Source organism: Ruegeria sp. BF12, from assembly GCF_056538705.1.
Genome location: NZ_JBQFTP010000010.1, coordinates 55519 through 166242 on the forward strand (window position 1 = coordinate 55519; position 110724 = coordinate 166242).

At 58.6% G+C, this 110724-nt stretch carries 114 protein-coding genes, 1 other RNA gene and 1 riboswitch (2 of these 116 cut by a window edge); of the genes, 62 read left to right on the forward strand and 53 right to left on the reverse strand.

The genetic code is table 11. From position 1 onward, the window contains the following. On the reverse strand, positions 1–469 hold the 5' portion of the coding sequence (locus ACR0J0_RS15835) for a flagellar hook capping FlgD N-terminal domain-containing protein (protein ID WP_480665115.1). It extends 197 nt beyond the left edge of the window; 469 of the gene's 666 nt are visible here — the first part of the coding sequence; the start codon lies at positions 467–469; its stop codon lies off the left edge, out of view. 2 nt (positions 470–471) lie between these two features. Further along, complete coding sequence (locus ACR0J0_RS15840) at positions 472–1677, reverse strand: flagellar hook-length control protein FliK (protein ID WP_480665116.1); 1206 nt, start codon at positions 1675–1677, stop codon at positions 472–474. A 111-nt stretch (positions 1678–1788) separates the two neighbouring features. Between ACR0J0_RS15840 and ACR0J0_RS15845 the strand changes: the two genes are divergently transcribed. The 6 genes from ACR0J0_RS15845 (at position 1789) to ACR0J0_RS15870 (ending at position 5477) form a co-directional block, all read left to right on the forward strand. Beyond that, the gene (locus tag ACR0J0_RS15845; protein ID WP_480665117.1) at positions 1789–2070 is read left to right on the forward strand and encodes a rod-binding protein; all 282 of its coding nucleotides are present in this window, start codon (positions 1789–1791) and stop codon (positions 2068–2070) included. Continuing rightward, positions 2054–2413, forward strand: coding sequence for a flagellar biosynthesis protein FlgN (locus ACR0J0_RS15850; protein WP_480665118.1), 360 nt, complete (start codon positions 2054–2056; stop codon positions 2411–2413). The genes ACR0J0_RS15845 and ACR0J0_RS15850 overlap by 17 nt, the downstream gene beginning before the upstream one ends. 211 nt (positions 2414–2624) lie before the next feature. Then, positions 2625–3836: a flagellin N-terminal helical domain-containing protein gene (locus ACR0J0_RS15855; RefSeq protein WP_480665119.1), complete on the forward strand. Its 1212-nt coding sequence runs from the start codon at positions 2625–2627 to the stop codon at positions 3834–3836. 77 nt (positions 3837–3913) lie between these two features. Continuing rightward, on the forward strand, positions 3914–4288 hold the full coding sequence (gene flaF, locus ACR0J0_RS15860; protein WP_480665120.1) for a flagellar biosynthesis regulator FlaF: 375 nt from the start codon (positions 3914–3916) through the stop codon (positions 4286–4288). Then, the gene (gene flbT, locus ACR0J0_RS15865; protein WP_480665121.1) at positions 4288–4689 is read left to right on the forward strand and encodes a flagellar biosynthesis repressor FlbT; all 402 of its coding nucleotides are present in this window, start codon (positions 4288–4290) and stop codon (positions 4687–4689) included. Before flaF ends, flbT begins: the two co-directional genes overlap by 1 nt. Next, entirely contained in the window at positions 4686–5477 is a 792-nt protein-coding gene (locus tag ACR0J0_RS15870) for a DUF1217 domain-containing protein (protein ID WP_480665122.1), read from the forward strand. Before flbT ends, ACR0J0_RS15870 begins: the two co-directional genes overlap by 4 nt. Positions 5478–5575: 98 nt before the next feature. Here ACR0J0_RS15870 and ACR0J0_RS15875 read toward each other — a convergent pair whose 3' ends face one another. The 3 genes from ACR0J0_RS15875 to ACR0J0_RS15885 all read right to left on the reverse strand — a co-directional run bounded on the left by ACR0J0_RS15875 (position 5576) and on the right by ACR0J0_RS15885 (position 8212). Beyond that, positions 5576–7147, reverse strand: a complete 1572-nt coding sequence (locus tag ACR0J0_RS15875; RefSeq protein ID WP_480665123.1) for a DUF427 domain-containing protein — start codon at positions 7145–7147, stop codon at positions 5576–5578. Positions 7148–7254: 107 nt separating this feature from the next. Then, on the reverse strand, positions 7255–7956 hold the full coding sequence (locus ACR0J0_RS15880) for a winged helix-turn-helix domain-containing protein (protein ID WP_480665124.1): 702 nt from the start codon (positions 7954–7956) through the stop codon (positions 7255–7257). Then, positions 7928–8212: a hypothetical protein gene (locus tag ACR0J0_RS15885; protein WP_480665125.1), complete on the reverse strand. Its 285-nt coding sequence runs from the start codon at positions 8210–8212 to the stop codon at positions 7928–7930. The genes ACR0J0_RS15880 and ACR0J0_RS15885 overlap by 29 nt, the downstream gene beginning before the upstream one ends. Positions 8213–8389: 177 nt before the next feature. Here ACR0J0_RS15885 and ACR0J0_RS15890 point away from each other — a divergent pair, with 177 nt between their 5' ends. The 4 genes from ACR0J0_RS15890 (at position 8390) to ACR0J0_RS15905 (ending at position 12321) form a co-directional block, all read left to right on the forward strand. Continuing rightward, positions 8390–8857, forward strand: a complete 468-nt coding sequence (locus ACR0J0_RS15890; protein WP_480665126.1) for a hypothetical protein — start codon at positions 8390–8392, stop codon at positions 8855–8857. Positions 8858–8967: 110 nt separating this feature from the next. Further along, positions 8968–9585, forward strand: a complete 618-nt coding sequence (locus ACR0J0_RS15895; RefSeq protein ID WP_480665127.1) for a ribonuclease HII — start codon at positions 8968–8970, stop codon at positions 9583–9585. A 106-nt stretch (positions 9586–9691) separates the two neighbouring features. Beyond that, the gene (locus tag ACR0J0_RS15900; protein ID WP_480665128.1) at positions 9692–10795 is read left to right on the forward strand and encodes a DNA methyltransferase; all 1104 of its coding nucleotides are present in this window, start codon (positions 9692–9694) and stop codon (positions 10793–10795) included. A gap of 143 nt (positions 10796–10938) precedes the next feature. Further along, the gene (locus ACR0J0_RS15905; RefSeq protein WP_480665129.1) at positions 10939–12321 is read left to right on the forward strand and encodes an adenylate/guanylate cyclase domain-containing protein; all 1383 of its coding nucleotides are present in this window, start codon (positions 10939–10941) and stop codon (positions 12319–12321) included. A gap of 84 nt (positions 12322–12405) precedes the next feature. On the opposite strand, the gene ACR0J0_RS15910 is transcribed toward ACR0J0_RS15905, so the two are convergent. Then, positions 12406–13542, reverse strand: a complete 1137-nt coding sequence (locus tag ACR0J0_RS15910) for an alkane 1-monooxygenase (RefSeq protein ID WP_480665250.1) — start codon at positions 13540–13542, stop codon at positions 12406–12408. A gap of 59 nt (positions 13543–13601) precedes the next feature. Beyond that, positions 13602–14657, reverse strand: a complete 1056-nt coding sequence (gene mutY / locus ACR0J0_RS15915; RefSeq protein WP_480665130.1) for an A/G-specific adenine glycosylase — start codon at positions 14655–14657, stop codon at positions 13602–13604. Between the two features lie 81 nt (positions 14658–14738). Between mutY and ACR0J0_RS15920 the strand changes: the two genes are divergently transcribed. After that, positions 14739–15245 (forward strand): DUF721 domain-containing protein, encoded by a 507-nt coding sequence (locus ACR0J0_RS15920; RefSeq protein ID WP_480665131.1) that lies wholly within the window; start codon positions 14739–14741, stop codon positions 15243–15245. Positions 15246–15259: 14 nt separating this feature from the next. Then, positions 15260–15922: a DsbA family protein gene (locus ACR0J0_RS15925; protein ID WP_480665132.1), complete on the forward strand. Its 663-nt coding sequence runs from the start codon at positions 15260–15262 to the stop codon at positions 15920–15922. A gap of 38 nt (positions 15923–15960) precedes the next feature. Here the strand turns inward: ACR0J0_RS15925 and lpxK are convergent, their stop codons facing one another. The 5 genes from lpxK to ACR0J0_RS15950 form a co-directional block, all read right to left on the reverse strand. Continuing rightward, positions 15961–16959 (reverse strand): tetraacyldisaccharide 4'-kinase, encoded by a 999-nt coding sequence (gene lpxK, locus ACR0J0_RS15930; protein WP_480665133.1) that lies wholly within the window; start codon positions 16957–16959, stop codon positions 15961–15963. Beyond that, positions 16946–18181 (reverse strand): 3-deoxy-D-manno-octulosonic acid transferase, encoded by a 1236-nt coding sequence (locus ACR0J0_RS15935; protein WP_480665134.1) that lies wholly within the window; start codon positions 18179–18181, stop codon positions 16946–16948. Before ACR0J0_RS15935 ends, lpxK begins: the two co-directional genes overlap by 14 nt. Continuing rightward, a complete protein-coding gene (locus tag ACR0J0_RS15940; protein WP_480665135.1) occupies positions 18178–18978 on the reverse strand; it encodes an inositol monophosphatase family protein in 801 nt (266 codons plus the stop codon). The genes ACR0J0_RS15935 and ACR0J0_RS15940 overlap by 4 nt, the downstream gene beginning before the upstream one ends. After that, complete coding sequence (locus ACR0J0_RS15945) at positions 18965–20311, reverse strand: TldD/PmbA family protein (RefSeq protein ID WP_480665136.1); 1347 nt, start codon at positions 20309–20311, stop codon at positions 18965–18967. Before ACR0J0_RS15945 ends, ACR0J0_RS15940 begins: the two co-directional genes overlap by 14 nt. A 178-nt stretch (positions 20312–20489) precedes the next feature. Then, positions 20490–22013 (reverse strand): DUF2125 domain-containing protein, encoded by a 1524-nt coding sequence (locus ACR0J0_RS15950; protein ID WP_480665137.1) that lies wholly within the window; start codon positions 22011–22013, stop codon positions 20490–20492. 138 nt (positions 22014–22151) lie between these two features. Between ACR0J0_RS15950 and ACR0J0_RS15955 the strand changes: the two genes are divergently transcribed. The 3 genes from ACR0J0_RS15955 to ACR0J0_RS15965 are packed head-to-tail and all read left to right on the forward strand — an operon-like array spanning position 22152 to position 24234. Then, positions 22152–22895 carry an SDR family oxidoreductase gene (locus ACR0J0_RS15955; RefSeq protein ID WP_480665138.1) on the forward strand — a complete coding sequence of 248 codons (744 nt, stop codon included), beginning with the start codon at positions 22152–22154 and terminating at the stop codon, positions 22893–22895. Beyond that, positions 22892–23500 (forward strand): enoyl-CoA hydratase/isomerase family protein, encoded by a 609-nt coding sequence (locus ACR0J0_RS15960; RefSeq protein WP_480665140.1) that lies wholly within the window; start codon positions 22892–22894, stop codon positions 23498–23500. The genes ACR0J0_RS15955 and ACR0J0_RS15960 overlap by 4 nt, the downstream gene beginning before the upstream one ends. Then, positions 23497–24234, forward strand: coding sequence for a VOC family protein (locus ACR0J0_RS15965; RefSeq protein ID WP_480665141.1), 738 nt, complete (start codon positions 23497–23499; stop codon positions 24232–24234). Before ACR0J0_RS15960 ends, ACR0J0_RS15965 begins: the two co-directional genes overlap by 4 nt. Here ACR0J0_RS15965 and ACR0J0_RS15970 read toward each other — a convergent pair whose 3' ends face one another. Beyond that, positions 24235–24531: an HNH endonuclease gene (locus tag ACR0J0_RS15970; RefSeq protein WP_480665142.1), complete on the reverse strand. Its 297-nt coding sequence runs from the start codon at positions 24529–24531 to the stop codon at positions 24235–24237. It lies immediately after the preceding gene. A gap of 48 nt (positions 24532–24579) precedes the next feature. On the opposite strand from ACR0J0_RS15970, the gene ACR0J0_RS15975 reads away from it, so the two are divergent. Beyond that, on the forward strand, positions 24580–25764 hold the full coding sequence (locus tag ACR0J0_RS15975; protein ID WP_480665143.1) for a TIGR03862 family flavoprotein: 1185 nt from the start codon (positions 24580–24582) through the stop codon (positions 25762–25764). Here the strand turns inward: ACR0J0_RS15975 and holA are convergent. From holA to ACR0J0_RS15995, 4 genes are all read right to left on the reverse strand, one after another. Next, on the reverse strand, positions 25761–26789 hold the full coding sequence (gene holA, locus ACR0J0_RS15980) for a DNA polymerase III subunit delta (protein WP_480665144.1): 1029 nt from the start codon (positions 26787–26789) through the stop codon (positions 25761–25763). The genes ACR0J0_RS15975 and holA overlap by 4 nt on opposite strands. Continuing rightward, on the reverse strand, positions 26786–27277 hold the full coding sequence (gene lptE / locus ACR0J0_RS15985) for an LPS assembly lipoprotein LptE (RefSeq protein ID WP_480665145.1): 492 nt from the start codon (positions 27275–27277) through the stop codon (positions 26786–26788). Before lptE ends, holA begins: the two co-directional genes overlap by 4 nt. Then, a complete protein-coding gene (gene leuS / locus ACR0J0_RS15990) occupies positions 27264–29798 on the reverse strand; it encodes a leucine--tRNA ligase (RefSeq protein WP_480665147.1) in 2535 nt (844 codons plus the stop codon). Before leuS ends, lptE begins: the two co-directional genes overlap by 14 nt. A gap of 72 nt (positions 29799–29870) precedes the next feature. Continuing rightward, positions 29871–30359, reverse strand: coding sequence for a DUF3576 domain-containing protein (locus tag ACR0J0_RS15995; RefSeq protein WP_480665148.1), 489 nt, complete (start codon positions 30357–30359; stop codon positions 29871–29873). A 282-nt stretch (positions 30360–30641) separates the two neighbouring features. On the opposite strand from ACR0J0_RS15995, the gene ACR0J0_RS16000 reads away from it, so the two are divergent. Beyond that, positions 30642–31661, forward strand: a complete 1020-nt coding sequence (locus ACR0J0_RS16000; protein ID WP_480665149.1) for a porin — start codon at positions 30642–30644, stop codon at positions 31659–31661. A gap of 102 nt (positions 31662–31763) precedes the next feature. Then, positions 31764–32423 carry a YggS family pyridoxal phosphate-dependent enzyme gene (locus ACR0J0_RS16005; protein WP_480665150.1) on the forward strand — a complete coding sequence of 220 codons (660 nt, stop codon included), beginning with the start codon at positions 31764–31766 and terminating at the stop codon, positions 32421–32423. On the opposite strand, the gene ACR0J0_RS16010 is transcribed toward ACR0J0_RS16005, so the two are convergent. Together ACR0J0_RS16010 and ribA are read right to left on the reverse strand one after the other, a co-directional pair. After that, positions 32407–32907 (reverse strand): L,D-transpeptidase family protein, encoded by a 501-nt coding sequence (locus ACR0J0_RS16010; protein WP_480665151.1) that lies wholly within the window; start codon positions 32905–32907, stop codon positions 32407–32409. The genes ACR0J0_RS16005 and ACR0J0_RS16010 overlap by 17 nt on opposite strands. Then, positions 32904–33998 carry a GTP cyclohydrolase II gene (ribA, locus tag ACR0J0_RS16015; protein WP_480665152.1) on the reverse strand — a complete coding sequence of 365 codons (1095 nt, stop codon included), beginning with the start codon at positions 33996–33998 and terminating at the stop codon, positions 32904–32906. The genes ACR0J0_RS16010 and ribA overlap by 4 nt, the downstream gene beginning before the upstream one ends. Positions 33999–34158: 160 nt before the next feature. Between ribA and ACR0J0_RS16020 the strand changes: the two genes are divergently transcribed. Then, on the forward strand, positions 34159–34845 hold the full coding sequence (locus ACR0J0_RS16020) for a response regulator transcription factor (protein WP_058272567.1): 687 nt from the start codon (positions 34159–34161) through the stop codon (positions 34843–34845). 195 nt (positions 34846–35040) lie between these two features. Here the strand turns inward: ACR0J0_RS16020 and ACR0J0_RS16025 are convergent, their stop codons facing one another. After that, positions 35041–35583, reverse strand: a complete 543-nt coding sequence (locus tag ACR0J0_RS16025) for a DUF3299 domain-containing protein (protein WP_480665153.1) — start codon at positions 35581–35583, stop codon at positions 35041–35043. Beyond that, complete coding sequence (locus ACR0J0_RS16030; protein WP_480665154.1) at positions 35564–36829, reverse strand: agmatinase family protein; 1266 nt, start codon at positions 36827–36829, stop codon at positions 35564–35566. Before ACR0J0_RS16030 ends, ACR0J0_RS16025 begins: the two co-directional genes overlap by 20 nt. 193 nt (positions 36830–37022) lie before the next feature. On the opposite strand from ACR0J0_RS16030, the gene ACR0J0_RS16035 reads away from it, so the two are divergent. From ACR0J0_RS16035 to ACR0J0_RS16050, 4 genes are all read left to right on the forward strand, one after another. After that, positions 37023–37811: an exodeoxyribonuclease III gene (locus ACR0J0_RS16035; protein WP_480665155.1), complete on the forward strand. Its 789-nt coding sequence runs from the start codon at positions 37023–37025 to the stop codon at positions 37809–37811. Positions 37812–37887: 76 nt separating this feature from the next. Continuing rightward, a complete protein-coding gene (gene trxA / locus ACR0J0_RS16040) occupies positions 37888–38805 on the forward strand; it encodes a thioredoxin (RefSeq protein ID WP_480665156.1) in 918 nt (305 codons plus the stop codon). 27 nt (positions 38806–38832) lie between these two features. Further along, positions 38833–39474: an LON peptidase substrate-binding domain-containing protein gene (locus tag ACR0J0_RS16045; protein ID WP_480665157.1), complete on the forward strand. Its 642-nt coding sequence runs from the start codon at positions 38833–38835 to the stop codon at positions 39472–39474. After that, on the forward strand, positions 39471–39656 hold the full coding sequence (locus tag ACR0J0_RS16050; protein WP_480665158.1) for a Trm112 family protein: 186 nt from the start codon (positions 39471–39473) through the stop codon (positions 39654–39656). Before ACR0J0_RS16045 ends, ACR0J0_RS16050 begins: the two co-directional genes overlap by 4 nt. Here ACR0J0_RS16050 and ACR0J0_RS16055 read toward each other — a convergent pair. Continuing rightward, on the reverse strand, positions 39653–40915 hold the full coding sequence (locus ACR0J0_RS16055; protein ID WP_480665159.1) for an FAD-dependent monooxygenase: 1263 nt from the start codon (positions 40913–40915) through the stop codon (positions 39653–39655). The genes ACR0J0_RS16050 and ACR0J0_RS16055 overlap by 4 nt on opposite strands. A gap of 53 nt (positions 40916–40968) precedes the next feature. On the opposite strand from ACR0J0_RS16055, the gene ACR0J0_RS16060 reads away from it, so the two are divergent. The 4 genes from ACR0J0_RS16060 (at position 40969) to ACR0J0_RS16075 (ending at position 47137) form a co-directional block, all read left to right on the forward strand. Continuing rightward, entirely contained in the window at positions 40969–42297 is a 1329-nt protein-coding gene (locus ACR0J0_RS16060; protein ID WP_480665160.1) for an amidase, read from the forward strand. Between the two features lie 109 nt (positions 42298–42406). Further along, complete coding sequence (locus ACR0J0_RS16065) at positions 42407–43588, forward strand: aminotransferase class I/II-fold pyridoxal phosphate-dependent enzyme (RefSeq protein ID WP_480665161.1); 1182 nt, start codon at positions 42407–42409, stop codon at positions 43586–43588. A gap of 14 nt (positions 43589–43602) precedes the next feature. After that, entirely contained in the window at positions 43603–46500 is a 2898-nt protein-coding gene (locus ACR0J0_RS16070) for a DNA translocase FtsK (RefSeq protein WP_480665162.1), read from the forward strand. A 40-nt stretch (positions 46501–46540) separates the two neighbouring features. Further along, the gene (locus ACR0J0_RS16075; RefSeq protein ID WP_480665163.1) at positions 46541–47137 is read left to right on the forward strand and encodes a LolA family protein; all 597 of its coding nucleotides are present in this window, start codon (positions 46541–46543) and stop codon (positions 47135–47137) included. 12 nt (positions 47138–47149) lie between these two features. Here the strand turns inward: ACR0J0_RS16075 and ACR0J0_RS16080 are convergent, their stop codons facing one another. Together ACR0J0_RS16080 and ACR0J0_RS16085 are read right to left on the reverse strand one after the other, a co-directional pair. After that, on the reverse strand, positions 47150–47731 hold the full coding sequence (locus ACR0J0_RS16080) for a transglycosylase SLT domain-containing protein (protein WP_480665164.1): 582 nt from the start codon (positions 47729–47731) through the stop codon (positions 47150–47152). A 60-nt stretch (positions 47732–47791) separates the two neighbouring features. Beyond that, on the reverse strand, positions 47792–48673 hold the full coding sequence (locus tag ACR0J0_RS16085) for an AEC family transporter (protein WP_480665165.1): 882 nt from the start codon (positions 48671–48673) through the stop codon (positions 47792–47794). A 79-nt stretch (positions 48674–48752) separates the two neighbouring features. Between ACR0J0_RS16085 and hspQ the strand changes: the two genes are divergently transcribed. After that, complete coding sequence (hspQ, locus tag ACR0J0_RS16090) at positions 48753–49079, forward strand: heat shock protein HspQ (protein WP_239340877.1); 327 nt, start codon at positions 48753–48755, stop codon at positions 49077–49079. Between the two features lie 25 nt (positions 49080–49104). Here hspQ and ACR0J0_RS16095 read toward each other — a convergent pair whose 3' ends face one another. The 3 genes from ACR0J0_RS16095 to ACR0J0_RS16105 all read right to left on the reverse strand — a co-directional run bounded on the left by ACR0J0_RS16095 (position 49105) and on the right by ACR0J0_RS16105 (position 51703). Continuing rightward, a complete protein-coding gene (locus ACR0J0_RS16095) occupies positions 49105–50682 on the reverse strand; it encodes a gamma-glutamyltransferase family protein (protein ID WP_480665166.1) in 1578 nt (525 codons plus the stop codon). Between the two features lie 210 nt (positions 50683–50892). Then, positions 50893–51336 carry an ATP-binding protein gene (locus ACR0J0_RS16100; protein WP_480665167.1) on the reverse strand — a complete coding sequence of 148 codons (444 nt, stop codon included), beginning with the start codon at positions 51334–51336 and terminating at the stop codon, positions 50893–50895. 28 nt (positions 51337–51364) lie between these two features. After that, positions 51365–51703 carry an STAS domain-containing protein gene (locus ACR0J0_RS16105; RefSeq protein WP_480665168.1) on the reverse strand — a complete coding sequence of 113 codons (339 nt, stop codon included), beginning with the start codon at positions 51701–51703 and terminating at the stop codon, positions 51365–51367. Positions 51704–51805: 102 nt separating this feature from the next. On the opposite strand from ACR0J0_RS16105, the gene ACR0J0_RS16110 reads away from it, so the two are divergent. Beyond that, positions 51806–52978, forward strand: coding sequence for a thiolase family protein (locus tag ACR0J0_RS16110; RefSeq protein ID WP_480665169.1), 1173 nt, complete (start codon positions 51806–51808; stop codon positions 52976–52978). A gap of 53 nt (positions 52979–53031) precedes the next feature. Continuing rightward, positions 53032–53484 (forward strand): GAF domain-containing protein, encoded by a 453-nt coding sequence (locus ACR0J0_RS16115; RefSeq protein WP_480665170.1) that lies wholly within the window; start codon positions 53032–53034, stop codon positions 53482–53484. 51 nt (positions 53485–53535) lie between these two features. Here the strand turns inward: ACR0J0_RS16115 and ACR0J0_RS16120 are convergent, their stop codons facing one another. Together ACR0J0_RS16120 and ACR0J0_RS16125 are read right to left on the reverse strand one after the other, a co-directional pair. Beyond that, positions 53536–53925: an SHOCT domain-containing protein gene (locus tag ACR0J0_RS16120; protein WP_480665171.1), complete on the reverse strand. Its 390-nt coding sequence runs from the start codon at positions 53923–53925 to the stop codon at positions 53536–53538. Positions 53926–54038: 113 nt separating this feature from the next. Next, the gene (locus ACR0J0_RS16125) at positions 54039–54320 is read right to left on the reverse strand and encodes a DUF1294 domain-containing protein (RefSeq protein WP_480665251.1); all 282 of its coding nucleotides are present in this window, start codon (positions 54318–54320) and stop codon (positions 54039–54041) included. A gap of 118 nt (positions 54321–54438) precedes the next feature. Here ACR0J0_RS16125 and ACR0J0_RS16130 point away from each other — a divergent pair, with 118 nt between their 5' ends. From ACR0J0_RS16130 to rarD, 10 genes are all read left to right on the forward strand, one after another. Next, positions 54439–55008, forward strand: coding sequence for a helix-turn-helix domain-containing protein (locus ACR0J0_RS16130; RefSeq protein ID WP_480665172.1), 570 nt, complete (start codon positions 54439–54441; stop codon positions 55006–55008). After that, a complete protein-coding gene (locus ACR0J0_RS16135; protein WP_480665173.1) occupies positions 55008–55631 on the forward strand; it encodes a LysE family translocator in 624 nt (207 codons plus the stop codon). The genes ACR0J0_RS16130 and ACR0J0_RS16135 overlap by 1 nt, the downstream gene beginning before the upstream one ends. A gap of 4 nt (positions 55632–55635) precedes the next feature. Then, the gene (locus tag ACR0J0_RS16140) at positions 55636–56016 is read left to right on the forward strand and encodes a GFA family protein (protein WP_480665174.1); all 381 of its coding nucleotides are present in this window, start codon (positions 55636–55638) and stop codon (positions 56014–56016) included. 15 nt (positions 56017–56031) lie between these two features. Beyond that, a complete protein-coding gene (locus tag ACR0J0_RS16145) occupies positions 56032–58482 on the forward strand; it encodes a GcvT family protein (RefSeq protein ID WP_480665175.1) in 2451 nt (816 codons plus the stop codon). Positions 58483–58500: 18 nt separating this feature from the next. After that, entirely contained in the window at positions 58501–58977 is a 477-nt protein-coding gene (locus tag ACR0J0_RS16150; protein WP_480665176.1) for a cupin domain-containing protein, read from the forward strand. 10 nt (positions 58978–58987) lie between these two features. Then, on the forward strand, positions 58988–60040 hold the full coding sequence (locus ACR0J0_RS16155) for an alcohol dehydrogenase family protein (RefSeq protein ID WP_480665177.1): 1053 nt from the start codon (positions 58988–58990) through the stop codon (positions 60038–60040). 12 nt (positions 60041–60052) lie between these two features. Continuing rightward, entirely contained in the window at positions 60053–60946 is an 894-nt protein-coding gene (locus ACR0J0_RS16160; RefSeq protein ID WP_480665178.1) for a homocysteine S-methyltransferase family protein, read from the forward strand. 10 nt (positions 60947–60956) lie between these two features. After that, positions 60957–61931: a GlxA family transcriptional regulator gene (locus ACR0J0_RS16165; RefSeq protein WP_480665179.1), complete on the forward strand. Its 975-nt coding sequence runs from the start codon at positions 60957–60959 to the stop codon at positions 61929–61931. Positions 61932–62020: 89 nt separating this feature from the next. Continuing rightward, complete coding sequence (locus tag ACR0J0_RS16170) at positions 62021–64474, forward strand: GcvT family protein (protein ID WP_480665180.1); 2454 nt, start codon at positions 62021–62023, stop codon at positions 64472–64474. A gap of 144 nt (positions 64475–64618) precedes the next feature. After that, complete coding sequence (gene rarD / locus ACR0J0_RS16175; RefSeq protein WP_480665181.1) at positions 64619–65524, forward strand: EamA family transporter RarD; 906 nt, start codon at positions 64619–64621, stop codon at positions 65522–65524. Here the strand turns inward: rarD and ACR0J0_RS16180 are convergent. Together ACR0J0_RS16180 and ACR0J0_RS16185 are read right to left on the reverse strand one after the other, a co-directional pair. Then, entirely contained in the window at positions 65515–66225 is a 711-nt protein-coding gene (locus ACR0J0_RS16180) for an SGNH/GDSL hydrolase family protein (protein ID WP_480665182.1), read from the reverse strand. The genes rarD and ACR0J0_RS16180 overlap by 10 nt on opposite strands. Before the next feature lie 2 nt (positions 66226–66227). Further along, positions 66228–66638, reverse strand: a complete 411-nt coding sequence (locus tag ACR0J0_RS16185; RefSeq protein WP_480665183.1) for a nuclear transport factor 2 family protein — start codon at positions 66636–66638, stop codon at positions 66228–66230. 96 nt (positions 66639–66734) lie between these two features. Here ACR0J0_RS16185 and ACR0J0_RS16190 point away from each other — a divergent pair, with 96 nt between their 5' ends. Beyond that, complete coding sequence (locus ACR0J0_RS16190) at positions 66735–67382, forward strand: RluA family pseudouridine synthase (RefSeq protein WP_480665184.1); 648 nt, start codon at positions 66735–66737, stop codon at positions 67380–67382. Between the two features lie 2 nt (positions 67383–67384). Here ACR0J0_RS16190 and ACR0J0_RS16195 read toward each other — a convergent pair whose 3' ends face one another. Then, on the reverse strand, positions 67385–67573 hold the full coding sequence (locus tag ACR0J0_RS16195) for a hypothetical protein (RefSeq protein ID WP_480665185.1): 189 nt from the start codon (positions 67571–67573) through the stop codon (positions 67385–67387). A 104-nt stretch (positions 67574–67677) separates the two neighbouring features. Between ACR0J0_RS16195 and ACR0J0_RS16200 the strand changes: the two genes are divergently transcribed. The 4 genes from ACR0J0_RS16200 to ACR0J0_RS16215 all read left to right on the forward strand — a co-directional run bounded on the left by ACR0J0_RS16200 (position 67678) and on the right by ACR0J0_RS16215 (position 70667). After that, complete coding sequence (locus ACR0J0_RS16200) at positions 67678–68370, forward strand: helix-turn-helix transcriptional regulator (protein ID WP_480665186.1); 693 nt, start codon at positions 67678–67680, stop codon at positions 68368–68370. Between the two features lie 117 nt (positions 68371–68487). Further along, a complete protein-coding gene (locus ACR0J0_RS16205) occupies positions 68488–69159 on the forward strand; it encodes a YiaD family glycine zipper/OmpA-like lipoprotein (protein ID WP_480665187.1) in 672 nt (223 codons plus the stop codon). Between the two features lie 115 nt (positions 69160–69274). After that, positions 69275–69817 carry an NADPH-dependent FMN reductase gene (locus ACR0J0_RS16210; protein ID WP_480665188.1) on the forward strand — a complete coding sequence of 181 codons (543 nt, stop codon included), beginning with the start codon at positions 69275–69277 and terminating at the stop codon, positions 69815–69817. A 49-nt stretch (positions 69818–69866) separates the two neighbouring features. After that, entirely contained in the window at positions 69867–70667 is an 801-nt protein-coding gene (locus ACR0J0_RS16215; protein ID WP_480665189.1) for an HTD2 family dehydratase, read from the forward strand. Here ACR0J0_RS16215 and ACR0J0_RS16220 read toward each other — a convergent pair. Continuing rightward, complete coding sequence (locus tag ACR0J0_RS16220; protein ID WP_480665190.1) at positions 70659–71699, reverse strand: NAD(P)/FAD-dependent oxidoreductase; 1041 nt, start codon at positions 71697–71699, stop codon at positions 70659–70661. The two genes, ACR0J0_RS16215 and ACR0J0_RS16220, sit on opposite strands and share 9 nt — an antisense overlap. A gap of 49 nt (positions 71700–71748) precedes the next feature. Between ACR0J0_RS16220 and mnmC2 the strand changes: the two genes are divergently transcribed. After that, positions 71749–72414, forward strand: coding sequence for a tRNA (5-methylaminomethyl-2-thiouridine)(34)-methyltransferase MnmC2 (gene mnmC2 / locus ACR0J0_RS16225; RefSeq protein ID WP_480665191.1), 666 nt, complete (start codon positions 71749–71751; stop codon positions 72412–72414). Continuing rightward, on the forward strand, positions 72411–73280 hold the full coding sequence (locus ACR0J0_RS16230; protein ID WP_480665192.1) for a DMT family transporter: 870 nt from the start codon (positions 72411–72413) through the stop codon (positions 73278–73280). The genes mnmC2 and ACR0J0_RS16230 overlap by 4 nt, the downstream gene beginning before the upstream one ends. Here ACR0J0_RS16230 and ACR0J0_RS16235 read toward each other — a convergent pair. Then, positions 73254–75218: a lytic transglycosylase domain-containing protein gene (locus tag ACR0J0_RS16235; RefSeq protein WP_480665193.1), complete on the reverse strand. Its 1965-nt coding sequence runs from the start codon at positions 75216–75218 to the stop codon at positions 73254–73256. The two genes, ACR0J0_RS16230 and ACR0J0_RS16235, sit on opposite strands and share 27 nt — an antisense overlap. A 133-nt stretch (positions 75219–75351) precedes the next feature. Between ACR0J0_RS16235 and dapA the strand changes: the two genes are divergently transcribed. After that, positions 75352–76224, forward strand: a complete 873-nt coding sequence (dapA, locus tag ACR0J0_RS16240) for a 4-hydroxy-tetrahydrodipicolinate synthase (RefSeq protein ID WP_480665194.1) — start codon at positions 75352–75354, stop codon at positions 76222–76224. A 130-nt stretch (positions 76225–76354) separates the two neighbouring features. Here dapA and ACR0J0_RS16245 read toward each other — a convergent pair whose 3' ends face one another. From ACR0J0_RS16245 to pdxR, 7 genes are all read right to left on the reverse strand, one after another. Continuing rightward, positions 76355–77227 (reverse strand): dimethyl sulfoxide reductase anchor subunit family protein, encoded by an 873-nt coding sequence (locus tag ACR0J0_RS16245; protein ID WP_480665195.1) that lies wholly within the window; start codon positions 77225–77227, stop codon positions 76355–76357. Next, on the reverse strand, positions 77227–77976 hold the full coding sequence (locus tag ACR0J0_RS16250) for a 4Fe-4S dicluster domain-containing protein (RefSeq protein ID WP_480665196.1): 750 nt from the start codon (positions 77974–77976) through the stop codon (positions 77227–77229). Before ACR0J0_RS16250 ends, ACR0J0_RS16245 begins: the two co-directional genes overlap by 1 nt. 91 nt (positions 77977–78067) lie before the next feature. Next, the gene (locus ACR0J0_RS16255) at positions 78068–80887 is read right to left on the reverse strand and encodes a molybdopterin oxidoreductase family protein (protein WP_480665197.1); all 2820 of its coding nucleotides are present in this window, start codon (positions 80885–80887) and stop codon (positions 78068–78070) included. Between the two features lie 24 nt (positions 80888–80911). Then, the gene (locus ACR0J0_RS16260; protein WP_480665198.1) at positions 80912–81943 is read right to left on the reverse strand and encodes a YeiH family protein; all 1032 of its coding nucleotides are present in this window, start codon (positions 81941–81943) and stop codon (positions 80912–80914) included. A gap of 96 nt (positions 81944–82039) precedes the next feature. Further along, positions 82040–83059, reverse strand: a complete 1020-nt coding sequence (gene pta / locus ACR0J0_RS16265; protein ID WP_480665199.1) for a phosphate acetyltransferase — start codon at positions 83057–83059, stop codon at positions 82040–82042. A gap of 4 nt (positions 83060–83063) precedes the next feature. Next, positions 83064–84842 (reverse strand): sulfoacetaldehyde acetyltransferase, encoded by a 1779-nt coding sequence (xsc, locus tag ACR0J0_RS16270; RefSeq protein ID WP_480665200.1) that lies wholly within the window; start codon positions 84840–84842, stop codon positions 83064–83066. A gap of 125 nt (positions 84843–84967) precedes the next feature. Continuing rightward, positions 84968–86428, reverse strand: coding sequence for a MocR-like pyridoxine biosynthesis transcription factor PdxR (gene pdxR, locus ACR0J0_RS16275; RefSeq protein WP_480665201.1), 1461 nt, complete (start codon positions 86426–86428; stop codon positions 84968–84970). Between the two features lie 134 nt (positions 86429–86562). Here pdxR and ACR0J0_RS16280 point away from each other — a divergent pair, with 134 nt between their 5' ends. After that, positions 86563–86871, forward strand: a complete 309-nt coding sequence (locus ACR0J0_RS16280; RefSeq protein ID WP_480665202.1) for an ArsR/SmtB family transcription factor — start codon at positions 86563–86565, stop codon at positions 86869–86871. After that, entirely contained in the window at positions 86864–87892 is a 1029-nt protein-coding gene (locus ACR0J0_RS16285; RefSeq protein WP_480665203.1) for a permease, read from the forward strand. The genes ACR0J0_RS16280 and ACR0J0_RS16285 overlap by 8 nt, the downstream gene beginning before the upstream one ends. Before the next feature lie 38 nt (positions 87893–87930). On the opposite strand, the gene ACR0J0_RS16290 is transcribed toward ACR0J0_RS16285, so the two are convergent. Both ACR0J0_RS16290 and ACR0J0_RS16295 read right to left on the reverse strand, forming a co-directional pair. Next, positions 87931–88320: a hypothetical protein gene (locus ACR0J0_RS16290; protein ID WP_480665204.1), complete on the reverse strand. Its 390-nt coding sequence runs from the start codon at positions 88318–88320 to the stop codon at positions 87931–87933. Positions 88321–88371: 51 nt separating this feature from the next. Beyond that, positions 88372–89133: a DUF1013 domain-containing protein gene (locus ACR0J0_RS16295; RefSeq protein WP_480665205.1), complete on the reverse strand. Its 762-nt coding sequence runs from the start codon at positions 89131–89133 to the stop codon at positions 88372–88374. 130 nt (positions 89134–89263) lie between these two features. On the opposite strand from ACR0J0_RS16295, the gene ACR0J0_RS16300 reads away from it, so the two are divergent. Then, the gene (locus ACR0J0_RS16300) at positions 89264–89893 is read left to right on the forward strand and encodes a ribonuclease T2 family protein (RefSeq protein WP_480665206.1); all 630 of its coding nucleotides are present in this window, start codon (positions 89264–89266) and stop codon (positions 89891–89893) included. Here ACR0J0_RS16300 and ACR0J0_RS16305 read toward each other — a convergent pair. After that, the gene (locus ACR0J0_RS16305; RefSeq protein ID WP_480665207.1) at positions 89890–90378 is read right to left on the reverse strand and encodes a hypothetical protein; all 489 of its coding nucleotides are present in this window, start codon (positions 90376–90378) and stop codon (positions 89890–89892) included. The genes ACR0J0_RS16300 and ACR0J0_RS16305 overlap by 4 nt on opposite strands. 197 nt (positions 90379–90575) lie before the next feature. On the opposite strand from ACR0J0_RS16305, the gene ACR0J0_RS16310 reads away from it, so the two are divergent. After that, the gene (locus ACR0J0_RS16310) at positions 90576–91073 is read left to right on the forward strand and encodes a lactoylglutathione lyase family protein (protein ID WP_480665208.1); all 498 of its coding nucleotides are present in this window, start codon (positions 90576–90578) and stop codon (positions 91071–91073) included. Positions 91074–91143: 70 nt separating this feature from the next. Here the strand turns inward: ACR0J0_RS16310 and recR are convergent, their stop codons facing one another. The 3 genes from recR to ACR0J0_RS16325 form a co-directional block, all read right to left on the reverse strand. Next, positions 91144–91737, reverse strand: a complete 594-nt coding sequence (gene recR / locus ACR0J0_RS16315) for a recombination mediator RecR (protein WP_480595491.1) — start codon at positions 91735–91737, stop codon at positions 91144–91146. Positions 91738–91801: 64 nt separating this feature from the next. Beyond that, entirely contained in the window at positions 91802–92146 is a 345-nt protein-coding gene (locus ACR0J0_RS16320; RefSeq protein WP_480665209.1) for a YbaB/EbfC family nucleoid-associated protein, read from the reverse strand. A gap of 234 nt (positions 92147–92380) precedes the next feature. Further along, on the reverse strand, positions 92381–94132 hold the full coding sequence (locus tag ACR0J0_RS16325; protein ID WP_480665210.1) for a DNA polymerase III subunit gamma/tau: 1752 nt from the start codon (positions 94130–94132) through the stop codon (positions 92381–92383). 154 nt (positions 94133–94286) lie between these two features. Between ACR0J0_RS16325 and ACR0J0_RS16330 the strand changes: the two genes are divergently transcribed. Next, on the forward strand, positions 94287–94775 hold the full coding sequence (locus ACR0J0_RS16330; protein WP_480665211.1) for a protein-tyrosine phosphatase family protein: 489 nt from the start codon (positions 94287–94289) through the stop codon (positions 94773–94775). Positions 94776–94791: 16 nt separating this feature from the next. Here the strand turns inward: ACR0J0_RS16330 and ACR0J0_RS16335 are convergent, their stop codons facing one another. Continuing rightward, positions 94792–95199 carry a hypothetical protein gene (locus ACR0J0_RS16335; RefSeq protein WP_480665212.1) on the reverse strand — a complete coding sequence of 136 codons (408 nt, stop codon included), beginning with the start codon at positions 95197–95199 and terminating at the stop codon, positions 94792–94794. Between the two features lie 84 nt (positions 95200–95283). Further along, a riboswitch (cobalamin riboswitch) is annotated at positions 95284–95503 on the reverse strand. A 143-nt stretch (positions 95504–95646) separates the two neighbouring features. On the opposite strand from ACR0J0_RS16335, the gene ACR0J0_RS16340 reads away from it, so the two are divergent. Beyond that, positions 95647–96504: an alpha/beta hydrolase family protein gene (locus ACR0J0_RS16340; RefSeq protein WP_480665213.1), complete on the forward strand. Its 858-nt coding sequence runs from the start codon at positions 95647–95649 to the stop codon at positions 96502–96504. An 11-nt stretch (positions 96505–96515) separates the two neighbouring features. On the opposite strand, the gene rsgA is transcribed toward ACR0J0_RS16340, so the two are convergent. From rsgA to ACR0J0_RS16355, 3 genes are all read right to left on the reverse strand, one after another. After that, positions 96516–97544, reverse strand: coding sequence for a ribosome small subunit-dependent GTPase A (gene rsgA, locus ACR0J0_RS16345; RefSeq protein WP_480665214.1), 1029 nt, complete (start codon positions 97542–97544; stop codon positions 96516–96518). A gap of 158 nt (positions 97545–97702) precedes the next feature. Beyond that, an RNA gene (gene ffs, locus ACR0J0_RS16350) (signal recognition particle sRNA small type) lies at positions 97703–97801 on the reverse strand. Between the two features lie 39 nt (positions 97802–97840). Next, complete coding sequence (locus ACR0J0_RS16355; protein ID WP_480665252.1) at positions 97841–99664, reverse strand: bifunctional 2',3'-cyclic-nucleotide 2'-phosphodiesterase/3'-nucleotidase; 1824 nt, start codon at positions 99662–99664, stop codon at positions 97841–97843. 207 nt (positions 99665–99871) lie between these two features. On the opposite strand from ACR0J0_RS16355, the gene nudC reads away from it, so the two are divergent. The 3 genes from nudC to ACR0J0_RS16370 are packed head-to-tail and all read left to right on the forward strand — an operon-like array spanning position 99872 to position 101860. Next, positions 99872–100852: an NAD(+) diphosphatase gene (gene nudC, locus ACR0J0_RS16360; RefSeq protein WP_480665215.1), complete on the forward strand. Its 981-nt coding sequence runs from the start codon at positions 99872–99874 to the stop codon at positions 100850–100852. Positions 100853–100892: 40 nt separating this feature from the next. Further along, positions 100893–101360: an SRPBCC family protein gene (locus ACR0J0_RS16365; RefSeq protein ID WP_480665216.1), complete on the forward strand. Its 468-nt coding sequence runs from the start codon at positions 100893–100895 to the stop codon at positions 101358–101360. Between the two features lie 32 nt (positions 101361–101392). Then, positions 101393–101860, forward strand: a complete 468-nt coding sequence (locus tag ACR0J0_RS16370; protein ID WP_480665217.1) for an N-acetyltransferase family protein — start codon at positions 101393–101395, stop codon at positions 101858–101860. Positions 101861–101872: 12 nt separating this feature from the next. Here ACR0J0_RS16370 and ACR0J0_RS16375 read toward each other — a convergent pair whose 3' ends face one another. Further along, entirely contained in the window at positions 101873–102706 is an 834-nt protein-coding gene (locus ACR0J0_RS16375; RefSeq protein ID WP_480665218.1) for a prephenate dehydratase, read from the reverse strand. Positions 102707–102825: 119 nt separating this feature from the next. On the opposite strand from ACR0J0_RS16375, the gene ACR0J0_RS16380 reads away from it, so the two are divergent. The 5 genes from ACR0J0_RS16380 to ACR0J0_RS16400 all read left to right on the forward strand — a co-directional run bounded on the left by ACR0J0_RS16380 (position 102826) and on the right by ACR0J0_RS16400 (position 109219). Next, positions 102826–103332, forward strand: a complete 507-nt coding sequence (locus ACR0J0_RS16380) for a c-type cytochrome (protein WP_480665253.1) — start codon at positions 102826–102828, stop codon at positions 103330–103332. Positions 103333–103503: 171 nt separating this feature from the next. Continuing rightward, the gene (locus tag ACR0J0_RS16385) at positions 103504–105447 is read left to right on the forward strand and encodes an extracellular solute-binding protein (protein ID WP_480665219.1); all 1944 of its coding nucleotides are present in this window, start codon (positions 103504–103506) and stop codon (positions 105445–105447) included. Positions 105448–105452: 5 nt separating this feature from the next. Next, positions 105453–106538, forward strand: coding sequence for a microcin C ABC transporter permease YejB (locus tag ACR0J0_RS16390; RefSeq protein ID WP_480665220.1), 1086 nt, complete (start codon positions 105453–105455; stop codon positions 106536–106538). Then, entirely contained in the window at positions 106539–107645 is a 1107-nt protein-coding gene (locus ACR0J0_RS16395) for an ABC transporter permease (protein WP_480665221.1), read from the forward strand. It abuts the gene before it with no gap. Then, positions 107642–109219 carry an ABC transporter ATP-binding protein gene (locus tag ACR0J0_RS16400; RefSeq protein WP_480665222.1) on the forward strand — a complete coding sequence of 526 codons (1578 nt, stop codon included), beginning with the start codon at positions 107642–107644 and terminating at the stop codon, positions 109217–109219. The genes ACR0J0_RS16395 and ACR0J0_RS16400 overlap by 4 nt, the downstream gene beginning before the upstream one ends. A gap of 251 nt (positions 109220–109470) precedes the next feature. Here ACR0J0_RS16400 and ACR0J0_RS16405 read toward each other — a convergent pair whose 3' ends face one another. Beyond that, positions 109471–110724, reverse strand: partial view of an elongation factor G gene (locus ACR0J0_RS16405; RefSeq protein WP_480665223.1) — the 3' portion only. It continues 675 nt past the right edge of the window; only the last 1254 of its 1929 coding nucleotides appear in the window; the start codon falls outside the window, past its right edge — the gene reads right to left on this strand; the stop codon is at positions 109471–109473.

The following is a 110724-nucleotide window of genomic DNA, read 5'->3' on the forward strand; positions in this document are numbered from 1 at the left end:
CGTCGCTACCCTTACCTGCCCAGACTGTTCTCGTGTCGGTCGTTGAAACGGTAAGGCGGTCGACGACAGTGCCGTCGCTGTCGCGGATGACCATGACTGCTTTGTTCGCCGTGGGCTCGGCCTTGGCAAACAGGTCCACAGGTTCGCCTTCAAAGTTGAAAGCCGATGGCGCACGCACGTTCATGCCGACCCATTTGCCGAGTTTATCAAGATTGGAGCCACCAAGAGTTTGGCTGAGCGCCGACAACATATCATTGGTTTGAACTTGTTGCTCGACCATCGAAAATTGCGCCAGTTGCGAGGCATATTCCGACGCATCCAAAGGCTTTAGCGGGTCCTGATTCTGGGCCTGCACGGTCAGCATTTTCAGAAATGTTTCGAAATCCGACGCCAGCCCCGTGCTTTTTTGCGTTTTCGCGTTTTGCGATTGCACAGGGGTTTGGGTGTTCTGTTGGGTGGGCGTAATCATGATCACAACCTCATGTCGATACGGCCGACGAGGCCGGTTCTTGAAAGGGGTGGGGCCTTGGTTTGTGGGTCCAGGGCCTGAGCTGTTTCTGCAGACAATTCTGCCTCGGAGTTGGGGCGATCCTGTCTGGCGTCCGAGTGCGTCCCGAGGTCAAACGACAGATCGCCGAGGCCGAGATTTCTGAACTCCTCTTCCAAAACCGAAAGGTGCCGGCGCATCATGTCCAAGGTTTCGGGGCGTTCCGCGGCAATTGTCATGTGCAGGCCATCGTCTCGGCCATTCAATACGATGGAAACGCGACCCAGTTCTTCAGGGTTTAGCGCAATCTCGACGACTCCGGATTGCGGTTGCGCATTAATGACGGCCGCCATTTGCCCCGCAATCGCCCGAGCCGTTTCCAAGCGGGCCGTCGTTGTCAAAGAATGAGTCGTCTGCGCGCCGTCCCTGCTGGTCGAAACGGGCAGAGAATCTCTGAGCGGTTGGGTTTCTTCCACGTCCAGCGCTATTTGTGCGTCGTTCTGCGTGCGGGACTTTTCGAGGGCGAATAATTGCATCTGAGCGATGCTCAGCGCTCGGTCCGGCGTGAGTTTCGGCTGGTGCGTAGAAATGGGTGCAGGCGAATGCTGCGCTTCCTGCCGGTCCATCGCAGGTTTCACGGTCGGGCCGACCACCTCCCTTGCGGGTGTTTCAGGGGTTTGCAACTTTGATTTGACTGGTTCCGGTCTTGGTTGCCCTTCTGAAGATTGGATAGGTGTAAAATGTTCAACCGTGTCTTTCCGAGAGTTCTGAGTGACCTTTCGCGCGTTTTGGTTTTCCGAGTCCGGCTTAACGAAACTTACTTGTGTGTCGGGGCGTCCGTCTGCTTCCGAAATCTGTTCGTTCAGGTCAGGCGAAGTTGCCTGTACGGCATGGCCGACAGGTTCGGCCAAGGTTGGCTTTGCATTCTGTGCCACCTGCAAATCAGCCTGCGGGGGATCGACAAGGACTTCTGCCTCCCCCTTTGGGTCGATGTCTTCAGCCTCTGTATCATCGTCTGTTTCTTTAATCTTGGGATCCGGGGCCGCGATCTCATCGCTAGGCGCATCGCCGTGTTGCTTCAACACGGTGGCAAAATCTGCGCCGGCGTCTTCGCCCGGTTCATTAACGGTCGCTTGGGTTTTTGTGGCTGCGGTCGGCGAGGCTGTCACCACAGAAATGAGATTGGGCATTTTGCTCCGGCTCCGGTTGTGTGACCTGAAACTTGCCCGCAGGAAGTTACGTTTATTTTAACCGCTTTCGCCTTTGATCAAGAAAGTTCGATGCAAATTTCGGAGAAAGCAATGAAGGTTTCTGCGACCCTTCCACTGGCTCAAGCGCCCTCACAATCTGAGAAACTTCGTGCTGCGGCTGTCGAGCTGGAGGCAGCGTTTCTTGGTGAAATGTTGAAGTCAGCGGGGCTGGGCAAAGCACGGCAGACCTTTGGTGGCGGTGCGGGCGAGGATCAGTTCGCCTCGTTTCTCGTTCAGCACCAGGCCCGAGAGCTGGCCAAAACCGGCGGCGTCGGTCTGTCCGAAATTCTGTTCCAGTCCATGATGGAGAAAACCCTTGCCGACGAAGCCTGAGATAAATCTGATTAAGTCCCTTGAAGAGGTTCTGGAACTAGAGAGAACCGCACTTGTTCAGGGAGATCTGGACCGGTTGCACCACACGGCGCCGGAAAAGGAAAAGCTGATTGGCGCGATCAACGATCTCGAAGTCTTGGACAGTGATGAGTTAATTCGCCTGCGGAAAAAGGTCGAGCGGAACCAGGCGTTGCTGAACAGCGCCGCTGACGGGATTCGCGCCGTGGCCAATCGCATGGCCGAATTGCGACGCGTGCGACAGGAATTCAGCACCTATGGGGCGGACGGGCAGCGCAACGGATTCGCCGTACGACAACACGTGAAGTTGGAAAAACGGGCATAGTTATAGGTTTGATTCAAATGCGAAATTTCTGACCTTCCCGCTTTAGCACTCCGTTAGGGGATCGGCGTCAAAGGTGTTCGGGCACCTGGAAACAGCAGGTGGCGCGAACAGCCCGACGGCGGATCGCACCGATCAGAAAGACGTCAAAGCCCGCACGAGTGGCGGGGTGAGCATGGGCGCAAAGGGCCCGAACGGAAAAGGAAGAAAGCTAATGTCCAGCATTCTGACAAACAATGGCGCGATGGTTGCGCTGCAAACACTCAAGTCGGTCAACAAGGACCTCGGGGCGACACGGAACGCTATTTCGACGGGTAAGGACGTTGCAACCGCAAAAGACAACTCGGCCGTTTGGGCGATTTCCAAAGTCATGGAATCGGATGTCAAAGGCTTCAACGCGATCAAGGACAGCCTCGCACTGGGTGAATCCACCGTTGCGGTTGCGCGAAACGCGTCTGAAACCGTCACCGACCTGCTGAACCAGATGAAAGGAAAAATCGTAGCGGCGCAGGAAGAAAACGTTGATCGCGACAAGATCAACGCGGACGTGACTGCGCTCAAGGGGCAGATCAACTCGGTGGTGAAGGCCGCCCAGTTCAACGGTCTGAACCTTGTGGACGGATCGACCGGGTCTGCATCCATTCTGGCTTCGTTGGATCGTGACAACGCGGGCGGTGTGACGGCTTCGTCGATCAGTGTGGCCGGGCAAAACCTGTCGACCGGTGGCTATGTGACCAAGGCGGTATTCGACGGTTCGACCGGCTCGTCCACCGGCAATGACCGCGTCGGTGCGACCATTGCAAACACCGCCACTTCGGCAACCGCGCTGGTGACCGATGAATCCAGTGGTGCTTTTGCCGCTGGTGACAAGGTGGTCGTTGCCATCGACGATCAAGTCGTGTCCTACACCGTGACAGCGGCAGACGCCGCCGCGACCACCACCGGCGATATCGTCGCCGTAGGACTGAAAGCCAAAATCGAAGAGATGGGCATCACCGGTCTTACCGTTGGGTACGACTCGGGTACACAGGGTACTTTGGCCATCACGAACAACACTGGTCGTGACGTGTCGTTCTCGGCTCAGTTCGTGAATGCGGGTTCGGGTGGTCTGGGTGCTATGGCGGGCTTGGATGTGTCCACCGGTGCGGGTGCAACGGCAGCACTGGCTACGATTGAAACTCTGATCGACACCTCGATCGACGCATCGGCAGCCTTCGGTTCGGCTCAGGGCCGGATCGAGACCCAGAAAGAGTTTATTTCGAACCTGGCGGACTCGTTCAAATCCGGTATCGGCTCATTGGTCGATGCGGATATGGAAGAGACTTCGGCACGTCTGCAGGCCCTTCAGGTTCAGCAGCAGCTGGCCACCCAGTCGCTGTCGATTGCCAATCAGGCACCGCAGTCGATCCTGTCGCTGTTCCGCTAAGTTCAGGAACTTGGTCGGGGCGCGGCGACGCGCCCCGATACTGACCGCCGAGTGGCGGATTACTGGAAGGATTTCAAGTGACACCGCAAGCCCTTGCTCAACGCGCATACGCACAGACCGCTGCGCCAACACGCACACCGCGCGATACCGAATACGAAGCGATTTCAAAAATAACACGCCGTCTCAAGGCCGCCGCCGCCCGGCAAAAATCCGATTTTGGTGGGTTCGTTCAGGCGTTGCACGAAAACCGTCGCCTTTGGACGGTATTGGCCAGCGGCGTAACGGATTCGGATAATGCGTTGCCCAATGAATTGCGGGCACGGATTTTCTATCTGGCTGAGTTTACAGAACTACACAGCAGTCAGGTGTTGGGCAACAAAGCGTCGGTTGAACCTCTGCTTGAGATCAACATGGCGGTTCTGCGTGGTCTGCGGCAAATGGGGGCCACCTGATGGCAGGGTTGGTTTTGAAGTTAGCGCCGAAAGAGCGGGTTTTGATCAATGGTGTGGTCGTGGAAAACGGAGACCGTCGCAGCCGGTTCTCGATCATGACGCCCGAGGCGAATGTCCTTCGCTTGCGGGACGCCATCCATCCGGACGAAGTGAACACGCCTGTTCGACGTGTATGCTATGCTGCGCAGTTGGTGCTGTCGGGCGATATGGAACCTGACCGGGCGCGCCAACAGCTGTTGCGGCGCGTTGAGGAACTGAGCCAGGTCTTCACGGATGCGGACAGTCGCAGGGTTTTGGCTGAGGCAACTGAAGCTCTGCTGGCCGAGCAATACTACAAATGCCTCAAGGCCCTGCGTGCGCTGTTGCCGCGCGAAGAACGGCTGATGGCCTATCAGCAATGACGTTCCAGCCGGTCATACCTTCGGGCGGGATCGTCGGCTGGCGGATCCTGCAGCGGACATATGACGCGCAGATCGACAGTTTTTCCGCCTCCGCCGTCAACAAAAGGGACAGCGAGTACTTTCTGGAGAACATAAAAAAGGTCCAAACGGCAGAGGATCTGGTGGCCGACCGCCGGTTGCTACAAGTCGCGCTGGGCGCTTTTGGGTTAGAGTCCGATCTGGATAACCGCTATTTCATCCAGAAAATCCTGTCTGATGGAACCAAGGCCCAAGATGCTCTGTCAAACCGCCTGTCCGACAAAAGGTATCGACAGTTCTCCGACGCGTTTGGGCTAGGGCCGGGTGAGGTGCGCAAGACCGGGCTGATTACAAATATGGAGGAAGTCGCCCGCGACAACGTGGTGTCCCGTTTCGAAGTCGCGGTAGGCGTGTCGGATGAAACGATGCGGATCGCATTGTATGCACAACATGCGCTGAGCGACCTCGCCGCAAAAGTTGGCAGCACAGACACCAAGTGGTTCGATTTGATGAGCTTGCCTCCGCTGCGCAGCATGATGGAAACGGCGCTTGGGTTGCCGTCCAGTTTTGGCCAACTGAACATCGACAGACAGCTTGAAGTCTTCAAGGACAGGTTGTCAGGACTGACCGGGTCCGATGATCTGGGCCAATTCAAGGATGAAGCGGCAATAGAGCGGCTTACGGATCAGTTTCTAGCCCGCAGTCAGATTGCGCAGCTGGAAAGCACGATCTCTCCTGCGCAGACCGCACTGATTCTGCTGGGGGGGTGACGCACTTCGTTCATGGTCTCAGCAGACGCTGGTCGCCGATTTGGAAGCCCGTAGTTTGTACCGCAGTCTGGTTGGAAAACACCGATGGATCGTGCGTGTCAGGCGTTCAAAACGGTGTCTGCCGAGGTCCTGAGAGCGTAGCATTCAACGGGTTGTGATACGTTGTGGAGCTTGACGTCCCCAAGCGGAAGAGCATTGGCGCACGCTGGCAAGATATCCGCAGAGACGACGATCCTTTGGTTCACCGTTTTACCGTATTCCCCCAAACGTGCGGCGATATTCGCGGCCTGTCCGATCACTGTAAAGTCCAGCCGTTCACGCGAGCCGACATTGCCGTAGGTCACGCGTCCGTAAGCGACACCGATCGAGCAATCGCAATGGGTGTCGGAACCTGATTGACGCAGTTCTCCAAGCTTTTCAACAATTTCAACCGCGGATCGTTGGGCGTTGCTGCGCGCAGAGATAGAGTCCTCGCCCGCAGGAAAAACGGCCAGAACAGCGTCACCGATGAATTTCAGAACTTCGCCCCCGTGATCATGCACGATGCCTGATACGGTTTCGAAAAAGTCGTTCAAAAGGTTGATATACGCCTCGCGTCCAAGCCGTTCTTCCAGGCTGGTCGAGTTGCGCAGATCGCAGAACATGATAGCGGCATCAATCTCATCGCCGTCACCGCGACGGATCTCACCGCCCAGCACACGCGCGCCCGAACGTTTGCCCACATAGGTTTCAAGCAGCACCTGAGCGTTTTCGCGCTGCATGAAGACCTCATAGAACCGGGCGATCACCAAAGAGCATTCGAACACCAGCCCAAGGTTTTCCGTGGTGAAGCCGTCCGGATGATCGCAGGTCAGGGTCAGGACATTGGTGCGCCCATCCGAGAATCGCAGGGGCATGGCCACATAATCGGTCGCGCCTTTTGCCCGCAGATCCTCCATGATCGGAAAACTGTTTTGCGGATTTTCGGCGTTCAATCGCTGGCGCACACCGCCCAGCCCGTTGGACACATGTCGTAGGGGGCTGTTGATATAGGCCGGGTGATCGTGGATTTCATAAGTGGGAACATTGGTCGAGATTTCAGCCTCGCCCTTTTCCCAGATGTAGTGTTTTCCCGCGATCAACGGATGCAAGGACCAAGTCAGGATGCTGAGACGCTGAATGGCGATGCCATGTTCCAGCATTTTCTCGGCCAGTGCTTTGGTGAAGCCTTCTGGGGTATCGTTTTCGGACGCGCCCCGCATCAGCCAGTCGATCAGAGGGCCGCTGATATTGCCGTCATCGGGCTCTCGCAGGTGGTTGTCGCCCAAATCAATATTGGTATAGGCATTGGGCATGAACCCGATATGCCCCTGAATGGCGACGCTTTCGGGAAGGGCTTCTTCATAGGCCCAGACGGAGTTGGCCAGCCGCTCACCGTCAAGGATGACGTCGTGATAGGTTGCGGTGCCCTTGAAAGGGCAAAAGGTCTGCAATTCGGTCTCGCCGCTCAGATCAACATGCACGTCTGCTCGCGGGATGTAGATCGTCGGCGGAAGACGCGTTTCATACATGACCTTGGCGTTATGGCTTTCGGCCAAAAGGGTCTCATCCCGGTAAATCGCGATCCGACCGTTCAACCGCTCAACTGAGATCCCATAGCCTTTGGTTCTTGGTGTGGCGTGGACGTTCATAATCAACCTCCCTGGCACGGGTCCCTATAGGATGGGCCCTGGGACGCGATTTTCCAAGAGGGGGTCTCGGCATTTTTACCGCACGATAGCTGTGCGGTAAGGTCGGTTCAGACCATCTGAATCACATCTTTTTCGATGGACAGCATATAGCCTTTCTTGGCGATGTTCTTGACCAGCAACTCGCTGACCATCTGATTGCCCAAAGCATCGCGCAGCCGTTTGATCCGTGTGGCACCGGCGGCCTCGTCACAATCAGCAGCGTCCTTGCCGGAAATCACCCCTTCGATCTGGGCGCCAGACAGCACTTCGTCATCCAACCGGGATTCCGCCAGCACAGACAGGGTTTCCATGGCCGCCGGGGTCAGCTTGAAATCCATGTTGTTCAGGTAAACGGTGTTCTCCTCGCGGCTGATCAGCAGGGATGTCACCTGAATACCAGTGCGTTCGATCTGGGCCATCCGGCGGTTCAACATCACCAGCATTACCAGAAACACCAGCGCCGTTACCAGCATGGCGCTGGCAAAGACCAGCAGCACGAAAATCACCATGCGATAGCTGGACAGAGTGTCGGCAAAGGCGGTGCCGGATTGAGCCAGAATCTCCAACAACCGGATTTCGGTCTGTGAGGTCAGGTCGCTTTCGACAAACAGCCGCTCCACGCGCGCATTGAAGGCGTTGGCGTCCGGCAGGGTCCAGAACAGGAAAACGGCGGCTGTGACAAGAATCAGGATGATCGCCGCAATGCCCGCACCAACCAGTCTTGATCCTGACCGTCTGGCTTCAGTAACGGAGATAGAATTGTCCGGCATTGGCCTTCCTTTTTTCCAATCCTTCCGGCCCAAAGACGGACATCACATTCAACAAGGTCCAGCCCGACGCCTTGAGGCGTTGCGAGACCTCTTGTTGGGCCTGGCCTTTGTCACAGGCCGAAACCTGCATCACACCGTAGTGCAGCCGCAGAGGGTTGTCCTGCTTGGCCTTGTAATCCGCATAGCACTCGGCCGACGCGGCGGTTCCAAGCGATATCAGGGCCGCAACGGCCAGAGAAGAGAGGATCGGTTTCATAGGCCGCATCCTGCGCATGGCTTGGCCCGATATTCAATAACCTAAGGGGTTTGAGGCGCGTGATATCCGATAACAACCGCCCGTTATTGCTTGTCTGAGGAGGGTGGACCCAGTTTCGGGGCATCAAGTTTGCGGTCTGCCCCGGATCGCCCCGAAACATCAGGAAGGACACGCACCATGCACCGCAAGTTCATCGCATTAATCGTAGCCACTGCAATTACCATCACGGGCGTCTCGGTCTCGCAGGCGCGGGCGGCGGATGCCAAGGATATCCTTGGGGGGCTTGCCGCCATCGCGATCATTGGCGCCGGGGTTCATTACTATAATCAGGAAAAGCGCAAGAACCGGACGACGCGGCAACAGACCTACACGCCGCAGCCGTATGTGGCCCAGCCCAGTTACCCAGTGCGCCCCCTGCCGCAACACGTTGCGCGGTACGACCTGCCACAGCAATGTCTGCGCACCTATAACGCCTATTCAAACAACCATCCGCTTCTGGCACCGAGCTGCCTCAAGAAGCACTACAAACATGCCAATAGCCTGCCGCAAGAGTGCAAGGTCGGTTTCTGGAATGGCAAAAAGGTGAAGCGGGCATACGAACCCGCATGCCTGCGCCAGCAAGGATACCGCGTCGTTTACAAGTAATCACTTTCGAGCAGGAGCGGTGCCACAGAAGCACCGTGCAGGAGAGGGTGGCGCAAGCCGCCCTCTCTTTTTGTCTTGCGATGGGGCGCGAAACGCGGTTTTCGGTGGGCATGACAAACCCTGATTATTCAATTGAACAGGCGGCAGTCGCGCAAGGATATCTGCGTATTGCTGGTGTGGATGAAGTTGGCCGCGGGCCTTTGGCCGGGCCGGTGGTCGCAGCGGCCGTGATTTTGAACCCCGAAGATATTCCCGAGGGGTTGAACGATTCCAAGAAGCTGACGGCCAAACGGCGTGTTGCATTGGACGCTGCTGTGCGCGACCGGGCCGAGTTCGCCATAGCCGAGGCTACGGTTGCCGAGATTGACGAACACAACATCTTGCGGGCCTCGCATCTGGCGATGGAGCGCGCGGTTGCGGCGCTGGACCCGCCGCCGGACTATTTGCTGATCGACGGAAATATGATCCCGCGGGGTCTGACGATCCCAGCGCAGGCGGTCGTCAAAGGCGATGCGCATTCGGTGTCGATTGCGGCAGCTTCGATCATCGCCAAAAACTGGCGCGATCAACTGATGGTGGATTTGGCGCAACAGCATCCCGGCTATGGATGGGAAAAGAATGCGGGCTATCCGTCAAAACAACACAGAGAAGCACTGCAAAATCTCGGCGTGACCCCACATCATAGGCGTTCGTTCAAACCGGTACACAATATCTTGTATCAAGAGTAAATCGTAAGCTGCTGATTCAAAAAAGAAATTGACGGCGAATCGACTTTGACTCATCCTTGTCTCAACCAAATGAGCGCAAAAGCGCCGTGGAACTTGAGGCAGAGATATGACAACGACCAAGACAAAGGGCGCAACCGCGCTCCCTTTAAACACGATTCTATCTGGCGACTGCATCGACGTGATGAACAGTCTGCCTGCGGAGTCGGTTGACCTGATTTTCGCGGATCCGCCCTATAACCTGCAGCTCAAAGGCCAGTTGCACCGCCCGGACAACAGCCAGGTGGATGCGGTCGACGATCACTGGGATCAGTTCTCGAGCTTTGGCGTCTATGACCAGTTCACCCGCGAATGGCTGAAGGCCGCGCATCGTCTGCTCAAGCCGAATGGCGCGATTTGGGTGATTGGGTCTTACCACAACATTTTCCGCGTTGGTTCGGCTCTGCAGGACGCCGGGTACTGGATTCTGAATGACGTCGTGTGGCGTAAATCGAACCCGATGCCGAATTTCCGAGGCAAGCGGTTTACCAACGCGCATGAGACAATGATCTGGGCGTCTAAGCGTGAAGGTGCCAAGTACACGTTCAACTACGAAGCTCTGAAGGCGCTGAACGAAGGCGTACAGATGCGTAGCGATTGGGTGCTGCCGATCTGCACCGGCCATGAACGCCTCAAGGATGAAAACGGCGACAAGGCTCATCCAACGCAAAAGCCGGAATCGCTGCTGCACCGTGTCCTGATCGGCTCGACCAATCCGGGCGACGTCGTGCTGGACCCGTTCTTTGGCACAGGTACAACCGGTGCCGTTGCCAAGATGCTGGGCCGCGAGTTCATCGGGATCGAGCGTGAGGAAAGCTATCGCAAGGTCGCCGAGAAGCGCATCTCGAAGGTGCGCAAATTCGACCGCGAAGCGCTGGAAGTCAGCGCCAGCAAACGCGCTGAGCCGCGTGTGCCCTTTGGCCAGTTGGTCGAACGCGGCATGCTGCGCCCGGGCGAGGAGCTTTATTCCATGAACCAGCGCCACAAGGCCAAGGTCCGTGCGGATGGCACGCTGGTTGGGCAAAACGTCAAAGGTTCGATCCATCAGGTCGGCGCGCACTTGGAAAACGCACCGTCCTGCAATGGCTGGACCTACTGGTGCTTCAAGCGCGACGGCAAGACGGTTCCGATCGACGTTCTACGCCAGCAGATCCGGGCAGAGATGCACAACTGATTTACGAACACCGCCGGTGCCTGTGGCCTGACACAAGGCACTAAGCCTTGCCCCGCCGGTCACGGCGGGGTCTTTTGTTTTGTTGCCCTCTCAGCGTCGATATGAGATTTCTTGCCCTGCTGCGCACGGAAGGAGCCTCGGCCATGTCGGAAACCACAGCCAGCGAATCCCGTCTTGAACGGTTCTCGATCACCAAGCCGGATGTGTACGATCTGGAAAACAAGTACACCGAGGCTGCGCTGGAACGGCACAAGCGCGAAGGGCTGGAGCTGGCCGTCCGCGCGCGCTGGATCGCGATGGGCCTGACCGGCATTCTGCTGGTCTTCCTGAATCCGCAATGGGAGGTGTTGTGGTATCACTTCATCCTGCTGCTCATCTGCGCAAATGGCTGGCTGATCCGGCGCGCAGGCAGGGTCGGGCAGTCGCGGGTCGAGTTGTTGCTGATCTTCGTTGATTTGCTGATCATGACGCTGGGGATGATCGTACCAAACCCATTTAGCGATGATGTCCGACCGCTGGCCATGCAATACCGGTTCGACAACTTCCAGTATTTCTTCATCATTCTGGCCGCAGGCACCTTGGCCTATTCATGGCGCACGGTTGTAGCCATCGGATCATGGACATTGATGATGTGGACCGCAGGCTGGGTGATCGCCTGGTGGGTGGCAACCCCAATCCCCGGCATCAGCGAACGTGTAGCCGAGGCGCTGACCGGGTATCCGGATGTTGCCGAATGGCTGGACCCCAACAGCTTTATGCCCGAGCTGCGCATTCAGCAGGTCATCGTTTTCATGATGGTTGCGGTCACGCTTGGCATCTCAATGCGACGTCTTAACCGGCTCTTGATGACCAATGCGGGGCTGGAGAGAGAACGCGCAAACCTGTCGCGGTATTTCTCGCCCAATGTTGTCGATGAGCTGAGCCAGAATGACGAGCCCCTCAAGCAAATCCGCAAGGAAAACATAGCCGTTCTGTTCATCGACATTGTTGGCTTCACCAAATTTGCCGCTGGTCGCGATCCTTACGAAGTGATTGAGGTGCTGCGCGGTTTTCATGCGCGCATGGAGTCCGAGGTGTTTCGGCATCACGGAACGCTGGACAAATACCTTGGCGACGGGCTGATGGCCACGTTTGGGACCCCGGTGCCGACACCATTGGATGCGAGCAACGCAGTGGCCTGCGCGCGCGACATGGTGGGCGTGATTGACCGTTGGAATCTGGAACGGCGACGCGCCGGCGAGCCCGAGATACATGTCGGGATCGGCGTCCACTACGGCTCGGTGGTATTGGGAGATATCGGGGCGAACCGGTTGGAATTTGCAGTCATCGGGGATGCAGTGAATGTATCGGCCAAGCTGGAGGCAATGACACGCGAGCTTGGCGCGCGCGTGGTGTTGAGCGATGCGGTTCGTACGCAGGTGATGCAGGAAGGCGATAACGTCGCGGAATTGACGGCAGAGTTTGCCAAACACGAAAATCAAGTGGTTCGGGGTGTCGAAAACAGGATGGATGTTTGGGTGAAATAGAGCAGAACTCTCCCGCCGGTCTGTGTCGCATCAAAGATGCGATCCATCCCTTTGGGCCGGGCAGCGCGTTGGCACGCGCTGCGGTCAGGAACGGGGCAGAGGGTTTAGCGACTTGTTGTAGGGCTTCCAGTCGGTGACTTCGGGGTAATATTGGCGCCGCCATGCCCGAACTTTGGGGTTCATGACGCGACGCCACAGTGGTGGGATCATCGCCGCGACGGTCATCACGGGGTAGCCGTAAGGCAGTTGGGGGGCCGCGTCCTCTGAGTGGTGTTGCAGCAATGGAAAGCGCCTGTTGGGTTTGTAGTGGTGGTCGGAATGCCGTTGCAGATTGATGAGCAGCCAGTTTGATGCCCGCTGCGAGGCGTTCCAGGAATGGCGCGGCTGGACGTGCTCGTAATTGCCTTCACCCAAGTGTTTGCGGGTCAGGCCATAATGTTCGACGTAATTCACGAGCTCCAGCTGCCAAATGGCGACACCGGCCTGGACCAGAAACAGAGCAACGCCCGGCCAACCTCCAACAACAAACGCCAGCGCAAGCATGCCCGCCTGCAGCGCCCAATAGCGCCAGAATGGGTTTGCCGGGTCGGTCCACGGACGCCGTTTGCGCGCAAGCTTGTCCCGTTCTGCCTGGAAGGCGGACACCAGGCATTGCCACAAGACACGAGGGTAGAACCGGTGGAAACCCTCGTTGTAGCGCGCGGTGACCGGATCACGCGGAGTGCCGACATAACGGTGATGAACCAGCAGATGTTCGGACCGAAAATGGGAATACAGCACCATCGCCAACAGGATATCACCCAACCACCGCTCGAACCGACCCTTCTGGTGCATCAGTTCATGGCTGTAATTGATCCCGATCGTGCCGGAAATCACACCCATTCCAAAGAACAGGCCGACCTTGGACAGTGTCGACAGGTGATCCGTGTGGGTTGCGTACCAAATCAGACCGTACAAAGTCAGAAATTGAACGGGAACCCAGGCCTTTGTCAGCAGGATGTACCATCTCAGCGTGCCATCCGATGTGTCCGGGTCGGCGTTGTCCAAATTCAGGCCGGTCAGCCGATCCAGGGCGGCAAAGGCCCACCAGGTTGACATGGGCACCAGCAACACCCACCAGCCACCGGCAAATGCGGTGGACCAGATCACGGGGACCAGCAGGAAAGACACCCAGAACGGCGACGCCGATTGCCAACGAGAGAGATTGTCTGATGCGATCATCATTTGGCTCCGATCAACTGCGCGCAGACTAGCCCCACAACGCTATGGCGTACAATGGGTTACGTCGAGCGCCAGAGGTCATAGGCCTTGCGCATGACAGTCGGCAGGTCACTTGGGCGGAATGCGTGTTTTTCCATGACGATCAGGTCGTCACGGTCCGTTTGACACGAAAGGGGGGCGGTCCAGATGCGTAGAATCAGGTGGAAATGGGTAAACGTGTGGCGAACCTCGCCCGGCAGCATCTGCCAGTTCGCCGGAAACGGGGGGAACTCAACCGGAGCCTCGGACCATTCTGACCCTGGCCAGCCCAACATGCCGCCCAGCAACCCTTTGTCCGGGCGGCGTTCCAGCAGCAAAGCTCCATCAATGCGCCGTGCGATATACACATGTCCAAATCGGGTAGGTTTTGGCTTTTTAGGCGTCTTGCGCGGCAGATCGGCCTGCGTTCCGGCCACCCGCGATGCGCAGGGATCCCGTACGGGGCAGATACCGCAGGCCGGGGATTTGGGGGTGCAGATCGTGGCACCCAGATCCATCACCGCTTGCGCGTAGTCACCCGGGCGCGTGGCCGGCGTCAGATTGGCGGCAAGGTCCTTGAGTTGCGGTTTCGACCCCGGCAGCGGGAGGTGGATGTCGTAAAGGCGGGCCATGACCCGTTCGACATTGCCGTCCAACACCGTTTCACAGCGATCAAATGCTATGGCTGAAATCGCGGCCGCCGTGTAGGGGCCGATACCCGGCAATTTCAAAAGCGCGTCATAGGTGTCGGGGAACTTTCCACCATGCTCATCCGCCACGACTCGGGCGCATTTCAGCAGGTTTCGCGCACGGGCGTAGTATCCCAGTCCGGCCCATTCGCCCATCACCTGATCATCCGGGGCAGCGGCCAGCGCCTCGACCGTCGGCCAGCGGGTTGTGAAGCGCAGAAAATAGTCGCGAACGGCGGCAACGGTGGTCTGCTGCAGCATAACTTCGGACAACCAGATGCGATAAGGGTCGGGTAGCACGCCCGCCGCCCGGTCCGCCGGACCTACGCGCCAAGGCATTGTGCGGGCATGGCGGTCGTACCAATCCAGCAACGCGCCGCTCACGTCAAAATCACCGGTGTCACGCAAGTTTTATCTATCTCCTTGTCGGGTTTCGCTGGCGCCCGTTTGTATGCCCTTTACAATAGCGGTGCAGAAGTTGGAAACCAGATGCAGCGCAGACGTTCTTCGACCCGCGGGTTCAAACGCACCGCGACATTGCTGAACGACCAGATTCGGCGCGCCGGGGAAAGCCGGGGTTTTGCCGTATCCCGCCTGTTGACCCATTGGGCCGAGATCGTGGGTCAGGATATGGCCGCCATCGCGAGGCCAGTGAATGTGGGTTACGGCAAGGGTGGAATCGGTGCGACGCTGACCGTTCTGACCACAGGCCCGCAAGCCCCAATGCTGGAAATGCAAAAGGAACAACTGCGCGGAAAGGTGAATGCGGTTTATGGCTATAACGCCATCAGCCGGGTGCGCATCACCCAGACCGCTCCAACAGGATTTGCCGAGGGGCAGGCCAGTTTCGACCACAAGCCGAAGCAAGCGAAACCCAAGATCGAACCTGAAATAGCAGCCGAGGCGGATCGGACGGCGCAGGGGGTTCACGATGGTGACCTGCGCGCAGCCCTTGAACGTCTGGGCCGTAACGTTTTATCCAAGCAAAAACGCTGAGAAAGGGCTGAGAAATGAGCCGTATTGCAACTGGAATTTGTGCGGCTGTCGCCGTGGCCGCTGGCGGCTATTGGCTGTCGCTGTCGAATTCCAACCCCGCCTATCCGCTGATCAGCAGCGCCGAGGCGCAAGAGGCCGATCTGGACACCTCGACCATCGTCGAAATGACGTTGGGTGCCGAAGACGCGCCGGTTGAGATTATCGAGTATGCTTCTTACACCTGCCCGCATTGTGCGAATTTCCACAACGGCGCGTTTAAAGAGCTCAAAAAAGACTTTATCGACACCGGCAAGGTGAAGTTCATCTACCGCGAGGTTTACTTTGACCGCTATGGCTTGTGGGCTTCGATGGTTGCACGCTGCGGCGGGCCCGAGAAGTTCTTTGGCATCTCGGACCTGATCTATGAAGGTCAGTCCGAATGGACCAAGGCCGGTGGCCCGGCCGAGATCGTCGACGAGCTTCGCAAGATCGGCCGTCTGGCCGGTATCGACAATGATCAGCTTGAAGCCTGCCTGCAGGACGGAACCCGGGCGCAGACGCTTGTGGCGTGGTACCAGGACAACGCCGAACGTGACGGCGTTCAGGCGACGCCTTCCTTCGTTGTGAATGGCAAGAAGGTCGACAACCAGTCCTACGATGACTTCAAGAAACTGATCGAAGACGAACTTGGCAGCTAAGCGCTTTCGCGACCGGCTCGATCAGGGCCGGTCGCTTTTCAGGGCGACGGGGCGATCTGCATCAGCATATCCCGGACCTTGTCGGCCTCATCTACTTTCAGACGAACAGGCAGGGTGATGACCTTGCTGCGAAACGCGGCGGGCAGACGCACGGCGTCTTTTTCCGTCGTCACCATCTGTGCACCCAACAGCCGCGCCTCATTTTCAAGCCGTGTCATCAGCGCAGGTGTCAGGGGCTGGTGATCGTCCAATGCCTCGGCCCGCAGCAACGTGGCACCTTGCTGGCGCAGAGTGTCGAAAAACTTCTTGGGATGGCCAATGCCCGCAAAGGCCAGAACGGGCGTATCGCTCCAATCCATGCCGGTTTGCAGCGGTTCAACAGCACCGGTTGCGTGAGGTACGGTCAGGTTCTGTTCCCAACGTTCAGCGAATTCCGCCTGAGCATTGGCATCGCCAAGCGACAGGACAAGATCGGCGCGTTGCAGTCCGACATCGACCGGTTCCCGTAACGGTCCGGCTGGCAGACATAGGCCATTCCCGAACCCGCGAGCCGCATCCACAACGATGATTGAGAAATCCTTGGCCACCGAGGGGTTCTGAAACCCGTCATCCAGCACAATTACCGAGGCTCCGGCATCCGCCGCCGCCTTTGCCCCGGCCGCACGGTCTTTGGCGACCCAGACATCAGCAAATGCTGCCAGCAAAAGCGGCTCATCTCCGACCTGCGCAGCCGTATGTTTGCCGGGATCCACACGGACCGGCCCTTCCAGTGAACCGCCGTGGCCACGTGTCACGACATGTGTTTCATGCCAGGCGTCGCGCAGCTGCTCGATCATCCAGATCACGGTTGGAGTTTTCCCGGTGCCGCCCGCATTGAGGTTGCCAACGCAGATGACCGGAACGCCGGGGTTCATTCCGGGGTCTGACGCGACCCGGCGGGCCGTTGCCCCAGCATAGAGACGTCCCAAAGGCGCCAGCATCCGGGCACGCAGATCCAACTGATCCGGTGATGTATTCCAGAAATCAGGTGCCCTCATCGTCTGCACTCCGCTGATCCAGATAATCTTGCACCATGTCGATCAGATTGTCCGCTTGTGGCGCTCCCTCGGTTACGATTTGCCACCCGGCCAGCGCCATGTTGGCGGCCTGATCTGGTGCCAAAAGCTCGACAACCGCATCGCCAAGCTCGGTCGCGGTTCTGACTGTGCATGCTGCGCCTGCCCGGTCCAGCTGATCGTATAACTGCTGATGGCTGTGCACAAACGGGCCGTGGATCACGGCAGACCCAAGCGCTGTTGCGATTAGCGGGTCCTGCCCGCCTGCGCCGCGCTCCAGAGAACTGCCCATGAAGGTGACCGGGGACACCCTTTGCCACAGACCCAGATCCTCGGGCACGGCGGACAGGATTACCTGTGTCATATCCTCGACCACACCGGTTTCGTCCCAGTTGGTGCAGCGCAGGTCCATGGCTTCGAGCCGCCGGTGCAGCGGCCCGGCCTCTGTGATGTCCGCCACATGCAGCACCAACGCCAGCCGGGGCAACATCCGCATGGCCTGCCTGTGGGCGCTAAGAACCGAGATGAATTCTTTGTCCTGCACCCATGCCGCCAGCCAGACGGGGCGGCCGGACAGCGCATGGTTCACTTCAATCAGTTCGTCTTCGGGCCAGGGTCGCGGATTCGGACTGAAATGAAGTGGTGGCGCTTCTTTGACCTTGGTCGAAGAGATGCCGAGCCGGCGGATTTGCCGGGCGGATTCAGGCGTGGTGCACAAAATCGTTCGGAAACAGTCAATCGTATATCGGGTGATATCCGGCAACCAGCGCCCACCTCGCGCGACTTTCACGTCGGCTTCAGCCTCGATCAGGATCAGGGGGATGCCGCGTTCATCGGCGCGCGTGATCACGTTTGGCATCAACCCACCGCCAACCCAAATTCCGAGGTTTGGCCGCCAGTGATCCAGAAAGGCGCGGGCAGCCCCGGTATGTTCGGACGGCAGATTGACAAGGGGATAGCCGCAACTTGCCCACCGCCTAAGATCGGCGTCAGGAGGAACCGTCAGAACCACGGATAAGTTGGGTCGCACTTGCTGCAGCCGTTGGCAAAAATCGATAGTGGCGCGGTGACGTTCGCGCGCGTTTATGTGAAGCCATAAAACCTCGCCATCAGGTCGCGGGATATCGCGCTGGTTTGCGGCATTCTGCATACCCCAGGACAGCACGCGATAGGCGGCAAGGCTTAATGAGCGTGGCTTGCTCATGGTGCGATTCCAGGGCTTTCCGGTTCAAGTTGTTTGGACAGTAGACCATAAACACCTGAACCTGCAGCGATCACTCCGTTCAGGCGTGGGTGCGCATTGTTGAACCGCAGGGGCTCGCGCTGCCGGTCCGAGCACACGCCGTGCGCCTCGCGGATAATCAGATCGCCTGCCGCGATGTCCCACTCCCAACTGGGTCTGAGCGTCATCATCCCATCAAACCGGCCCTGCGCGACGAGGGCCATGCGATAGGCCAGCGACGGCCGGTAATTCCGTTTGAAGTCCGGGACCTGTCCCTGACGCCAGTGGCGGGGTTGCAAATTCGGTTTCGCGGCCAGAACTTCGGCGCTTTCCAGATCACTGCGTTCGGTCACTCTGATCGGGTCGTTGTTGAGCGTCGCGCCCTGACCTTTGGCCGCTGTGTAAAGCAGGTTTCGCAACGGCAGGTAAATCACCGCCGCTGTTACCTCGCCCCGCTCGGCGATCGCCAGAGAATGCGCCCAGGTTTTTGACCCTTCGGCAAAGCTGCGGGTTCCGTCAATCGGGTCGATGATGAACACGCGATCCTTAGACAGCCTGTCCGCCGAATCCTCGGTTTCTTCGCTAAGCCAGCCATAGCCCGGTCGTGCAGCGGGCAGGCGTTGTTCCAACATCGCGTTCACGGCCAGGTCGGCCTCGGTCACCGGGCCTGCACCATCGGGTTTGTCCCAGCGTTGCGCCGTGCTGCCCGAATACCGTGTGGCGATCTTGCCGGCCTCTAATGCGGCGTCAATCAGCAGTTGCAGGTCAGTTGCCGGCAAGTGTCATTCCTTCGATCAGCACCGAGGGGACCACGCGAGACAGGTACGGGCGCGCATCATTTGCAGGGATGATCCGTTTCAGCATGTCGCGCAGGTTGCCTGCAATTGTGCATTCATTGACCGGGTGGGTGATTTCACCGTTCTCAACCCAAAAGCCCGATGCTCCGCGCGAGTAATCGCCAGTGTTCGGGTTGATCGTCGACCCGATCATCGAGGTAACCAGCAGCCCCGTTCCCATATCGCGCAGCAGATCGGCCCTGCTTTGGTCGCCCTGGGTCAGGCTCAGATTCCAGTTGCTAGGCGAAGGCGGACCGGACACGCCGCGTGCCGCGTTGCCTGTAGAAGTCATGCCCAGCTTGCGTGCGCTCGATAAATCCAGGGTCCAGCCGGTCAGGACGCCGTTTTCAACAATCGCTCTGCGCCGCGTTGGCAAACCTTCCGCGTCAAAGGGACGGGAGCCCGAAATGCGCGGGCGATGCGGGTCTTCGATCAGCGACAGGTGCTCAGGCAGAACCTGCTCTCCCAGACTATCCTTCAGCCATGATGCGCCACGGGCAATGGCTGCGCCGTTGCTGGCCGCCAGAAGGTGGCCGATCAGCGATGATGAAATGCGTTCGTCAAACAGAATGGGGAAAGTGCCCGTCGCGGGCTTTCGCGCCCCGACTATCGCCACGGCGCGTTCGCCTGCGGTGCGGCCAATCTCTTCAGGGCTACGCAGGTCGCTTTGGAAGGTACGGCTGTCGCCGTCATAGTCGCGTTCCATCCCCGTGCCTTCGCCCGAGATGGCGACGCAGGACGTCGAGCGGCTACTGCGGGAATATCCTCCGGAAAAGCCATTCGTGGCCGCCAAATGCACGCGATGCGTTCCGTACGCAGCCGCGGCGTCGGACACTTGCGACACGCCTTTAACGGCCAGAGCGGCGGCTTCGGCGGCCAGTGCATCCGACAACAGTATTTCTGCCGAAGGTTCGGGCGTCGGATCGAATTGCTCCAGCGCTTCGATGTCCCAGTCCTTTGCCAGCTGGTCAGGTGCGGCAAGGCCAGTAAACGGGTCCTCCGGCGCTTCAGCAGCCATGGCAACCGCGCGTTCAGCCATAGCCTTCAGCGTTTCAGGGCGACTGTCAGAGCTTGAAACGATCGCCTGCCGCTTTCCAAGAAACACCCGCAACCCCAGATCCGTACCTTCGGATCGTTCCGCATGTTCCAGCGCCCCGCCGCGTACTTCAACCGAAACCGAAGAGCCATCCAGCACGATGGCATCCGCCGCTTCGGCGCCCGCTTTGCGGGCCGCGTCCAGCAGGTTCTGGCTGATTTCTTCAGGTGTGCGGGTCATGAGGCCTCCGGTCTGTGTGCCTTGGACCTAGCCTTGGACCGCTGGTCTCGCAAGGCCTGCGGCTATTTTAGGTTGAGCAAATTGTGTTGAGTTGTCGGTTGGCACTGTTGGTTCCGTGCCGTGTTTCGTCATTTCGGACGAGAGTTGGGGAAGGCGGTGAGACCGCCTTCCCAATTGATTACTTGATGCGCTGGCCGTTCGCCAGAATCTGGCCGTCACCAGTGAATTCGATTTCTGAATTCAGCGTGTCGGGCTCTTCGCCCGGTACCGCCATCAGGCCCATCATCATCCGGGCGCCCATCGCGTCGCTGTCTGAGACCAGCCCCATCCCGATCAGCTTGTCGATCAACGCGTTGGCACCCACCAGTTTCAACTTTGCAATGCCGGTAGGTGTGGGCATGCCATCAAACTCTTCGGTGTTGGAGTTGTCGAAGGTGAAGTCACCCTCGCCCGTCAGCTTGGCCCCGACCAGCGAAATCAGCAATTCGTTGATCTTCAGAGAGTGCAGCTCGCCCGGTACTTCGTCGGAAAACTCCAGATCTTCGGCAACGGTGGGATCGAAGAAGTTCATCAGCACCTTGGCGGTTCCCGTGGTGTCCAGCGATATTGTTGCCGGATCACGCGGCAAGGCTCCTGCCGGGTCGAACATGCTCCACAGTACATCCGACATGGTGAAGTCGGTCAGGTTCATCGCGAAGCCAAATGGCTGGATTTCCTCGGATTCCTGAACCGGAATTTCGAATTTGAAACCGGCGTTTTCCATAGCGATTTCGATCGGGAAGGGCAGTTCAGCCGTTGTCACCGCAACTTTCGAGCTGTTCTGTTCGACGTCGTAGGCCAGGCGCTGGGCGTCGATGCTGGCGCCGAACTTACCGCCCTGGGATTCGCTGCCCACCGAAAAGGCCTCTCCTTCGCTGGTTCCCGCAATCGCGGTCTGTCCCGAGCCATAGGTAAAAAGGCCGGAGAACGAAAAACCGTCGGAATAGAGAGCCTCTGGGTTCGAGAAATCGAAATTCGCGGGGATGACGTTGGTGCCCTTAAAGGTCAACTGGCTCATGGAGCCGTCGATCTTGCCCGTGTCCTCGCTTTCTGGGTCGGCGAACGCGAGGTCGTAGGTCAGGCCACCGGCGGTGAATTTCTGGTCGATATCGCGGTTCTCGCCGATCTTCATCCGCGAGCTGCCGGCCAGATCGGTCATAGCCACATTCACGGCCAGAACGTCCTCGGGCATCGCTTCGCCATCGACATTCAGCCCGTCCAGCTTGATGCCAATGCTATCGGCGGAATAGTCATAGGTCATCTCGTCCGGATCACCCGAAACGACCATGTTCAGACCGGTTTGGGAATAGTCGATTTCGAGGGAAAACTCGTCACCGTCTCCCTCACCAGACATGGTCAGAGGGAAATTGTCGGGAAATCCAATGTTGACCGTGCCATCGCCATTTTCGGTCAAGGTCATTTCGGGAACAACCATACGGAAAGTCACATCTTCTTCCGGCAGATCCATCGAAACGGTCATATCGGCAATCGTCGTGACATTCCCGGCGACGGTTTCTTCGCCCGCGACGGTATAGCCCATCTGGTTCAGGTAGGCTTTCCAGTCATTCCAGACGTCCTGAGAAGTAAGATCGGCAAGTGCACCCTGCGTGACAACGGCATAAGCCAAAACTGCGCCACAGCTGCGGCGGAGGAAAACGGACATTACAGTACCCTTCTAGATAATTTTGCGGGCATCGTCGTGTTTGTGGCGGCGGGCGTCAAGGGGCAAGGACTGGACCCTTTCCCCATTGACGGGGTAGAGATTCACACAATTTCAAACCGATGGAGGTAGAGGAACCAAATGCAGGGGAAAACCGTACTGATAACTGGGGCCAGCCGGGGCATCGGAGCCGAGGCAGGGCGCGTATTTGCCGCAGCGGGTGCAAACGTGGCGCTGGTCGCCCGCAGTCGCGATCAGATCGACGCGCTGGCCGCCGCGTTGGGGGACACCGCAATCGCGCTGGAATGCGACGTTAGCGATTTTGCGCAGGTGGAACAGGCCGTTGCCGATTGTGTTGGTCGGTTCGGCGGTCTGGACGTTCTGATCGGAAATGCCGGTGTCATTGATCCGATCTTTCACCTGTCTAACGCCGATGTCGCGGCGTGGAGCAAGGCAATCGACATCAACCTCAAGGGTGTTTTCTATGGAATGCGGGCCGTTCTGCCGATCATGCGTGCGGCCGGCGGTGGAACGGTACTGACCGTTTCATCAGGCGCGGCTTCGAACCCGGTTGAGGCGTGGAGCCATTATTGCGCGTCGAAAGCGGGCGCAAAGATGATGACGGAATGCCTGCATCTTGAGGAATCGATACATGGCATTCGCGCGATGGGCCTTTCACCAGGAACGGTGGCTACCGAGATGCAGAAGGTGATCAAGGCTAGCGGCATCAACGCGGTCAGCCAATTGGATTGGAGTGACCATATCCCCGCCGACTGGCCCGCGAAGGCGTTGCTGTGGATGTGCAGCCCGGACGCCGATGAGTTTCTGGGCACTGAAATCTCGTTGCGGCGCGAGGATATTCGACAAAGGGTTGGACTGACGTGATTGATCTGAACAAAGAGGACGGGCTTTGGATCGTCACTCTGAACAACCCGGGCAAAGCCAATGCGCTGACCGGGGCGATGTTGACCGAGCTGGCCGAGATCGCTGAAGCCGCAACCGAGGCTCGCGCGCTGATCCTGACCGGCGCGGGCAAGGTGTTCAGTGCCGGTGCCGATCTGGCCGAAGCGCATACGGGGCTTGCCACGTCCGACGTGTGGGAACGTTTGTCCGGTGCGATCGCCGCCCTTCCGTGCATGACCGTCGCGGCGTTGAACGGCACTCTGGCCGGGGGTGCCAACGGCATGGTGCTGGCCTGTGATGTCCGGATTGCGGTTCCGACGGCCAAGTTCTTTTACCCGGTGATGAAGCTGGGCTTTCTGCCACAACCTTCGGACCCGGTCCGCATGGCGGCCTTGATCGGGCCATCGCGCACCAAGATGATCCTGATGGCCGGTCAGAAAATCACAGCGGATGAGGCTTATGCATTTGGGCTGGTGGATCGTATCGTTGCGCCAGAGGCCCTGATGCCAACGGCACGAGAACTGGTTGCCGACAGCGTCGTCGCCGATCCCAACATCGCCGCCGGAATCGCCGAGTTGTGCCGATGAGGCTCTCTGGCTTGCGGTTGCGCGTCGCCGATCCTGAACGTCTGGCCAGGTTCTATGTCGACGTTCTGGGAATGACGGCGCAAGCGCAGGGGGTAAGCCTGCGCGTCGGCTATGACGGGCAGGATGCCGATCTGTTGCTGATGCCGGGTGGTGGCGGGTACACCCACGACAGAGGGCAACGATACTGGAAGATCGGCATCACACTTCCTGATGTTGATCTTGCCGCCGCGTTTTTGCGTGAAAAAGGCGTCGAGGTTTCGGAACCCAAGCAGTTCCTCGACATCGGCTATATGTGTCATCTGTCAGATCCCGAAGGGTTCGTCATTGAACTTCTTCAGCATGGCTTCGAAGGCAACCGACCAGAGCACGCCGCCGATCCGGCCGCCCCGTTTGCGCAAGCCCGAGTCGGCCAGATAACTCTCAGGACCGGTGACATCGCTGCCGAAGATGCGTTTTGTCGAGCGCAAGGCATGCGCCTGCTGTCGATGCAGGATGTCGGTCAATATGGGTTTGACCTCCACTTTTATGCATTCACCGATGACGTGTTGCCGAACCCGGACCTTTGGGCCGTTGGAAACCGGGAATGGCTCTGGAAGCGCCCCTATACGACGCTGGAATTCCAGCACATCGCGGGTGCGCAATTTGCCAAAGCTCCCGATTATCGGGGATTGGAGGTTCAGGACCTTGAGGCGCCAACACGGGACGCATTCGGCGATCCGGTGAACCCCGGCTGATCAACGGCCACGTCGTTTGCCTGGGACTTTCGAACGAAACCCGGGCGGGCGTTTGCGAACCCAACTCAGGAACTTCTCCAATCTGGGATGGCTGCGAAGAGCCTCAACCGTGTGAAAGTCGCGGGCCAGTTCGGCTTCGGTGAGGGTTGCGTGGACCTCTTTGTGGCAGATCTGATGCAACAATACCGTGGGTCCGCCCTTGCCCCCTTTGAGTTTTGGGATCAGATGGTGCAGGCTGCCGCCCCCATTGGGGATCGGGCGGTCGCAGAGCGGGCAGATCGGATCGCTGTTCGTCATGACGAAGGTAAAGTTGCGCCGGGTGGCGCGAAAGGCAAGAGGGCATGGATGGCACAGGCAATGGTGATCGGAGGAGGACCCGCGGGCCTGATGGCGGCCGAGGAGCTTGCCAATACCGGGCACGATGTCCTTGTAGCCGAAGCCAAGCCATCGGTTGCGCGCAAATTTCTGATGGCGGGGAAGTCAGGGCTGAACCTGACCAAGGACGAAACTTTCGAAACCCTGCTGCAGTCTTACGGAGAGGCTGCTGACTGGCTGCGCCCAATGATCGCTGAGTTTGATGCCTCGGGTGTTAAGACATGGGCGCAGGGGCTGGGGCAAGAGTTGTTTACTGGCTCGACCGGGCGCGTGTTTCCAACGTCAATGAAAGCCTCCCCCCTGCTGCGCGCGTGGCTGGCCCAGCTCGCAGAGGCTGGCGTGCAGGTCCGAACCCGTTGGCGGTGGGTCGGCTGGGATGGCACCGCGCTGATATTCGATACACCCGACGGTCGGCAGAGCATCGAGGCGGATGCGACCGTACTTGCGCTGGGCGGGGCAAGCTGGTCCCGCTTGGGCTCTGATGGAGTTTGGGCGCCGCTATTGCAAGACAAGGGTGTGTCACTCACACCATTCGCGCCTGCGAATTCAGCGATTTCCGTGGATTGGAGCCCACATATGCAACCCCATTTCGGCGCCGCGCTGAAATCGGTTCGCTGGACGGCCGGGGAATTGGAAAGCCGGGGCGAGGCCGCACTGTCTGCGAACGGGCTGGAAGGCGGCGGATTATACTCCCTGACACCCGCCCTGCGCGAAGGCGCGCCGTTGTTTGTCGATCTGGCGCCCGATCTTGATGCAGATGCACTGAAAAGCCGCTTTTCGTCGAAGAAACCGAAAATGACGCTGTCCCAGTGGCTCAAGAAGTCACTGCATCTGTCTCCGCAGAAAGTTGCCTTGTTCCACGAAATGATTAAGCGCAGTGGCGTGCCGCATTCGGAAGACATGAGTGCAATCAAGCGCTTGCCGATTCTCCATGCTGGCCTGCGTCCGATGGATGAGGCCATTTCCACCGCTGGGGGAGTTCCGCGCGCGGCGCTAGATGAAGGGCTAATGCTGACCGCGCTTCCCGGAGTGTTTTGCGCAGGCGAGATGTTGGATTGGGAGGCTCCAACCGGGGGATACCTGCTGACGGCCTGTCTGGCGACCGGTCGCTGGGCCGGACGCGCCGCTGCAAAGTGGCTTGATCGGGCCAGTTAGCGGGTCTTTGCCAGCATTGCGAGGCGGATCATTGCCCGCTCGACCAGGGCTATGGCAGGTGCAGTTTGGCCAGCCGAACGTAGCGACAGGTCCGTGTCCGTAAGCACCGTCAAAGCGGTTTGCAGTTTGGGTGCGCCCCAGCCCTGGGCCTGCCGCAGAATGCGGTCACGGCGTTTGCCGTAAACCGGCGGTCGCAACTTACCGATTCCTTGCGCGGCACCGCCAGGGTCGGATGCGCAGGCGTAAAGCGTTCGGAAATGCCGGGTCGCGCCGATACACAGGCTCACGGCGTTGGTGCCCTGCGACTGCAATCTGCGGATCAACGGCCCAATCTCGCCCGCGCGGCCTTCTGCGACCACGTTCAGAACATCGTCCAGAGCGGCCTCGGTCGAGCGGGGCGCGCAGGCGTCGATGTCTTCGATGGTGAGTTCAGAACTGTCGCCACGTTTGTAAAGCGACAGTTTTTCAATCGTCTGTGCAAAATCTCCGGGGCTGATGCTCGTCGCCAGCTCGGTAATCGCCGACATCGAGTCGCGCGGGATGTTCTGTAACCCGGCCTCGGACAGAACCCTTTCTACTTCGGCCCGCGAGGGCGGGTCGTCGTAAATGCCGACGGCATAGGTCGACGGATGCGCCTCGAATGCCTTGCGAATCTTGGAGCTGGCTTTCAACTGCCCGGCAGTGACAATGATCTGCGCATCTCCGGGCACCCAGTCTTCCAGTGCGGCGATGATCGCGGGGGCGGCGGTTTCAGTTGTGTCTTCGACAAACACGGCGCGGGGGCCGGGAAAGAAACCCACAGCTTTGACGGCATCCAGCAACAAGGCGGGATCACCGCGCAGGTCGCCACCCGGAAGCCGGGTCAGTCTCATCTCTTCTTCGGCATTTGCGCCCAGAAGCGCAGCGAGCACCTGCTGACGCTTCAACGCTACCCGCATTGCATCGGCGCCGTAAATCAGCAGCCCGGTCTTGTTCGCGTCGGGTTTGGAGAAATACCCCTCGGCCTCGCGCGGGCTCAGCTTCATGCGGTCAGGCCCGGGGTTGCGTAAAGGCGGTTGATGATCTGATCGGACAGAATCACCATCAGGCGTTGGTTTGCGTCCCGCTCATCCGCCAGTGTCGAAACTGTCGAACCGGCCGCCGAATACCCGACAAAGTCTGTCACAGTGCCCGAGGCAACGATCTGACCCGTCGCATTCGATCTAAGCGAATAGTTCGCGGTGCCATTTATCGTATAGCGGTTGGTTTCGTTCGTGGTTGTGATCGCTGCTGCCAAGGTCGCAGTCGATACCGAAACGTCCAGATTGTACTCGCTGCCCGATGAGGCGCTGCGACCAAGTTTTTGTTCCAGGTCTTCGACCAGAAGATAGCTGGCGACTGTATTTGGTGCGGAAACGGCAACCCTTCCGTACAGGACCGATCCGGCCCCGCCCGGTGCGTAGACCGGCTCAAAGCCACAGGCGGCGAGCGCCAGTGGCATCAGCAAAAAAGTTCTGCGATCAAACGACGACATTTACGATCCGGCCCGGTACAACGATCACTTTCTTCGGTGCAGCGCCATCCAGCGCCTTTTGCACAGCTTCGGTGCTGAGCGCGATTTTTTCAACCTCGTCCTTGGCCAGATCCTTGGCCACGCTGATTTCCGCGCGGCGCTTGCCGTTGATCTGGATCGGCAGGATGACGGTGTCATCGACCAGCATCGCCGGATCGGCAACTGGCCATGGCGCGGTAGCCACCAGCCCTTCGCCGCCCAGCAACTGCCACAGCTCTTCCGAGAGGTGCGGGGTCATGGGCGACATCAGTTGCGCCAGCGTCTTGGCGGCTTCGCGTTTCGCTGCCGTACCCGCCTTGGATTTGGCCAGTGTGTTGGTGAAAGCATAAAGCTTGGCGATCGAGGCATTGAAGCCAAAGGATTCCACACCGCCGGTCACGTCATGGATCGCTTTGTGCATCTCGCGCAGCAGCGCTTCGTCCTCGGCATTCGCAGGCACATCGGATTCTGCGATTTCTGAGGCGATGCGATGCACGCGGCTGAGGTGCTTGAACGCTGCCTCGGCCCCCGAAGCAGTCCATTCCACGTCCCGCTCGGGCGGCGAATCGGACAGCACGAACCAGCGGGCCGTGTCAGCGCCGAAAGCCGAGATGATGCTGACCGGGTCGACCACATTCTTTTTGGATTTCGACATTTTGGCAGAGGGGATGATCTCGACCTCGGTGCCGTCGACCAGTTTGCCGTCGGTCACATCCTCGGGCAGGTGATAGACCGGGCGACCATTTGCGTCGCGGGTCTGGTAGATTTCGTGCGTCACCATGCCTTGGGTGAACAGCGCATCGAACGGTTCGATCGCCTTTTTCGGCAGGTGGCCTGTGATGTTCATCGCCCGCGCGAAGAAACGCGAATAGAGCAGGTGCAGAATCGCGTGCTCAATCCCGCCGATATACTGGTCGACATTCATCCAGTATTCCGCCTCGGTCAGATCGGTTGGCGTTTCAGCGCGCGGGGCGGTGAAACGGGCGAAATACCAGGAGGAATCGACAAAGGTATCCATTGTGTCGGTTTCGCGCTTGGCCGGCGCACCACACTTCGGGCAGGCACAATCGCGCCACGTCGGGTGCCGATCCAGTGGGTTGCCCGGTTTGTCGAACGTGACATCGTCGGGCAGTTGAACCGGCAGGTTCTCTTTCTTCTCAGGCACCACACCACAGCTGTCGCAGTGAACAACGGGAATCGGGCAGCCCCAATAGCGCTGGCGGCTAAGTCCCCAATCGCGCAGGCGATATTTGGTGACGCCTTCGCCCCAGCCCGCTTTTTCCGCGAAATCGACGGTGGCGTTGATCGCTTCGTCACCCGTCGCCTCGGTCAGACCGGCAAAATGGTTCACCCAGCGGACTTTCTCGGTCTTGGGCGGAACAAATGCGATCTTGTCGACCGGCGTGCCGTTATTCAGCGCGAAGAAGGTGTCCACGACCGGCAGGCCATACTTGCGGCAGAAATCCAGGTCGCGCTGGTCATGCGCCGGGCAGGCAAAGATCGCGCCGGTGCCGTAATCCATAAGAATGAAGTTCGCGATCCAGACCGGCAGCTCCCAGCTCGGGTCCAGTGGGTGTTTGACGCGGATACCGGTGTCATAGCCCAGTTTCTCGGCAGTCTCGATGGCCTCTTCCGTGGTGCCACCTTTGCGGCATTCGGCAACAAACTCGGCAACTTCGGGGTTTTCGGCCTCAAGCTGCTTTGCAATGGGGTGATCCGGCGAGATGCCGACAAAAGACGCGCCCAGCAACGTGTCGGGGCGAGTCGTATAGACGGTGATGGGTTCTTCGCCATCAGTGCGTTCGAACCCGAATTGCAGGCCGCGCGACTTGCCGATCCAGTTTTCCTGCATCAGGCGCACTTTGGCAGGCCAGTTGTCCAGCGTATCCAACGCCTCGAGCAGTTCTTCGGAATAGTCCGAGATTTTGAAGAACCACTGCGTCAGCTCCCGGCGCTCAACCAATGCGCCAGACCGCCAGCCGCGACCGTTTTCCACCTGTTCATTGGCCAGCACGGTCATGTCGACCGGGTCCCAGTTCACCACGGCGTTCTTGCGGTAAACCAGCCCGGCATCGAGCATATCCAGGAACAAGGCCTGCTGTTGGCCATAGTATTCCGGGTCGCAGGTGGCGAATTCTCGGGACCAGTCGATCGACAGGCCCAGTGGCTTCATCTGCCCGCGCATGTCGGCGATATTACCATAGGTCCAGTCTTTAGGGTGGCCGCCAATGGCCATCGCGGCGTTCTCCGCAGGCATCCCGAACGCGTCCCAGCCCATCGGATGCAGCACGTTATGGCCTGTAGCCAGCTTGTGCCGCGCGATCACGTCGCCCATCGTATAGTTGCGCACATGCCCCATATGGATACGGCCCGACGGGTAGGGGAACATCTCAAGCACATAGTATTTCGGCTTATCCGCCTTGTGCTGGGCGGTGAAGATCCCGGCCTTGTCCCAGGCTTCCTGCCATTTTGCTTCGATTTCGTTGGCCGAGTAGCGCGACATGGTGCGGTCCTTCGTAAATGAAAACGCCGGGCATGAACCCGGCGTGGTAATATTGTGATTTTCGGCGGGTGGCTAGAGCTTGTTGTCTGCAATGCGCAACTGACGTGCGCGATTTAGGATCGCATCCTCGACCGCCCGCGTCGTCGCGGCACTCACCGGAGCGCCGCCGCTGGTCTGCAGTGCAACCGACAGGGACCGGGCGGCCAGCGCCGGGTCACTTATGTGAACGGTTGCGCGATACTGCCGCCCGCCACCCGGTGGAGTGCCGTAACCGGTTACGATGACGCCGGTAAAGGGGTCGACTTCCTGCACAGGAAGGAAGTTCAGTACATCCAGTGACGCAGCCCAAAGGTAACGGTTCACATTCACGATCTGTTCGGCATTGCCGCGGTCGAACAAATCCCAGATGGTCGTGCGATTCGGATCGTTCAACTCGCGCTCGCTTGTGCGGGTGCTATCTGTAGCGAGCAAATCCGGATTCGGGGCAGCACCCTGATTCTGTCCGCAGGCCGACACGGCAGCAGTCATTATGATCAAACCGAAAATCGTCTGCAGGCGCATTGTCGACAGGTCCTGTTTAACTTGGTCTACTTTGTCAGGTGTTACTCCTAGACAAGGTCCAGTTCAGCAACAACCCTATTCTTATTACATATGTTCGGAGTGGTGCGCAGATCGGCCCCGAAAATCGACTGTGGCATCCTTGCACCAATTTGTGGTCAATGCGTAGTTCAATTTTAAGCCAAGCTTGCGTGAAGGGGGCAAAAAGAGCGAAACGGTTCCCGTGCTGAGACATGTGCTGAGGCATATGTCGAGTAGAAAAACTTTGAAACCGAGGGAAACAAGATGAAAAAAGTTCTCTTCGCAACGACCGCGCTGATCGCAACCGCAAGTGTTGCAGCAGCCGACGTTCGCTTCAGCGGCTACGGCCGTTTTGGTATTGGTTACCAAGAGGACCGCACCGGTTCCGTGACCAACATCGACACCACGACCACTCCGCCGACAACCGGCACCGCAACCGTCGACACCGACAACACCATCCTGGTCTCGCGCTTCCGTCTGAACATCGACGGTGTTGCAGAAACCGACGGCGGCGTTGAGTTCTCGGCTCGTGTTCGTCTGCAGGCTGACGAAAACGCCGGCAACGGCGAAGCCGGCTCTGCTGGCCTGAACGGCGCGCGTTTCTCGGTCATCTACGGTGGTCTGCGTGTTGACGCCGGCAACGTTGCTGGTTCGTTCGACAACCTGGCAAACTACTACGGTAACGAGCCTGGCCTGGAAAGCTTCATTGGCCAGTACTCGGGCGTTGACTACAGCTTCCTGAGCTATACCTCGACCGGTTCGGGCGCGAACGCTGTGTTCTTCCAGTATGCAGTTGGCGATTTCGCATTCGGCGCGTCCTATGACCAGCGCACTTTCGCAATTGATGGCGTTGCGCAGGATGGCGACCGCTGGGATTTGAGCGCAACGTACACCTTCAACAACATCACCGCTGCTCTGGCCTACGGTCAGACCAAGGCGAACGTAGACGCTTCGAGCGAAAAGCAGTCGCTGACCGTTCTGACCCTTGGTGGTGAATGGGGTGACTTCTCGGGTACCCTGTTTGTTGCAGACGATGACGTTGTGAACGCCGCCAAAAACGGCACCGCATACGGTCTGTCGATGGCCTACAACATCGGCGCTGCAACCACTCTGACCTTCGCTTACGGTGACGGTTCGGCTGACGAAGATACCCGCAACATCGGTATCGGCGCCATCTACGACCTGGGCGGCGGTGCATCGCTGCGCGGTGGTATCGGTGAAGCAAAAACCGGCGGCTCAGACGGCCGTATGCGTGCTGACTTCGGTGCTCAGTTCAACTTCTAAGTTGATCTAAACCGCAAAGTTTAAGGGCAGGTCTTCGGACCTGCCCTTTTCTTTTGTGCCGACTTGGTGTTTTTCTGCGCCCAAAGCAGAGAGAGGAAACCCATGTCGCTGCACGACATTACTGCCCGCATCGCCAAAGCCGAATCCGCCGCCAGGCGGCCTGCGGGATCGACGAAACTGATCGCGGTCTCAAAGGTTCAACCGAATGAGCGTGTTCAGGATGTGTTGGAACAAGGGCATCGGTGTTTCGGCGAAAACCGGGTTCAGGAGGCGGCAGGAAAATGGCCGGACTTCATGGAGCAATTCTCTGGCATCGATCTGCACTTGATCGGGCCGTTGCAGACCAACAAAGCCCGGCAGGCAATGGAGTTGTTCAACGCGATTCACTCGGTGGATCGCCCCAAACTGGCCAAGACTCTGGCGAGGCTTGCGCAGGAAGTTGGTCACTGCCCTGATCTGTTCATCCAGGTCAACACCGGAGAGGAAGAACAGAAAGCCGGTGTCATGCCGGTTGATGCGGACGCTTTTATCTCTGAATGCCGGTCTCTGGACCTGCCGATTCAGGGGTTGATGGCGATTCCACCGGTTGATGAAGAACCTTCGCTGCATTTTGCATTGCTGGCCAAGGTTGCCGAGCGCAACGGATTGCAGGGCCTGTCGATGGGGATGAGCAGTGATTTCGAACAAGCGATAGCGCTGGGTGCCACGCATGTACGCGTTGGGTCCGCGATCTTTGGCGAACGGGTTAAATCCGAGGGATAATCAGGCGCGTTCCGGGGGCTATTCTGCGGGCAATCCAATGCAGGTGGTCGCGGCGAAACGCGACGCAGCCCTCGGTCGGGTAACTCGGGCGCCGCCATTGGTGCAGGAAAATCGCCGATCCGCGGCCCGGTACCGCATTTGGCCAATTCCAGTCGGTGATCAGCACAAGATCGTATAGCGGGTCCGCGCGTCGCAGTTTTTCGTGGCTATGCGCGTAAGGCGAACTGACCATCTGATTGTATTGGCTATCGTCACTGTCGTCCGACCAAAGATCGCCAGGACCTATAGGGATTGCCCATGAGGTCGGTGCCAAAAGCCTGTCCGGTCGATACAGCATGCCGACGACGTGATGCACCCCGGTCGGCGTTGCTCCGTCACCTTCACGCTTGTTGTCGGTCAACCCGCCTTTACCGATTGAGCAGGGAAAGACACGTCCGGCAAAACGGACGCCGCGCGGGGTCAGAACAAGATCATCGGGCGTCACAGAAGGTGGCCTGATTTTGCAGCCTTGGTTGCCAAATACCCGCGATTATGAGCCGTTTCACCCACTTTGAGCGGTACACGCTCGGTCACGGCGATTCCCGTCTTCTCCATCATCGCGATTTTCGCCGGGTTGTTGGTCAGCAGCCGAATCGAGTTGAAACCCAATTCTTTGAGAATGTCCGACCCCAGCCGAAAATCGCGCTCATCGTCTTCGAAACCCAGCCGATGATTGGCTTCGACTGTATCAAAACCCTGATCCTGCAGGAAATAGGCACGCATCTTGTTGGCAAGGCCAATGCCGCGTCCTTCCTGATTGAGATACAGCAATACGCCAGAGCCTTCGGCCCCCATCTGCGCCAGCGCGCCACGCAGTTGCGGGCCGCAGTCGCATTTCAGGCTGCCCATCAGGTCGCCTGTGAAACAGGCCGAGTGCAAACGGGCCAATACCGGCTTGCTTCGGTCCGGACGCCCGATTTCCACGGCATAATGCTCTTCTCCGCCATCTTCGGGACGGAACACGTGCAGGCGACCCGCCTCGGACACTTCCATTGGCAAACGTGCCGCAGCGATCTCGTGCAAAGCGCTGCGGTCAGCCAGATGCGGCGCGGCGCGGGTATGGTCAATGCAGGTCAGGCCATGGGTTGCAGCAAAGTTGCGCCCATCCTCAATAGAAACCACGACGGCTGCGGGCAGCAACCGAGCGGACTTGGTCAATGCGATTGCAATACGATGCAGGTTGGCATTGCCCTGCCGCTCGGACATCAACGGGCCTTTCATCGGGGTGTTCAGATCATCGGATGGATCGGCCACAGCTTGAACCCAGGTTATATCGGTGTCTGAGGGAATGATCACGCGTGCCAGATCGCCATCATAGGCCCGCGCCTTCAGGGTTTCCGCCCGTCTGACTGTGATTGCCACCACAGGTTGACCTTCCAGGCTCCGTAAATCGGCAAGCCTCTGCGCGCTCAGCGTTTCCGACGCTATTGCCAATACGCTAAATCCGCTGTCGTCTGTCAGCACAACCGGAACGCCCATGCGCAAATCTGCGCGGGCGCGCGCCAGCAATTCCGAAATATCGGGGATCAAACTCATTTAGTTACCCTGTAACGTTCCAGCCTTCGTCTAACCCGATCAGCGGGAAATGTGAAACAATTCCTACGCGTCAGACACGAGGGCGTGAGACGATTGCAGTAAATCTTGTTGATTGCATCTTCCGCACGCAAATGGTGGAAAAGGCTTAGGAGGACCGGACATGGCTCAGCTCAAGAAAATCCTGCTGGTGGATGATGATGAAGACCTGCGTGAGGCGCTCAGCGAGCAACTTGTGATGACCGAGGATTTCGACGTGTTCGAAGCGGCAGACGGCCAATCTGCCATGGAGCGGGCACGCGAGGCAATCTACGATCTGGTCATTCTGGACGTCGGCCTGCCGGACACCGATGGGCGAGAGCTGTGCCGCCTGATGCGCAAGCAAGGTGTCAAAAGCCCGATCCTGATGCTGACAGGCCATGACAGCGACGCGGATACCATTCTTGGTCTGGACGCAGGCGCCAACGATTATGTCTCTAAGCCGTTTAAGTTCCCGGTCCTGCTGGCCCGTATCCGCGCGCAGCTGCGTCAGCATGAACAGTCCGAGGACGCGGTCTTTGTGCTGGGGCCGTATACGTTCAAACCGGCCATGAAGATGCTGATCACGGAAGAAGACCGAAAAATCCGCCTGACCGAGAAAGAAACCAATATTCTTAAGTTCCTGTATCGCTCGGCCGATGGCGTGGTTGCCCGCGACGTACTGCTGCACGAGGTCTGGGGTTATAACGCTGGCGTCACGACGCACACGCTGGAAACCCACATCTATCGCCTGCGTCAGAAGATCGAGCCCGATCCATCGAATGCGCGCCTTTTGGTCACAGAGTCCGGTGGATATCGCCTGGTTTCGTAACCCTGACTGGATTGACATGGGTCAAAGTGATACTCTGGATGTGTAATTAGATTACTCCCAACCCGCGCATGTCCGGGTTATGACATGCACCTCCCTGTTGGACTGCCGGGCCTTATGGCCCGGCTTTTTTTCGAAGTGTAATCAAGCGCTACGCCTTGAAATCGCAGGCGCATATCTGAACAGATACTATGGTATTCATTCAGAGGTCGTCACATCCGGAATCGTAGCTGTTGTGACGTTCACTGCTTTGATTCTGTAGGCCGAAGGCGCAATTTCGTTCCCGCTGGGCCGAATCTGTAAGCGGCCGGTGATCCATACGGGGTCTGCCGTTATGTCGATCCCTTCTGCGTATTCGACCGTGATGACCTGATCGGGAAGCGGGGGAAGCGGATGCCGGCAATCCTGATCCATCGGCGGAATCAGCAGAAAGCGTTGGACGTTCCTGAATTCGAACTCCACGGGGTGGGCGTAGCCCGCAATGCGGATTGTGATGCCATCAAGGTCAGTGTTTCCCGGCGTGCATTCGGCAAGTTGCAAGGACAGCATCCGGTCCGACATATCCTTTCCGGTGCAATTCGGATTGGAAAGATAGGTCTCAAGGACAGCCGAACAACTTTGTGGGCGCCCTTCCTGTAGGTCGGTCCAGGACACTTGCAACGGCTCGGCCAAGGATGGCGAGCCGAGCAGGGCAAGCGCGAGGGCTGAATAGACCCGCAGCTTAATTGTCGTTTTGACCATGCGTGACAGTCAGCGGGCTGCGATAATCGGGCTCGGTTATCCCGAGCTTGTTCATGGCGACACCGGTCAGGCATTCTCGCAGCAGCCGATTGGCGTTCAGCGCGGACACATATGTCGGGTCCATGTGAGGGGACAGTTCGACCAGTTCAAAGCCCACAAGGTTGGTTTCGGCGCAGAGACGACGCAGGATATGGAAGGCCTCACGCGGCATCAGCCCGCCGGGCTCAGGCGTTCCGGTGCCGGGAACAAAGGCAGGATCAAGCGTGTCGATATCGAATGACACAAAGATGTACTCCGGGCCATCTTTGGCCTCGGCAATGGCATCTTCCATCACCGCATCCCAACCACGATCTTCGATCTCGGCCATTGTGTGATACCGAAATCCGTTCTCGCGCATCCATTCAAACGCGCGTTCGTCCGGATAATAGCCGCGCAATGCAACCTGAATGAAGTTCTTGCCGGGAACCAGCCCTTCCTCGATCAGGCGATAGACCGGCATACCGTGGTTGATCAGGTGGCCCAGCCCGTATTTACCAGCATCATAATGTGCGTCGAAATGGACCACGCCGACGTTCCCCTTGCCGTACACATCTACCAGCGCGGCAACATCCGCATACATCAGAGAATGGTCGCCGCCGACGATAAACGGAATGACACGGGTGCCGTTCTCATGTTGTACTTCGGCGACCTGACGAACAAAGGACCGGACCGAGTGGATCGTGCGTTCGGTGCTCATCATGTCGTTCGGCGCGTTGCCATAATCGACAACGGTCATGTCCTGAAGCGGATCAACCATCACATGCATATGCGGTTGCCGCGCACCGTACCCCAAATACATCGACGATGCCCTGACCGCGTTTGGACCGTGAGATGCACCGCGCATTCCGCCGCCCATATCCGTAAAAGCGCCCATGATCGCAACATCGACCTCACCCGCGGCTAGGTCTGCTGGCGTTAAAGCAATCGGTTGGTGCAAAAACGTCGGTATCTGCATGAAGCCCTGCCCATAGAACCGTTGCAGGTCAATCGGTCCATCGGCCCGTTCTGTGCCATCAAAGCTTGGCAGCGGGGTCCGCCACGCGTTGTAGGTCGGATCTTCCGTATCAAGCGGGATCACGGGTTGTTCGCCCTCCCGGATCGGAGCCTGGCTGCCCTCGTATTCGTGTCCGAAATACTGCGCAAAGGCGGGTGCAGAGCACAGGCATATCCACGCAGAAACAAGTATCTTCGACCCAATCGGCTTCACGGGTGTCCCCTCCCAGAGTATCGAATATATAAAAATTCATGATAATAAATATGTGTATTATGTAAAGGATTTCCCGAGACGGAAGCGAGCTGGCAGGTTCCCCTTGGCGTTAAATTCCGATGGGCATTTTTCCCGTGGCACCCGGTTTCACACCAAGCTAGTCTGCGCCAATCGCGTCAGAGGATTCCTGCCCATGCCCTTTACCCTTGCCACCTGGAACATCAACTCGGTCCGCCTGCGCGAGCCCATCGTGCTGAAATTGCTGCAGGAAGAAGCGCCGGACGTATTGTGCCTGCAGGAGTGCAAGTCTCCGGTCGAGAAAATCCCGACCGAAGGTTTTGCCGAACTGGGCTACACCCACATGGTTGCGCGTGGCCAGAAGGGGTACAACGGCGTCGCGATCCTGTCGCGCCTGCCGATGGAAGAGGTTGGCGACAAGGATTTCGCAGGGCTCGGGCACGCGCGCCACATAGCGGGGCGTTTGGAAAACGGTGTGACGATCCACAATTTCTACGTGCCCGCTGGTGGTGATATTCCGGATCGCGAGAAAAATGAGAAGTTCGGCCAAAAACTCGATTACCTCACAGATATGCGCGACTGGTTCCATGCCGAAAAGCCCGAAAAGTCTATTCTGGTTGGCGATCTGAACATCGCCCCGCGCGAAGATGATGTCTGGTCGCACAAGCAATTGCTCAAGGTCGTCTCGCACACTCCGATCGAGGTTGAGCAGCTTGCCGAAACACAGGATGCAGGCGATTGGGTCGACATCACGCGTCAGGATATTCCCGAAGGGCAGCTCTATAGCTGGTGGTCCTATCGCGCGCGGGATTGGGACGCTGCAGACAAGGGGCGGCGGTTGGATCACATTTGGGCGACGCCTGATATTTCCAACGCGGGACACTCCAGCCGCATCCTGCGTGATGCGCGCGGATGGGAAAAACCCAGCGATCACGCGCCGGTCTTCGCGACATTCGACCTTTGACCACGCAACTCTACTATTGGTTTCTGCCCTTTGTGATTGCATATAGAGCCCAAATTCGAACGAAAGAGTGAATGCCATGGACCTTCTGAACGCCGCAGCCGGACCTGATGCCACCGATCTGATCAAAGACGGATCCGAGGCCACCTTTATGGCCGACGTCGTCGAGGCCTCGCAGGAAGCCCCAGTCATCGTTGATTTCTGGGCGCCCTGGTGCGGCCCATGCAAAACCCTTGGCCCGTTGCTGGAAGAGGCCGTGACCGCCGCCAAAGGCGCGGTGAAGATGGTCAAGATCAACGTTGACGAGGCGCAAATGATTGCGGCGCAGATGCGCGTCCAGTCGATTCCGACTGTCTATGCTTTTTTCAAGGGCCAACCGGTCGACGGATTTCAGGGTGCCGTGCCAGGATCTGAGATCAAGGCCTTTGTGGATCGAGTGATCGAAGCGGCGGGCGGCGAAAGCCCCGGCGGGCAGCTGGATGACGCGGTTCAGGCCGCCGAAGAGATGTTGGCCGAAGGTGCAGCAGTTGATGCCGCGCAGACTTTTGCCGCCATTCTTGGTGAAGATCCGAACCACGCAGCGGCTTATGGCGGTTTGGTTCGTGCTCACATCGCGTCCGACGATCTGGAGCAGGCAGAAGCCATTCTGAACGGCGCACCCGCGGAAATTTCGACCTCGCCCGAAGTTGAGGCAGCCCATGCCCAGCTTGAACTGGCCAAACAGGCCGCCGACGCAGGTCCGGTGGGTGAACTGAAGGCTGCGGTCGACGCGGACGCTGACAATCATCAGGCGCGCTTCGACCTGGCGCAGGCGTTGCATGCAAATGGCGAAGTTGAAGAGGCGGTTGCGCAATTGCTTGAACTGTTCCGTCGTGACCGTGAATGGAGTGACAGCGCCGCTAAGACACAACTTTTCACGATCTTCGATGCACTTAAGCCCAATGATCCGATCGTTCTGAACGGGCGTCGAAAACTCAGCTCGATGATATTTGCCTAATTCCGGATCAGAGCTACACTCGGGTACATGATGCATCCCGCTGATCTGCCGGAAACGGTATCCGTTTTCCCATTGCCCGGGGCGCTGCTGCTGCCCCGCTCGCGCTTGCCGCTGCATATCTTTGAGCCGCGCTATCTTCAGATGCTGGACGACGCCCTGAAAACGCAGGAGCGTCTGATCGGTATGGTGCAGCCGAACCCGTGCCAGAGCAACGAGGGCAAGCTGCACCAGATTGGTTGCGCGGGCCGCGTGACGCAGTTTTCCGAAACCGAAGATGGCCGCTATCTGATCACGCTGACCGGGATTTCGCGTTTTCGTATCCGGGCAGAACTGGACGCCTTTACACCGTATCGGCGTTGCTCTGTTTCGTGGGGCGGGTTTGACCGGGATCTTGGCAGGGCGGAACACGATGACCGATTTGATCGCTCGAATTTCCTGATGCTGCTGGAACGGTTTTTTTCGTCGCGTCAGCTGTCCACGGACTGGGACACTCTGAAGGACGCAGATGACGAGCTGTTGGTCAATTCTCTGTCCATGCTTCTGGATTTCGACCCCGAAGAAAAACAGGCGCTGCTTGAGGCGCCTTGCCTTCGCACACGCCGCGAGACACTTGTAACACTGATCGAATTCGCCATGCGCGGCGGATCGAGTGAGGAAAAACTGCAATGACCGAAGCCGAACACCCTTTTGACCGTCACATGCTTGAGGCGCTGATCTGCCCGCAGACACATACCATGCTGCGCTACGACGCCGAAAAGCAGGAATTGGTGTCTAAGGCCGCCGGTTTGGCGTTTCCCATCCGCAACGGCATCCCGGTGATGCTGGTGGATGAAGCGCGCGAGCTGGATTAAATCGCGCGACCCTGCAGCAGTTTTGGCAGGTCTCCGGTCAGTCCCGCGGCCTCGCGCACAAAGCCTCGGCGCAGGCCGGGCAATGAGCCGACAATCTCCATCCCGATGTCGCGCCCTAAGCGCAGGATTGGGTTGTCGTTGGAAAACAGCTTGTTGAATACATCCGTCGCCATGGCCAGTGCGGCAGTGTCGAACCTCCGCCATTCCTGGTAGCGTTCCAGCACCAGTAGCGAGCCGATATCCTCGCCCCGCCGCCCGGCCAGCGTCAGAACTTCGGCCAGCGCACCGACGTCGCGAAGGCCAGCGTTCAGCCCCTGTCCGGCAATAGGGTGCATCCCGTGTGCGGCGTCTCCGACCAGTGCCATCCGGTCGCCGATGAAAGAGTTGGCGATGGTCAGGTTCAACGGATAGGTGAACCGGTCGCCCTGCAGGCGGATATCGCCCAGATAATCACCGAAGCGCGGGCGCAGGACCTGAAGGTAATCCGCCTCGGACATGGCGTTAATGCGTTTTGCCATCTCGGTCCGCTCGCTCCAGACGATTGAACTGCGGTTGCCGGTCAGCGGCAGAATCGCCAATGGGCCGGGCGGCATAAAGAACTGATGCGCGATTCCGTGGTGGGGCAGGTCGTGCTCGATGGCGCAGACCAGCGCTGTCTGACCGTAATCCCAACCAGAGCGCTTGATCCCCGCGCGTGCGGCTGTTCCGCTGCGGCGTCCATCGCAGCCGACAAGCAGACCTCCGGTGACCTGTGAACCGTCATCAAGCGTCAGAGTGACCCCGGTCGCATCGGCGTCCTGCGCGATTACGGTCTTGCCATTGATCTGCTTGATGCCTGTTTCGTCTGCCATCGCATCCAGGAACGCGCGGCGCAGGTGGCGATCTTCGACCATATATCCCATCGGGCCTTCTTCGATCTCGGCATGATCGAAATGCATGAAGAAAGGGGATGGCCCGGCACCGGCGTGGCCATCGGTCACCTTTATCTCAAGCATGGGCTGGGCATGCTCGGCGATCCGACCCCAGACACCAGTCGCGTCAAGCAGCCGTTGTGAGGCCAGCGCCAACGCGTAAGCACGCCCGTCAAAGGCGGCGCTCTTGCGCGTTTTCTCCGCCAATGCGTCGATCACGGTGACGGAATGCCCCGTTTGCGCCAGTGCCAATGCCAGGGCCGGGCCGTTCAGGCCGCCGCCTACAATCAGGATATCCGAGCTGTGTTCCATGGGCTGCAATATGCGCGCCCTTTCGGGATTGTCCATGTGCAGTCCTGTCGCTACCGTCCGTGAAGGCGATTTTTTCAAAGGGGGCGGGAATGCAGGACTGGCTGACCATGACGGCGTGTGATCTGGGCCGGGGTATTGGCATGGGGCAGATCGACCCGGTTGAGTTGACCGAGACTTATCTGGCCGCCATCGACGCGCATCCACATCTGGAAAGAATCTATGCCCGCATCACCCATGACCGGGCACGAGCCGAAGCTCTGGCCGCGCAGGAGAGGGCGAAACTGGGGTTGCGCCGCTCGTTGCTGGATGGTGTACCGATCAGCTGGAAGGACCTGTTCGATACGGCGGGTACCGCGACCGAGGCGGGGTCGGCCTTGCTGAAAGGTCGCGTTCCTGAAATGGACGCGGTCGTAGTTCGCAATGCCACAGCGATGGGAACGGTCTGTTTGGGCAAGACGCATATGAGCGAGCTGGCCTTTTCCGGGCTGGGTCTGAACCCGGTCACCGGAACGCCACCTTGCGTAGACGACGAGGATTCCGTGTCTGGCGGCTCGTCTTCCGGTGCTGCCGCTTCGGTGGCCTGGGGATTGGCGGCCTGCGGGATCGGGTCGGATACCGGCGGGTCGGTCCGGATTCCGTCCGCCTGGAACAATCTGGTTGGGTTGAAAACGACGGCAGGGCGCGTGAGCCTTGAGGGAACGGTGCCCCTGTGTCTGCGGTTCGATACGGTTGGACCGCTGGCCCGTTCGGTTGAGGATGCAGCCCATATGCTTGCTTTGCTGGAGGGCAGCAGCCCGCCCGATTTGCGTGGTGCCAGCCTTAAGGGTCGCCGCTTTGCCAACCTTCAGAACGTGGCCCGTGACGATCTGCGGGAAGCACCGCGCAAAGCGTTCGATGATGCCGTGGAGCGGTTGCGTGAGGCCGGGGCCGAGATCGTGCCGCTGGAAGTGCCAGAGCTTGAGGATGCTATGGCATTGTCCGGCATTCTGTACACCACCGAAGCCTACGGTTTGTGGCGCGATGTGATCGAAGCCAATCCCGATGCCATGTACCCCGAGATTCTGGAACGTTTTCGCGCAGGCAGAAACGCCACCGGAGCTGACTATATCGCCGCGTGGTCAAAGCTGAAGGCGAGCCGTGCAGCGTGGGACGCCGCGACCGCCGGATTCGATGCAGTTCTGGCCCCGACAGCGCCTATCTTGCCCCCGAATCTCGACCGGTTGATGAAGGATCACGAGTACTACGTGACCGAAAACCTGCTGGCCCTGCGCAATACACGGATTGGTAACCTGATGGGGCTGACGGCGCTGACTCTGCCGACCGGAACGCCGGGTTGCGGGCTGATGATGATGGGCTATCCGGGTTCGGAAGAGGCTCTGTTACGGCTTGGATCGGCCGCCGAGGCAGCGTTGGCCTGAATGCCACAATCCCCTGATTCGCCGTCTCTTTGTCTGGACGAAACAGGGCGCGGTCTGTAGTCTGACTAAAAAACGGGGCGAAAATGATCCCGGTATTGAGGCAGTAGTTATGAATTTCCCCGAGCGGTTTTCGAACCTACCGGAATATGCATTCCCGCGTCTTCGCACCCTGTTGGATCACCATCAGCCGGGTGGCGAAGTGATTCACATGACCATTGGCGCCCCGATGCACGACTTCCCGAAATGGGTGCCCGACGTGATCATGGCAAACGCGGCCGGGTTTCAGGGCTATCCACCCAACGAGGGTTCACCCGAGCTGCGGTCGGCGATCACTGGCTGGATCAACCGTCGCTATGGCGTGAAGATGGACCCCGACACCAATGTAATGGCCCTGAATGGCACCCGCGAAGGGTTGTACAACGCGGCCATGGCGCTGTGTCCCGAACAGAAGAACGGTGAAAAGCCCGTTATTCTGTGCCCGAACCCGTTCTATCAGGTTTACATGGTGGCTTCGCTGTCGGTTCGGGCTGAGCCGGTTTTTGTGCCCGCCACCGCTACCACAGGCCACTTGCCGGATTACGCGGGGCTGCCCAAGGACGTCCTAAACCGGACGGTCGCGGCCTATATCTGTTCGCCAGCGAATCCGCAGGGGGCTGTGGCCTCTCGCGATTACTGGGCTGAACTGATCCAACTGGCCGAGACCTATGATTTCCGCATCTTCGCGGATGAGTGTTATTCGGAAATCTACCGCGATGATGCACCAACGGGCGTACTGACGGTTGCACAGGAACTAGGCGCAGACCCGGAACGGATTACCCTGTTCAACTCACTGTCCAAGCGATCCAATCTGGCCGGGCTACGTTCTGGCCTGATCGCAGGGGGGCCGGAAACCATCAAACGGGTCAAGCAGCTGCGGAACTACGCCGGAGCGCCATTGCCGCTGCCGTTGCAGGCTGCTGCCGCGCAAGTTTGGGCAGATGAAGTGCATGTCATCGAAAATCGTGCGCTCTATCAGAAAAAGTACACCATCGCGGATGAGGTTTTCGCCGATGTGCAGGGTTACATGCCGCCCGAAGCCGGGTTTTTCCTGTGGCTGCCGGTCGAGAACGGCGAGGAAACCGCATTGAAGCTGTGGCAGGAGACCGGCGTACGGGTTCTGCCGGGCGCATATCTTTCTCAAGGTGATCCGGGGCAAAACCCGGGCGAGCAATTTATCCGGGTCGCAATGGTGGCCCCAAAAACAGAGTTGCGGCAGGGGCTGATCACGCTCCGAGACTGCATCTATTCGTGAGGTACGAGGGCAAAATGGCATCATATAACGCGCGCAACCGCGATCCATTGCTGGACAGCACGACTCAGGCCGCTATCGAACGGCGCAGCAAGGAACTGATAGGGATCGCATTGATCCTGCTGGGGCTGGCGTCGGCCGCGATGATTTGGTCCTACACGCCGGATGATCCGAACTGGATGGTGTCGACCGACGCGCCGGTGCAGAACTGGATGGGGCGAATTGGCGCTTCGATCGCTGCGCCGCTGTTCATGATTGTTGGATGGGGCAGCTGGAGCATTGCTCTGGTGCTGATCGGCTGGGGAGTGCGCTTTGCCGGGCATTTCGGCGAGGAACGCGCGGTGGCCCGTCTGATTTTTGCCCCGATCTGGATTTCGGTCGTCTCGGTCTACGCTGCAACCTTGGTGCCGGGCGAGGCATGGCGCGCGACCCATAGCTTTGGTTTAGGCGGTCTGTTTGGTGACACCGTTATGGGGGCCTTGCTGACACTGCTGCCAATCTCCTCGCATTTCCTGGTTAAGTTGATGTCACTGGCGATGGCTGCCGGGATGCTGGCGCTGGGCGTATTTGTGTTGGGCTTTACCAAAACGGATGTCCGCAAAGGGGTGCGGGCATTCCTGCTGGGCCTCGTGATGTCTTACGACATGTTGATGAACCTGTTGGGTCGCAGTGCCTCGGCGACGGCGCAAGCCGCCCGTGACCGCCGTGCTCAGTGGGAGGAGCGTAAAGCAGCCCGCGCCGAAGCCGCAGATGCCATGTTTGATGACGATTTGGCATATGCTGATCCGGTGTTTGAAGAACCGGAATTTGACGAACCCGAACCTGCCAAGACCGGTCTGCTGGCGCGGATGCCCAGCCTGATCCGCCGACCCGAACCGATGCCCGAACCTGAACTGGTCGACCCCGAACCCATCGTCGGGTTTGATGAAATGCCGGGTGAGGATCGCATCCGCTCCAAGATTTCCGCAGCTGTGCGCAACCGCAAAGTGGCCACCGGTGAGATGGCACCAGAGCTCGATCCGAACCTACCGCTGACCAAAGGACGCGGCCGGGGTCCCGACCCGCTGATCCTGAACCCCAGAGGCGGGGAAGAACTGCCGCCCGAGCCGCCGATGACTTCGGCCGGTCTGCCGCCTGAACCGATGCTGACGGCGGAGCCTGCGCCGGAATGGCAGCAAGAGCCACTGCATCAGGATTTTGCGCCCGAGCCGGAATTCGAAGATGAGGCCGTGTTCGAGGATGCTCCTGAACCCGCGCCACAACTGCGCCCCGCGATGAAAATTCCGGTGGCTGAGCCACGCAAACCCGTGGTCGCACAACCTGTGCGCCGTGCGCCTCCGCCTTCGCGCCGTGCACAGGCCGAGGCACAGCCCGCGTTGTCCTTTGAGGATCGGCATTCGGACTTTGAGCTTCCACCGCTTAGCCTATTGTCAAACCCTGACAGCATTCAACGCCACCACCTCAGTGACGAGGCGCTGGAAGAAAACGCCCGGATGCTGGAAAACGTGCTGGACGATTACGGTGTAAAGGGTGAAATCGTCAGCGTCCGCCCTGGTCCGGTTGTCACCATGTATGAATTGGAACCAGCTCCCGGTCTGAAAGCCAGCCGCGTGATCGGTCTGGCGGACGATATTGCGCGCTCGATGTCTGCATTGTCGGCACGGGTTTCGACCCTGCCCGGACGGTCCGTGATTGGCATCGAACTGCCGAACGAAAACCGCGAGATGGTGGTGCTGCGCGAAATCCTCGCCAGCCGCGACTTCGGGGACGGCAACCATGCGCTGCCTTTGGCACTAGGCAAAGACATCGGTGGTGAATCGGTCGTGGCGAACCTGGCCAAGATGCCTCACCTGCTGATCGCGGGTACGACTGGTTCCGGTAAATCGGTGGCGATCAACACGATGATCCTGTCGCTGCTGTATAAGCTGACGCCGGACGAATGCCGCCTGATCATGATCGACCCCAAAATGCTGGAACTGTCGGTTTATGACGGTATCCCACATCTGCTCTCACCCGTTGTGACTGACCCGAAAAAAGCGGTCGTGGCCCTGAAATGGGTCGTGGGTGAGATGGAAGACCGCTATCGCAAGATGTCCAAGATGGGCGTCCGCAACATCGCTGGCTACAACGGGCGCGTGAAGGATGCCCTAGGCAAGGGCGAGATGTTCAGCCGCACGGTGCAGACCGGTTTTGATGACGAAACCGGCGAACCAACGTTCGAGACTGAGGAATTCGCACCTGAAGCAATGCCCTATATCGTTGTCATCGTTGACGAGATGGCCGACCTGATGATGGTTGCGGGCAAGGAGATTGAGGCCTGCATCCAACGTCTGGCGCAAATGGCGCGGGCCTCGGGCATCCACCTGATCATGGCCACGCAGCGCCCGTCGGTCGATGTGATCACCGGTACGATCAAGGCGAACTTCCCGACGCGGATTTCGTTCCAGGTGACGTCCAAAGTCGACAGCCGTACCATCCTTGGCGAAATGGGCGCCGAGCAACTGCTGGGGCAGGGCGATATGCTCTACATGGCCGGTGGCGCCAAGATCACGCGCTGCCACGGTCCGTTCGTTTCGGATGAAGAGGTCGAGGAAATCGTCAACCACCTGAAACAGTTCGGTCCGCCTGACTACATGAGCGGAGTGGTCGATGGCCCGGCTGAGGAAAAGGCTGACAATATCGACGCCGTTCTGGGCCTGAACACCGGTGGTAACACCAACGGAGAGGACGCCTTGTACGATCAGGCGGTTGCAATTGTGATCAAGGACCGCAAATGCTCGACCTCATACATCCAGCGGAAACTTGCCATTGGCTACAACAAAGCTGCGCGGCTTGTTGAGCAAATGGAAGACGAAGGCGTTGTTTCGGCTGCAAATCACGTCGGTAAGCGGGAAATCCTCGTCCCTGAGCAGTAGGATATTTAATAACAAGGGCAAAGCACTTATCTGATGGCTTATGAAACAGATTGCCTTTGCCCTTGTCCTGACACTGGCCGCACCTGCGGCCTGGGCGGCTGATAAGCTGCCGCTGTCGCAAATCTCCAACTATCTGAACGGTCTCAAGACCGTTGAGACCACGTTCACTCAGGTCAACGATGACGGCTCGCTCAGCACCGGAAAGCTATGGATTGAGCGGCCCGGGAAGATGCGGTTCGAATACGATCCGCCCAACAGCGCGGTTGTTCTGGCGCGCGCTGGAACGGTTCAGGTTTTTGACCCAAAATCAAACCAGCCGCCCGAACAGTATCCGCTGAAACGGACGCCGTTGTCGCTGGTGCTGGCGCGGAACGTCAACCTTGGGCAGGCCAATATGGTTGTCGGGCATGATTTCGACGGCACCGCCACGGTCGTCACGGCGCAGGACCCGAAAAACCCTGAATCAGGACGGATTGAATTGATGTTCACCGGCGATCCGGTTGAGCTGCGCAAATGGGTTATTCACGACAATGCAGGCAGCCAGACAACCGTGTTGCTGGGCCAGTTGAAAACAGGCGGAAACCTAAACAACAGTTTGTTTTCAAGTTCGAAAAGAAGCGGGTCAAGCAATCGCTGACCCGCTGGTTTTTTAGTAACGGCAGCTAGCCAATTGCGCCTGATAGAGTTTGGCGCGCGCATCCACATCGTTAGCGACATTCAACAGCCAGGATTTGCCGTAGTGGCTGCCGCGGGCGTAGCCCGTGTGCCCTTCGTGATAGGCCAAATACTGGTTGCGCGTGTCGCTGGGGTGAATGCCGTTCCGTTCATAGCTTTTGTTCATGTACCAGCCGATGAAATCTGACGCGTCGCGAATGCGGTCCCGCTTGGCGCGGCGTTTGCCCGTTTCCTTTTGGTATTCGTCCCAAGTTCCGTCCAGCGCTTGACTGAAACCATAAGCACTGCTTTGACGCCCCATTGGGATCACGCCCAACACATACTTATGCGGTGTGCGTGCATCGTGCTTGTAGCGACTTTCCTGATAGATCGTCGCCATCTGAACGTGAATGGGCACGCCCCACTTCCGTTCGGTGCTTTTAAACGCCTTGATATAGTCAGGCCTTTCGCGCGCAATGCTGCACGCGTCGTTCAATCTGCTTGGCGGCTGTTTGGATCCACCGCCACAGGATGCCAAAAGCAGCACCCCGAAGAGTACGAATAGAATTCTGCTCATGTGCCTCGTGCCTTTTTTCTTTATTCTAGCGTAGATTGAGGATTTAGGAAATCACAATCGTTACAAAACAATAGCTAGAATTAGAGGCAAAGCGCCCACGGACAACACTGTTGAGACCATGACCATCCCGGCGACAGCGTCCGCATCGGCATCAAACCGCTCGGCCAACAGGTATGAGGTGACGGCGACCGGTGTGCACATCTGCAAGACCAGCACGCCAAACGCGATTGCATCCAGATCAAAGGCGCGGGCAACCACCCATCCAAGGCAAAAGCAGACAATCAGTTTCAGGGCCGACAACCAGATCGCTTGCCCCAGTTTGCGTGTCGTTAACCGCGCTATCGCGACCCCGACCGTGATCAGCATCATCGGGATTGCCATCTGGCCAAGTAGTTCAAGAGTGTTCGTCAAAAACAGGGGCGTTTCCCAGTCACGCCACAGAAACAGGGCGCCAAGCAGGGTCGCCCAAACCATCGGTTCGCGTGCGACCTTTCCAAAAGCGCCCCGTCCGGCGACCAGATAGATGCCGTAAGTGAAGGAAAAGAGCGCAGTAACGGCCAGAAAAATGACCGCAAAGCCCAGACCGGCCTGCCCAAAAGCAAAAATACACAAAGGCAGGCCCAGATTGCCGGTATTCCCAAAGATCAGTGGCGCGAGATATGTTCTGCGGTCCAATCCGCTGAACCGAACGAAAACTCCAAAGGCCACGGCCAGCCCGGCATGGCTTGCAATCGCGGCGAGCGTGAAGCGGGTCAGCTCGCCCGCCGGAATCTCGGTTTGCATCAGCGCCACAAAGATCAGACTGGGCACCGCAAGGGTCACTGCAAGGCGTGTTACGAACTCGAGCCGGTACTCAAAACCAAGCTTGACCCAGGTGAATCCGACACCTGCCAAAAGGAAGACCGGAGCCACGATTTCGAACACTGTCAGTAAGAGGTTCACAGACTGTTTCCTTTAATTTCGGATCAATGAATGGCATTTCGGCCCGGAAAGAGGTAGTAAGATCTCTGGGGGCTGAGAAATGTTAAAGACACATGCCAAGTACCGCCTGGGTCAGGTGGTCCGCCATAAGAAACATCCCTTCCGAGGGGTGATTTTTGACGTGGATCCTGAATTTTCCAATACTGAAGAGTGGTATCAGGCCATTCCCGAGGACAGCCGCCCCATTAAGGATCAGCCGTTTTATCATCTGCTCGCAGAGAACGACCAATCCTTCTATGTGGCTTATGTTTCAGAACAAAATCTGGTTGCAGATCAATCCGGGGAACCGGTTGAGCATCCTGATATTCCTGACATGTTTGGTCCTTTCGAGAATGGTGCGTACCCGCTTCACTTTAATTTGAACTGATTATTTTGACGCGCCGTTTTGGCCGTCAGTACCCAAGCGCACAACCATCTTTTCGGGGGTCACTGGCCCCCTCCAGAATGCCGTCTCTACGGATTCGGATTGCCTGGGCACCACCAAGAGGTGTTTCCGGGATTTGAACGTTGTGGCCTAAATTGGACAATTGTTGCAATGTTGTGGGCGGAATTCCGCGTTCCAGCTTTAGGACGCCCCCATCGGCGAAGGCCCGAGGTGCGTCTATGCTGGCTTGCAATCCCAGTCCGTGATCCGTGAGGTTGGACAACAGGCGCGCGTGTCCGGTCGGTTGAAACGCGCCGCCCATCACGCCGAATGGCATCAACACGCGACCATCTTGCTTGAGAAGTCCGGGAATGATCGTGTGCATCGGGCGCTTGCCCGGTCCCAACTCATTCGGGTGGCCAGGCTGCAGGTTGAAGCCCGAGCCCCGGTTCTGAAGCAGGATCCCGTATTTTTTCGATGCAATGCCAGAGCCAAAGCTGTGAAAAATAGAATAAATCAGCGAAACGGCCATTCGGTCCCGGTCGACGACAGTGATATAGACCGTGTCCTTGTGGACAGACTCGGACAACGGGGCTGCTGCGGGCATGGCGCGTTTGGGGTCAATCAAGGCCGCGAGCCTATCCGCCACCGTCTGATCGAGGAATTTTTCAGCGTGCGTGGTATGATCCGGGTCAGCAATGAACCGATTGCGTGCGTCATAAGCCAGCTTGGAGGCCTCAGCTTCGAGGTGAATAAGTTCGGCTCCAAGCGGGTCAAGGCTGGAAAGGTCGAAGTTTTTCAGAATGTTGAGGAGCAGGATCGCCGTGGCGCCCTGACCATTTGGGGGATGCTCGACAAGGTCGATCCCATTGTAGGTGCCGCTAACGGGCTGCGTTTCGGTGCACTTGGCGGCCAGAAAATCCTCTGCCGTATGTACGCCACCTATCGCGACCAACGCCTCGACCATGTCCTGAGCGATTTCGCCTGAGTAAAACGCGTCTCGCCCATTTCGCGCGATCTGCCGCAAGACTTCGGCCTGTCCGGGCGATCGAAAGATCTGCCCGACGTTCGGAGCTATGTCTTCGATCAGGTAGTGCGAGCGGGCTGCGCCCTGCAACGTTTCCGCGCCGATTTTCCAATCGAACGCGACCCGGGGTGCAACCGGCACGCCCACATCGGCATAGTGAATGGCAGGCTGCAAAATAGCCTCCAAACCCAGTTTGCCTTCCGTTTCAGCCAAATGGCAAAACGCATCGACCGCCCCGGGGATGGTCACCGCATCGGGAGTGTTCAGGGGGACAGCGTTCAGCCCCTTTGCCCGCAGTTCTTCCGGATTTGCGGCCGCTGGAGCGCGGCCAGATCCATTCAGGGCGCGGATTTGGTCTTCACCGGCGCGGTTGAACAAAACAAAGCAGTCGCCGCCGATCCCGGTCATCTGAGGTTCGCAGATGCCCAGCAGAACAGCGCCTGCAATCGCCGCGTCCATCGCATTTCCGCCTTGAGCAAGAATGTTCAACGCAACCTGTGCGGCCAGAGGATGCGATGTGGCGCACATTCCTTCGGTTGCCAGAACTTCGGACCGACCCGGAGTGTGAAAATCCCGCATAGCTTCGCCCTCCCCTTTTGAACGCGCCGAAGGTATAGCGCGGTCAGGGATTGTCTAGTCACATCAGGGAGAAGTTCCTCGGCGCCGTTCACTGGGTGGGGGCTGTGACACGTGGCGCCGAGGGAAGCTATCTGAGCTACGGATATCTTTTTCCCCGTTGTTTGCGGCGCGGCAATGGTGCGAACGGGGCCTTAATGTGACCATTTTGGGTCATGCCGTAAGACTCGGGAAATCGAACCGCAGCGACAACCGGTTACAGCCGTCGCTGCGCTCATAACGTATGTCACTCGTTAATTTATGAATCAGGAACCAGCCAAACCCGCCTTCGGGCAGTTCGTCTATCGATGATCCCAGCGGCGCCGGAACCTCATCAGGCACGCGAAACCCAGGCAGCGGATTGCCTGTATCGGATATCAGGATGTCCAGCCAATTTTGATGCAGCCGGCAATGCACTTGGACTTCCGCAGGAGTGATACCCGCATAGGCATGTTCCACCACATTGTTGATGGCCTCGGCCAAGGCGATTTTCACGTCGGCTGCCTTGTGTGGCGGTAAACCCTGCACCTCCAAACCTTTGCTGAGTTGGGCAATGCCAGCGCTGGCCTCTGCCTCGGTTGCGGCAAAGCTAAGATCCAAGCTGTTCCGATTACACATGGGCGTCGCGCCTATTCAGTCAGCGAGTTCATTTAGACGACGGCGCCAACGCGTCGTCCAAAGTCGGATAGAGTTTGAAAACCGTATCCATGCGGGTCAGCCGAAAGACCTTTTCGACAAAAGGGTGCAGCCCGGCCAGGTCAAGCCTTCGGCCACTGCCAAGTTGTTTCATCGAGGCAACGATGGCCCCCAGACCACTTGAGTCGATGAATTCTACACCTGATAGATCCAGCACCACGCGTTCCGCACCGCCTTCAGCTTCGTGGCGCATGTCTTCCTTGAACTGAATGGCCATAGCGGCATCGATCCGGTCGGAATGCACTTTGATGATTTGGGTTGCGTTTGTAATTGTACTGGAAAGGGCCATGCGCGACGGTTCTCTAAACTGAAAATCACTCGTAGAAATACGCTAGACGGCAATTCTTACCATTCGGTATCCATCTCTTGGGAAAAGAAGAGGAGCATCCAGATGAAACAAGTCGTTATCGCCGGTGCGGCGCGTACTCCGATGGGAGGATTTCAGGGGATGTTCGACTCGGTGGCTGCCGTCGATCTGGGCGGAGTCGCGATCAAAGCCGCGTTAGAGGGAGCAGGTGCTACAACTGTCGACGAAGTCCTGATGGGATGTGTCCTGCCTGCGGGGCAGGGGCAAGCGCCCGCACGCCAAGCCGGGTTTGCGGCTGGTCTGGGCGAAGAGGTGCCTGCCACAACGCTCAACAAGATGTGCGGATCGGGCATGAAGGCGGCTATGATGGCCTACGATCAAATCGCTCTGGGTCATGCGGACACAATGATCGCGGGCGGGATGGAGAGCATGACGAACGCGCCCTACCTGCTGCCCAAAATGCGCGACGGTGCGCGGCTGGGACATGCGCAAGCAATGGATCACATGTTTCTGGACGGTCTCGAAGATGCCTATGACAAGGGCCGCCTGATGGGCACTTTCGCCGAGGACTGCGCCGAGGCCTTTCAGTTCACGCGTGAGGCACAGGATGAATACGCGCTTCGGTCCCTTTCGAACGCGCTGGCCGCGCAAGAAAACGGCGCCTTTGCGGATGAGATCACTCCGGTTACCGTTCGAACGCGCAAAGGCGAGATTACTCAGGCTGCGGACGAACAGCCGCTTTCGGCCCGGCCGGAAAAAATCCCGACCCTAAAGCCGGCGTTTCGAAAGGATGGCACGGTAACTGCGGCGAATTCATCTTCAATCTCGGACGGGGCGGCCGCTTTGGTTCTGGCGTCTGCGGACGCGGCCGAAGCAAAAGGCCTGACCGTTCGCGCCCGTATCGTCGGCCACGCCAGCCATGCGCAGGCTCCGGGGCTGTTCACGACGGCACCTGTTCCGGCGGCGCAGAAACTTCTGGCGAACATCGGATGGTCGAAAGATGACGTCGATCTGTGGGAGGTCAACGAAGCCTTCGCAGTGGTCCCCATGGCCTTCATGCATGAGATGGGTTTGCCCCGTGACATCGTCAACGTGAACGGCGGCGCCTGCGCGTTGGGACACCCGATTGGCGCATCGGGCGCGCGGATCATGGTTACTTTGCTGAACGCTCTGGAAAAACGAAACCTCAAACGCGGTGTGGCGGCAATCTGCATCGGTGGTGGGGAAGGCACGGCCATCGCCATCGAACGTGTTTGACGCTTCACCTTTTTCCAAATACTCCGGCGCAGACTTTTGCCAAGGGTGCGACCATGACCGCCGATTACAAAACACTTGCCAAAACCATTGCGGCCCTGACCGAGGGGGAAACCGATGATGTGGCCCTGATGGCCACGATCGCCTGCGAGGTGCACCACGCCGACGACCGGTTCGACTGGACGGGCTTTTACCGGGTCACGGAGCCCGGAGTGTTGAAGATCGGCCCCTATCAGGGCGGGCACGGTTGCCTGGTGATCTCGTTCGAACGGGGCGTGTGCGGTGCGGCAGCGCGTACGGGTGAGGTGCAGCTTGTGCCGGATGTGGAGGCTTTCCCGGGTCATATAGCCTGTGCATCCTCCACACGGTCCGAGTTGGTTTTGCCTGTGCGCAACGCTGCAGGTGACGTCATAGCGGTATTCGATATCGACAGCGACCAGCCCGATGCCTTCACTGAAACAGATGCGGGTCAGTTAAGTGAAATTCTGACCAGCGTTTTTGCGAAATAGAAATGGCCGGGGCATGCCCCGGCCAGAATGTTCCAACACTACGCGAAAAGGTCAGGACGCAAGCAGTTTGGCTTTTTGCGCCGCAAACTCTTCGTCCGTCAAAACACCTTTTTCCTTGAGCGCGGCGAGGCGTTCCAACTCGTCCGCCGCTGACACGGTCGCAACTGATCGGATGTAATCCTTTTGCGCCTTTTCGATCTGTTCCATGGCCTCGACATTGTGCTGATGCATCCGGTCGCCGCGGAGGATCAGATAGGCCAGAACGCCCAGCCATGGGATCAGAATCACAAAAGCGATCCAAACCGCTTTGCCGCCCCCGCTCAGGTCTTTTGAGCGAAAGACATCGGCAACAACCGAAATCATCACCCAGAACCAGGCCACCATCAGGAATAACCAAAAGATCGACCACATTATGTCGAAGAATCCGATGCCGTTGTCCATTTGTCATACAACCCTTTGCTAATGCGAAAGAAATCTTTGCTTTAAGATCAAGTCGGATTGTAACAGACAGTTTTCAATTTGGTTAGTGTGTTATCTATCGCGGAAATTTCTCGTCACTTGAGGCCGGGCAAGGTTTGAGTGACCAGCACAGAGGCCACTACAGATTGGGCCCCTAATATTCCGAAAAGGTAATATGAAAACAGGCGCTTGCGCGTTTTGTGCCTGAACATCCAACGTCCCAGAACCGCGCCGGGACTGCCGCCCAGCACAGCAAGCCACAACAGTTTCCGCTCGGGGACGCGCCGTTTTCGGCGACCCGCACGCAGCTTGTCCCAGCCAAAAACAAGCAATGTCAGCCCGTTAATGATCCATAGATATATCACCGCAATCCACATACCCGACGGATAGCCAAACTGAGCGCCGTACCCAAGTGAAAAAATCCTTGGTTTTTTCACAGAATCAATGCATCGTGAAAAACGAGGAGAAAATTTCACGAAAACCCTGGAGCGTTCAATGAACAGCCAAGCCCCGCATAGCGCCACTCTCGGAGCCGACCTTCGGGCTTTGCGCAAAGCGCGTGGGCTGACCCTGACCGAGATTGCAGCGCGTCTGGGTCGTTCTGTTGGCTGGCTCAGCCAGGTCGAGCGCGACATGTCCGATCCGTCGATTTCGGACCTTCGCCAAATTGCCGAATGTCTGGGTGTGCCGATGTCGATGCTGTTCGCCCATTCCTCGTCACCGGCTGACGAGCAAGGCTACGTGGTGCGCGCCGGTACGCGCCGTCCGATGGGTTCCGGCGAGGAAGGCCTGATCGAAGAGCTGCTGTCGCCCGATCTGACCGATGATTTCGAGATGGTGCATTCGACGTTCAAGCCTCGTTCGAAAATGCAAACTCCGGCCAATCGGTCGACACAGGAGGTCGGGTACATGGTGTCGGGGCGGTTGGAACTGAATATCGGAGGCCGCCAGTTTTCGGTCGGTCCCGGCGACAGTTTTCGGATCAAACATGAACCCTATCAGTGGGCGAACCCCTATGATGAGCCCGCCGTGGCGATCTGGGTCATTGCGCCGCCGGTGTACTGATGAGTTTTGAGGCCTGGACCATATTCGCGCTGTTCTGGGTGGTGTTCGTCACTACTCCGGGTCCGAATGCGGTCAATTGCATTTCAAACGGTATGAGCCTGCCGTTTCCCAAAGCGATGCTGGGGGTACTGGCGATCCTTACACAGGCCAGCGTATTTCTGATCCTGTCGGCGCTGGGCGTAACGGCACTGATCGCTGCATCCCCGACCGGGTTCTTTATCGCGAAACTGGTGGGTGCCGGGTTCCTGATTTGGATCGGCGTCCGCGGCTGGATGAATGCCACGCGCCCGGCCCCGGCAAGCGAACGCCCAGCGCGGCATGTTTATCTGCACGCACTGGCGGTCGCGACGATCAATCCCAAAAGCGTGGCAGGATACCTCGCTGCCTTTTCACAGTTCGTACAGCCGGATGTGCCCATCTGGCAGCAGATGGTCGTCCTCATGCCAACGGCGCTGATCATCACCACGCTCAGCTATACCGGCTTTACCCTGCTGGGGGCGCTTATGGGCAAGGCGGCGCTGGGTGCGGTGTTCAACACCTGGGTGCGCCGCGTCATGGCCGCTTGTTTTATCATCTATGGCGTGTTGCTGGGTGCCAGCTCCACGCCAGCAGCGAGGGGGTAATCACATGCACAACGGTTCTTGCCTCTGCGGCGCGGTCGCGTTCACGATTGACGGAGAGCTGTCGCCGCCTTCGGCCTGCCATTGCGGCCAATGCCGCAAACAGTCCGGCCATGTCTGGGCTTCAACCTCGACTCATCAGGACAACCTGAGCTTTACCGCAAGCGACACGCTGACTTGGTTCCGGGCCTCAGATACCGCTCGCCGCGGTTTTTGCCGGACATGCGGGTCATTCCTCTTCTGGCAACACAATGACGAGGACATGATTTCAATCTCCATGGGCGCGCTCAGCGAACCCACGGGTCTTACGCTCTCGAAGCATATCTTTGTCGCCGACAAGGGCGATTACTACGACATCACGGACGATCTGCCCCAAAGGGCACAGTAACAAGGATCAAAACCAATGAGCGATTTTCCGACAAAAGCCCGCGTGGTGATTATCGGTGGCGGTGTAGTGGGGGCCTCCTCGCTGTACCATCTGGCCAAGAAAGGCTGGACCGACTGCGTTCTGCTGGAAAAGAACGAACTGACTGCAGGTTCGACCTGGCACGCGGCGGGTAACGTTCCGACCTTCTCGACCTCGTGGGCAATCATGAACATGCAGCGCTATTCGACCGAGTTATACGCACGGCTGGGCGAAGAGGTTGATTACCCAATGAACTATCACCAGTCCGGCTCGATCCGTCTGGCGCACAGCAAAGAGCGGATGCAGGAGTTCGAGCGGGCGATGTCGATGGGCCTGTATCAGGGCATCCCGATGGAGATGTGGACTCCGGAAGAGGCCAAGGAGCGCTATCCATTCCTGGAGACGCACGATCTTGAAGGTGTGCTGTATGACCCGACCGACGGCGATATCGACCCGGCGCAGTTGACACAGGCATTGGCCAAAGGTGCCCGGGACATGGGCCAGAAGATCATCCGCTTCTGCCCGGCGACTGGCGTCACCCAGCATGATGACGGCACATGGACCGTTCACACAGATCAGGGCGATATCGCCTGTGACTACGTGGTCAATGCTGCCGGTTACTATGCGCAGCGTGTGGGTGAGTGGTTCAAGCCTTTCGGCGGCCGCACGGTGCCCGCGATGGTCATGAGCCACCAGTACCTACTGACCGATGAAATCCCCGAGGTTGAAGCTTGGTCCAAGGAAAATGGGGGCAAGAAGCTGCCGCTCCTGCGAGATGTGGATATCTCTTACTACTTGCGTCAGGAGAAGCACGGCTTCAACCTCGGCCCGTATGAGCCCAACTGCAAGGGCCATTGGATGACTGAAGATGACCCGATGCCCGACGATTTCTCGTTCCAGCTGTGGAATGACGATCTGGATCGAATCGAAGACATTGTGACCGACGCAATGGAGCGGGTGCCGCTGATGGCAACTTCGGGTGTTGGTCGTGTGATCAACGGCCCGATCCCCTACGCACCGGATGGTCTGCCGCTGATCGGTCCGATGCCGGGCGTCAAAAACGCGTTCGAGGCGCACACATTCACCTTCGGCATCGCGCAAGGTGGTGGTGCAGGCAAGGTGCTGGCCGAATGGATCGTCGATGGTGCGACCGAGTGGGATATGTGGGCCGTCGATCCGCGCCGCTACACCGACTACACAGATCAGGACTACTGCAACCAGAAAGGTCTGGAGGTTTATGGCAATGAATACGCCATGCACTTCCCTCATCACGAATGGCCTGCGGCGCGCGACAAGAAACTGTCGCCGGTGCATGACAAGGTCAAAGCGCTGGGCGGCGTGATGGGTGCCTATAACGGATGGGAGCGGGCCAACTGGTTCGCCAAACCGGGCGATGACACGTCGCTTGAGGCGACCCATACCTGGGGTCGCTCCGGCCCGTGGGAGCAGCGGATCCAAGAAGAATGCGAGGCCGTGCGAGACCATTGTGGCGTACTAGATCTGCCAGGCTTCTCGCGCTTCATGGTCAAGGGAGAGGGCGCCGCTGAGGCGCTGCGCGGCCTCGCAACCGGTGGGTTGCCAAAGGTCGGCCGGATGAACCTCATCTACGTCTCTGACGACCGTGGTCGCATTCTGACCGAGATGTCTTGCATCCGTCTGGGTGAGGATGAGTTTGTCATGATCACCGCCGCAACAGCTCAATGGCATGACCGCGACATCCTGATGAACGCGATGCCTGCCAGCGTTTCGATTGAGGACGTCACCACGACACGTGACACGCTGATCGTCACCGGCCCGAAATCGCGCGATATCCTGTCGACTATGACGGATGCGGATCTGACCTCGGGTTGGTTGACCCACCAATCGGCCACTGTTGCAGGCCAGCCTGCCTATCTGATCCGCGTCTCCTTCGCTGGTGAGCTGGGATGGGAAGTTCATGCCCTGAATGAGCATATGCCTGCGATCTATGACGCGATCATCGATGCCGGGGCCAAACCGTTCGGCATGTACGCCCTGAACTCGCTGCGTATCGAAAAGGGTTACCGCGCATGGAAGGGCGACCTGTCGACCGACTACTCGCTGCTCGAAGGCGGATTGGAGCGGTTCGTTAAACTGGACAAACCACAAGACTTCCCGGGCAAGGCTGCAATTCTGAACGAAAAGCAGCAGGGCGTGAAAAAAGCCTTTGTCACACTGACGGTTGATGCGGGCGATTGCGACGCGCCGTACATGTCGTGCATCTGGCAGGGCGACCAAATCGTGGGCGAAACCACTTCGGGCGCCTGGGGTTACCGTGTCGGTAAATCCATCGCGCTGGGCATGATCAAGGCCGAGCTTGCCAACCCCGGCACCGAGCTTGAGGTCGAAATCTACGGCCAAAAGTGCCGCGCTGTGGTAGAGCAGGATCAACCGCTCTGGGATCCCGAGAACGAGCGGTTGCGCGCTTAACCTCTTGCGGAGACTGCCATGAGCAAACGATACGCCAAACTGGGACCCGGTGAGGGTCCCAACTATGACTGGGAAAATGACCATACTTTTGTGAAGGTTTCCGGTCAGGACACGGACGGCGCGTACACGCTCATGGAAGACAATCTGAAGGCCAGCTTCGCGCTTGGCCTTCATCGCCATGATAGCCATGCCGAGACCTTCTATTTCTTGGAGGGAGCGGTGGATTTCTATGTCGATGGCGACTGGCACAGGTGCACTCCGGGTACGACCATGCATGTACCGCCCGGAGTGCCACATGCGTGCCGTGTGGCCGATGGTGCCCTTGCCAGAATGCTGATGATTTTCCAGCCTTCGGGGTTCGACGGATTTCTGGCCGAACTGGCGACAATGGATGAGGCTGATTTTTCGGATGAGGCGAAGATGGCCGAGCTGAACGCGCGCTATGACATTGTGCCAATGGGGCCGGTTCCAGCCCACCCGGATGACCGGCGCTGAAAGGGCACGGATGACTGTTCCTGCAACCATGTCCGGCGTTTACCTGACCCGCCACGGCGGCCCCGAGGTGCTGGAATGGCGCGAGGACATTCCGGTGCCAACACCCGGTCCGGGACAAGTTCTGGTTCGGGTTGCGGCCGCAGGCGTAAACAACACCGACATCAATACGCGGGTCGGCTGGTATTCCTCGGACGTGACCAGTGCCACGGATGATGTCGATCAGGAGGTCGATGCTGGCGGCTGGGGCGGCGCACTTGCATTCCCCCGCATTCAGGGCGGCGATCTGTGCGGCTATGTCGAAGTGGTCGGGCCTGAGATCGGCTTTACGGCTGGGCAGCGTGTGACTTGTCCTATCAACTTGCCGCGCCCGCGCCCTGGCAACCCGACAGGCTTTATCGCGCTGGGGTCGGAAATCGACGGAGCCTTTGCGCAATACTGTCTGGTTTCGGCGGATGACTTGTACGACGTCTCAGCCTCCCCGCTGTCTGACGTTGAGATTGCCGCCATCCCCTGTGCATTCGGAACCGCAGAGAACCTGCTGACCCGTGCCGGAGTAACCGCCGGGCAAAAGGTTCTGATCACCGGGGCCTCGGGCGGCGTGGGTCTTGCTGCAGTGCAACTGGCGACCATACGCGGCGCCACGGTCCGGGGCGTCACGGGGGCCGCAAAGGCAGAGGTGGTCAAAGCGCAGGGTGCTGTAGAAACCTATGGCCGCGATGCACCGTTGCCGGAAGACACGTTCGACATCGTTATAGACGTTGTTGGTGGTCCGGCGTGGCCGAGCCTGATCCGGGCGCTGAAGCCGGGCGGCCACTATGCCGTCTCGGGCGCAATCGCTGGGCCAATGGTTGAAGCGGACCTGCGTGAGATATACCTGCGCGACATAACGATACATGGTTGCACCCATCAGGCATTTGATGTCTTCGGTCGCCTTGTCGAGTTGATGAATGCAGGTCGTATCAAACCTTTGGTTTCCAAAACCTATCCACTAAGAGACATCGCCAAAGCGCAGGAGGATTTCCAGTCCAAGGCGCTGCCGGGGAAACTCGTTCTGATTCCATAAGGAGGTTGGCACATGGCGGATATCACGCTTCTGGATGGCTCGATCGGGCAGGAACTGGTCAAACGCAGCGGAGACAAAGCGACGCCGTTGTGGTCAACGCGCGTGATGATCGACTACCCGGACCTGGTCAGGGACGTTCACGCCGATTACTTCCGCCGTGGAGCAACGATCGCGACGACGAACACCTACGCTGTTCATCGGTCGCGGCTGGAACGCGTGGGGATGGAAGATCAACTGGCTGATCTGATTGGTGTTGCGGTGTCGCAGGCTTGTCGGGCTAGGGGCGGCGGTACGGGGCGTGTTGCAGGCGCGCTTGGTCCTTTGCTGGCGTCTTATCGGCCCGATCTGAAGCCAGATGTGCAACAGGCGGCGGAAAAGTTTGCGGAAATCGTTCAACTCATGACCAATGACGTCGATCTGTTTCTGATCGAAACCGTTTCATCCGTGCAGGAGGCCGAAGGCGCACTACATGGCACGGCAAAGGCGGGGAAACCGGTCTGGCTTGCACTTACGGTGACGGACGACGACGGAACGCGCCTGCGATCAGGAGAGCCGCTTTCGGATATTGCGCCACTGGTAGACAGGTTCAATCCTGACGCGGTTCTGATAAACTGCTCGCGACCCGAAGCTATTCCGGCAGCCTTGGAAATCCTCGCCTCGATGGGTCGGCCTTTTGGGGCCTACGCCAACGGGTTTGCCGAGATTTCCCAGGACTTTCTGAAAGACGCGCCCACCGTTGACGCTTTGGAACAACGGCAAGATCTCGGACCTCAAAAATATGCCGATCATGCCATGGGTTGGGTCGAACAGGGGGCGACGATTGTCGGCGGATGCTGCGAAGTCGGTCCCGATCACATTGAGGCCCTTGCCAACAGCCTGCGCGCTGCGGGGCATCGGATCGTCTGAAGGGAATAGGATGACGACGACCTCAAGGAAAACGATGGTCAACGCTCAGCGCCATTTCGACATCGTCGTTGCGCCAGGCTATGTGCTACTGGAACTGGCGTCTTTGGTCGAGGTTTTGAGGCTGGCAAACCGTGTTTGCCCAAGCCCTCCTTTCACCTACACTTACCGTTCGCTCAGAGGCGGCCCCATCAGCAGCAGCAGTGACGCCACGATCCAGACCGAGCGTATTCCGACGCAACCCAAGGCGGATTACCTGTTCGTCATCGGCAATTCCGACCCTGATCACCCCGATTTGTCACTGGGGCGAGTGGTATCGGATTACACCTTCCGCGACGCGCAGGTCTTTTTGCTGTCCGAGGCGGCAAGCCGCTATATCGACGAGCAGGGAACCGAGGATATGTCGACCCATTGGGAAAATGCGTCCTTCCTGCGCGAGCGTCGCGCTCAATTCGAGGCCAAGCTGTCTATTGCAACAGAGCAGGGCGCGGTGGTGACTTGTGCCGGGATGGAGGCGACAACCGATGTGGCACTGGCCGTAATCGGGCGCCACATTTCCGGGCCGACCAGAATGACCGTCGCCGACATCATGCTGCATGAAAACATTAGGGACTTCTCGTCGTTGCAGCCCTTTTCAGGGTCGAAGACCACCGCCACGGGCGACGCGAAATTGGACCAATGCATTAAGCTGATGCAGGCCAATATCGAAGATCCGTTGCCGATTCAGGAAATCGTCGAGGTTCTGAAACTGTCGAATCGTTCGCTGGAGCGAAAGTTCAAAAACTATTTCGGCACGACGCCCAACGGCTTTTATCGGGAAATGCGACTGGCCAAAGCCAATAATCTGCTTCTGAATACGACAATGAGTGTTCGTGAAATCGGTCTGGCCTGCGGATTTCCAAACGGATTCTCGTCTGTTTACAAAAGCTTCTTTGGCGTGACGCCCTTTGTGCTCAGACGGGAAAAACGGCAGGTCAAACAACGTTGATTTTCGCAAATGAGCTGACGTTTTTCATGCATTCTGCGTCGCTCTTTCGTGTCATTTTGGGTGAAATCTAATCATGCGGAGTCATCAGAATGGCTGATCTTCCAAACAAGGCCCGTGTTGTCATCATCGGTGGCGGTGTCATCGGTTGTTCGGTGGCCTACCACCTGACCAAGAAGGGCTGGAACGACGTGGTGCTGCTGGAGCGTAAGCAGTTGACCAGTGGCACGACCTGGCATGCGGCGGGCCTGATCGCCCAGCTGCGCGCAACCAAGAACATGACCAAACTGGCGAAGTACAGCCAGGAGCTCTATGGCTCGCTCGAGGAAGAAACCGGCGTGGCCACGGGCTTCAAGCGCTGTGGATCGATCACCGTCGCCCTCTCTGAAGAGCGTAAAGAAGAGATCTATCGTCAAGCTGCCATGGCGCGCGCATTTGGTGTTGAGGTCGAAGAAATCTCGAACGAGCGCGTGCAGGAACTGTATCCCCACATCAACCTCGAAGGTGTCAAAGGGGCTGTTTACCTGCCCCTGGACGGTCAGGGTGATCCGGCCAACATCGCATTAGCGCTGGCCAAGGGCGCGCGTCAGCGCGGCGGTATCGTCAAGGAACGCGTAAAGGTCACCGATATCGTTAAGCAGGGCCGCAAAGTGACCGGCGTTGACTGGGTCGCCGACGACGGCAGCGCGTCGGGTCACATCGAATGCGATATGGTGGTGAACTGCGCGGGTATGTGGGGCCACGAAGTGGGTCGCATGGCGGGCACCAACGTTCCGCTGCATGCGTGCGAACACTTCTATATTGTGACTGAGAATATTGACGGCTTGACCCAACTGCCGGTTCTGCGGGTGCCGGATGAGTATGCGTATTACAAGGAAGACGCTGGCAAAATCCTGCTGGGCGCGTTCGAGCCGGAATCAAAGCCGTGGGCGATGGATGGTATCCCAGACTCGTTCGAATTCGATCAGTTGCAGGAAGATTTCGACCACTTCGAGCCGATCCTGGAAAAGGCCGTCGACCGTATGCCGATGCTGGCCGAAGCCGGTATCCACACCTTCTTCAACGGACCCGAGTCGTTTACCCCAGATGACGCCTATCACCTGGGTCTCGCGCCGGAGATGGACAACGTGTGGGTTGCGGCGGGCTTCAACTCGATCGGTATCCAATCCGCTGGTGGGGCCGGTATGGCGCTGGCCGAGTGGATGGACAGCGGTGAGAAACCGTTCGATCTGGGTGATGTCGACATCAGCAGGATGCAGCCGTTCCAGGGCAACAAGAAGTACTTGTTCGAACGCTCGAAAGAGACGCTGGGTCTGCTGTACGCCGACCACTTCCCTTATCGCCAAAAAGCCACCGCCCGCGGTGTGCGCCGCACCCCGTTCCATCACCACCTACTGGAACAGGGCGCGGTCATGGGCGAACTGGCGGGTTGGGAGCGTGCCAACTGGTTTGCGAATGAAGGGCAGGAGCGGGAATACCAGTACAGCTGGAAACGCCAGAACTGGTTCGAGAATTCGGCCGCTGAACACAAGGCTGTTCGCGAAAATGTCGGTATGTACGACATGTCGTCCTTTGGCAAAATCCGCGTTGACGGTCCCGATGCCGAAGCGTTCATGAACTATATCGGCGGCGGCGATTATTCGGTGCCGAATGGCAAGATTGTCTACACCCAGTTCCTCAACCGCGCAGGCGGGATCGAGGCTGACGTGACCGTCACCCGCCTGACCGAAACCGCCTATCTGGTGGTCACTCCGGCGGCGACCCGCCTGGCCGATCAGTCGTGGATGCAGCGTCACGCGGGTAACTTCAACGTCGTCATCACCGATGTCACGGCGGGCGAGGGCGTCCTGGCCGTGATGGGCCCGAATGCACGTGCGCTGCTTGAAAAAGTCTCGCCCAACGATTTCACCAACGCGACCAACCCGTTTGGCACTGCTCAGGAGATCGAGATCGGCATGGGTCTGGCCCGTGCCCACCGCGTGACCTATGTCGGTGAGCTTGGTTGGGAAATCTACGTCTCGTCCGACATGGCCGGTCACGTGTTCGAAACCCTGCACGAGGCGGGGCAGGACATGGGGCTGAAGCTGTGCGGCATGCACATGATGGACAGCGCCCGGATCGAAAAGGGCTTCCGCCACTTCGGCCATGACATTACCTGCGAGGACCACGTCGTCGACGCCGGTCTTGGCTTTGCCGTCAAGGTCGACAAAGGCAGCGACTTCATCGGTCGCGAGGCTGTGATCGCCCGTAAGGAAAGCGGACCGCATAACCGTCTTGTGCAGTTCAAGCTGACCGATCCGGAGCCGCTGTTGTTCCACAACGAGCCCATCATTCGGGACGGTGAGTATGTGGGATACCTGTCCTCGGGCAACTATGGCCACACGCTGGGCGGTGCGATCGGTCTCGGTTACGTTCCGTGCGAAGGCGAAAAGGCGGCGGACGTTCTGGCCTCGACCTACGAGATCGATGTTTGCGGCGTCAAAGTCAAAGCCGAAGCCTCGCTCAAACCGATGTACGACCCAAAATCGGAACGCGTTAAGGTTTAACGCGGACATACAACAAACGGGGCGCTTTGGCGCCCCTTTTTGTTGAACATATCAATTTTCTTGATGCAACCCTTCACGGATTTCGCAGTTTTCAAACCCGTCTGAACTGCCGTAAAGACAACCGGTATCAGCCGGAGACTTTGGATGGCCGACGTCACAACATCACGCGGGAATGAGGACACGCCAAAGGGTCTGGCCTTGGCGGTCACGGCCTACGTTCTGTGGGGGTTCCTGCCACTTTATATGAAGGCCATGGCGCATATTGGGCCGGTCGAGATCGTGGCGCACCGGATCATCTGGTCTGTGCCTGTGGCCGGACTGTTGTTGGTTGCGCTGGGGCGGACGCGGGACCTGAAGGCCGCTTTACGTAACCCTCGGATGCTGGGTATGGCTTGCTTGACGGCGGCTTTGATATCCGTGAACTGGGCCATTTATGTCTGGGCTATCGCCAGTGGTAATGCGCTGGATGCAGCGCTGGGGTACTACATCAATCCGCTGTTCAGCATTGCGCTGGGGGCGATCCTTTTGAGGGAACCCCTGAACCGGATGCAAATGGTTGCGGTCGGGTTGGCTGCGCTGGGCGTGCTGGTGTTGATCGTTGAAGCAGGAAGACTGCCATGGGCGGCCCTGGGCCTGATGGTCAGTTGGGGGTTTTATGCTTTCTTCAAACGCTCATTGCCCATTGGTCCTAATCAGGGGTTTTTGCTTGAGGTTCTCATCCTGCTGGTCCCCGCTTTGGTCTATGTGACCTGGTTGGGTGCAAAGGGAACTGGTCATTTCGGTGTGGCGGCTGGAGACACCATGCTGCTGGCCTGTGCCGGGGTGGTCACGGCTGTCCCGTTGCTGGTCTATGCCAACGGGGCAAAGTTGGTTCGGTTGTCGACGATGGGTATTCTGCAATACATCGCCCCGACGATGATCTTCATCACTGCCATCACAGTCTTTGGCGAACATATCGACCGAGGCCGCATGATTGCGTTCCCGTTGATCTGGGCAGCTCTGGTCGTCTACACAATTCCGATGATCCGGCAGATTCGGCGTCAGGCCTGACGTAACAGATCAGCTGCTGCCTCGGCCCAAAGACGATAGGCTTTGGGGCTGGGGTGATACCCGTCAGGGGCAGCCAGCGCGGGATCATCTGGCAGATCCAGCGGCAGGTGACGCGCTTGCGGAAACGCCTCGACAGCCTGCTGCAGTCCCTTATCCAGCCGTGCTGCCTGTCGCCCAAGCACCCAGGCCAGAGGCTGAGGCAAGGCCGGGAAACGGTTCATCTGCGGAACGGCTGTCACCACGACGCGGCGCACGCCCAGTTTGACCGTCAGATGATCAAGCAAACGGGTTTGCTGCGCAGTGAACTTTTGCTGCGTCACAGCGCGTGTAACATCGTTGACACCCAAAGCCGTCACTGCGGCATCAAACGTTCCTTCAAGTTTTCCCAACCGATCAATCGTGTCCTGCGTCGTGTGCCCCGTTGTCGCCTCAAGCCGCCATTCGACGCTGTAGTGCCTTGCCAGACGGGCCACAAGAAACCCGGACAGGGCCTGCTGTTGCGTACCGGCCCCGACCCCTGCGGCCGAACTGTCGCCCGCGATCAACAGGCGCAACCGAGGGCCGCGACCCTCCCGTCCTTCGCGCGGACCGGACGGTTCCGGCAATTGCTGCGCGTTGCGACGTACAGAAACCGCCTGTGCCGCCAGAACCGGTAGCAAAGGGACACGTAGAATCTGATCTGCAGCGATCGGGGCGGCCATGTTTAGCTCAGTGCATTTTTGTATTCGAGAAACCGCGGGTCGGTCATCACCCGCGCCATCATTGCTTCACGCAGGGCGCCAATGGTTTTGTATGGACGCATGACAACCTCGAATTCCTGGATCAGGCCGTCGTCATTCAGGGTGATCAGATCGACGCCGACCGCGTCCAGTTCTCCGACCTTGCATTGAAACTCAAGAGCCCAATCCTTGCCTTCGCCCATAACTCGGCGATAGCGGAATTCGGAGAACACCTGACCCACATGCCCCAAAACGGCCGCAACGGGTTCGCGTCCGGTCCAGGTGCTGTAATAGGTAGGCGGGGAAAACCGCACATCCTCGGCCAACAACTCGTGGATCAGGGTTTCTTCGCCCTTGGCGACAACGTCTTGCATGCGCTCGATTGTGGGGTGCATGGTTTTTCCTCCGCTTTGGTCCGAGAGTTGCTGAACCGATCCGTTCAGGCAAGGCCGACGTTGCGGGAACCGCCGCCGTGCGATAGGCAGGCGCGCATGACTGAGACCTATGATCCCCCGAAAACCCCGCTGGATGTGCTGCATGAAGATGCGCAGTTGATTGTGGTGAACAAGCCTTCGGGCCTTTTGTCCGTGCCGGGGAAGGGGGAACATCTGGCTGACTGTCTGCTGACACGGGTGCAGGCTGCATTTCCGCAAGCGTTGCTGGTGCATCGGCTGGACCGTGACACATCGGGTGTCATGGTATTTGCCCAAACACCGCATGCGCAACGGCATCTGAGCATGCAGTTCGAGAAACGACAGACTCGAAAGACATATGTGGCCCGCGTCTGGGAACGGATCGAGCAAAAGACCGGCACCGTCGATCTGCCGTTGATCGTGGATTGGCCCAACCGCCCGCGCCAGATGGTCTGTCATGAGACGGGCAAACCGGCTGTCACCGATTGGCGGGTTGTCAAATACGAGGGCGAAACGACACGTGTCCGGTTGTTCCCGAAAACAGGCCGGTCACATCAGTTGCGGGTTCATATGCAGGCTTTGGGACACCCCATTCTAGGTGATCCGTTCTATGCCGAGGATGAAGCGCGCGCTTTTCCGCGCCTGATGCTGCATTCTGAAGAGTTGCGCCTGAAAAGCCCCGAGGGCGGAGTTTCGATGAAATTCCGCGCCCCGGCTGATTTCTGACCTCAGGCTGTACTGGTCCACAGCATCTTCAGGTTGCCCAGCGAAAACCGCTTTGTCCGTTTTCGGGGTACTGGCTTGTGGGTCCGTGCGGCCATGATTTCGCGCTCAAGCTCGAAGGCGCGCAGGGTGTGGTCCTGTGCCCAGCGATCCAGGTGCAGGGTCATCATTACGTGATTGTCGCGGCTTGGCATGGTCGACCTCCTTTGGTTTCTTTCCCAAAGATCGCGCACCACTCCTGACACCACCCTGTCAGGGGGGTGTGCTAGAGTGTCAGCAGTCCACGCCGGAGAACTCAATGCGCCGCTCGACCCGCCTGTTTGAAATCATCCAGATCTTGCGCTCTGCGGAGGCGCCCGTCACGGCCGAGGCGTTGGCGGAGAAACTCGAGGTGTCGGCACGGACCGTCTACCGGGATATCGCCGCTTTGCAGGCCCAGCGGACCCCGATCGAGGGCGAGGCTGGTGTCGGGTACCTGATGCGCCGCGGATACGATCTGCCGCCGCTGAACTTCGATGCCGAAGAGGTTGAGGCACTATGGGTCGGTCTCTCGATGCTGGCCCGTACGGGTGACAGTACCCTGCAACAGGCGGCAGATCGGGTGTGCCGCAAGATCGAAGCGCTGCGTGCGCCCGCCGATTGGCTGCAGGTCGCCCCTTGGGGTGCCCCGATGGATGACCCGGCAAAGGGCTGCGTGCCGGTCGTGAACTATCGCGAGGCGATCCGGGCCGAGCGCAAGATACGTATCACCTACGTCAACGCCGGGGGCGAGCGAAGCGAACGGATCGTCAGGCCGGTCGCCCTGATCTATCACATTGAATGCACCATGCTGGCCGCTTGGTGCGAGCTGCGGAACGGTTTTCGCCATTTTCGCACGGACAGAATCTGGGCCTGCGAGTTGACCGAAGATCACTTCTGCGGGCAGGGTGAGCCCCTGCGGGCAATCTGGCAGGAACAGAACCATTGGAATGAAACCGCTGACGCGCAGTAAGTGGCGGGTAATTGCCGATTTCACCAGATTGTTGCTTGAGCCTTCATAGGTGCAGCGTGATAAACTGCACCAAACAACGCGGACCCGGTAAACGGGCCCTGAGCAGAAGGTGATTCCATGACGATTTCCAAGAGTGTTCTTGCCGCCGGGCTGTGCTCGGCCCTGTTTTTGGGGGCTTGTACTGACCCCGCTACGCTGAGCTTGCCCTCCGATCCCAATCAGAATGCCAAGCAGGGCGCGATTCTGGGCGGTCTGGTCGGCGCAGGTGTCGGCGCGATTGCCAACAATTCGAACCCGCTTCTGGGTGCAGTGGCCGGCGGCGCGATCGGTGCTGCGGGCGGTGGTTTGATCGGCAACCAGCTTGACAAGCAAGCGGCCGAACTGCGCCAGCAGCTGGCCAATGACGGGATCACCATCGTCAATGCCGGTGACCGGCTGATTGTCACGGTTCCGAATGACATCACCTTTGACACCGACAGCGCGACCGTGCGCCCGCCTTTGAGGGCGGATCTCGTGCGCGTTGGGCAGAACCTCGTGAACTATCCCAACTCGAACGTGCAGATCATAGGCCACACCGACAGCGACGGTGATGCAGCCTACAATCAGGGCCTGTCTGAGCGCCGTGCCCTCTCGGTGGCGGATATTCTTCAGGCGAATGGCGTGAATGGCGGGCGCATCACGACAATCGGCCAGGGTGAGAATCAGCCCATCGCTTCGAACTTGACGCCAGAAGGTAAGGCGCAGAACCGGCGTGTTGAAATCGTGATCGTTCCGGGTAGCGGCGCCTGACGTTTCAAAGGGCACCCCAGGGTGCCCTTTTGCACACTAACCGTGCGTCAACCGGTCTTGGGCGCGTAAAAAACTCGGGCTAGTTAAGGGGAAACACAAGTTACGGAGTCCCCATATGTCCGAACCGATCCTGCTTGGCCTGTCCGGCTCATTGCGTCAAAGTGCGACCAACCGAAAACTGCTGCGCGAAGCTGCCCGGTTGTTTGAGCCTGGAACCTTTGTCGAAGCCGATCTGAACCTTCCCCTATATGACGGTGATCTGGAAGACGGCGAAGGCATACCTGAACTGGTGCAGGTACTGGCAGATCAGATCGCGCAGGCCCATGCCGTGGTTATTTCGACCCCCGAATACAACAAAGGCCCGTCGGGCGTTCTGAAGAATGCGTTGGACTGGGTCAGCAGAACTGAAGGTCGCCCCTGGGCCGACAAGCCGGTGGCCGTGATGTCCGCAGCTGCGGGTCGCGCAGGCGGGGAGCGGGCACAGATGATCTTGCGCAGCTACATGGTGCCGTTCCAACCCCGTATCCTGCAGGGGCCGGAAATCCATCTGGCCAGCAGCTCGAACGAGTTCGATGAGCAGGGCAAATTGCTGAGCGATCGTTACGAAAGCTCTCTGCGGACTCTGATGCAGAAACTGCGGACGGAGGCCGGTTTCTAAGTTCGATTCGCCGCTTGTCGGTTTAAGTCCGTCTGCCTAATCTGCCGCCATGGCAGAGGAAAAACAGACTGATGTAATGGACCCGGCCCGCGCCGCCGCGCTGCAGGCGGCGCTGGGGTTCAACGAACGGATTGGCGCGGGCGATCAACTGCCGCCCTTCTTCCACCAATTGTATTTCTGGTCGCCACAACCACCCGTCGCACTGGGTCGTGACGGTCATCCCAAAGTTGGTGGAGAGCTGATCCCCGACATGGGGTTGCCGCGCCGGATGTGGGCCGGGGGGCGGCTGCAGTTTCACGCGCCACTGATCGCCGGTTCTGATGCCGAACGTCGGTCTGTTCGGGAAAGCGCGAATTCCAAAACCGGACGAACAGGACCTCTGGGCTTTGTCACTCTGCGGCACGAGGTTTCACAGGGCGGCAAGCTCTGCCTGACGGAGTGGCAGGATTTGGTCTATCGGCTCGATCCTGCGAAAAGCGATGCCAAGCCCGTCGCGCCGATGGCCCGAACAGACGAAACAGACCAGCGAGAGGTCAGCTTCGACTCGACGCTTCTGTTCCGCTACTCCGCGCTCACTTTCAACGGGCACCGGATTCACTACGATCTGGACTATGCGCGCGACGTTGAAGGGTATGATGGACTGGTCGTGCATGGACCGTTACTTGCGCAACTTCTTATGTTGTTTGCTGTCGAGCTGATGGGGCCGCTGGCGCAATTCTCCTTCCGTGCATCCTCACCTTTGAAGCATTTCGAAACAGCGACATTGTGCCGGAATGGTCAGGCGATGTGGGTACGGGGGCCTGACGGTCGCCAATGTATGTCCGCCGAGGCCGTGCCACAGTCACAGTGATGCTTCAGGCTGAAAATCGTCAGGGATAACATCCTTACCTTCTAAAACCAGATCGGCCATGACCTCAGCCACCTTTGGGGCCATGCCAAAGCCGATCTTGAAGCCTCCGTTGGCAATGAACTGTCCCTTATGCAGCGGATGCGCGCCCAACATCGGTGCGCGACTCTTGCTGCGAGGGCGCACGCCAGCCCACCTATCGATGACCTCCGCACCGTGCAAAACTGGAACGGCCTGCATTGCCCTGTCCAGCACATCATCCAAAGCGGCGTCGGTGCTGGCTGGGTCGTCGTAATCCCTTTCCGAGGTCGAACCGATCGCCAAAGTCCCATCTGCATGCGGGACGATGTGAACAGTATCTACAAACATCTGCGGTACTTCGCCCGCGTCGAACCGCAGCAGCGCCGCTTGTCCTTTGACGCCATTGCCGACTGTTTTACCGAACGCCTCGCTCAACTCTTGCAGGCCAGCCAAACCGGTCGCGTGAACAACGGGGCCCCGATCAGGCGCGTCAGTGACAACTTCGACCCCCATCACTGTTAAGGCCGAGACCAGCGCGGCACAGGCGCGGCGGGGATGCATGCGGGCGCTCAGCGTGTCGTGGATGACAAATCCGGTCGGGCTGGGCGGGCACCACGCGCCAACGGTGGTCGTTTCAACGACCCGCCATTCAGCCTGCCCTCGCCACAACTCAGCCGCCGTAGTTGCGCGGGCATGGGCAAGCTCCAGCGTGCGGGCATCCGGTATGGGCTGCAACCGGCCCAGCCGCGCGTATCCGGGTGAGACGCCACCTGTAGCCTCGACTTGTTTCCAGAACGGCTCCGCCATGATTAGACTGTCGAACTGGAAAGCTTTTTTGGCGTTCCAATTCTCGGGCACATGCGGGGCAAGTGCGCCGACCAGACCGCCGCTCGAGCCCGCTCCGGGGCCAAAGGGATCGACGACCTGCACCTTTGCGCCGCGTCGGGCGCAGGTCCACGCAATGGATAGGCCGAAAATCCCTGCACCACGCACCGTCACATCGACCATTGCCATTCCCCGTTTCCTTGTTCAGTGTCGCGCCGCTTAGCTACAGGATTCCCCGATGGCAGACCAGCGTGCCGAATTGACATGGACCGAGGATCAGATCCCGGTCTCAGACCGCTTCGATGACCCCTATTACTCGTTGCAAAACGGGCTGGAAGAGACGCGCCACGTGTTTCTTGCTGGCAACGATTTGCCAGAGCGGTTCACGCCGGGCTTTCACATTGCCGAACTGGGTTTCGGGACTGGTCTGAACATGCTGACGGTTTGGTCAGAATGGGAGAAATCGAGCCAGACGACGCCGTTGTCGTTCACCAGTTTCGAGGCTTTCCCGATGCAGGCTGACGACATGTCCCGCGCGCTTTCGGCCTTCCCAGAACTGTCCCCATGGTCCGAACGGTTCCTAGCGCAATGGCAAGGCGGAACATGCGATCTGGGCACCTTGCGACTTGAGGTTGTCGAAGGCGATGCACGCGAGACTCTTCAGTTCTGGAACGGCGCAGCGGATGCCTGGTTTCTGGACGGGTTCTCTCCGGCCAAGAACCCGGAATTGTGGGGGGCTGACCTGATGCAGTATGTGGCCAGCCATACGACCGTCGGCGGTACGGCGGCCACATACACCGCTGCCGGTTTCGTGCGACGAGGATTGGAGGACGCCGGTTTCAACGTTACTCGCGTCCCCGGCTATGGCCGCAAACGGCACATGACGCGGGCGGTCAAATTGTGACTCAGCAAAACAACGCACGCGCCGGGATTGCGCTGATGATCGCGGCCACCATCGTCTTTGCCTTGCAGGACGGTATCTCGCGCCATCTGGCCGGAACCTACAACACCTACATGGTCGTGATGATCCGCTATTGGTTCTTTGCGGCCTTCGTCATCGCCCTGGCTGCGCGTTCGCCCGGTGGGCTGAAAGCGGCAACCCAAACCAGCCAGTTAAAACTGCAGATCTTTCGCGGCTTGCTTTTGGCGGCTGAAATCTGCGTTGCGGTGTTCAGCTTTACGGTCTTGGGTCTGATCGACGCAATGGCCGTCTTCATCTGCTATCCATTGCTCGTGGCCGCACTCAGTGGGCCGGTTCTGGGCGAACAAGTCGGTTGGCGGCGATGGGCTGCGATCGGTGTGGGTTGCATCGGCGTTCTCATCATCCTTCAACCCGGCGTCGGCGTGTTCAATCCGTGGGCTATTGTCCCGTTGATTTCCGCCCTGATGTTCGCGGTCTACGGGTTGCTCACCCGTTATGTCGCGCGCCGCGACAGTTCGGCCACCAGCTTCTTTTGGACCGGTGTCAGCGGGGCCGTTGCTATGACACTTGTGGGCACGTGGTTCTGGGAACCAATGGCGCGTACCGATTGGGCCTGGATGGCGCTGCTTTGTGTCAGTGGCGTACTGGGCCACTGGCTGCTGATTAAATGCTATGAAATGGCCGAGGCCAGTGCGGTCCAGCCCTTCGCCTATTTCCACTTGGTCTGGAGTGCGATCCTGGGGATCTCGATCTTTGGCGAGACGCTGCGCCCTGAGGTGGTCATAGGCGCAGCGCTGGTTGTCGCCGCCGGGCTGTTCACCTTATGGCGCGAAAGACGCCAGAGTTGACCCGGTCAGTTCCTGCGAAAACGGAACCGGAAGGGCGGGCTGACCGAGGCGCGCACGATAAACTGGCAGGCTTTCGGCAACGCGCATCACGTAGTTGCGCGTTTCGCTGAACGGGATCGTCTCGATCCAGTCGACCATATCAATTTCACCCGCGCGGGGATCGCCATAGCGCTCCATCCACGATATCGGGCGGCGCGGTCCTGCATTGTACCCTGCGGCCATCATCACAACGTTGCCATTGAAGTCAGCGGCCAGCCCGGACAAGTAGTTCGCGCCCAGCTTGGCGTTGTACTTCCAGTCCGAGGTCAGATTAATTGTCTTGTGCCCGCTCAGGATGCCCAGCTCTTTTGCTACGACTTTCGCTGTTGCGGGCATGACCTGCATCAGCCCGCGTGCCCCGGCGCCGCTGATGACGACCGGGTCAAACTCGCTTTCGCGGCGGGCGATGGCCAGCGTCATTTCCTTGGCCATAGGCAGCCCCATATCGGCGACCGGATGCACGGGATAATAGGCTGCCGGCAGAACCAAACCGACCGTCGCGGCCCGTTTGGCGATCATCACCGCAAGATGCGGTTGTTTCAGTTCGATCACCAAATCGCCAAGCTGATTGGCCTGTACCGAGTCCAGTCCTTCGACCAGATGGGTCAGAAACCGCTCGGACAAGTTGTCTTCTCCGGCCTTTAGCAGCAGTAACCCGGCCTCCAGGACGCTGGAGTTAGAGAACTCTGCCTGCTTCCAATGCGGCGCGCGGCGAGGGTTGGCCAGCTCTCTATCGAAAGGTCGCCCGATCCGCTCGGCGGCCAGCAAGCCATAAAATGAGGTCTGATGGTCCGCGCCCATGGCGTAGGCGTCATAAGCTTTATCGGCATCGCCCTGTGCCGCGTAAGCGCGACCGAGCCAGTACCCTCCGCGACCTTTTGAGATCGGCGATTTCACCGCGTCCGAGAAGCTCTGGAAATGCCGGACGGCCGTGGCCGGATCGTTCAGTTTACGCAGGGCCAGAAATCCGGATAGCCATTCCAGATCGGCATAGCCGTACCCCATCTCGGGCGTCATATGGTGATTGGCGGCAATCTGGTAGGCGCGATTGGCGTCGCCGTTGCGCATTTCCAGCCGGGCCAGACGACGGCGCCCTTCAGCCCATTTGTCGGGCTCACCCAACGCATCAGGCCCGGTCGAGCGTGCCAGCATCAGATCAATCGCGCTATCGTCCAGTTCCTTTTTGTCGCGCCAGACAAACCGGTCAAAAGCCAGGCCCGGAGCATCGGCCAGCGATTTCGGAACCGCAGCTACCTTGCCGTCTACGCCCGGCTGCCGTTTCTGCAGGGCAATCCGTGCTTCGGCCAGTTTGCGTTGATCGGTGCTGACCAGCGGCAACATCTGGCCAGCGCTGACCAGGTGGTTGTCCCACAGCATCCGGTCCATCCGCGCGGCGTGATGGGGTTTCAGCAGTTTGCCGAAGTTCTCCAGATAGTCCTTTTGCAGGCCTGAACCCATGGGCATTGTCCGCCAAGCGGCCACGATGTCGGCTTCAGCATCGCCCTGCCGCCCCTTCGCCTTTAGCGCGACGGCATAATTCAGCGCGCCCTCGGCAGTTTGCGGCGGGTTTTCAGCATAGAACTTCAGTACCCGGTCCGGATCAGCGCCCGTAAAGGCCGGTTCGCTTTTTCGCCGCAACCAGGCCAGGCCCGGCCAATCGGGTCTACGATCCAGAAACACCAGAATGTCGCCGGAACTGCCGAACCCCTCGCGCAGCCAGTGCCAGACGATGATGTCACGGGACACCGACCCCCGGGCACCGGAAACGCGCAGGGCTTCATTCCAGTCGCCTTTGCGCATTTCATTCATACCTGCCCGCAGATCGCCAGCCGCATCAGCCCGTACCTGAACGCCTGAAACAAGAATCACTGCCATCAAAAACGCCAGAAAGCGTGTCATCCCTTGCATTCCCCAACCAACCAAGGATACAGCCATTCAGGATAAACCTTGCGCCGCCGGGATCAACTCAAGAAAGCAAAATCTTGGTGGACAGCGGCTTAAAAAATGCAAACTGCACCCTAAGGAGCGTGTCATGTTCAAAGGCTCTATGCCAGCCCTCGTCACCCCGTTCAGCAACGGCGAGTTGGACCTGAAGACGCTCAAACGTTTGGTGGAGTGGCAGATTCAGGAAGGTTCGACCGGTCTGGTTCCCGTCGGCACCACCGGTGAAAGCCCGACCCTGAGCCACGAAGAACATGAAACCGTCGTAGAAGAGGTCGTCAAAGCCTCGGCTGGTCAGGTTCCGGTGATTGCCGGGGCGGGTTCGAACAACACGGTCGAGGCAATACGCTTCGTGCGATTCGCAGAAAAGGTCGGCGCTGCCGCGGCGCTGGTCGTGACGCCTTATTACAACAAGCCGACGCAAAAAGGTCTGCTGGCGCATTTCCGCGCGCTGCACGATTGCGCGGATATTCCGATCATCATCTACAACATCCCCGGTCGCTCGGTCATTGACATGACGCCTGAAACCATGGGCGAGCTGGCGGAGCTGCCGCGCATTGTCGGCGTCAAGGACGCCACCGGCGATCTGGCGCGTGTCAGCCAGCAACGCGCTACCTGCGGTCCGGACTTCTGCCAGCTGTCAGGCGAAGATGCCACGGCGCTGGGCTTCAACGCGCATGGCGGCGTGGGCTGCATCTCGGTCACGGCGAACGTCGCACCCAAACTGTGTGCCGAGTTCCAGCAGGCGACACTGGACGGCGACTATGCCAAAGCTTTGGAGTATCAGGATCGTCTGATGCCGTTGCACGAAGCGATCTTTATCGAGCCCGGCCTCGTTGGTGCCAAGTATGCGCTCAGCAAGCTGGGTCTGTGCAGTGAAGAGGTCCGTTCGCCGCTTTCCGGGCTGGAAGACAGCACCAAAGCTGCGATCGACGCTGCAATGGCCCACGCTGGCCTGACCTAAACCCAATCCAATACGAAAAAAGGCGGCGCCGGACTTCGGCGCCGCCTTTTTTTGTCGCGAATCCAGACTTCATCCGGCCCAAAATTCCTCGGGGGAGGTGCGGCTTGCCGCGGCGGGGGCAGAGCCCCCCTTAACGCTTGCCGTAATACAGCCCGACCACATGTTCGGCCTGCGCAAAGAACAACCAACGCGACGTTGCAACGCCGGCAAGGTGCGACGCGACCGCCAGCAGCGCAAAGAAATGGTTGAATGGCAAAAGCAGCAAGACAACCGGCAGCACAAACGCCAGCCCGAACGAGATGATCCTCAGCTTTTCTGCATGCTTACGCCCAACCACATGCACAAACTCACGCAGCAAATAGTTGGTGCCGGTATGGGGCGGCTCGAAGGCGCGAACCGCGCCGCGATTGCCCAGACCGGTTGCTGTTCCCAGATCCGTGCCGGACTCCTCCAACGCTTTGTCGCCCTTTTTCCAGTACAGAATCTGTACCAGCGCTGCGATCAGCAGCAACGGCAGCGCCGCGCGGGCCTGTCCGGCCAACAGCGCGCCACCCGCAAGGCTGAAGCTGAGGAACATGGCCGGTGTCAGGTTCATGTTCCAGCGCGGAATGGTCTTGAGCTGCGTGTAGATCATCGACGTTGTGAAGACCGTACCTAGCGAAAACAACGAGCCGATCCAGCCAAGTAAGCCCCAGCGTTGGCCCAGGAAAACAACGCCAATCGCATAAAATCCCATGACGATCAGGGCGATGACCGCACACCACCCCTCGCGGCTAAGCCAGCTCGAGCGCCACTGCGTGAAGGCCTTCAGCGCCCGTTCGGGGTGACCCAGGTGGAATGTGGACGCCAAAAGCCCGCCAACGGAAAGGGCGTAGGCGATGGCAAAAAAGACGAACGCAACCCAGCCCGAGACGTCAGGCAGGCCGAGGCCCAGAAAGAACAGGAGGCCAAAGCCGAGGCCCGACAAGGTGGTGAAGATGATTACGGATGGTGCTGGATGCATCAGAGCTTCTCCAAAGTCTTGTCCAGCCAGCCAAGAAACCCTTTGGGCTCTTCAGCGACCGGGGCCAGCAACGGTGCGAGTATGTCGATTTGGTCTTCGACATTATCCTTCGGCCGAGGCGGCAGGTACTTGTTGACGGGCTTGGTGCCCATTTCAGGCATCAGGTCCATGCCCTCACGTTCTGCGACCAGCTTGCTGACATCGCTGTTCGGGTCGCCCAGATCGCCAAAATGACGGGCACCGGCGGGGCAGGTACGCACGCAGGATGGAACACGATCCACCTCGGGCAGGTTTTCGTTGTAGATCCGGTCGACGCACAGGGTGCATTTCTTCATCACACCTTCGGCCTGATCCAGTTCACGCGCGCCATAGGGGCAGGACCACGCGCACAGGCCGCAACCGATGCAGTCGCTTTCATTGACCAGAACGATGCCATCTTCGACCCGCTTATAGCTGGCCCCGGTCGGGCAAACGGTGACGCATGGGGCGTCCTCGCAATGCAGACAGGATTTTGGAAAGTGGATCAGTTGGGCGTGACCTTCGGCGGGCTGCACCTCGTAGGAATGCACCCGGTTCAGGAACGTGCCCGACGGGTTCGCGCCATAGGCATCCTGATCGGACAGAGGAGCGCCGTAGTTTTCCGTGTTCCAGCCTTTGCATGAAATCACACAGGCATGGCAACCGACGCAGGTGTCCAGGTCGATGACCAGACCCATCTTGCGGTCAGTGGATGTGGGGAGCTGGGTCATGACTGCCTGGCCTCCGCGTTTGTGGTGAGGGCGGGCTGGGGCTCTGCCCCAGATCCCGAGGTATTTTGGGCCAGATGAAGTGCGGATGGGATCATTTGCCTACTTTCCATGCCAAATCCTTCGGTCCTTTTCCGACCGGAGATTTGATCGGTGCGAATTCCGGCTGGCTTTCCGCATCCGAAGGCGGCGCGGCCTTTTCGATTTTGACCTTGAGGTCGAACCACGCGGCCTGACCGGTGATCGGATCAGAGTTAGCCCAGCGCAGACCGTCGCCTTTGGGCGGCAGCAATTCGTGGATCAGGTGGTTCAGAAGGAAGCCCTTGGTGGCTTCGGGCGCGTCCTCTTGCAGGGCCCAGGCACCTTTGCGTTTGCCGATGGCGTTCCAGGTCCAGACGGTGTTTTCGTTCAGCGCTGCCATTTCCATGACCGGAACCGTAATCTCTCCATGCGGAGAGGTTACCTTGGCCCAATCGCCGTCCTGCAGGCCATTCTCGCGCATCAGCTTGGTCGGAACATAGAGCGGGTTGCGGCCGTGCAACTGACGCAGCCATGCGTTCTGGGTGCCCCAGCTGTGATACATCGCCATCGGGCGCTGGGTCAGTGCGTTGACGGTAAACCCTTCGTTCCCGGTCTGGTCGGTTTCGTACCAGATCGGCATCGGGTCCAAAGTTTCCTTGATCCGCTCGCGCAGATGCTCGGGCGGCTGACGCTCTCCGTGGCCTTCGGCGGCCAGCTGGAACTTGCGCATCGGTTCGGAATAGAGCTGGAACAGATAGGGCTGCGGGCTGTCATAGATGCCCATGCCGACTGCCCAATCCTGATAGGCTGTGTTCCAGGGTTTGTAGTAGTCCGCGCCTTCCGGGATATGGGCCACGAAGAAGCCGCCGTTTTCGATATAGCGGTTCAGTTGGTCCGGATTGACCTCACCACGGCCTTCCTTGTCACCATTCTCACCACGGAACCCGGCGAGGGGGCCGATGCCGGGTTTGCGTTCATGGTTGACGATGTAGTCCGCGTAATCCACCCATTTGGCGCTGCCATCGTCCTTGGTGAAGCCGGGCAATTCCAACCGGTTGGCCAGATCGATCAGCACCGACTGGAAGCCGCGCACGTCGCGGTCGGGCTCGATCACGGGCCAGCGGATGGCGTCCGCCGCTGCCTCAGCCTCGCAGATCGGACGGTCAAGCAGCGAGATACAATCGTGGCGCTCCAGATATGTGGTATCCGGCAGGATCAGGTCGGCATAAGCCACCATTTCCGAGCTATAAGCGTCGGAATAGATGATGTGCGGGATCACATAATCGCCGTTCTCATCCTTGTCCGTCAGCATTTCCATGACACCCTTGGTGTTCATGGTCGAGTTCCAGGACATGTTGGCCATGTACATGAACAGCGTGTCGATCTTGTAGGGATCGCCCGCATGTGCGTTCGAGATCACCATATGCATCAGCCCGTGGCTGGACATCGGATTTTCCCAAGTGAACGCCTTATCAATCCGCGCAGGGCTACCATCTGCCTTAAGTGCCAGATCCTCAGGTCCCTGGACAAAACCCAGATGCGGTCCGTCCAGCGGCGTATTCGGGGTCACCTTGCAGTGCGGTTTCGGGTGCGCCTCAACCGGCTTGGGATAGGGCGGTTTGAAACGGAAGCCGCCGGGAACTTCGACCGTGCCCAGCAGAATCTGCAGGACATGCAGCGCGCGGCAGGTCTGGAATCCGTTGGCATGGGCCGAGACACCGCGCATCGAGTGCATCGCGACCGGGCGACCGGTCATCTTGGTGTGTTTCTCACCGCGGAAGTCGGTCCATTCGTGATCCAGCTCGAACGCTTCGTCAAAGGCCACGCGGGCCAGCTCGCCTGCGATCGCGCGGATGCGCTTGGCTGGGATGCCACATTGATCGGCAACTTTCTCAGGCGCGTATTCGTCGCTGAGATAGCGTTCGGCCATCAAGTGGAAAACCGGGCGGTGGGTCACGCCATCCTTTTCATAAGTCGCCGACAGGTCAGGACGGACGCCGGGCTTGTCAAACGCCGTCAACTCGCCTGTGGCGCGGTCGATGACCAGTGGTTTACCGTCCTCATCCCGCAGGAACAGGCCCTTGGTCGGTCCCTCGGACGCGTCAATCAGAACCGGAGCGTTTGTGTAGCGGCTAAGGTAATCGAGATCGATTTTGCCCGCTTTCATCAGCACGTGGATCATCGACAGAATGAACAGGCCGTCGGTTCCTGGAGTGATCCCCACCCAATCATCCGCAACAGCGTTATAGCCCGAACGGATCGGGTTGACGCCAATCACCCGCGCACCGCGCGCCTTGATCTTGCCGATGCCCATCTTGATCGGGTTCGAGTCGTGATCTTCTGCCACGCCAAACAGCATGAACAGCTTGGTGTGGTCCCAGTCGGGCTGGCCGAATTCCCAGAACGCACCGCCCATTGTATAGATACCACCTGCGGCCATGTTTACGGAACAGAACCCGCCATGTGCTGCGTAGTTGCAGGTGCCGAAATTCTGCGCCCAGAAGCTGGTAAAGCTCTGGCTCTGGTCGCGACCGGTGAAGAACGCCAACTTCTCGGGGTTGTCCTCGCGGACCGGCTTCAGCCAACCGACCGCAATGTCCAGCGCTTCGTCCCAACTGATCTCTTCGAATTCACCCGACCCGCGCGGGCCGACCCGTTTGAGCGGCGCGCGCAGGCGTGACGGGGCGTTGACCTGCATGATCCCTGCCGATCCCTTGGCGCACAGAACGCCTTTGTTGACCGGGTGATCGCGATTGCCTTCGATATAGGCAACCTTGCCGTCTTTCATGTGCACATTGATCCCGCACCGGCAGGCGCACATGTAACACGTCGTTTTTCGAATCTCGTCCGATACTTCGGGCGATGTTTCGATCTGGGGTTGCTGGAACGTCATCTGGCCTCCCTTGTTGAACCTTTATCAGGACAATATTTTTATCCCTGCGAGTATCAGTCCTGCGATGAATGCTGTTTCCAGAACGATCAGGGCGATCGCTGCGCCGCCGACCGAAAGGATTTGTTTGAGATTGGTTTTCATTCCAACCGCTGCGATTGCCGTTAGCAACAGCCAGCGCGAAAACTGTCCAAGAAACTCGCCGACCTGGGCCGGAATCAATCCAAGTGAATTGACACCAGCCAGAATGAGGAAGGCGACGACAAACCCAGGCAGGATCGGAGGGCGTTTTCCATCTGCAGGCAGTTCCGCGAAGTTACGGATCATGATCGAGGCAACCAAAACGATGGGTGCCAGCATGGCGACGCGTATCAGCTTGACCAGAGTTGCGGTTTCACCGGCTGCATCAGAGATCGAGAAACCGGCACCGACAACTTGGGCGACGTCGTGAATCGTGCCGCCAAGAAATACACCCGCCTCCAACGGGCTGAGACCCAGCCTGTTGACGATGATCGGGTAGACGATCATCGCGATCGTCGACAAAACCGTAACGCCCAGAACCGTGAAAATCAGCCGTTCTTCGGACCTCTCGTCCCGAGGAAGAATTGCGCTGATCGCCATGGCCGCCGAAGCGCCGCAGATCCCAACGGAACCTGCCGTCAGCAGTGCGAACCGCCATTTGTGACCGAACAGCGGTGCGACGAGGAAACCAAATGCGATCGTTGCCAGCAGCCCGCCGATCACCAGCGCGATCAGTTGAGGACCAAGTCCGATCATCAAAACCATCGAAACCCGCACGCCCAGAAGGGCAACGCCCACCCGCAGCAGCGTTTTCGACGTGAAGGCAATCCCGGCAACGGCCTTACCTTCTTCGCTGAGAAATCCGACAGCAATTCCCAAAAGCAGAGCCAGCAGCATTGCCGGGGTAGCATAGTGATCCGCTAGGAACTGAGCGGTCACGGCAACAATTGCTGAGACCGCAATACCCGGAAACAGGTTTTTGATCGTTTCCGCAGAAACCAGATCGAAGGGATTACTTAGTTTTGGTTTTGCCAGCATCTGTCCGACGTTCTTTCTTGTTTCTTTTCCGTCATTTCCGGTGCGTTTACCTGGCGTTAGCAGGATGGAATTTGGACCAGTGCTTTGCTTGGTTTGTTAACTCTCGGATTGGGCGTTGTTATGTTCGGCTTGTACGGCAGTCACGGCGATCATGTGCAGGACATCCTCAGCGGAACATCCGCGCGACAGGTCGTTGGCCGGTTTTGCCAAACCCTGAAGGATCGGGCCTATTGCTTCGGCTCCGCCGATACGTTGGGCGATCTTGTAGCCCAGATTGCCGGCATCCAGATTGGGGAACACGAATACGTTTGCCTCTCCGTGCAGTGGAGAATCCTTGGCCTTTTTGGCAGCTACTTCGGGGACGAAGGCGGCGTCAAATTGAAGGTCGCCATCAATGAGCAGGTCAGGATCGGCTTTCTTCGCGATCTCAAGCGCATCGGTGACTTTGGTGACTTTCGGGTGATTAGCGCTGCCTTTTGTCGAAAAGGACAGCATCGCAACGCGGGGGGTCTCTTGCGTCAACGCATGGTAGGACGCCGCGGATGCCCGCGCGATCTCGGCCAGTTCCTGTTCGTTCGGATCAACGACCAGACCACAATCAGCGAAGATATGCGCGCCCCGCACCGAGTGGTGATCGCGGCAGTAGAGCATCAGGAAAAAGCTGGACACCATGGCCGAAGCAGGCGCTTTGCCGATGATCTGCAAAGCGGCGCGTACCGTGGCCGAGGTGGTTTCTACAGCTCCGCCGACGGTACCGTCAGCAATGCCCATGTGAACCAGCATCGCAGCATAGTTCAGGCGGTGTTTGATTTCTTCAGCGGCCTTTTCAGGCGTCATGCCCTTGTGCTTGCGCCGCTCGCAAAGCTCGGCTGCAAAGGCTTCGGCATGGGCGGAGTCAGACGGGTCGTGGATTTCGATGCCGTCGACATCCTGACCATCCTGTTCGGCCAGCAGGGCAGTGACTTTGGCTTTGTCGCCAACCAAGATGATGCGCGCGACACCTTCCTTGCGGGCTTTCAAAGCACCTTCAACAACACGTGGATCATCGCCCTCGGCGAGGGCGATGATCATGTCGGAGCTGCTGGCAGCTCCGAGAATTGTGCGCAGTGGCTTCACGCGCTTATGCTCCGGCCTGAGGCGTCATGTCTGCGTCAGAAACGCCGGCAACAGCGACAGGCTTCTTCATGGCGTCACGGCGGAAGGGTTCACCCAGTTCCTGGTTGATCAGAGCTTCGATCAGGGTGGTGGTGCCGTTCTTCTGGTCTTCGATCGCCTGGTTCAGCGCCGCGGTCAGCTCTTCCTGAGTGCGTGCAACGACGCCCTTCAGGCCACAAGCTTTGGCGATACCTGCATAGGAAACCTGAGTGTCCAGCTCGGTGCCGACGAAGTTGTCGTCAAACCACAGGGTCGAGTTACGCTTTTCCGCGCCCCACTGGTAGTTGCGGAAGACGATCTGTGTCACGGCCGGCCATTCCGAGCGGCCAATCGCGGTCAGTTCGTTCACAGCGATACCGAATGCACCGTCACCTGCGAAGCCGACTACCGGAACGTTCGGCTGGCCGATTTTCGCGCCAACGATGGCAGGCAGACCATAACCACAGGGGCCGAACAGGCCAGGTGCCAGGTACTTGCGGCCTTCTTCGAAGGACGGGTACGCGTTACCGATGGCGCAGTTGTTGCCGATGTCGGACGAGATGATCGCCTCTTTCGGCAGCGCGGCCTGGATTGCGCGCCATGCCATGCGGGGGCTCATCCAGTCAGGCTTGGCTGCACGTGCACGCTCGTTCCAGGTGGTGCCCGGATCGTCGTCCTCGTGGGTCATCGAGGTCAGTTCCTGCGCCCATGCGGATTTCTTCTGGGCGATGCGGTCCTTACGCTCCTGACGGCCTTCGTCACCGGCGGTGTCGCTCAGGCGGGACAAGATGCCATTGGCCACTTTGGCGGCGTCGCCGATGATGCCAACGCTGACGTCTTTGGTCAGACCAATGCGGTCAGGGTTGATGTCGACCTGAATGATCTTCGCGTTTGCGGGCCAGTAGTTGATGCCATAGCCGGGCAGGGTCGAGAACGGGTTCAGACGGGTGCCCAGAGCCAGAACAACGTCCGCTTCCGAGATCAGCTCCATACCGGCTTTCGAGCCGTTATAGCCCAGCGGGCCAGCGAACAGCGGGTGCGAACCGGGGAAGGCGTCGTTGTGCTGGTAGCCAACGCAGACCGGTGCATCCAGACGCTCGGCCAGGGCTTTCGAAGCTTCGATACCACCTTCGGCCAGAACAACACCAGCACCGTTCAGGATGACCGGATTCTTAGCGTTGGACAGCATTTCGGCAGCCGCAGCAACCGCATCTTCGCCACCCGAAGGACGCTCGAATTCAACGATCTTGGGCAGTTCGATGTCGATGACCTGAGTCCACATGTCACGCGGGATGTTCAGCTGAGCCGGCGCGCTGGCGCGCTTGGCGTTCATGATCACGCGGTTCAGAACTTCGGCAACACGCGAGGGATCGCGTACTTCTTCCTGGTAGGCAACGCAGTCTGCGAACATGCGCATCTGCTCCATCTCCTGGAAGCCGCCCTGACCAATGGTTTTGTTGGCCGCCTGCGGAGTGACCAGCAGTACCGGAGTGTGGTTCCAGTATGCGGTTTTTACGGCGGTGACGAAGTTGGTGATGCCGGGGCCGTTTTGCGCGATCATCATCGACATTTTGCCGGTTGCGCGGGTGTAGCCGTCAGCCATCATGCCGCCCGAACCTTCGTGGGCGCAGTCCCAGAATTTGATTCCAGCTTTCGGGAACAGGTCCGAAATTGGCATCATAGCCGAGCCGATGATACCGAACGCATGTTCGATACCGTGCATTTGCAGAACCTTAACAAAGGCCTCTTCAGTGGTCATTTTCATCTGAGTGTTCTCCGCACAATTGAAGAAAGGGGCAGGCACAATGCCCGCCTTTGCATAGGGTTTTGGCGCAAGGGGCGAACTGGCGTTAGGGCCAGAACGTTGGGCGGAATAGGTCCAGTACTGCGCTAGGCAGTCCGGATTGCGTCCGCGATCAGTTTCACGCCCGGTGCAATCTGGTCCTGTCCGATGGACGAGTATCCAAGGCGATAATAGTTGCGTGGACGGTCATGCCGGGCAAAGAAAGGGGCACCCGGTTCAATGTGCACACCTTGGCTTTGCAATGATCTGGACAGAATTGTGGTATCCACATGCTCGGGCGCTGACATCCACAGCGATGACCCACCCATAATGCCCCGTCCTGAAACAGTTAATCCATGCTGTTCGACGGCCGCGTCCAGTGCCTCGCGCCGCCGCGCCAGCGTTTTTGACATGCGCCGAATCTGGGCATCGTAGTGACCCAGTGAAAGGAAGTAGGCCGCGGTGCGCTGGATGTGGCCCGGCGGGTGGCGCAGGACCAGCGAGCGCAGGGCGCGTGCCTCGCGGATAAAGGGCTCGGACCCGACAATGTAGCCAAGGCGCAATCCGGGAAACAGAGACTTGGAAAAACTGCCCACGTAAATCACCCGCCCGTCCCGATCCATCGATTTTAAAGCAGGAGAGGGAGCGCCCAGAAAAGCCAATTCGAATTCGTAATCGTCTTCGACCACCATAGCGTCCAGTTCCCGCGCGCGTCTCAACAGCTCGCGCCGGCGCTCGATGGGCATGGTTGCGGTGGTTGGGCTTTGGTGACTGGGCGTCGTGAAGATGACGTCGGTTTCTTCCGGCAGCGCATCGGGCGGCAGGCCGTCCCGGTCAACGGCGAGCGGAGACACTTTGCAGTCGGAGTGATTCAGCAGATCCCGCAACGCGTAGTAGCTGGGGTCTTCGATCACGGCCGTGCGATTGCGGTTCAGCAGGATTCGCGATGCGAGCCACAGGGCGTTCTGCGCCCCCATTGTGATCAGAATCTCTTCCGGGCGTGCGGCGATTCCCCGGCGCGGCAGTGTGTGGCGGGCAATGAACTCGATCAGCAGGGGATCGTCCTGATCAACGTAATCGCCGGTCAGTGAGGCGAAATCCTTGTGGCCGAGCGCACGGACTGCACATAAACGCCAGTTTGCGTGGTCGAACAGCTTGCGGTCCGCCTGACCGTAGATGAACGGGTATCGATATTCGCGCCAGTTGCTGGGTTTGGAAAGAACGTCGCCGTCCGAAAACTTGCGCGCCAGAGCCGTGCCCCAGTCGACGTTTTCGTTTCCTTTCTGAACCGGAGAGTATTTCGGTGGAACGGGCGCATTTTGCGAAACGAAATACCCCGATCGCCCTTTGGCCGTCAGGTAATCATTGGCCAACAATTCTGTATAAGCCAGCGTAACTGTGATGCGGCTGACGCCCAGATGCGCCGCCAGTTTGCGGGACGAGGGCAGCTTTTCCCCAATGTGGAACCGGCCAGATAAAATACCTTCGGCGATCATCTGCTGGATCTGTGCCTGCAGCGTGCCTTGTCCGTTCAGCTCAAGAAAGAATGTGTCGACCGATATTCCCATAGGGCCTTATAGGGTGGACTTAAATTGAGAGCAATCTGGACTTAATCGCAGTTCGATATTTCGTGAACAAAGCTGTTGACCTGAAAACACGACTCACCTAAATAACTAGAAATCTAGTTTAATGGAGTAAGCGGATGTGGGAAACAGCTGCAGCAGGCTTTTCGGCCATGGGCTCTGAGGCCCGGCTAAAGGTTCTGAAAACACTGGTAAGGGCCGGGCAGGCGGGATTGACCGTGGGTGAAATCCAGAACCGCACCGGTATCGCGCCGTCGACCTTGGCCCATCACCTGCGGTTCCTGGCCGCCGGTGGCGTCGTCGAGCAAGAGAAAATCGGACGCGCCACCATCAATCGCGCGAATTACGACGAGTTGAGATCCCTTGCCCAATTCATCCTCAGCGAATGCTGCGCGGACGAAATCGGAAAGGCCGCGAACGATGGCTGAGCTGACACAAAACCCAAGGGCGCCGGCAAAGGTGGCCGTTGGCCTGATCAAAACCCCTTGGGCGGTGATTGTGGTCATTCTGGCCCTTGTCGCCGTTCTCGACCCCGGCAACTGGGGAGAGGTCGTTACCTTTGCCGGTAAGGCGCTTGCCCATACCGGCCAATACATTCTGTTTGCCGTCCTTTTGCTATCCTACCTCAAGGCGACAGGTGCCGAGGTGATGGTGGCCCGTGCATTCGAAGGGCGCGAGACGCGGATGATCTTTCTGGCAGCCGTTTTTGGAGGGCTCGCCCCGTTCTGTTCCTGCGAAGTCATACCGTTTATTGCCGGATTGCTGGCGCTTGGCGCGCCGCTGTCTGCCGTCATGGCGTTCTGGCTCAGCTCACCCCTGATCGACCCACCGACGCTGCTGATCACTGCGGGCGCCTTGGGTTGGCCGTTTGCAATCGGTAAAGCCATCGCTGCTGTTGCGCTGGGTCTGTTCGGCGGCTTTGTTGTTCGCGCTTTGATGCGGAGCGGTGCTTTTGCCCAGCCATTGCGCGAATACAAACCGGCTGGATGCGGTTGCGGTCCCAAACAGGACGGCAAAGCGGTCTGGAAGTTCTGGCAGGAACCCGAACGCCGTCAGCGGTTCCGGTCCGAGTTCGTCCATAACGGCCTGTTCCTGCTGAAATGGCTGGCGCTGGCCTACGTGCTCGAGGCGCTGCTGGTCAGCTACGTCCCCGCCGATCTGATCGCGCGCGTTGTTGGCGGCGAAGGTGTCGTGCCCATTGTCATCGCGGCACTGGTCGGGATGCCCGCCTACCTGAACTCCTACGTCGCACCGCCTTTGCTGGCAGGCTTGACCGAACAGGGGATGAGCGCAGGTGCCGCTATGTCCTTCATGGTCGCCGGCGCAGTCAGTTCGATCCCAGCGATGGCAGCCGTCTGGTCGCTGGTGAAGCCGCGGGTCTTCGCGACCTATCTGGGGCTTGGGATTACCGGAGCCATCATCGCAGGCATCCTGTTCCAGATGGTCTGAACTGGAAACCGCCCGGTGTTGAAGCCGGGCGGTTTTCCTTAACTGGTTTCGCAGTAGCGCGGCAGTTTGAACCGATATCGCGCTTCGCCACTGTCCACGTAGACACGCTTTTCGATACAGGCTGTTGTACCAACCGATTGCGAAATTGGTGCCTCAGTCGAAGTCACCGAAGTCGCGGACCCGTCCGGCAACCGGACCGACGCGATTACACCGTTCTTGAGGTCACCATTTATCGGCGTGGCTGACAGGACATCGACCGTCATGAAGGCTTGGTGCTCGTGCTCTCCGCTGTCGCTGAAGATCAGCAATCCAGTTGCAATAGCGATCAGGCCGACGCCGCCTATCAGAGGTAGGCCCCAGGTCTTTACGAAGGCATAGATCGAAACGGCGCGATGCGGTCCAAACAGTGTGGATAGGACGTTCAGCATGGTCTTCTCATGAAAAAGCCCCGGTTCGTTCAGGCCGGGGCTGTCTATGCCTTAGGGGCGCAGATCGTCTTCGTCTTCGTCCTCAGCACCGCCTTTAGGCAGGTTGAAGAAGCTGTCTGCATCGATGACCGGCTCGTCTTCTCTCTCATCCGCAGGCTCGTCGGACAACGAGAAGGTTTCCAGACCTTCAATGGCCGTCGGGATCTTGGGTGCTGCGTCCATCTCCAGCGACTGCTCGGTCGAAACCAGCTTGCGGCGCTCGTCATCGCTCATGACGCCGCCTTCGGCTGCTTTCTTGGCTGCCGCCTTCTGAACGATGGCGTCCAACTCGGACTGTTTGCACAGGCCCAGCGCAACCGGATCGATTGGCTGCATGTTGGAGATGTTCCAGTGGGTGCGCTCGCGGATCGACTGGATAGTTGGCTTGGTGGTGCCCACCAGCTTGGCAATCTGACCGTCGCTGAGTTCCGGGTGGAATTTGACCAGCCACAGGATCGAGTTCGGGCGGTCCTGACGTTTCGACAGCGGGGTATACCGTGGACCACGCCGCTTTTCCTCGCCGGTCGCGGCCGGGTTGAACTTGAGCTTCAGCTTGTGCAGCGGGTTGCCCTGCGCGGCATCGATCTCTTCCTGAGTCAGCTGGTTATTGGCAATCGGGTCGAACCCTTTGACGCCAGCGGCCACATCGCCGTCGGCGATGCCTTGCACTTCCAACTCGTGCATGCCCACGAAATCCGCGATCTGCTTGAAGCTGATCGTGGTGTTGTCCACCAGCCATACGGCTGTTGCCTTGGCCATAAGCGGTTTTGCCATCAGCCCGTCTCCTATAAATACATCTATCCCGTCGCCGGAATTCGGCGGCCCCGTTGTCTTGGGGCAGGTTTCCGTTGTCGGGGAACTTGCGGTCTATATAGTCGCGCAAAGGCAAGAAGGGAAGAGGCGAATGCGCTGGGTGATACTGTGGATTCTGAGCGCCGTTGCAGCGCTTGCTGATGGCGAAAAGGCGGGTGAGTTCGACTATTACGTTTTGTCACTCAGCTGGTCGCCCAACTGGTGCGCCCGCGAAGGCGACGCGCGCGGGTCGGACCAATGCGATGCGCGCCATGACCACGGGTGGATTTTGCATGGGTTGTGGCCTCAGTATCATCAGGGCTGGCCCGCGTTTTGCCGAACATCTGAAGCACCGCCAACGCGTCGCATGACGCGCGAAATGACCGATATTCAGGGCAGTTCCGGATTGGCGTGGCACCAATGGAAGAAGCACGGAACCTGTTCGGGCCTCAGTGCGCCCGACTATTACGCGCTGTCCCGGCAGGCGTATGAGGGCGTCGAGCGCCCTCAGGTGTTCCGCAGGCTGGACGCTTCGGTCAAATTACCCGCATCGGTCGTCGAGGAAGCCTTTTTGAAAGCCAACCCGGGACTTGAGCGAGACATGATTACCGTCACGTGCAAGCAGGGCTATATCGAGGAAGTGCGCCTGTGCCTGTCGCGCGGCCTTGAACCTGTCCCCTGTGGCCGAGACGTGCTCCGCGATTGTACGGCCAAAGACGCGCTGTTCGATCCGATTCGTTAGAGTTTCTTGTTCTGGCACTCGCGTGCATACTCCAGCGCTTTGGCCGTGCCTTTCAGATCGATTGCCATCACCGTCTCACCGGCGGGGTTGTAGACCGTCATGGTCTTGTTCTGCGCAATCGCGTTAACGAAGCTGCGGTCGGTAAAGAACACCGTTGCCCCCGGCACATCGCGCCGATTGAAGCCAATCGCTGTTGCATCATAACTCTTGCCGTCCAGATCGAACCGGATCGGGTAACTCTCACCCTGTTTAATATCGCCCCAGGCCTTGTTGTAGACGGCGAAATACCCGCGATCGTCCAGCGCATCATAGCCCAACCGCACAACCGAGAGGTCCTGATACACAGTCTGGATCAGGCACCCGTTGCCAAGCGCAGGGTCCATCATGATGTTCCAGCCTTCGACAAAGCCCTTGTCGATGAGCTCCTGCGAAAAAGCGGCAGTGGCTGTAAAGGCGGCAAACGTGATTGCGAAAAGGCGTTTCATAACTGTTCCCAAATTCAAATGGATAAGGTCACAGCCATAGTACACGCCGCGTGCAGGAGGCAAAGACCATTCTCGGCTGATGCGGTCGCGAAAGGGGACCTATATGCATGGCGGAACCCGGCTATGCCTCGCCGGGCAGGCGCTTGAAACTCGGCTGTGGCACAATAGTTTTCGCTCCATAAATTAAGGAGCGAGCCATGCCGCAACATCCAAGAACATTCTCTCACATCGGATTGTCCGTCCCAAACGTTGACGAGGCTGTAAAGTTCTATTCCGAAATCCTCGGCTTTTACGTAATCATGCCGCCAACGGACGTGGTAGAGGATGATACGGATATCGGTGTCATGTGCACTGATGTGTTTGGTCCGGAATGGAAAAAACTACGTATTGCGCATCTCGCGACGGCTGATCGCATCGGGTTCGAACTTTTCGAGTTTCACGGGAATTATGTACCGGAAAACAATATCGACTTTCGGCAGAATGGTACGTTCCATTTTTGCGTCCAGGACCCGGATGTCGAAGGTCTGGTAGAAAAAATCGTGGCAGCGGGCGGCAAACAACGGATGCCGATCCGATACTATTATCCCGGAGAGAAACCCTATCGTATGGTCTACGTTGAAGACCCTTTTGGCATCGTCTTCGAGATTTACAGTCATTCTTATGAATTGACCTATTCGTCGGGCGCTTACACCTAACAAATAGAAGAGAGACTGGTGTGCAACCGGAAGAGGCGGAAGCGTTCCCGTTGTTGTCGTATTGCAATGCTCAGAGCTCTTTTCTTGCCCTCAACGCTGCCGTAATCGTCCCGTCATCCAGATAATCCAGCTCTCCGCCGATCGGCACACCCTGGGCCAGTGAGGTAAGGCGGACCTGCCCCTCCAGTTGGTCGGCGATGTAGTGGGCGGTGGTTTGGCCATCGACGGTGGCGTTCAGGGCGAGGATGATCTCGGTGATCCCCTCGGCTGTCACACGATCTTTCAGGCGAGGGATGCGCAGTTCGTCCGGTCCGACTCCGTCCAGCGCCGACAAAGTCCCACCCAGAACGTGATAGCGGCCTTTGAAAACACCGGCCCGCTCCATCGCCCAGAGGTCGGCGACGTCCTCGACCACGCACAGCTCTCCGGTCGCGCGGGCCTCGCTGTCGCAGATGTCGCAGATATCGGTGGTGCCGACGTTGCCGCAGTTCAGGCATTCGCGGGCGGTGACGGCAACCTGCTGCATTGCGTCCGACAGGGGTGTCAGCAGCAGGGCGCGTTTGCGGATCAGGTGCAGTACGGCGCGGCGGGCCGAGCGGGGGCCGAGGCCCGGCAACTTGGCCATCAGGTCGATCAGATTGTCGATGTCGCTGTTCGAACTCACTGCGCGTGCTCCTGCAAAAGGGCCGGGCTTGAGCGCCCGGCCTTTGGGTCGTCAGGAGTTTCTATCAGAACGGCAGCTTGATGTCTTTCGGCAAACCCATGCTTTCGGTCAGCTTTGCCATTTCTTCCTGCGAGCGTTCGGTCGCTTTGGTCTGCGCGTCCTTGATGGCGGCCAGAATCAGATCTTCGACCACTTCTTTGTCGTCGCCGTTAAAGATCGACGGGTCGATATCCAGACCTTTCAGCTCGCCTTTTGCCGTGGCGGTGGCTTTGACCAGACCTGCACCGGATTCGCCGACAACCATGATGTTGTTCAGTTCTTCCTGCATGTCGGTCATCTTGGTCTGCAAATCTTGCGCGGATTTCATCATCTTGGCCATATCGCCCAGACCGCCGAGTCCTTTGAGCATTGCTTTTCTCCTGCAAATCGGTTTGTCGCCTAAATACGAGGGCTGTCGGCATGGTACAAGGGGAGAGGTTCTCCCGCCGATCGTCAAGGTCTTTGGCAAGACCTTTCCTCCCGTTGGGCCCGGCAGCGCGCACTCTGCCCGCGCTGCCGGGCCCAAGGCTGCCTAGGGTGATCGGCGCAAGCTGAGCGCCCGTGGCGGTCGCTGGAGGATTTCGGGTTGCGGAACGGGTGCGATTCAGTCTTCTTCGAACGGATCCCATTCGTCTTCGACCTCGGGCAGGGCTTCGGTTTCAACCTTTGCCGCGCGTTGTTCCGGGGTTTCGATCCGTTTGATCCGCGCCTTTGGAAAATGAGCCAAAACGGCTTGTACCAAGGGATGCTGCTTCGCCTCTTCTTTTAGTGCCAGTTCGCCTGCATCCCTAACTTCCGCGATTGTCGCAGCGTCACCATCCGATACGATCGACACGGCCCACCGGTTGCCAGTCCAGCGTTGCAGCGCCGAACCCATTCTCTGCGCAAGGTCCGTAGGAGCCTTATCCGTAGGGGTGAATTCAATCCGTCCAGGTTGATAGGATACAAGACGCACGCCGTTTTCGACTTCGACCAGTAGTTTCACGTCCCGGTTTGTGCGGATCAGTTCGACCACGTGTTCGAATGTGGGATAGCGCGCCAGAGCCGTTTGGATATCTTGCGCCAGAGCTGCCGTTGGCGCACCCGCAGGCCCGCGTTGCGCGGAAACATAGGATGAAGGCGTGGCTTGGACTGGTGCATGAGACGGCTCGGACACTCCGCCACCTGGACCTCCATTCGGTGGGGGCGGTGGTGCATCCTGCAGCCGTTTGATCAACTCTTCGGGGCTGGGCAGATCAGCCACGTGGGTCAAACGAATGATGGCCATCTCTGCGGCCATCATCGCGTTTGGCGCGGCAGAGACCTCTTCGAGCGCTTTCAGCAGCATCTGCCACATCCGCGTCAACACGCGCATCGGCAGAGCCTCGGCCATTTGCTGCCCTCGTGCCCGTTCGTCGGGCGACACGGTCGGGTCTTCGGCTGCATCGGGCGTGATTTTGACGACGGATACCCAATGGGTGATTTCTGCCAGATCGCGCAGCACAGCCAGTGGATCGGCACCTTCGGCATATTGACCGCTCAACTCTGTCAATGCCGCTGCCGCATCGCCGCGCAGGATCATGTCCATCAGGTCCAGCACCCGGCCGCGGTCGGCAAGCCCAAGCATTGCGCGGACCTGATCGGCGCTCGTTTCTCCAGCCCCATGCGAGATCGCCTGATCCAGCAGCGAGGTCGCGTCGCGCGCCGAGCCTTCGGCCGCACGGGTGATCAGCGCCAGCGCGTCCTCTGCGATCTGGGCGCCTTCGGCGGCAGCGATCTTGATCAAAAGACCGATCATGTCCTCAGGCTCGATCCGGCGCAGGTCAAACCGTTGACAGCGCGACAGAACCGTCACAGGGACTTTTCGGATTTCGGTCGTCGCGAAAATGAACTTCACATGCTCGGGCGGTTCCTCAAGCGTCTTGAGCAGCGCGTTAAACGCACTGGTCGAGAGCATATGGACCTCATCGATGATGTAGATCTTGTAGCGTGCGCTCGCCGCGCGATATCGAACGCTGTCGATTATTTCGCGGATATCATTCACGCCAGTCCGGCTGGCGGCGTCCATCTCCATGACGTCGACATGGCGACCTTCCATGATGGCCACGCAATGCTCGCACTGGCCGCAAGGTTCGGTCGTTGGTTTGCCGTCGCCATCGGGGCCGATGCAATTCATGCCTTTGGCAATTATCCGGGCCGTAGTGGTCTTACCCGTGCCGCGAATACCGGTCATGATGAAGGCTTGCGCAATCCGATCCGCCTCGAACGCGTTTTTCAGCGTGCGCACCATTGCGTCCTGTCCAACCAGATCGGCAAAGGTTTCGGGGCGGTACTTGCGCGCAAGAACCTGATAGGCGGGGCTGGGCGTTTCGGTCATGTCTGCTCTGTCGGATTCGTGTCAAGAATGCAGCGTAGAGACCCGCGCCGCCCGCGTCCACAGGAGGCTGCGAGGAATTTCGGTTTGGACTGTATCGGTAGGCGCGATAAACCCCTTTAGGGTCGGGTGGCCGTTGGCAGAAGGAACGTAAGTCTTGGCGGTTTTTGCAATCCACGCGCTGCGGGTTGGTTCGGGAACTTTGGCGCTGTCCCCTTTGCCTGGCAGTGGCGGTGGGTATGCAGACGATCTGAGCGCGATACACGATTGGAGCCCCAATCTGGTGATTTCCATGACGACCAAGGTCGAAATGCAGCAAGCCGGGGCAGGTGCCTTTGGGCAGGACATTCAATCCGGGTCTGCGGTCTGGCTGCACCTGCCGGTTGAAGATTTCGGAGCGCCGCCACCGGAAATCGCAGCCCTTTGGCCCAAGGCCAGCGCATCTGCCCGACAGGTTTTGTCGGATGGCGGACGTGTTCTGGTGCACTGCCGGGGCGGCTGCGGGCGGTCGGGTATGGTTGCCCTCAGACTTATGGTCGAAAGCGGCGAAGTCCCGAATCACGCACTCAGCCGGTTGCGCTCTGCCCGACCTTGTGCGGTGGAAACGGACCAACAGATGGCCTGGGCCATGAAGCCGGTCCAGTGAGATCGGTGAGCCTAGATCAGGCCGTGGCTTGCTGAACGATCTGATGCGAGGGGCGCGGCGCAAGGGCCGATGCCTGAAGCATGGCGCAGGGTAAAGTGGTCAAGAATCCGGTGGGCAGTGAGGCGAAATCAGAGCCAAACATCATATCGGCGTAGTCATCCAGCTTGTCGGCCGAGTCATTCGTGTTTGCCCCACAATAGACCCTGATCCGGGTTGGGCTGGCCCGAAACCGTGCCGTGCAGCCCTCGCCGCAATGGGTCAGTTCGCTCGAGCCATCCATCTCGAATTCGCTGGAGGTTACCGGGCCTGCGGTCGCCATCGCTTCGGCAATAGCGCGGGCCATTCGGGCCAGTGCGGGGCAGGTTTTGCCTGTCCTTTGGCACAGGGTGGCAGAAAATTCGTGTGTCGTTGTATTCCAGATCATAATGCGCCCTCCGCGCGATGGACGGGGGACGTGGAACAGGTGTCTCAGCAAACTGAAGACCTGCCCGGACACCCCGCCCGAGTTTCGGTTTTTCGTTCGATGGCAGGTCTCCTGACTTGCGGGTCGTTGCTTTGCCGACCTTCCCAGCCTTTCGGCCAGTGGTGTTTCGGCATTGCTCACCGCTTACAGTTGCGGGGGCAGTCGCGGCCTTGGTCCGTTCCGGCAATGCCGGGCTGGACCGCACCGTGTTCCCTTTTCATCCCGCCCCAATATGAGGACGAGAACCATCACGTCATCGCTAGCGGTTGTCGGTGGCTTGAGTCAAGCAGGCTCTTGCTGCCGCTCGAAACGGACGCGTGGTCACTTTGGAAATCTATTGACTTTGATTTGCGAAAAGCGCCGATTGCAACAGGTGAACCAAACAGTTCAGATGCTTGCGAGGGCGCTATGTTGGACAACACTCCGACCGTATTGACCGAAGATTTCAAGGTTGAAGCTGGTTCGGCCAGCTTGTCGGCGCGGTTATACAGGCCTGCTGCTACGCCGGACGTGGCGGTTGTGATCCACGGCGCCACGGGGGTGCCGCGCGACTATTATCAACATTTTGCGCAGTGGCTGGCGGCGGAACAGGGCATGGCCTGCTTGACCTATGACTATCGTGACTTCGGTCATTCGCTGACCGCGCGGCTGCGCGATTCGAAAGCTACGATGGCCGATTGGGCCCTTATCGACATGCCTGCGGCCCGGGCCGAAATGCGGCGCAGATTCCCGGCTGCGCAGCAGTGGAGCATTGGCCATTCGGTTGGTGGAATGCTGGGGCCGCTACAGCCGGATATCGAACAGATCGACCGAATGATCTGCGTCTGTTCCGGGTTGGTCACGTTATCTGATCACCCGTGGCCGTACCGCGCGCTGGCGACGATGTTCTGGTATGGTCATCCGCCATTGCTGGTCAAGACATTGGGATACTTGCCGGGCAAGGCGCTGGGTTTTGGTTCAGACTTGCCTGCAAGCGTTTACTGGCAATGGCGTAAATGGTGCACCGATCCGCTGAACTATGTGCCGGACATTGGTCAAAGCCTGCCAGACGCCAGATGGGCCGCGTCGGAAACACCCGTTGATCTATTTACAATGGACGATGATCAAGTGGTACCTCCAAACGCGGTTTGGCGACTTGCCGATCTATACGGACCTATGGCGCGCAGACATCAGCTGTCGCCGAAGGAGTTCGGCTTGACCGAGGTTGGCCACATCGGCGCGTTTGCGCGCCGAAATGCGGCCGTCTGGCCTCGATTGATTGCCTGAAACAGCAGCAGTTATAGTCTTTTACGCGACTTCTTCTCGTGCATCACAGAGCGCACCATTTTGCCAAAGGCTTTGTCGCGTGCGCGTGATTGCGCCACGGTTTCCGAGTTTCTCTGATCCTCGCGGCGCAATTTCCGCCAGCGCTCCAGGCGCTCTCCATCAAGCGTGCCATCTGCGATTGCGGCCTGAACGGCGCAACCAGGTTCGGCGTGATGCTGACAATCAGAAAACCGGCAAGACTCGGCAAGTTCCAGAATGTCCGAGAACACCTCATCCACACCATCCTGCGCATCCAGCAGGCGCAAAGCGCGCATTCCGGGCGTGTCCACAAGCCATCCCCCGTTTCGCATCGGATGTAGCGCGCGGGACGTGGTTGTATGGCGGCCCCGCGCGTCGTCCTCGCGAATGCCGGCGGTGGCCTCAGTCGAACCCGTCATAGCGTTCGCCAGCGTCGTCTTGCCGACACCGGATGATCCGACGAGTGCAGCGGTCTGTCCAGCGGGGCACCAGGACAGGACCTGATCGATTTCGGTGGCATCCAGCGCGTTGACGGTCAGAACAGTCAAGAACGGGGCCAGCGATTCTGCGGGTTTGGCGAAGTCACTTGGATCGGCGCAGGTATCTGCCTTGGTCAAAACAACAACCGGATAACATCCGGCCTGATGAGCCAAAGCCAGATATCGTTCCATCCGGGCCAGATTAAAATCAGCATTGCAGGAACTGACGATGAACAGCACGTCGACATTGGCGGCGATCAATTGCGCATCGGCACCGGTGCCGGCGGCGCGTCGTTTCAGGAGGCTTCGGCGTTCCAGCACATGTTGTACGCGGTTTTCAGGGTCGGTGAGCACCCAGTCTCCAACCGCAAACTCTCCGGTTGGTCGACCGGGGGTCAGCAGTGGGGTTTCGCCATCGGCATTCACGCCGATCAGACGATCGCGGTGAACAGCAGTGACGCGAAAGGGGGTGCAAGACGAATAGGCCGCATGTTGCGCGGCAAAGTGAGAGGACCATCCAAGGTCCGATAGTGTAATGGTCATTGTTCTGCCTGTGTTCAGGTACAGCAATCCGGCTGGATGGCAGGCGCGCATCCATCGGTGACGTGTTCAGGCAGAGGTAGGGGTAAGGTTCAGAACCGCTCTGCCCGAAGGGTTTTTGCTACAATCATAAAAGCCCTCCTACGGCTGATGGTCTGAGTAAGTGAGAGGTTGGACATCGACCCAAGCGGGGCTCGTTGTGGCTGCTTCCTTCCGGACCTGACCAGGTTGGCGAGGCGCTCGCCCGCGCCAACCTCTCAAGGGGTGATATAGGGAAGCCCCGCGCAAATGACAACCCGTCAGAGTGAGAGTTGAATTTGCAAAAAACCCCCTTGGTCCACACCCACGAGCTTTGGGCTGAACTGAGCGATTTCCGCGATATGGTCCTGTGCCTTTGGATTGGTATTCATAAGCGCTGAGGCACCGGGCACGGGCGCGAAACTGAACGGGCAGGGGCATTGGTCCAGTGATTCCTGAGGTAAGTCTCCACTCAGGTAGTTCTGCAGGACCTCCTGAATGGACAAAGGCGGTAGTGTGATTGCTTCGGCCTCTTGGATAGGCGGAAAATGCCCACCTCCGTTTGCCCGATAGTTGTTCAGCGCGACGACAAAACGCTGGTCTGTCGCTACTTCTTGACCATCGCAGTGGATGTCTGACACGCGCCGGGTTTTCGGATTGATCAGATGACCGTTGGCGTCAAAGCGCGGTGGCACACTCAGGTCGATCACGTAGTTCAGACCGAACAAAACATCGAAATTGTGCCCTGCACGATCCGGGTTAACCAGTTTGGCCTGCCTGCCCGGCGTCATCTGGTTGAAAACACCGGCTGACATTTCTAGCCAGTCTCTGATTTGTTCACCGGAAACAACGACCGCCCTAAGCTCGTTGGGAAAGATACTCAGGTCGGTCACGTGGCGCATGCGAACCACACCTGCGGGGACGTCCGTATAGAAACGCGGCCCTGCGCGGCCTCCGAACTTCGACGGCGCTGCGGCGGACAGCATCGGCGTGTCCTCCCAGCTCGTCCCCTTCACATGATTACGCAGCACAGCGGCCTGTGCTGCTGCAACCATCGCAAGCCCGCGATCCTTGGCGCAAAAGCTAAAAAAGCTGTGCAGGTGTCGATCCGTGCGCCCAACGGGTTCATCGGCCCTTTGGCGCGTCGCGGTGTGTAAATCTGAAAACAGAGACACCACCTCCGGATCCTCAGGCACCGGGCCTGCACCAGATACCGGCCGCAATTCGGCCTGCTGTGTTTCAACCGACCACTTCCTGTCCGTTGTCGTGGTCAGGGTCAGATCGATAAGCCCCAGATGCGAGCCGGCCGATCCGGGCATGATGACCGGCACCCCGTGTACAAGACCGCTGGCGGCCTCAACATGTTCGAACCCTGCATGTGATGCGCCAGGCAGCGTCAAATGCGTGTGCCCGGCGACGATTGCATCGATCCCATCAATGGCCGCGAGGGGAATAACGGCGTTCTCCAGATCGGGCTCTGGGTCAGAGGAGCCCAGCCCGGTATGGGCTAGTGCCACAATCAAATCGCATCCTTGGAACCGAAGTTCCGACACTTTGATCCGCGCGCATGTCAGGATGTCGTCGATCTGCACCTTGTCTGCCAGCCGGTGGGATTCCCATTTCCGCGTTTGCGGCGGCAAAACCGAGAAGACACCGATTTTCAGCTCGACGTGTCGTCCGTCTATTTCTATCGAGCGTTTCAGAACCACGTGGTCCCGCCACACGGAAGGTTCACCCACTCGATGAACATTGCTGCAAATCACGGGGCAAGGCGCTTGCGACAGGATGCGGTCCAGTACGTTCAGCCCGAATCCGAAGTCATGATTGCCCAACCCGATCGCATCATAGCCAAGCGCCCCAAAGGCCTGCATCAGGACATGGCGCTCAGTGACTTGTTCTGCAGCCAGATCTCCGGCCGGTGTTCCCTGCAGCGAATCCCCGTTGTCAAAAAGCAGCACCAGGGCGTCGTGCGCCTGATCACGCGCCGCCCGGATCAGGCTCGCGGTTCGGGTCAGACCGATCGAAGGTTCGGGAGTGTCGGAGTAGTAGTCAAAACTGCTCAAATTCATGTGCAGATCCGATGTGGCCAGTATTCGGACCCGCACAGTCTGCGATGGCAGAGAAGGGGAAAGTTTCAAAATTCTTCTTCTGGCAGTTTTGTCTTAGTCATTTTCCACAAAAAGATTATTCACTGCAAATTTCAAGGCGTAGCTGTGTTCATTCGATGGCAACTTGAGATCGCGCGCGCGGAAAGCCGTTGCAACTGTCAGGCCGTCATGGCAGCCCTGTGCGGACAAGCCTAAGGATCTGTTATGAAAAATGCGGAATGTGTGACGTTTGGTGGTTCAGGGCTGGATCGTGCGGCGCATATTCGCGGCGATGCCGAAGGAATCAACCGGGCCAAGGTACATCCGCAGGCAAAGTGTTTGATGCTGTGGCGTGGCAAGGTTCTGGTCCAGGGGGACGCGCTGGATCAGTTGGGGCTGATTCCAATGACGCATAAGCTGGTTGAAAGCGGGCCGGGCGGCTCGGTCGAGCAGCCGGTTTTCCTTGGGATGTCCGACGAAACACCTGTTTTTGCGGCCGATATTTCAAACTGGTCCGCCGATGGGTTGGATCTGTCGGGTGTGGGTGCTTTTGTCGACCGGTCCGAGCAACAGCACCCCGACTTACCTCAGGGCTATGTATTTGCCGAGTTGCGCCGGATCATGACACGGCTTTCGACCAGAGATGCCGAACTGGCGGCCTCGGCCAAAGCGGTGATCGGCTGGCACGAAACCCACAGATTCTGCGCGCGCTGTGGCGCGGCCAGTGATCTGACGCAAGCGGGGTGGCAACGCAGTTGCCCGTCTTGCGGCGGCCAGCATTTTCCCCGAACCGACCCCGTTGTCATCATGTTGATTACGCATGGAGATTCGGTTCTGATGGGGCGGTCCCCGGGCTGGCCGGAAGGGATGTATTCGTTACTGGCAGGCTTCGTCGAACCGGGTGAAACGCTTGAGGCTGCGGTCCGCCGGGAAGTCATGGAAGAGGCGGGTGTGCCAGTCGGCGCGGTCAGTTACCTGTCCAGCCAACCCTGGCCCTTCCCCGCTTCGCTGATGTTTGGATGCGCGGGCGAGGCTTTGTTACGTGAGATCACCATCGACCCGGTCGAAATCGAAGATGCGATGTGGGTCAGCAAATCCGAGATGATGCAGGCGTTTGCCGGGGAACACCCGAAACTGTTACCGGCCCGCAAAGGCGCGATTGCGCACTTTCTTCTGCAAAACTGGCTTGCAGATACGCTGGACTGACAAAATACTAGGCTGAAACGCAAGAGACCCGCGAACCACAATGCAGTTTACAGCGCGCGAAGATATCGAAGCTCCGATTAACGCAGTATTCGAAATGGTTGCCGATTTTGAACGGTTCGAGCGCATGGCGATGCGTCGCGGAATCGAGGTGCGGCGCATGTCTGGTCATATGGGTGTTGTGCCCGGCACCACTTGGGAGACCGAGTTCAAGTTGCGTGGCAAGCCGCGTCAGGTCTCGGTCCAGATGGCCGATTGCGACCCGCCCTCGCATATGCGGTTCGAAGCCGCCAGCAAGGGGATGAACGGGGTGACGACGGTTGAGTTCCTGGCCCTGTCGCAGCGTCGAACGCGCCTGAGCGTGGACATGTCGTTGTCGGCCAAATCCCTGCCGGCGCGGTTGCTGCTACAGTCTCTGAGGCTTGGACAATCGCGGTTCAGACGGCAGTTTCAAACGCGCCTGAGCGAATTCGCGCGGGAAATGGAACAACGCCATATTCACGGTGGTTGAATGGAAACGTCCAAGGTGTTGGCGGGTGCGAAATGGACAACTTAATAATCCGTGAAGCCGAATTGGCCGATGCCGAAGGGATTTCAGAAGTGCTGAAGGAAATCGCCGCTGCCGGAAAGCGCAGTAAGCGATCTGACGTGGAATTTGCTCGTAAACATTACATAGCTGATCCGGATCGGATCAGGTGTTCGGTCGCCGTTCAGGGAAATCGGGTGTTAGGATTTCAGTCGCTGAAAATGGCGGTTGAAAACAACCCTTATGGCGCTCCGGTCGGATGGGGCATCATTGGAACACATATCCGCCCATCGGCGGCCCGATGCGGCGTTGGCCGCGCCCTTTTTCGCGCGACACTTTTCGCCGCGCGTGACAGGGGTTTGTCAGCCATCGACGCAACCATCGGAGCCGCAAACGCCGAAGGGTTGGCCTATTATTCGTCGATGGGTTTCGTGGATTACCGGCAGCACGACGGCGCCCGGTGCAAGCGATTTTCCGTCACTTAAACCGTGAATGCCTCAGCCGCGCGGCTGAGCGGCCGGGTAGACGCCCAGAATCTCGACATTCGTGGTGAAGTGTTCCAACTCGTCCATGGCCAGTTGTACATTCCGATCGTCCGGATGGCCCACGATATCGGCATAAAACTGCGTCGCGGTGAAGGACCCATCAACCATGTAGCTTTCCAGCTTGGTCATGTTGATCCCGTTTGTGGCAAACCCGCCCATTGCCTTGTACAGCGCCGCCGGGATGTTGCGGACTTGAAATACAAAGCTGGTGATCATGCCGTGATCGCCGCGCCGCGTCATGTCTGCCTGCCGCGACATCACAAGAAAACGCGTCGTGTTGTTGTCGCGGTCTTCGATGTGACGGGCCAGAACGTTCAGCCCATAGATTTCACCAGCCAGTTCGCTGGCCAAGGCGGCTGAGTGGATCTCGCCCTGTTCCGAAACCTCGCGCGCCGCACGGGCGTTGTCGGGGCTGACGCGGCCTCGAATGTTGTGTTCTTTCAGAAACTCCGCGCACTGAGGCAGAAGCACCAGGTGCGAGTGCGCCTCGGTAATGTCCTCAAGCTTGGCTCCTGGCACCGCGAGAAGGTTGATGTGAACACGCACAAAAGCTTCGTCGATAATATGCAGCCCACTGTGAGGCAGAAGGCGGTGAATATCGGCTACCCGCCCATAGGTCGTGTTCTCGACCGGCAGCATCGCCAGATCGGCATCGCCCGAACGAACCGATTCGATCACATCTTCGAATGTTCGGCAGGGCAGGGCCTCCATATCGGGGCGCGCATCGCGGCAGGCCTCGTGGCTATAGGCTCCGGGTTCTCCCTGAAATGCAATACGTTTGGTCATATGGTCGATTCCGTGCAACAAGTTCCAAAATTGGGCGTTTAGTCGCGGTGTCTATACCTTGCCTCTTGTCAGGGGAAGCCTTAGACACCCCGCAGACAGCTGAAATGGACTCGCGATCAATGTTCGACACGATGACAGTTACCAAGGCCGCAGCAGGCCTGTTTGGCACCTTCCTGGTGCTGCTTCTGGCCAAATGGGGCGCTCAGGTTCTTTACCATGCGGATGGGCATGGCGAGACGGCCTCGTACATCATCGAAACCGAAAGCTCCGGCGAAAGCGCCGATGGTGAAGAGGTGGTGTTCGAAGACATGTTGGCTGCCGCAGATCCGGACAAAGGTGCCAAGGTCTTCCGTAAGTGTACGGCATGTCACAAGCTGGAAGATGGTGCAAACGGCACCGGCCCTTACCTGTATGCAATCGTCGACCGTCCGGTCGCGTCGGCCAAAGGCTTCACCGGCTATTCGCCAGCAATGCAGGCGCATGGCGGCAACTGGACACCCGAAGCGCTGGATGCCTTCCTGACGCGCCCCAGTGCTTATATCTCGGGCACTTCCATGAGCTTTGCCGGTCTGAAAAAGCCGCAGGAACGGGCAGACCTGATTGCCTATCTGCAGACCATCAACTGACGCTTCGCTCAGTTTCGACAGGTTTCAAAGCCGCTGCCTCGTGCAGCGGCTTTTTTTCTAAGTAAATCTTCACAAAGCGCTCACGCATTCTAAACTTGAATCTGTCAGTGCTGGACCTTTAGCTAGGTTTAGGCGCATTAAGACGTTGCAAGGGCTGTAGAAGAGGCGGGCATGACACAAAATCGCACGAAATCGACGTTGACGATGATGAAGCGGAGAACAGCGCTGCAATTGATGGGTGGAAGCGCCGTAGCCGCCATAACGCCCGGGTTGAGCGGAGCAATGGCCGCTGGCGCCGCCGATAGCGAGCTTATCAAGGCGCACGGGTATTCCTTCTTCGGCGATCTCAAGTACCCGCCAGACTTCAAACATTTCGACTACGTAAACCCCGACGCGCCTGTCGGTGGTGAGATCTCTGTTTCCGCACGCGGAACCTTCGATGGCATGAACCGCTTTAACTGGCAGGGCAAAGCGGGTCTCTACTCTGGCTTGATCGCGGAAAGCATGTTTGGCGACAGCCCGTTTGGATCGGCCTCGCCTGCGGACTCGATCACCGAATCCTATGGCCTGTTGGCGGAAGCCGTCGAATATCCCAGCACCAAGGAATGGTGCATCTTCTACATGCGGCCCGAAGCTCGTTTCGCTGATGGTACTCCGCTTACTGCGCATGATGCGGCGTTTACGCATGACCTGTTCCTCGAGCAGGGCATCCGCAGCTATGCGCGGGCGGTAAAGCAGCGCATCGAAGGGTACGAGATCATCGATGACCACACGATCAAGTTTAACTTTGTTGACGGTATCTCGCGCCGATCGTTAATCTCGCAGGTCGGCGGTACGCCCGTATTCTCGAAAGCCTGGTACGAAAAAACCGGCGAACGGTTGGACAAGCAAAGCCTTGTGACACCGATGGGAAGCGGGCCCTATGTGCTCGATGACTATGAGATAAACCGCTATATCATTTATCGGCGAAACCCCGACTATTGGGGTTGGCACCTGCCGATCAATGTTGGCCGGCATAACTTTGAAACCGTTCGGGTCGAGTATTTTGCCGACGATGCTGCCGAGTTCGAAGCGTTCAAAGCGGGCATCTACACCTTCCGCGCTGAAGGCAGCACCAAGAAATGGGCCACAGGGTATGATTTCCCGGCGGTGCAGAACGGTTATGTAAAGCGTGAAAGCATTCCCGTTGAGACGCCTCCTTCTCCGTCAGGTTTCATCTTCAACATGCAACGTGCACCGTTTGACAACATCAAGGTCCGCGAGGCACTTGGGCTGGCGTTCAATTTTGAATGGACGTCCGAATCCCTTCAGTTCGGGCTGACGGAACCGCGCCATTCCTTCTCCGAAAACGCTGATGTGGCCGCTGATGGCCTGCCTGACGAGATGGAAACGGCGTTCCTGCGGTCCTTGGGCGATATCGTTCCCGAAGAGCTTTTCACGCAGGAAGCGGTGCGTGCCCATACCTCGAATGCGGATCGTACCGTGGACCGTCGCAACAAGCGAACGGCCCTGAAGCTGTTCGAAGAGGCTGGTTGGACGGTGTCAAGCGGCGGTAAACTGCAGGATGCGGACGGCAATCCGCTGAAGATCACCATCATGCTCAACGCCTCTTCGTCGGACACGGCCGAGGCCATTGTGACGACGTACGCCGCCAACCTGGAAAGCTTTGGCGTTGCGGTGACGGTCGAAAAAATCGACAGCGCACAGTGGATTCAGCGGTATTACGATAAAGATTTCGATATGATCTTTTTCCGAAACCAGCCGTTTCTGGAAGCTGGCACTGGGCTCAAACAAGCTTACGGGTCTGAAACCGCAGTTGTTTCGTCCTATAACCCTCAATCCCTGCAGGAACCGCTTGTAGACGCCATCATCGATGCGTCGCTGGACACGAAATCCCGCGAGGAAGAGATCGCTGCGCTGAAATCTCTAGACCGCGTCCTCCGGTATCTTCGTATTCAGGTGCCAACCGGATATGTCTCGGATACCTGGGTCGCTTATTACGACATGTTCGAACATCCCGAAGTGTTGCCGCCACTGGCCGTCGGGCAGTTTGACTTCTGGTGGTTTAACGAAGAGAAGTACCAGAAACTGAAAGCTGCTGGCGCGGTGAGGTAACCGATTTGGGCGCGTATATTCTTCGCCGGCTTTTGCTGGTCATACCGACGCTACTTGGAATCATGATTGTGAACTTCACCCTGGTGCAATTTGTGCCGGGTGGCCCGATCGAGCAGATACTGGCTCAGATGCAGGGCGAAGGTGACGTGTTCGCAGGTTTTGCCGGGGGCGAAGGTGCGCCGGCCGAAGAGACCTTTGGTTCGGACAGCGAATATATCGGCGCCCGAGGTTTGCCGAAGGAGTTCATTGAGGAACTTGAGAAAGAGTTCGGGTTCGACAAACCGCCGGTCGAGCGTTTCCTGACGATGATGGGCAACTACCTGACGCTGGATTTTGGCGAGAGCTATTTCCGCTCGATCAGTGTTATTGATCTGGTGTTGGAGAAGATGCCCGTTTCGATCTCGCTGGGCCTGTGGTCGACATTGATTGCGTATCTGGTATCGATTCCCTTGGGTATTCGGAAAGCGATCAAGGACGGGTCGACCTTTGATACATGGACCAGTGGTACGATTATCGTGGCCTACGCCATTCCGGGCTTCCTGTTCGCGATCCTTCTTCTGGTGCTGTTCGCCGGTGGCTCTTACTGGCAGATATTCCCGCTGCGGGGGCTGACCTCGGACAATTGGGAGAGCCTGAGCCTGATTGGCAAGATCGTCGACTATTTCTGGCACATCGCCTTGCCGATTATCGCGCTGACGATCTCGGCCTTTGCGACGCTGACGCTGCTGACCAAGAACTCATTCCTGGATGAGATCAAAAAGCAATACGTCATGACCGCCCGCGCCAAGGGTCTGAGCGAAAGCAAAGTTCTGTACGGTCACGTGTTCCGCAATGCCATGCTTATCGTGATCGCGGGCTTCCCTGCGGTTTTTATCGGCGTCTTCTTCGGTGGTTCGATCATTATCGAAACGATCTTCTCGCTTGATGGTCTTGGCCGTTTGGGGTTCGAGGCTGCGGTGGCCCGCGACTATCCTGTGATCTTCGGCACGCTGTTCATCTTTGGCCTGATGGGGCTGGTTGTCGGCATCATCAGCGATCTGATGTATGTGCTGGTCGATCCGCGTATCGATTTCGAAAAGCGGGAGGGGTAAATGGCATTGTCCCCCCTCAACCAGCGCCGCTGGCGCAATTTCCGACGCAATGGCCGGGCGTTCTGGTCGCTGATCATCTTCTCCATTTTGTTCGGACTGTCGTTGTTTGCCGAGTTTATCGCAAATGACAAACCGATCTTGGTGAAGTACCGCGGCGAGTTCTACACGCCGATCTTCAACTTCTATCCCGAAACCGAGTTTGGTGGTGATTTCCAGACCGAGGCGATCTATCGCGACCCCGAGGTGCAATGTTTGATCGACAGCGGTGGGCTGGAGTCGTGTTTCGACGACCCCGAGGGGATAGTCGACGAAATCAAAGCCGGTACCTTTGAGGCGGACGGGTTTGAACGCGGTTGGACCATCTGGCCGCTGATCCCTTATTCCTATAACACCAGCGTGGATCGCCCTGGTGCCGCGCCACTGCCACCCAATGGCCAGAACCTGTTGGGCACGGACGACACCAAACGCGATGTGCTGGCTCGTGTGATCTACGGGTTCCGTCTGTCGATCTTGTTCACTCTTGTTGTCACAGGCGTGGCCAGTCTGATCGGTATCTTTGCCGGGGCTGTTCAGGGGTTTTTCGGCGGGTGGCTTGATCTCATCTTCCAGCGCATCATCGAGATTTGGTCAGCTACGCCCTCACTCTATGTGATCATCATCATGTTCGCAATTCTGGGTCGAAGTTTCTGGCTTCTGGTCGCGTTGATGATCCTATTTGGCTGGACCGGACTTGTGGGCGTCGTACGCGCCGAGTTTCTGCGGGCTCGAAACCTGGAATACGTACGCGCGGCCCGGGCGCTGGGCGTCGGGAACATGACGATTATGTTCCGCCACATGTTGCCCAACGCGATGGTGGCGACATTGACCTTCATGCCCTTCATCGTAACGGGCACCATCGGCGGTCTGGCCTCGCTCGATTTTCTGGGCTTCGGCCTGCCATCTTCGGCCCCGTCTTTGGGAGAACTGACACTGCAGGCCAAACAGAACTTGCAGGCGCCGTGGCTAGCTTTCACCGCTTTCTTCACCTTTGCAATCATGCTGTCGCTGCTGGTTTTCATCTTCGAAGGCGTGCGCGATGCGTTTGATCCCAGAAAGACCTTTTCATGAGCCTGCTGAATGTGAACAACCTCAAGGTCTCGTTCCGGCAGGACGGGCAGATCAGTGCGGCGGTAAAAGGTGTGTCCTTTACTGTGGACCGGGGCGAAACGGTCGCTCTGGTGGGCGAATCCGGGTCAGGGAAGTCCGTGACGGCCCTGTCTACCGTTTCGTTGCTGGGTGATAGCGCGATCGTCGAAGGCTCGGTGACATATGACGGGCAGGAGATGATCGGCGCGTCCGAAAAGCACCTGATGGATGTGCGGGGCAACGACATCAGCTTTATCTTTCAGGAGCCGATGACCTCGCTCAATCCGCTGCACACAATTCAAAAGCAGATGGCTGAGTCGCTGGCCTTGCACCAGGGACTGTCCGGCGATGCCGCGCGCAATCGAATCGTCGAACTGCTGACCAAAGTTGGCATCCGCGACCCCGAGGAGCGCCTGGACAGCTATCCGCACCAATTGTCGGGCGGCCAGCGTCAGCGTGTGATGATTGCTTTGGCGCTTGCCAACAAGCCCGATATTCTGATCGCGGATGAGCCAACGACGGCCTTGGATGTGACCATTCAGGCGCAAATCCTCGAATTGCTGGCCGAGCTTCAGAAATCCGAGAATATGGGCATGCTGTTCATCACGCACGATCTAGGGATCGTGCGCCGCATTGCCGACCGGGTTTGCGTTATGAAGGATGGCGAGATTGTCGAAACCGGCGCAACGGGTGAGATTTTCGACAACCCTCAGCACCCGTATACGCGCAAGCTGCTGGCGGCTGAGCCCTCGGGCCACCCCGATCCTGTGGCGCCGGATGCCGAAGAGGTGGCGCGCACAGATCATCTGAAAGTCTGGTTCCCGATTCAGCGCGGATTTCTGAAGCGTACCGTTGGCTATGTGAAAGCGGTAAACGACGCCACGCTAAGCGTGCGCGCTGGTGAAACGCTGGGCATTGTGGGCGAAAGCGGTTCGGGCAAGACAACGCTGGCTTTGGCGATCATGCGGCTGATTGCATCCGAAGGCAGCATCACCTTCCGCGATCAGGACGTGCGCCGCTGGTCGACACGACAGCTGCGGCGGCTGCGCAAGGATATGCAGATCGTGTTTCAGGACCCGTTCGGCAGCCTGAGCCCGCGCATGACCTGCCAGCAGATCATCGCCGAGGGGCTGGCGATCCACAAAGTCGACCCGCATCGCTCGCCGCGGGATCTGGTGGCTGAGGTAATGACCGAAGTGGGCTTGGACCCCGCCATGATGGACCGTTATCCGCACGAGTTCTCAGGCGGTCAGCGTCAGCGTATCGCCATCGCCCGTGCGATGGTCTTGCGGCCCAAGCTGCTGGTTCTGGACGAACCCACCAGTGCCTTGGACATGACGGTGCAGGTCCAGATCGTCGATCTTTTGCGTGATCTCCAACAGAAATACGGGCTGGCCTACCTGTTCATAAGTCATGACCTGAAAGTCGTTCGCGCGATGTCACACAACGTGATCGTTATGCGGAACGGAGACGTGATCGAAATGGGCGCGGCCGAAGATCTGTTCGAAAACGCGCAAACGGATTACACCCGCGAACTGATCGCTGCGGCGGGATAACGGGAAAACAACGGCAGAGACTATCTCCGGAAAGCCTGGTTTGTCGGTGTCTCTTGCCTTCTAAGTTTCTTTAATAAAGCGTTCTGGCCTCATTCCCGGCCCAGATTGCCCTGTTGTCGTAGTCTTCGTTGTATTGTTCGGAGAACATCCTTTGGAGTGGTTCAGGTCCAAGCTTTGACAAACAAAGTGATGCAAGAAATCGAAGGATTTAGTTCCTTCGATCTCTCACCTCCTAAGGCGTCAGGTTCGCTTCATGCGTTGGCGGCTTCGCGTGAGGCGGATTTTGGCACCGGCCCGCGCAGCTCTTCATAATGGTCGAAGCTTAGCTTGACCCAACCGGTGCCGCGTGTGGCGCTGGCAAGGGTGCGGTGCAGTTCGTCCTCGGCAACGGCGGGAAGCTGGGCGTTGAAAATCTCCCAGCCCGAGGCGTTCGGGTTGCCTTCAAAGCCCAACACCTGACCCTGCAACGAGCTGATCGTGGGGACCAGATCGCCGACGAAATCCGAGGGCAGATGGATCTCAGCATTCAAAATCGGCTGCAGAACCACGGGTTTCGCCTGTGGCAGTGCCTCACGCACCGCGTTCTTGCCCGCCGTGCGGAACGCATAGTCGGAACTGTCGACATTGTGGTGCTTGCCATCGCTCAGGGTAACTTTGACGTCCACGACCGGGAATCCTTCGGGGCCTTGCGCAAGCGCATCCTTGGCCCCGTGTTCGACCGAAGGGATGTAATTCCGGGGCACGGCACCGCCTTTGACGACTTCCTCGAACTCGAACCCGGACCCGCGGGGCGTCGGCGCGATCGAGATCACGACGTCGGCAAACTGACCCGCGCCGCCCGACTGTTTGCGGTGGCGATGGCGATGCTCGACGGGCGCGCGGATGGTCTCGCGATAGGCGGTCTCGACCTGTTCTGTCGCGATCTCAATCCCGAAATCCTCGTCCAGCTTGGCGCTGACGCGGCGCATATGCTGCGGTCCTTGTGACCCCAGAATTGCGTGACCGCTCAGTTCATCCTGTTCCATGTGCAGACCGGGGTCGATTTCGACCAGTCGGGTTAGCGCGTTGGACAGGCGCACATCGTCGCGTTCATGCGCAGGGAAAACAACCTGGCGATGCGCTGCAGGATGGGATGATGCCCATTCCGGTAACGGGGTCGCCTCGGCACTGTCATAGAGGTTTCCGGGGTTCAGGTGATCCGATTTCACCGCCAGTCCGATTTGCCCGGCCTCCAGTTCCGAGATTTGGGTTTTGGCATCCAGCATCGTCAGATTGCCAACCGTTTCCCCGCCCAATTGCTCATGTGCTTTGACGCCCTCGCCAAGCCCGCGCAGGACAATGATCTTGCCAATGTGCTTTTTGACATCGGCGAAACCGGCAATGGCGCGCGCGTTTTCGGCCGCTTCGTCCCGCCCTGCCGCGATATCGAATTCCGGAGCCTCGTGGCGCAGGGCTTTCATCAGCCGGGTCAGCCCGTTTCCGTGGCTTGCCGATCCAAGGCAGGC

Excerpts from the sequence above, each read along its gene's own strand:
- ACR0J0_RS15840 (WP_480665116.1), bottom strand. The coding sequence starts at position 1,677 with ATGCCCAATCTCATTTCTGTGGTGACAGCCTCGCCGACCGCAGCCACA.
- ACR0J0_RS15845 (WP_480665117.1), top strand. The coding sequence starts at position 1,789 with ATGAAGGTTTCTGCGACCCTTCCACTGGCTCAAGCGCCCTCACAATCT.
- ACR0J0_RS15855 (WP_480665119.1), top strand. The coding sequence starts at position 2,625 with ATGTCCAGCATTCTGACAAACAATGGCGCGATGGTTGCGCTGCAAACA.
- flbT (WP_480665121.1), top strand. The coding sequence starts at position 4,288 with ATGGCAGGGTTGGTTTTGAAGTTAGCGCCGAAAGAGCGGGTTTTGATC.
- ACR0J0_RS15870 (WP_480665122.1), top strand. The coding sequence starts at position 4,686 with ATGACGTTCCAGCCGGTCATACCTTCGGGCGGGATCGTCGGCTGGCGG.
- ACR0J0_RS15875 (WP_480665123.1), bottom strand. The coding sequence starts at position 7,147 with ATGAACGTCCACGCCACACCAAGAACCAAAGGCTATGGGATCTCAGTT.
- ACR0J0_RS15880 (WP_480665124.1), bottom strand. The coding sequence starts at position 7,956 with ATGCCGGACAATTCTATCTCCGTTACTGAAGCCAGACGGTCAGGATCA.
- ACR0J0_RS15885 (WP_480665125.1), bottom strand. The coding sequence starts at position 8,212 with ATGAAACCGATCCTCTCTTCTCTGGCCGTTGCGGCCCTGATATCGCTT.
- ACR0J0_RS15890 (WP_480665126.1), top strand. The coding sequence starts at position 8,390 with ATGCACCGCAAGTTCATCGCATTAATCGTAGCCACTGCAATTACCATC.
- ACR0J0_RS15895 (WP_480665127.1), top strand. The coding sequence starts at position 8,968 with ATGACAAACCCTGATTATTCAATTGAACAGGCGGCAGTCGCGCAAGGA.
- ACR0J0_RS15900 (WP_480665128.1), top strand. The coding sequence starts at position 9,692 with ATGACAACGACCAAGACAAAGGGCGCAACCGCGCTCCCTTTAAACACG.
- ACR0J0_RS15905 (WP_480665129.1), top strand. The coding sequence starts at position 10,939 with ATGTCGGAAACCACAGCCAGCGAATCCCGTCTTGAACGGTTCTCGATC.
- ACR0J0_RS15910 (WP_480665250.1), bottom strand. The coding sequence starts at position 13,542 with ATGATCGCATCAGACAATCTCTCTCGTTGGCAATCGGCGTCGCCGTTC.
- ACR0J0_RS15920 (WP_480665131.1), top strand. The coding sequence starts at position 14,739 with ATGCAGCGCAGACGTTCTTCGACCCGCGGGTTCAAACGCACCGCGACA.
- ACR0J0_RS15925 (WP_480665132.1), top strand. The coding sequence starts at position 15,260 with ATGAGCCGTATTGCAACTGGAATTTGTGCGGCTGTCGCCGTGGCCGCT.
- lpxK (WP_480665133.1), bottom strand. The coding sequence starts at position 16,959 with ATGAGGGCACCTGATTTCTGGAATACATCACCGGATCAGTTGGATCTG.
- ACR0J0_RS15935 (WP_480665134.1), bottom strand. The coding sequence starts at position 18,181 with ATGAGCAAGCCACGCTCATTAAGCCTTGCCGCCTATCGCGTGCTGTCC.
- ACR0J0_RS15945 (WP_480665136.1), bottom strand. The coding sequence starts at position 20,311 with ATGACCCGCACACCTGAAGAAATCAGCCAGAACCTGCTGGACGCGGCC.
- ACR0J0_RS15950 (WP_480665137.1), bottom strand. The coding sequence starts at position 22,013 with ATGTCCGTTTTCCTCCGCCGCAGCTGTGGCGCAGTTTTGGCTTATGCC.
- ACR0J0_RS15955 (WP_480665138.1), top strand. The coding sequence starts at position 22,152 with ATGCAGGGGAAAACCGTACTGATAACTGGGGCCAGCCGGGGCATCGGA.
- ACR0J0_RS15965 (WP_480665141.1), top strand. The coding sequence starts at position 23,497 with ATGAGGCTCTCTGGCTTGCGGTTGCGCGTCGCCGATCCTGAACGTCTG.
- ACR0J0_RS15970 (WP_480665142.1), bottom strand. The coding sequence starts at position 24,531 with ATGACGAACAGCGATCCGATCTGCCCGCTCTGCGACCGCCCGATCCCC.
- ACR0J0_RS15975 (WP_480665143.1), top strand. The coding sequence starts at position 24,580 with ATGGCACAGGCAATGGTGATCGGAGGAGGACCCGCGGGCCTGATGGCG.
- holA (WP_480665144.1), bottom strand. The coding sequence starts at position 26,789 with ATGAAGCTGAGCCCGCGCGAGGCCGAGGGGTATTTCTCCAAACCCGAC.
- lptE (WP_480665145.1), bottom strand. The coding sequence starts at position 27,277 with ATGTCGTCGTTTGATCGCAGAACTTTTTTGCTGATGCCACTGGCGCTC.
- leuS (WP_480665147.1), bottom strand. The coding sequence starts at position 29,798 with ATGTCGCGCTACTCGGCCAACGAAATCGAAGCAAAATGGCAGGAAGCC.
- ACR0J0_RS15995 (WP_480665148.1), bottom strand. The coding sequence starts at position 30,359 with ATGCGCCTGCAGACGATTTTCGGTTTGATCATAATGACTGCTGCCGTG.
- ACR0J0_RS16000 (WP_480665149.1), top strand. The coding sequence starts at position 30,642 with ATGAAAAAAGTTCTCTTCGCAACGACCGCGCTGATCGCAACCGCAAGT.
- ACR0J0_RS16005 (WP_480665150.1), top strand. The coding sequence starts at position 31,764 with ATGTCGCTGCACGACATTACTGCCCGCATCGCCAAAGCCGAATCCGCC.
- ribA (WP_480665152.1), bottom strand. The coding sequence starts at position 33,998 with ATGAGTTTGATCCCCGATATTTCGGAATTGCTGGCGCGCGCCCGCGCA.
- ACR0J0_RS16020 (WP_058272567.1), top strand. The coding sequence starts at position 34,159 with ATGGCTCAGCTCAAGAAAATCCTGCTGGTGGATGATGATGAAGACCTG.
- ACR0J0_RS16025 (WP_480665153.1), bottom strand. The coding sequence starts at position 35,583 with ATGGTCAAAACGACAATTAAGCTGCGGGTCTATTCAGCCCTCGCGCTT.
- ACR0J0_RS16035 (WP_480665155.1), top strand. The coding sequence starts at position 37,023 with ATGCCCTTTACCCTTGCCACCTGGAACATCAACTCGGTCCGCCTGCGC.
- trxA (WP_480665156.1), top strand. The coding sequence starts at position 37,888 with ATGGACCTTCTGAACGCCGCAGCCGGACCTGATGCCACCGATCTGATC.
- ACR0J0_RS16045 (WP_480665157.1), top strand. The coding sequence starts at position 38,833 with ATGATGCATCCCGCTGATCTGCCGGAAACGGTATCCGTTTTCCCATTG.
- ACR0J0_RS16050 (WP_480665158.1), top strand. The coding sequence starts at position 39,471 with ATGACCGAAGCCGAACACCCTTTTGACCGTCACATGCTTGAGGCGCTG.
- ACR0J0_RS16055 (WP_480665159.1), bottom strand. The coding sequence starts at position 40,915 with ATGGACAATCCCGAAAGGGCGCGCATATTGCAGCCCATGGAACACAGC.
- ACR0J0_RS16060 (WP_480665160.1), top strand. The coding sequence starts at position 40,969 with ATGCAGGACTGGCTGACCATGACGGCGTGTGATCTGGGCCGGGGTATT.
- ACR0J0_RS16065 (WP_480665161.1), top strand. The coding sequence starts at position 42,407 with ATGAATTTCCCCGAGCGGTTTTCGAACCTACCGGAATATGCATTCCCG.
- ACR0J0_RS16070 (WP_480665162.1), top strand. The coding sequence starts at position 43,603 with ATGGCATCATATAACGCGCGCAACCGCGATCCATTGCTGGACAGCACG.
- ACR0J0_RS16075 (WP_480665163.1), top strand. The coding sequence starts at position 46,541 with ATGAAACAGATTGCCTTTGCCCTTGTCCTGACACTGGCCGCACCTGCG.
- ACR0J0_RS16080 (WP_480665164.1), bottom strand. The coding sequence starts at position 47,731 with ATGAGCAGAATTCTATTCGTACTCTTCGGGGTGCTGCTTTTGGCATCC.
- hspQ (WP_239340877.1), top strand. The coding sequence starts at position 48,753 with ATGTTAAAGACACATGCCAAGTACCGCCTGGGTCAGGTGGTCCGCCAT.
- ACR0J0_RS16095 (WP_480665166.1), bottom strand. The coding sequence starts at position 50,682 with ATGCGGGATTTTCACACTCCGGGTCGGTCCGAAGTTCTGGCAACCGAA.
- ACR0J0_RS16100 (WP_480665167.1), bottom strand. The coding sequence starts at position 51,336 with ATGTGTAATCGGAACAGCTTGGATCTTAGCTTTGCCGCAACCGAGGCA.
- ACR0J0_RS16105 (WP_480665168.1), bottom strand. The coding sequence starts at position 51,703 with ATGGCCCTTTCCAGTACAATTACAAACGCAACCCAAATCATCAAAGTG.
- ACR0J0_RS16110 (WP_480665169.1), top strand. The coding sequence starts at position 51,806 with ATGAAACAAGTCGTTATCGCCGGTGCGGCGCGTACTCCGATGGGAGGA.
- ACR0J0_RS16115 (WP_480665170.1), top strand. The coding sequence starts at position 53,032 with ATGACCGCCGATTACAAAACACTTGCCAAAACCATTGCGGCCCTGACC.
- ACR0J0_RS16120 (WP_480665171.1), bottom strand. The coding sequence starts at position 53,925 with ATGGACAACGGCATCGGATTCTTCGACATAATGTGGTCGATCTTTTGG.
- ACR0J0_RS16125 (WP_480665251.1), bottom strand. The coding sequence starts at position 54,320 with ATGTGGATTGCGGTGATATATCTATGGATCATTAACGGGCTGACATTG.
- ACR0J0_RS16130 (WP_480665172.1), top strand. The coding sequence starts at position 54,439 with ATGAACAGCCAAGCCCCGCATAGCGCCACTCTCGGAGCCGACCTTCGG.
- ACR0J0_RS16135 (WP_480665173.1), top strand. The coding sequence starts at position 55,008 with ATGAGTTTTGAGGCCTGGACCATATTCGCGCTGTTCTGGGTGGTGTTC.
- ACR0J0_RS16140 (WP_480665174.1), top strand. The coding sequence starts at position 55,636 with ATGCACAACGGTTCTTGCCTCTGCGGCGCGGTCGCGTTCACGATTGAC.
- ACR0J0_RS16145 (WP_480665175.1), top strand. The coding sequence starts at position 56,032 with ATGAGCGATTTTCCGACAAAAGCCCGCGTGGTGATTATCGGTGGCGGT.
- ACR0J0_RS16150 (WP_480665176.1), top strand. The coding sequence starts at position 58,501 with ATGAGCAAACGATACGCCAAACTGGGACCCGGTGAGGGTCCCAACTAT.
- ACR0J0_RS16155 (WP_480665177.1), top strand. The coding sequence starts at position 58,988 with ATGACTGTTCCTGCAACCATGTCCGGCGTTTACCTGACCCGCCACGGC.
- ACR0J0_RS16160 (WP_480665178.1), top strand. The coding sequence starts at position 60,053 with ATGGCGGATATCACGCTTCTGGATGGCTCGATCGGGCAGGAACTGGTC.
- ACR0J0_RS16165 (WP_480665179.1), top strand. The coding sequence starts at position 60,957 with ATGACGACGACCTCAAGGAAAACGATGGTCAACGCTCAGCGCCATTTC.
- ACR0J0_RS16170 (WP_480665180.1), top strand. The coding sequence starts at position 62,021 with ATGGCTGATCTTCCAAACAAGGCCCGTGTTGTCATCATCGGTGGCGGT.
- rarD (WP_480665181.1), top strand. The coding sequence starts at position 64,619 with ATGGCCGACGTCACAACATCACGCGGGAATGAGGACACGCCAAAGGGT.
- ACR0J0_RS16180 (WP_480665182.1), bottom strand. The coding sequence starts at position 66,225 with ATGGCCGCCCCGATCGCTGCAGATCAGATTCTACGTGTCCCTTTGCTA.
- ACR0J0_RS16185 (WP_480665183.1), bottom strand. The coding sequence starts at position 66,638 with ATGCACCCCACAATCGAGCGCATGCAAGACGTTGTCGCCAAGGGCGAA.
- ACR0J0_RS16190 (WP_480665184.1), top strand. The coding sequence starts at position 66,735 with ATGACTGAGACCTATGATCCCCCGAAAACCCCGCTGGATGTGCTGCAT.
- ACR0J0_RS16195 (WP_480665185.1), bottom strand. The coding sequence starts at position 67,573 with ATGCCAAGCCGCGACAATCACGTAATGATGACCCTGCACCTGGATCGC.
- ACR0J0_RS16200 (WP_480665186.1), top strand. The coding sequence starts at position 67,678 with ATGCGCCGCTCGACCCGCCTGTTTGAAATCATCCAGATCTTGCGCTCT.
- ACR0J0_RS16205 (WP_480665187.1), top strand. The coding sequence starts at position 68,488 with ATGACGATTTCCAAGAGTGTTCTTGCCGCCGGGCTGTGCTCGGCCCTG.
- ACR0J0_RS16210 (WP_480665188.1), top strand. The coding sequence starts at position 69,275 with ATGTCCGAACCGATCCTGCTTGGCCTGTCCGGCTCATTGCGTCAAAGT.
- ACR0J0_RS16215 (WP_480665189.1), top strand. The coding sequence starts at position 69,867 with ATGGCAGAGGAAAAACAGACTGATGTAATGGACCCGGCCCGCGCCGCC.
- ACR0J0_RS16220 (WP_480665190.1), bottom strand. The coding sequence starts at position 71,699 with ATGGCAATGGTCGATGTGACGGTGCGTGGTGCAGGGATTTTCGGCCTA.
- mnmC2 (WP_480665191.1), top strand. The coding sequence starts at position 71,749 with ATGGCAGACCAGCGTGCCGAATTGACATGGACCGAGGATCAGATCCCG.
- ACR0J0_RS16235 (WP_480665193.1), bottom strand. The coding sequence starts at position 75,218 with ATGACACGCTTTCTGGCGTTTTTGATGGCAGTGATTCTTGTTTCAGGC.
- dapA (WP_480665194.1), top strand. The coding sequence starts at position 75,352 with ATGTTCAAAGGCTCTATGCCAGCCCTCGTCACCCCGTTCAGCAACGGC.
- ACR0J0_RS16245 (WP_480665195.1), bottom strand. The coding sequence starts at position 77,227 with ATGCATCCAGCACCATCCGTAATCATCTTCACCACCTTGTCGGGCCTC.
- ACR0J0_RS16250 (WP_480665196.1), bottom strand. The coding sequence starts at position 77,976 with ATGACCCAGCTCCCCACATCCACTGACCGCAAGATGGGTCTGGTCATC.
- ACR0J0_RS16255 (WP_480665197.1), bottom strand. The coding sequence starts at position 80,887 with ATGACGTTCCAGCAACCCCAGATCGAAACATCGCCCGAAGTATCGGAC.
- ACR0J0_RS16260 (WP_480665198.1), bottom strand. The coding sequence starts at position 81,943 with ATGCTGGCAAAACCAAAACTAAGTAATCCCTTCGATCTGGTTTCTGCG.
- xsc (WP_480665200.1), bottom strand. The coding sequence starts at position 84,842 with ATGAAAATGACCACTGAAGAGGCCTTTGTTAAGGTTCTGCAAATGCAC.
- pdxR (WP_480665201.1), bottom strand. The coding sequence starts at position 86,428 with ATGGGAATATCGGTCGACACATTCTTTCTTGAGCTGAACGGACAAGGC.
- ACR0J0_RS16280 (WP_480665202.1), top strand. The coding sequence starts at position 86,563 with ATGTGGGAAACAGCTGCAGCAGGCTTTTCGGCCATGGGCTCTGAGGCC.
- ACR0J0_RS16285 (WP_480665203.1), top strand. The coding sequence starts at position 86,864 with ATGGCTGAGCTGACACAAAACCCAAGGGCGCCGGCAAAGGTGGCCGTT.
- ACR0J0_RS16290 (WP_480665204.1), bottom strand. The coding sequence starts at position 88,320 with ATGCTGAACGTCCTATCCACACTGTTTGGACCGCATCGCGCCGTTTCG.
- ACR0J0_RS16295 (WP_480665205.1), bottom strand. The coding sequence starts at position 89,133 with ATGGCAAAACCGCTTATGGCCAAGGCAACAGCCGTATGGCTGGTGGAC.
- ACR0J0_RS16300 (WP_480665206.1), top strand. The coding sequence starts at position 89,264 with ATGCGCTGGGTGATACTGTGGATTCTGAGCGCCGTTGCAGCGCTTGCT.
- ACR0J0_RS16305 (WP_480665207.1), bottom strand. The coding sequence starts at position 90,378 with ATGAAACGCCTTTTCGCAATCACGTTTGCCGCCTTTACAGCCACTGCC.
- ACR0J0_RS16310 (WP_480665208.1), top strand. The coding sequence starts at position 90,576 with ATGCCGCAACATCCAAGAACATTCTCTCACATCGGATTGTCCGTCCCA.
- ACR0J0_RS16320 (WP_480665209.1), bottom strand. The coding sequence starts at position 92,146 with ATGCTCAAAGGACTCGGCGGTCTGGGCGATATGGCCAAGATGATGAAA.
- ACR0J0_RS16325 (WP_480665210.1), bottom strand. The coding sequence starts at position 94,132 with ATGACCGAAACGCCCAGCCCCGCCTATCAGGTTCTTGCGCGCAAGTAC.
- ACR0J0_RS16335 (WP_480665212.1), bottom strand. The coding sequence starts at position 95,199 with ATGATCTGGAATACAACGACACACGAATTTTCTGCCACCCTGTGCCAA.
- ACR0J0_RS16340 (WP_480665213.1), top strand. The coding sequence starts at position 95,647 with ATGTTGGACAACACTCCGACCGTATTGACCGAAGATTTCAAGGTTGAA.
- rsgA (WP_480665214.1), bottom strand. The coding sequence starts at position 97,544 with ATGACCATTACACTATCGGACCTTGGATGGTCCTCTCACTTTGCCGCG.
- nudC (WP_480665215.1), top strand. The coding sequence starts at position 99,872 with ATGAAAAATGCGGAATGTGTGACGTTTGGTGGTTCAGGGCTGGATCGT.
- ACR0J0_RS16365 (WP_480665216.1), top strand. The coding sequence starts at position 100,893 with ATGCAGTTTACAGCGCGCGAAGATATCGAAGCTCCGATTAACGCAGTA.
- ACR0J0_RS16370 (WP_480665217.1), top strand. The coding sequence starts at position 101,393 with ATGGACAACTTAATAATCCGTGAAGCCGAATTGGCCGATGCCGAAGGG.
- ACR0J0_RS16375 (WP_480665218.1), bottom strand. The coding sequence starts at position 102,706 with ATGACCAAACGTATTGCATTTCAGGGAGAACCCGGAGCCTATAGCCAC.
- ACR0J0_RS16380 (WP_480665253.1), top strand. The coding sequence starts at position 102,826 with ATGTTCGACACGATGACAGTTACCAAGGCCGCAGCAGGCCTGTTTGGC.
- ACR0J0_RS16385 (WP_480665219.1), top strand. The coding sequence starts at position 103,504 with ATGACACAAAATCGCACGAAATCGACGTTGACGATGATGAAGCGGAGA.
- ACR0J0_RS16395 (WP_480665221.1), top strand. The coding sequence starts at position 106,539 with ATGGCATTGTCCCCCCTCAACCAGCGCCGCTGGCGCAATTTCCGACGC.
- ACR0J0_RS16400 (WP_480665222.1), top strand. The coding sequence starts at position 107,642 with ATGAGCCTGCTGAATGTGAACAACCTCAAGGTCTCGTTCCGGCAGGAC.